Origin of the sequence: Streptomyces sp. NPDC052040 (assembly GCF_044548405.1) — a bacterium.
Taxonomy (GTDB): domain Bacteria; phylum Actinomycetota; class Actinomycetes; order Streptomycetales; family Streptomycetaceae; genus Streptomyces.
Map to the genome: position 1 here is coordinate 1,027,510 of NZ_JBIUBV010000001.1, position 113,984 is coordinate 1,141,493.

General features: G+C 71.3%; 99 protein-coding genes and 2 pseudogenes (2 of these 101 only partly in view). 41 read left to right on the plus strand and 60 right to left on the minus strand.

The window, feature by feature from the left end:
* The 13 genes from ACIHAA_RS04300 to ACIHAA_RS04360 all read right to left on the minus strand — a co-directional run.
* A protein-coding gene (locus tag ACIHAA_RS04300) for a hypothetical protein (protein ID WP_399812848.1) crosses the window boundary here: on the minus strand, window positions 1–5,813 show its 5' end (the start). It extends 13,135 nt beyond the left edge of the window; 5,813 of the gene's 18,948 nt are visible here — the first part of the coding sequence; it begins with the start codon at window positions 5,811–5,813; its stop codon lies beyond the left edge, outside the window.
* Complete coding sequence (locus ACIHAA_RS04305) at window positions 5,810–6,175, minus strand: WXG100 family type VII secretion target (protein WP_399812851.1); 366 nt, start codon at window positions 6,173–6,175, stop codon at window positions 5,810–5,812. The genes ACIHAA_RS04300 and ACIHAA_RS04305 overlap by 4 nt, the downstream gene beginning before the upstream one ends.
* A gap of 48 nt (window positions 6,176–6,223) precedes the next feature.
* Window positions 6,224–6,664, minus strand: coding sequence for a YbaB/EbfC family nucleoid-associated protein (locus tag ACIHAA_RS04310; RefSeq protein WP_399812854.1), 441 nt, complete (start codon window positions 6,662–6,664; stop codon window positions 6,224–6,226).
* A gap of 61 nt (window positions 6,665–6,725) precedes the next feature.
* Complete coding sequence (locus ACIHAA_RS04315) at window positions 6,726–9,845, minus strand: WXG100 family type VII secretion target (RefSeq protein ID WP_399812857.1); 3,120 nt, start codon at window positions 9,843–9,845, stop codon at window positions 6,726–6,728.
* Window positions 9,846–9,935: 90 nt separating this feature from the next.
* Window positions 9,936–10,499, minus strand: a complete 564-nt coding sequence (locus ACIHAA_RS04320) for a hypothetical protein (RefSeq protein WP_399812859.1) — start codon at window positions 10,497–10,499, stop codon at window positions 9,936–9,938.
* 6 nt (window positions 10,500–10,505) lie between these two features.
* The gene (locus ACIHAA_RS04325; RefSeq protein ID WP_399812862.1) at window positions 10,506–10,793 is read right to left on the minus strand and encodes a WXG100 family type VII secretion target; all 288 of its coding nucleotides are present in this window, start codon (window positions 10,791–10,793) and stop codon (window positions 10,506–10,508) included.
* Between the two features lie 54 nt (window positions 10,794–10,847).
* Window positions 10,848–11,189, minus strand: a complete 342-nt coding sequence (locus ACIHAA_RS04330) for a WXG100 family type VII secretion target (RefSeq protein WP_399812865.1) — start codon at window positions 11,187–11,189, stop codon at window positions 10,848–10,850.
* A gap of 157 nt (window positions 11,190–11,346) precedes the next feature.
* Entirely contained in the window at window positions 11,347–14,742 is a 3,396-nt protein-coding gene (locus ACIHAA_RS04335; protein WP_399812867.1) for a right-handed parallel beta-helix repeat-containing protein, read from the minus strand.
* Complete coding sequence (locus ACIHAA_RS04340) at window positions 14,739–18,581, minus strand: hypothetical protein (RefSeq protein ID WP_399812870.1); 3,843 nt, start codon at window positions 18,579–18,581, stop codon at window positions 14,739–14,741. Before ACIHAA_RS04340 ends, ACIHAA_RS04335 begins: the two co-directional genes overlap by 4 nt.
* Window positions 18,582–18,585: 4 nt before the next feature.
* Window positions 18,586–20,106, minus strand: coding sequence for a type VII secretion protein EccB (gene eccB, locus ACIHAA_RS04345; RefSeq protein ID WP_399812873.1), 1,521 nt, complete (start codon window positions 20,104–20,106; stop codon window positions 18,586–18,588).
* Window positions 20,107–20,119: 13 nt separating this feature from the next.
* The gene (gene eccD / locus ACIHAA_RS04350; RefSeq protein ID WP_399812876.1) at window positions 20,120–21,514 is read right to left on the minus strand and encodes a type VII secretion integral membrane protein EccD; all 1,395 of its coding nucleotides are present in this window, start codon (window positions 21,512–21,514) and stop codon (window positions 20,120–20,122) included.
* 94 nt (window positions 21,515–21,608) lie between these two features.
* Window positions 21,609–25,601, minus strand: coding sequence for a type VII secretion protein EccCa (eccCa, locus tag ACIHAA_RS04355; RefSeq protein WP_399812879.1), 3,993 nt, complete (start codon window positions 25,599–25,601; stop codon window positions 21,609–21,611).
* 291 nt (window positions 25,602–25,892) lie between these two features.
* The gene (locus tag ACIHAA_RS04360; RefSeq protein WP_399812882.1) at window positions 25,893–26,792 is read right to left on the minus strand and encodes an SDR family oxidoreductase; all 900 of its coding nucleotides are present in this window, start codon (window positions 26,790–26,792) and stop codon (window positions 25,893–25,895) included.
* Between the two features lie 182 nt (window positions 26,793–26,974).
* On the opposite strand from ACIHAA_RS04360, the gene ACIHAA_RS04365 reads away from it, so the two are divergent.
* Both ACIHAA_RS04365 and ACIHAA_RS04370 read left to right on the plus strand, forming a co-directional pair.
* Window positions 26,975–27,892 (plus strand): LysR family transcriptional regulator, encoded by a 918-nt coding sequence (locus tag ACIHAA_RS04365; protein WP_399812886.1) that lies wholly within the window; start codon window positions 26,975–26,977, stop codon window positions 27,890–27,892.
* Window positions 27,893–28,047: 155 nt separating this feature from the next.
* The gene (locus ACIHAA_RS04370) at window positions 28,048–29,211 is read left to right on the plus strand and encodes a HoxN/HupN/NixA family nickel/cobalt transporter (protein ID WP_399812889.1); all 1,164 of its coding nucleotides are present in this window, start codon (window positions 28,048–28,050) and stop codon (window positions 29,209–29,211) included.
* A gap of 85 nt (window positions 29,212–29,296) precedes the next feature.
* On the opposite strand, the gene ACIHAA_RS04375 is transcribed toward ACIHAA_RS04370, so the two are convergent.
* A complete protein-coding gene (locus tag ACIHAA_RS04375) occupies window positions 29,297–29,611 on the minus strand; it encodes a hypothetical protein (RefSeq protein ID WP_399812892.1) in 315 nt (104 codons plus the stop codon).
* Here ACIHAA_RS04375 and ACIHAA_RS04380 point away from each other — a divergent pair.
* Genes ACIHAA_RS04380 through ACIHAA_RS04390 form a run of 3 tightly spaced genes read left to right on the plus strand, consistent with a single transcriptional unit; the run spans window position 29,599 to window position 31,739 of the window.
* Window positions 29,599–31,164, plus strand: coding sequence for a polymorphic toxin-type HINT domain-containing protein (locus ACIHAA_RS04380; RefSeq protein ID WP_399812894.1), 1,566 nt, complete (start codon window positions 29,599–29,601; stop codon window positions 31,162–31,164). The genes ACIHAA_RS04375 and ACIHAA_RS04380 overlap by 13 nt on opposite strands.
* Before the next feature lie 23 nt (window positions 31,165–31,187).
* On the plus strand, window positions 31,188–31,454 hold the full coding sequence (locus tag ACIHAA_RS04385; RefSeq protein ID WP_399812896.1) for a colicin D domain-containing protein: 267 nt from the start codon (window positions 31,188–31,190) through the stop codon (window positions 31,452–31,454).
* A 45-nt stretch (window positions 31,455–31,499) separates the two neighbouring features.
* Complete coding sequence (locus tag ACIHAA_RS04390) at window positions 31,500–31,739, plus strand: hypothetical protein (protein WP_399812899.1); 240 nt, start codon at window positions 31,500–31,502, stop codon at window positions 31,737–31,739.
* A gap of 48 nt (window positions 31,740–31,787) precedes the next feature.
* On the opposite strand, the gene ACIHAA_RS04395 is transcribed toward ACIHAA_RS04390, so the two are convergent.
* Both ACIHAA_RS04395 and ACIHAA_RS04400 read right to left on the minus strand, forming a co-directional pair.
* Window positions 31,788–32,207 (minus strand): tyrosine-type recombinase/integrase, encoded by a 420-nt coding sequence (locus ACIHAA_RS04395; RefSeq protein WP_399813719.1) that lies wholly within the window; start codon window positions 32,205–32,207, stop codon window positions 31,788–31,790.
* Window positions 32,208–32,209: 2 nt separating this feature from the next.
* Window positions 32,210–32,389, minus strand: a pseudogene (locus ACIHAA_RS04400) (excisionase); the annotation flags it as partial.
* Between the two features lie 399 nt (window positions 32,390–32,788).
* Between ACIHAA_RS04400 and ACIHAA_RS04405 the strand changes: the two are divergent.
* A complete protein-coding gene (locus ACIHAA_RS04405; protein WP_399812902.1) occupies window positions 32,789–33,430 on the plus strand; it encodes a superoxide dismutase in 642 nt (213 codons plus the stop codon).
* 125 nt (window positions 33,431–33,555) lie between these two features.
* On the opposite strand, the gene ACIHAA_RS04410 is transcribed toward ACIHAA_RS04405, so the two are convergent.
* The 4 genes from ACIHAA_RS04410 to ACIHAA_RS04425 all read right to left on the minus strand — a co-directional run bounded on the left by ACIHAA_RS04410 (window position 33,556) and on the right by ACIHAA_RS04425 (window position 36,244).
* Entirely contained in the window at window positions 33,556–34,455 is a 900-nt protein-coding gene (locus ACIHAA_RS04410; RefSeq protein WP_399812905.1) for a cytochrome P450, read from the minus strand.
* On the minus strand, window positions 34,452–35,030 hold the full coding sequence (locus ACIHAA_RS04415) for a hypothetical protein (RefSeq protein ID WP_399812909.1): 579 nt from the start codon (window positions 35,028–35,030) through the stop codon (window positions 34,452–34,454). Before ACIHAA_RS04415 ends, ACIHAA_RS04410 begins: the two co-directional genes overlap by 4 nt.
* Before the next feature lie 74 nt (window positions 35,031–35,104).
* Complete coding sequence (locus ACIHAA_RS04420; protein ID WP_399812913.1) at window positions 35,105–35,686, minus strand: TetR/AcrR family transcriptional regulator; 582 nt, start codon at window positions 35,684–35,686, stop codon at window positions 35,105–35,107.
* Window positions 35,687–35,803: 117 nt separating this feature from the next.
* Window positions 35,804–36,244 carry a LuxR C-terminal-related transcriptional regulator gene (locus ACIHAA_RS04425; RefSeq protein WP_399812916.1) on the minus strand — a complete coding sequence of 147 codons (441 nt, stop codon included), beginning with the start codon at window positions 36,242–36,244 and terminating at the stop codon, window positions 35,804–35,806.
* Window positions 36,245–36,264: 20 nt separating this feature from the next.
* Here ACIHAA_RS04425 and ACIHAA_RS04430 point away from each other — a divergent pair, with 20 nt between their 5' ends.
* Complete coding sequence (locus ACIHAA_RS04430; RefSeq protein WP_399812919.1) at window positions 36,265–38,019, plus strand: fatty acyl-AMP ligase; 1,755 nt, start codon at window positions 36,265–36,267, stop codon at window positions 38,017–38,019.
* Window positions 38,016–39,017: a beta-ketoacyl-ACP synthase III gene (locus ACIHAA_RS04435; protein WP_399813721.1), complete on the plus strand. Its 1,002-nt coding sequence runs from the start codon at window positions 38,016–38,018 to the stop codon at window positions 39,015–39,017. Before ACIHAA_RS04430 ends, ACIHAA_RS04435 begins: the two co-directional genes overlap by 4 nt.
* A gap of 69 nt (window positions 39,018–39,086) precedes the next feature.
* Here the strand turns inward: ACIHAA_RS04435 and ACIHAA_RS04440 are convergent, their stop codons facing one another.
* Complete coding sequence (locus tag ACIHAA_RS04440; RefSeq protein ID WP_399812922.1) at window positions 39,087–39,494, minus strand: MerR family transcriptional regulator; 408 nt, start codon at window positions 39,492–39,494, stop codon at window positions 39,087–39,089.
* On the opposite strand from ACIHAA_RS04440, the gene ACIHAA_RS04445 reads away from it, so the two are divergent.
* The 3 genes from ACIHAA_RS04445 (at window position 39,479) to ACIHAA_RS04455 (ending at window position 41,522) form a co-directional block, all read left to right on the plus strand.
* Window positions 39,479–39,793, plus strand: a complete 315-nt coding sequence (locus ACIHAA_RS04445) for a hypothetical protein (protein ID WP_399812925.1) — start codon at window positions 39,479–39,481, stop codon at window positions 39,791–39,793. The two genes, ACIHAA_RS04440 and ACIHAA_RS04445, sit on opposite strands and share 16 nt — an antisense overlap.
* Before the next feature lie 154 nt (window positions 39,794–39,947).
* On the plus strand, window positions 39,948–40,814 hold the full coding sequence (locus ACIHAA_RS04450; protein ID WP_399812928.1) for an alpha/beta fold hydrolase: 867 nt from the start codon (window positions 39,948–39,950) through the stop codon (window positions 40,812–40,814).
* Between the two features lie 105 nt (window positions 40,815–40,919).
* Window positions 40,920–41,522, plus strand: a complete 603-nt coding sequence (locus tag ACIHAA_RS04455; protein ID WP_399812931.1) for a TetR/AcrR family transcriptional regulator — start codon at window positions 40,920–40,922, stop codon at window positions 41,520–41,522.
* Here ACIHAA_RS04455 and ACIHAA_RS04460 read toward each other — a convergent pair.
* From ACIHAA_RS04460 to ACIHAA_RS04470, 3 genes are read right to left on the minus strand one after another with little or no spacing between them, the layout of a single operon-like run.
* Entirely contained in the window at window positions 41,510–42,040 is a 531-nt protein-coding gene (locus ACIHAA_RS04460; protein ID WP_399812934.1) for a nuclear transport factor 2 family protein, read from the minus strand. The genes ACIHAA_RS04455 and ACIHAA_RS04460 overlap by 13 nt on opposite strands.
* Before the next feature lie 16 nt (window positions 42,041–42,056).
* Window positions 42,057–42,674: an NAD(P)-dependent oxidoreductase gene (locus ACIHAA_RS04465; protein ID WP_399812937.1), complete on the minus strand. Its 618-nt coding sequence runs from the start codon at window positions 42,672–42,674 to the stop codon at window positions 42,057–42,059.
* A gap of 39 nt (window positions 42,675–42,713) precedes the next feature.
* Window positions 42,714–43,538: an inositol monophosphatase family protein gene (locus ACIHAA_RS04470; RefSeq protein WP_399812940.1), complete on the minus strand. Its 825-nt coding sequence runs from the start codon at window positions 43,536–43,538 to the stop codon at window positions 42,714–42,716.
* 119 nt (window positions 43,539–43,657) lie between these two features.
* On the opposite strand from ACIHAA_RS04470, the gene ACIHAA_RS04475 reads away from it, so the two are divergent.
* Window positions 43,658–44,617 carry a LysR family transcriptional regulator gene (locus tag ACIHAA_RS04475; RefSeq protein WP_399812943.1) on the plus strand — a complete coding sequence of 320 codons (960 nt, stop codon included), beginning with the start codon at window positions 43,658–43,660 and terminating at the stop codon, window positions 44,615–44,617.
* A 67-nt stretch (window positions 44,618–44,684) separates the two neighbouring features.
* The gene (locus tag ACIHAA_RS04480; RefSeq protein WP_399812945.1) at window positions 44,685–45,560 is read left to right on the plus strand and encodes an acyl-CoA thioester hydrolase/BAAT C-terminal domain-containing protein; all 876 of its coding nucleotides are present in this window, start codon (window positions 44,685–44,687) and stop codon (window positions 45,558–45,560) included.
* Here the strand turns inward: ACIHAA_RS04480 and ACIHAA_RS04485 are convergent.
* Complete coding sequence (locus tag ACIHAA_RS04485; RefSeq protein WP_399812948.1) at window positions 45,517–45,765, minus strand: hypothetical protein; 249 nt, start codon at window positions 45,763–45,765, stop codon at window positions 45,517–45,519. The two genes, ACIHAA_RS04480 and ACIHAA_RS04485, sit on opposite strands and share 44 nt — an antisense overlap.
* Window positions 45,766–45,993: 228 nt before the next feature.
* Here ACIHAA_RS04485 and ACIHAA_RS04490 point away from each other — a divergent pair, with 228 nt between their 5' ends.
* The 6 genes from ACIHAA_RS04490 to ACIHAA_RS04515 all read left to right on the plus strand — a co-directional run bounded on the left by ACIHAA_RS04490 (window position 45,994) and on the right by ACIHAA_RS04515 (window position 50,745).
* Window positions 45,994–46,404: an acyl-CoA thioesterase gene (locus ACIHAA_RS04490; RefSeq protein WP_399812951.1), complete on the plus strand. Its 411-nt coding sequence runs from the start codon at window positions 45,994–45,996 to the stop codon at window positions 46,402–46,404.
* Window positions 46,405–46,596: 192 nt separating this feature from the next.
* Window positions 46,597–47,094 (plus strand): SigE family RNA polymerase sigma factor, encoded by a 498-nt coding sequence (locus ACIHAA_RS04495; protein WP_399813722.1) that lies wholly within the window; start codon window positions 46,597–46,599, stop codon window positions 47,092–47,094.
* Window positions 47,087–47,488, plus strand: a complete 402-nt coding sequence (locus tag ACIHAA_RS04500; RefSeq protein ID WP_399812955.1) for a hypothetical protein — start codon at window positions 47,087–47,089, stop codon at window positions 47,486–47,488. Before ACIHAA_RS04495 ends, ACIHAA_RS04500 begins: the two co-directional genes overlap by 8 nt.
* Window positions 47,489–47,631: 143 nt before the next feature.
* A complete protein-coding gene (locus tag ACIHAA_RS04505) occupies window positions 47,632–48,936 on the plus strand; it encodes a mannosyltransferase family protein (protein WP_399813723.1) in 1,305 nt (434 codons plus the stop codon).
* Window positions 48,937–49,451: 515 nt separating this feature from the next.
* Window positions 49,452–50,003, plus strand: a complete 552-nt coding sequence (locus ACIHAA_RS04510; RefSeq protein WP_399812957.1) for a transglycosylase SLT domain-containing protein — start codon at window positions 49,452–49,454, stop codon at window positions 50,001–50,003.
* 208 nt (window positions 50,004–50,211) lie between these two features.
* The gene (locus ACIHAA_RS04515) at window positions 50,212–50,745 is read left to right on the plus strand and encodes a DUF4232 domain-containing protein (RefSeq protein WP_399812959.1); all 534 of its coding nucleotides are present in this window, start codon (window positions 50,212–50,214) and stop codon (window positions 50,743–50,745) included.
* A gap of 62 nt (window positions 50,746–50,807) precedes the next feature.
* Here ACIHAA_RS04515 and ACIHAA_RS04520 read toward each other — a convergent pair whose 3' ends face one another.
* The 4 genes from ACIHAA_RS04520 to ACIHAA_RS04535 all read right to left on the minus strand — a co-directional run bounded on the left by ACIHAA_RS04520 (window position 50,808) and on the right by ACIHAA_RS04535 (window position 53,910).
* Entirely contained in the window at window positions 50,808–51,326 is a 519-nt protein-coding gene (locus tag ACIHAA_RS04520) for an alpha/beta hydrolase (protein WP_399812961.1), read from the minus strand.
* A gap of 244 nt (window positions 51,327–51,570) precedes the next feature.
* A complete protein-coding gene (locus tag ACIHAA_RS04525) occupies window positions 51,571–52,485 on the minus strand; it encodes a ketopantoate reductase family protein (protein ID WP_399812964.1) in 915 nt (304 codons plus the stop codon).
* Window positions 52,486–52,694: 209 nt separating this feature from the next.
* The gene (locus ACIHAA_RS04530; protein WP_399812967.1) at window positions 52,695–53,276 is read right to left on the minus strand and encodes a DUF6817 domain-containing protein; all 582 of its coding nucleotides are present in this window, start codon (window positions 53,274–53,276) and stop codon (window positions 52,695–52,697) included.
* Between the two features lie 133 nt (window positions 53,277–53,409).
* A complete protein-coding gene (locus ACIHAA_RS04535; RefSeq protein ID WP_399812970.1) occupies window positions 53,410–53,910 on the minus strand; it encodes a winged helix-turn-helix transcriptional regulator in 501 nt (166 codons plus the stop codon).
* A gap of 240 nt (window positions 53,911–54,150) precedes the next feature.
* Between ACIHAA_RS04535 and ACIHAA_RS04540 the strand changes: the two genes are divergently transcribed.
* The 3 genes from ACIHAA_RS04540 to ACIHAA_RS04550 all read left to right on the plus strand — a co-directional run bounded on the left by ACIHAA_RS04540 (window position 54,151) and on the right by ACIHAA_RS04550 (window position 55,853).
* Window positions 54,151–54,582, plus strand: coding sequence for a tautomerase family protein (locus ACIHAA_RS04540; protein ID WP_399813724.1), 432 nt, complete (start codon window positions 54,151–54,153; stop codon window positions 54,580–54,582).
* Between the two features lie 40 nt (window positions 54,583–54,622).
* Entirely contained in the window at window positions 54,623–55,069 is a 447-nt protein-coding gene (locus ACIHAA_RS04545; RefSeq protein WP_399812973.1) for a hypothetical protein, read from the plus strand.
* 112 nt (window positions 55,070–55,181) lie between these two features.
* Window positions 55,182–55,853: a CGNR zinc finger domain-containing protein gene (locus ACIHAA_RS04550; RefSeq protein ID WP_399812975.1), complete on the plus strand. Its 672-nt coding sequence runs from the start codon at window positions 55,182–55,184 to the stop codon at window positions 55,851–55,853.
* 144 nt (window positions 55,854–55,997) lie between these two features.
* Here ACIHAA_RS04550 and ACIHAA_RS04555 read toward each other — a convergent pair whose 3' ends face one another.
* Window positions 55,998–57,059 carry an HAD-IA family hydrolase gene (locus tag ACIHAA_RS04555; protein ID WP_399812977.1) on the minus strand — a complete coding sequence of 354 codons (1,062 nt, stop codon included), beginning with the start codon at window positions 57,057–57,059 and terminating at the stop codon, window positions 55,998–56,000.
* Window positions 57,060–57,439: 380 nt separating this feature from the next.
* Window positions 57,440–57,904: pseudogene (locus ACIHAA_RS04560) on the minus strand (histidine kinase); the annotation flags it as partial.
* Window positions 57,905–57,931: 27 nt separating this feature from the next.
* Between ACIHAA_RS04560 and ACIHAA_RS04565 the strand changes: the two are divergent.
* Complete coding sequence (locus ACIHAA_RS04565) at window positions 57,932–58,357, plus strand: hypothetical protein (protein ID WP_399812980.1); 426 nt, start codon at window positions 57,932–57,934, stop codon at window positions 58,355–58,357.
* Window positions 58,358–58,443: 86 nt separating this feature from the next.
* Here ACIHAA_RS04565 and ACIHAA_RS04570 read toward each other — a convergent pair whose 3' ends face one another.
* From ACIHAA_RS04570 to xylB, 5 genes are all read right to left on the minus strand, one after another.
* A complete protein-coding gene (locus ACIHAA_RS04570; protein WP_399812982.1) occupies window positions 58,444–59,967 on the minus strand; it encodes an aldehyde dehydrogenase family protein in 1,524 nt (507 codons plus the stop codon).
* Between the two features lie 210 nt (window positions 59,968–60,177).
* Entirely contained in the window at window positions 60,178–61,500 is a 1,323-nt protein-coding gene (locus ACIHAA_RS04575; RefSeq protein WP_399812985.1) for a GAF domain-containing protein, read from the minus strand.
* 210 nt (window positions 61,501–61,710) lie between these two features.
* The gene (locus ACIHAA_RS04580) at window positions 61,711–62,271 is read right to left on the minus strand and encodes an N-acetylmuramoyl-L-alanine amidase (protein WP_399812988.1); all 561 of its coding nucleotides are present in this window, start codon (window positions 62,269–62,271) and stop codon (window positions 61,711–61,713) included.
* A gap of 460 nt (window positions 62,272–62,731) precedes the next feature.
* Window positions 62,732–63,940 (minus strand): ROK family protein, encoded by a 1,209-nt coding sequence (locus ACIHAA_RS04585; protein WP_399812990.1) that lies wholly within the window; start codon window positions 63,938–63,940, stop codon window positions 62,732–62,734.
* Window positions 63,941–63,956: 16 nt separating this feature from the next.
* Window positions 63,957–65,402 carry a xylulokinase gene (xylB, locus tag ACIHAA_RS04590; RefSeq protein WP_399812993.1) on the minus strand — a complete coding sequence of 482 codons (1,446 nt, stop codon included), beginning with the start codon at window positions 65,400–65,402 and terminating at the stop codon, window positions 63,957–63,959.
* Window positions 65,403–65,609: 207 nt separating this feature from the next.
* Here xylB and xylA point away from each other — a divergent pair, with 207 nt between their 5' ends.
* Window positions 65,610–66,776: a xylose isomerase gene (xylA, locus tag ACIHAA_RS04595; protein WP_399812996.1), complete on the plus strand. Its 1,167-nt coding sequence runs from the start codon at window positions 65,610–65,612 to the stop codon at window positions 66,774–66,776.
* 128 nt (window positions 66,777–66,904) lie between these two features.
* Complete coding sequence (locus ACIHAA_RS04600) at window positions 66,905–67,087, plus strand: hypothetical protein (protein WP_399812999.1); 183 nt, start codon at window positions 66,905–66,907, stop codon at window positions 67,085–67,087.
* 136 nt (window positions 67,088–67,223) lie between these two features.
* On the opposite strand, the gene ACIHAA_RS04605 is transcribed toward ACIHAA_RS04600, so the two are convergent.
* The 3 genes from ACIHAA_RS04605 to ACIHAA_RS04615 all read right to left on the minus strand — a co-directional run bounded on the left by ACIHAA_RS04605 (window position 67,224) and on the right by ACIHAA_RS04615 (window position 69,484).
* Window positions 67,224–68,066, minus strand: coding sequence for a hypothetical protein (locus ACIHAA_RS04605; RefSeq protein WP_399813001.1), 843 nt, complete (start codon window positions 68,064–68,066; stop codon window positions 67,224–67,226).
* A gap of 269 nt (window positions 68,067–68,335) precedes the next feature.
* Window positions 68,336–68,935 (minus strand): class I SAM-dependent methyltransferase, encoded by a 600-nt coding sequence (locus tag ACIHAA_RS04610; protein ID WP_399813003.1) that lies wholly within the window; start codon window positions 68,933–68,935, stop codon window positions 68,336–68,338.
* 120 nt (window positions 68,936–69,055) lie between these two features.
* Entirely contained in the window at window positions 69,056–69,484 is a 429-nt protein-coding gene (locus ACIHAA_RS04615; RefSeq protein ID WP_399813006.1) for a PPOX class F420-dependent oxidoreductase, read from the minus strand.
* Between the two features lie 94 nt (window positions 69,485–69,578).
* Here ACIHAA_RS04615 and ACIHAA_RS04620 point away from each other — a divergent pair, with 94 nt between their 5' ends.
* A complete protein-coding gene (locus ACIHAA_RS04620) occupies window positions 69,579–69,992 on the plus strand; it encodes a roadblock/LC7 domain-containing protein (protein ID WP_399813008.1) in 414 nt (137 codons plus the stop codon).
* Window positions 69,993–70,187: 195 nt separating this feature from the next.
* Entirely contained in the window at window positions 70,188–71,213 is a 1,026-nt protein-coding gene (locus ACIHAA_RS04625) for a DUF6397 family protein (protein WP_399813010.1), read from the plus strand.
* A 13-nt stretch (window positions 71,214–71,226) separates the two neighbouring features.
* Here ACIHAA_RS04625 and ACIHAA_RS04630 read toward each other — a convergent pair whose 3' ends face one another.
* Window positions 71,227–72,099, minus strand: a complete 873-nt coding sequence (locus tag ACIHAA_RS04630) for an acyl-CoA thioesterase (protein ID WP_399813013.1) — start codon at window positions 72,097–72,099, stop codon at window positions 71,227–71,229.
* Window positions 72,100–72,118: 19 nt separating this feature from the next.
* Window positions 72,119–74,632 carry a DEAD/DEAH box helicase gene (locus ACIHAA_RS04635; protein ID WP_399813015.1) on the minus strand — a complete coding sequence of 838 codons (2,514 nt, stop codon included), beginning with the start codon at window positions 74,630–74,632 and terminating at the stop codon, window positions 72,119–72,121.
* A 145-nt stretch (window positions 74,633–74,777) separates the two neighbouring features.
* Between ACIHAA_RS04635 and ACIHAA_RS04640 the strand changes: the two genes are divergently transcribed.
* Window positions 74,778–75,572, plus strand: coding sequence for a metal-dependent hydrolase (locus ACIHAA_RS04640; protein WP_399813017.1), 795 nt, complete (start codon window positions 74,778–74,780; stop codon window positions 75,570–75,572).
* Between the two features lie 284 nt (window positions 75,573–75,856).
* Here the strand turns inward: ACIHAA_RS04640 and ACIHAA_RS04645 are convergent, their stop codons facing one another.
* From ACIHAA_RS04645 to ACIHAA_RS04655, 3 genes are all read right to left on the minus strand, one after another.
* A complete protein-coding gene (locus ACIHAA_RS04645) occupies window positions 75,857–76,327 on the minus strand; it encodes a DUF5709 domain-containing protein (protein ID WP_399813020.1) in 471 nt (156 codons plus the stop codon).
* 262 nt (window positions 76,328–76,589) lie between these two features.
* Entirely contained in the window at window positions 76,590–78,371 is a 1,782-nt protein-coding gene (locus ACIHAA_RS04650; RefSeq protein ID WP_399813023.1) for an ABC transporter ATP-binding protein, read from the minus strand.
* On the minus strand, window positions 78,368–80,200 hold the full coding sequence (locus tag ACIHAA_RS04655; RefSeq protein ID WP_399813025.1) for an ABC transporter transmembrane domain-containing protein: 1,833 nt from the start codon (window positions 80,198–80,200) through the stop codon (window positions 78,368–78,370). The genes ACIHAA_RS04650 and ACIHAA_RS04655 overlap by 4 nt, the downstream gene beginning before the upstream one ends.
* 238 nt (window positions 80,201–80,438) lie before the next feature.
* On the opposite strand from ACIHAA_RS04655, the gene ACIHAA_RS04660 reads away from it, so the two are divergent.
* Both ACIHAA_RS04660 and ACIHAA_RS04665 read left to right on the plus strand, forming a co-directional pair.
* The gene (locus tag ACIHAA_RS04660; RefSeq protein ID WP_399813028.1) at window positions 80,439–81,419 is read left to right on the plus strand and encodes a hypothetical protein; all 981 of its coding nucleotides are present in this window, start codon (window positions 80,439–80,441) and stop codon (window positions 81,417–81,419) included.
* A gap of 92 nt (window positions 81,420–81,511) precedes the next feature.
* A complete protein-coding gene (locus tag ACIHAA_RS04665) occupies window positions 81,512–83,137 on the plus strand; it encodes a peptide-N4-asparagine amidase (protein WP_399813031.1) in 1,626 nt (541 codons plus the stop codon).
* A 52-nt stretch (window positions 83,138–83,189) separates the two neighbouring features.
* Here the strand turns inward: ACIHAA_RS04665 and ACIHAA_RS04670 are convergent, their stop codons facing one another.
* Entirely contained in the window at window positions 83,190–83,660 is a 471-nt protein-coding gene (locus tag ACIHAA_RS04670) for a MarR family winged helix-turn-helix transcriptional regulator (RefSeq protein ID WP_399813034.1), read from the minus strand.
* A 138-nt stretch (window positions 83,661–83,798) separates the two neighbouring features.
* On the opposite strand from ACIHAA_RS04670, the gene ACIHAA_RS04675 reads away from it, so the two are divergent.
* Both ACIHAA_RS04675 and mltG read left to right on the plus strand, forming a co-directional pair.
* Window positions 83,799–85,601: an ABC transporter ATP-binding protein gene (locus tag ACIHAA_RS04675; protein ID WP_399813037.1), complete on the plus strand. Its 1,803-nt coding sequence runs from the start codon at window positions 83,799–83,801 to the stop codon at window positions 85,599–85,601.
* A gap of 43 nt (window positions 85,602–85,644) precedes the next feature.
* A complete protein-coding gene (gene mltG, locus ACIHAA_RS04680; protein WP_399813040.1) occupies window positions 85,645–86,475 on the plus strand; it encodes an endolytic transglycosylase MltG in 831 nt (276 codons plus the stop codon).
* Window positions 86,476–86,530: 55 nt separating this feature from the next.
* On the opposite strand, the gene ACIHAA_RS04685 is transcribed toward mltG, so the two are convergent.
* The 4 genes from ACIHAA_RS04685 to ACIHAA_RS04700 all read right to left on the minus strand — a co-directional run bounded on the left by ACIHAA_RS04685 (window position 86,531) and on the right by ACIHAA_RS04700 (window position 90,406).
* Entirely contained in the window at window positions 86,531–87,616 is a 1,086-nt protein-coding gene (locus ACIHAA_RS04685) for an NAD(P)-binding domain-containing protein (RefSeq protein WP_399813042.1), read from the minus strand.
* A gap of 72 nt (window positions 87,617–87,688) precedes the next feature.
* Window positions 87,689–88,723: an ABC transporter substrate-binding protein gene (locus ACIHAA_RS04690; RefSeq protein WP_399813045.1), complete on the minus strand. Its 1,035-nt coding sequence runs from the start codon at window positions 88,721–88,723 to the stop codon at window positions 87,689–87,691.
* Window positions 88,724–88,790: 67 nt separating this feature from the next.
* Complete coding sequence (locus ACIHAA_RS04695) at window positions 88,791–89,552, minus strand: ABC transporter ATP-binding protein (RefSeq protein ID WP_399813047.1); 762 nt, start codon at window positions 89,550–89,552, stop codon at window positions 88,791–88,793.
* On the minus strand, window positions 89,525–90,406 hold the full coding sequence (locus ACIHAA_RS04700) for an ABC transporter permease (protein WP_399813050.1): 882 nt from the start codon (window positions 90,404–90,406) through the stop codon (window positions 89,525–89,527). The genes ACIHAA_RS04695 and ACIHAA_RS04700 overlap by 28 nt, the downstream gene beginning before the upstream one ends.
* A 351-nt stretch (window positions 90,407–90,757) precedes the next feature.
* Between ACIHAA_RS04700 and ACIHAA_RS04705 the strand changes: the two genes are divergently transcribed.
* The gene (locus ACIHAA_RS04705; protein ID WP_399813053.1) at window positions 90,758–91,180 is read left to right on the plus strand and encodes a YjbQ family protein; all 423 of its coding nucleotides are present in this window, start codon (window positions 90,758–90,760) and stop codon (window positions 91,178–91,180) included.
* Between the two features lie 99 nt (window positions 91,181–91,279).
* Here ACIHAA_RS04705 and ACIHAA_RS04710 read toward each other — a convergent pair whose 3' ends face one another.
* The 6 genes from ACIHAA_RS04710 to ACIHAA_RS04735 all read right to left on the minus strand — a co-directional run bounded on the left by ACIHAA_RS04710 (window position 91,280) and on the right by ACIHAA_RS04735 (window position 96,858).
* On the minus strand, window positions 91,280–92,194 hold the full coding sequence (locus tag ACIHAA_RS04710; protein ID WP_399813056.1) for a hypothetical protein: 915 nt from the start codon (window positions 92,192–92,194) through the stop codon (window positions 91,280–91,282).
* A complete protein-coding gene (locus tag ACIHAA_RS04715) occupies window positions 92,191–92,448 on the minus strand; it encodes a hypothetical protein (protein WP_399813059.1) in 258 nt (85 codons plus the stop codon). The genes ACIHAA_RS04710 and ACIHAA_RS04715 overlap by 4 nt, the downstream gene beginning before the upstream one ends.
* Entirely contained in the window at window positions 92,445–93,365 is a 921-nt protein-coding gene (locus tag ACIHAA_RS04720; protein ID WP_399813062.1) for an MBL fold metallo-hydrolase, read from the minus strand. The genes ACIHAA_RS04715 and ACIHAA_RS04720 overlap by 4 nt, the downstream gene beginning before the upstream one ends.
* Window positions 93,338–94,009 carry a pyridoxal 5'-phosphate synthase gene (locus ACIHAA_RS04725; RefSeq protein WP_399813065.1) on the minus strand — a complete coding sequence of 224 codons (672 nt, stop codon included), beginning with the start codon at window positions 94,007–94,009 and terminating at the stop codon, window positions 93,338–93,340. Before ACIHAA_RS04725 ends, ACIHAA_RS04720 begins: the two co-directional genes overlap by 28 nt.
* 29 nt (window positions 94,010–94,038) lie before the next feature.
* The gene (locus ACIHAA_RS04730; RefSeq protein WP_399813068.1) at window positions 94,039–95,214 is read right to left on the minus strand and encodes a nucleotidyltransferase family protein; all 1,176 of its coding nucleotides are present in this window, start codon (window positions 95,212–95,214) and stop codon (window positions 94,039–94,041) included.
* 237 nt (window positions 95,215–95,451) lie between these two features.
* Window positions 95,452–96,858, minus strand: coding sequence for an NAD(P)/FAD-dependent oxidoreductase (locus ACIHAA_RS04735; protein ID WP_399813070.1), 1,407 nt, complete (start codon window positions 96,856–96,858; stop codon window positions 95,452–95,454).
* 1,006 nt (window positions 96,859–97,864) lie between these two features.
* Here ACIHAA_RS04735 and ACIHAA_RS04740 point away from each other — a divergent pair.
* The 5 genes from ACIHAA_RS04740 (at window position 97,865) to ACIHAA_RS04760 (ending at window position 101,942) form a co-directional block, all read left to right on the plus strand.
* Entirely contained in the window at window positions 97,865–98,566 is a 702-nt protein-coding gene (locus ACIHAA_RS04740; protein WP_399813072.1) for a thymidylate kinase, read from the plus strand.
* 227 nt (window positions 98,567–98,793) lie between these two features.
* A complete protein-coding gene (gene phzG / locus ACIHAA_RS04745; RefSeq protein WP_399813074.1) occupies window positions 98,794–99,438 on the plus strand; it encodes a phenazine biosynthesis FMN-dependent oxidase PhzG in 645 nt (214 codons plus the stop codon).
* Window positions 99,439–99,556: 118 nt separating this feature from the next.
* Window positions 99,557–99,877, plus strand: a complete 321-nt coding sequence (locus ACIHAA_RS04750) for an NIPSNAP family protein (RefSeq protein WP_399813076.1) — start codon at window positions 99,557–99,559, stop codon at window positions 99,875–99,877.
* Between the two features lie 91 nt (window positions 99,878–99,968).
* The gene (locus ACIHAA_RS04755) at window positions 99,969–101,249 is read left to right on the plus strand and encodes a cation:proton antiporter (protein WP_399813079.1); all 1,281 of its coding nucleotides are present in this window, start codon (window positions 99,969–99,971) and stop codon (window positions 101,247–101,249) included.
* A gap of 81 nt (window positions 101,250–101,330) precedes the next feature.
* Window positions 101,331–101,942, plus strand: coding sequence for a DUF402 domain-containing protein (locus ACIHAA_RS04760; protein ID WP_399813081.1), 612 nt, complete (start codon window positions 101,331–101,333; stop codon window positions 101,940–101,942).
* A gap of 115 nt (window positions 101,943–102,057) precedes the next feature.
* On the opposite strand, the gene ACIHAA_RS04765 is transcribed toward ACIHAA_RS04760, so the two are convergent.
* The 5 genes from ACIHAA_RS04765 to ACIHAA_RS04785 are packed head-to-tail and all read right to left on the minus strand — an operon-like array spanning window position 102,058 to window position 110,615.
* Complete coding sequence (locus ACIHAA_RS04765) at window positions 102,058–105,072, minus strand: amino acid adenylation domain-containing protein (protein WP_399813083.1); 3,015 nt, start codon at window positions 105,070–105,072, stop codon at window positions 102,058–102,060.
* 15 nt (window positions 105,073–105,087) lie between these two features.
* Complete coding sequence (locus tag ACIHAA_RS04770; protein WP_399813086.1) at window positions 105,088–106,374, minus strand: MFS transporter; 1,287 nt, start codon at window positions 106,372–106,374, stop codon at window positions 105,088–105,090.
* Window positions 106,375–106,379: 5 nt separating this feature from the next.
* Complete coding sequence (locus ACIHAA_RS04775) at window positions 106,380–107,240, minus strand: isocitrate lyase/phosphoenolpyruvate mutase family protein (protein ID WP_399813089.1); 861 nt, start codon at window positions 107,238–107,240, stop codon at window positions 106,380–106,382.
* 22 nt (window positions 107,241–107,262) lie between these two features.
* A complete protein-coding gene (locus tag ACIHAA_RS04780) occupies window positions 107,263–109,467 on the minus strand; it encodes an FAD/NAD(P)-binding protein (RefSeq protein WP_399813091.1) in 2,205 nt (734 codons plus the stop codon).
* Entirely contained in the window at window positions 109,464–110,615 is a 1,152-nt protein-coding gene (locus ACIHAA_RS04785; protein ID WP_399813093.1) for a 2-aminoethylphosphonate aminotransferase, read from the minus strand. Before ACIHAA_RS04785 ends, ACIHAA_RS04780 begins: the two co-directional genes overlap by 4 nt.
* A 657-nt stretch (window positions 110,616–111,272) precedes the next feature.
* Here ACIHAA_RS04785 and ACIHAA_RS04790 point away from each other — a divergent pair.
* The 3 genes in view from ACIHAA_RS04790 to argC are tightly spaced (each overlapping or abutting the next) and all read left to right on the plus strand, a layout consistent with a single transcriptional unit that may run on beyond the window.
* A complete protein-coding gene (locus ACIHAA_RS04790; RefSeq protein ID WP_399813095.1) occupies window positions 111,273–112,244 on the plus strand; it encodes an NAD(P)-dependent oxidoreductase in 972 nt (323 codons plus the stop codon).
* Window positions 112,244–113,302 carry a zinc-binding dehydrogenase gene (locus ACIHAA_RS04795; RefSeq protein WP_399813097.1) on the plus strand — a complete coding sequence of 353 codons (1,059 nt, stop codon included), beginning with the start codon at window positions 112,244–112,246 and terminating at the stop codon, window positions 113,300–113,302. The genes ACIHAA_RS04790 and ACIHAA_RS04795 overlap by 1 nt, the downstream gene beginning before the upstream one ends.
* Window positions 113,299–113,984, plus strand: the 5' portion of a protein-coding gene (gene argC, locus ACIHAA_RS04800) for an N-acetyl-gamma-glutamyl-phosphate reductase (RefSeq protein WP_399813100.1). Its footprint extends 406 nt past the window's final position; only the first 686 of its 1,092 coding nucleotides appear in the window; it begins with the start codon at window positions 113,299–113,301; its stop codon lies beyond the right edge, outside the window. Before ACIHAA_RS04795 ends, argC begins: the two co-directional genes overlap by 4 nt.

Genomic DNA, 113,984 nt, shown 5'->3' on the forward strand with positions numbered 1-113,984 from the left:
GGGTCCACCCAGGCGTGCTGCCGGGGGACCGCGGGTGCCTGCGCGCGCGACTGGTGCCAGGCGGGATCGTCCACCGGGTCGTCGTGCTGCTGCTGGTGCTGTCCGTGGTTCTGGTCGTCGGACACCACCGGGGGCCGGTGCTGGGTGCCGTTGTGCGAGGCGGTGTCATCGGTGGAGGACGGGGGCAGCTTCGGCGCGACCTGGTCCGAGGATCCCTGGCCTTCGTGCGGATGCGGCAGGGCGGTGTCCAGGGCGCCGTTGCGCACCAGGGAGTCGACCATCTCGTTCACCGAGCGGCCGCCCTGGAAGAGGCTGTACATGTCGTCCGGCACGACCGGCCGGTAGTTCTGCTCCAGCAGCAGCTTCGGCAGCAGGACCTGGACGTTGGAGCGGAGGTTGCCGTCCTCGAAGGGGTGGATCACATGCAGTGACCGGACGGTACGGGCGATCGAGGCGAGCTTCGCCCTGTCGTCCACGCCGGGCTCACCGACCCGCTCGTAGTGCTGCCGGAACACCGTGTCGACCAGGCCGGGGGCCTCGCCCTTGCGGTAGTTGGTCGACAGCGCCGGGTTGTTGTGCAGGAAGCGCGTGAGGATGGTGGCCGGTTGCGGCTTGGGCAGGCCCTTGGACCAGTCGTGCGTGGTCATGTCGTAGACCAGGGACCGGTCGCCGACCTTCTCGTCGAAGATGTCGGGGGAGAGCACTTCGCCCCGCAGCGGGAAGTGCGTCGGCCGGCCGCCGGACCAGTCGAGGTCCCGGCCGAGATGGCTGGTCGCCAGACCGTGCATCTCCCGGTACGACGACGAGTCCATCGGCGCCTTCACCGTGTCCGGGTCACCCAGGAACTTGGTGTAGGCCGCGACCATCCCCTTCTGGAAGCCGGGGGACCGGTCGTGGTCGTAGTACGAGCCCGGATCGTGCGGGAACGCCTCCTGCGCCTGGGTGTGGTTCTTGGGGTCGATATAGAACTTCCACCACTCCTTCTCGGGCAGGTAGTCGCGCAGGGTTCCCTCCCTCGGGCCCCTCGGCGCGACCGAGTCGGAGGTCATGGCAGGGGAGTGGTCCGGCGTCCGGTGGTCGCCGCCGTGGCCGTGCTGGGCCAGCAGATCGTCGTGACCCGCGGTGAGGGCGCCCAGGAGCTGGATGTGCCGGTCGCGCAGACCGCCATGGGGGAGCCCCTCGTGCTCGGGCTGCTGATGGACGTCGCCCAGCAGGCTGCCGGGGATGTGCGGACGCTGCGGAGCGGTCTCGTCCGCGTACTCGTCGCGCAGGCCCAGCTGGTGGGAGATCTCGTGCGCGTACTCGACGGGCTTGGCGCCCGGCGTCCAGCTGCGCTGGTCCATGCCGTGGCCGGAGCCCACCAGGTCGACGGTCAGGTGCGGCTTGTCGCCGGGGCCGACGCGCTCGATGGTCACATGCAGCCGGTCGCCGTTGGGCAGCGTGTACTTGGGGTCGTTGAAGTACTGCTTGACGCCCTGCTGCGCCCGGGTCCAGGTGTCGCCGGGGTTGTGCGCGCCCGAGCCGTCGTCGCGCAGCGCCACCCGGACGGTCAGATCGGTGTACGAGGTGTCGCCGACGGCGAAGCGCCGCTGGTCGAAGCCGGACCGCACCACATAGCGGGGGGTGCGGTTGAGCTTCATCCGGGGCGGCGGCCCCGGGCGGCGCAGCTCGTCCAGCCCCTTGGTGTCGGGCACCGGATGGCGGCCGGGGTCGGTCAGGTCCTCGTCCGAGGAGTCGGACCTGCGGTCGTCCTCGCGCTGGGCGGTGAGGTCCCCGTCGGTGTGGTCCTGGTGGTGCGGCTGCTGCTCGTGCGACTGCTGCTCGTGCGGCTGCCCGGAACCGGCGCCCGGCTTCGCCTCCTGCCGACCGGAGTCCTCGGCGGGGGTGTGGTCCGCGGGCCCCTTGACCGAGTGGTCTCCACCCGCATTCCCCTCGTGCGCGGGCAGGGTGTGCTGCTGGTCGATCGGAGTGTGGGTGCCGACGGGGGTATGGGTGTCGACCGGTGTGTGGTCGGCGAGCGGCGCGTGCTCGGTGAGAGGGGTGTGTTCGGTGAGGGGGGTGTGCTCGTCTGCCGGGGTGTGCTCGTCGCCGCCGGGGTGGCCGGATCCCGTGGTGATGCGGTCGAGGTGGCCGGGTGCCTCGGGGGCATGCGTCTGCTGCGACAGTTCCTGGCGAAGTGTCGCGGTTCGCTCGTCGTGTGTCTGGTGCGAGGACAACTGCTCGCGTACGTCGTCGATCTGGCGGGCGGTGTCCGCGGCGTCGCCGGTGTGGCCGCCGAGCACTTGCTCGCTGTGCTGTTGCCGCAGCTGCTCCAGACGGTCCGTCAGATCGCCTATGCGCTCCTGGCGGTCCTGCTCGCGCTGGTTCCGGTACCGGTCGAGCTTGTCGAGAGCCTCCTTGGCCTCGCTCTCGGACTTCGCCTCGTCGGCCTGGCGGCGCAGTTGCTCGGCGCGGGGGTCCTTCCCGTCCTCGTGGAGCGCGTCGATGCGGTCGCGCAGCTCCCGCTCGGAGGGAGGGTGCTCGGAGGTGTCCGACTTCAGCTGGTCCAGCCGCTGTTGGAGCTGCTGCTCCTCACGGTGTTCCTGGAGTTCGCGCAGCGCACGGTCGGCCTCGTCCGCGGTGGCGGCCCGGTCGGCCTGTTCGCGCAACTCACGGGCACGGTCGTCGGCACCGTCGTCGAGGGCGGCCAGACGGCGGTGCAGATCCTCGTCGCTGCCCCGCGCCGGGGTGCGTTCCGGCGTGGGCTCGTCCGACTTCAGCTGGTCGAGGCGCTGCTGAAGGTCGTGCAGCTCCTGGTGTTCCTCCAGATCCCGCAAGGCGCGGTCGGCGTCCTCGGGCGTCCTGGCGTTGTCGATCCGCTCACGAAGGGCCGCGGCCTCGGAATCGTGCTCCCCGGTGGAGCGCAACTGGTCGAAACGGTCGCGCAGTTCGGTGTTCCGGCGCAGCTCGTCCAGCTGGGAGCGCAGCCGGTCGGCGGTCGGTCCGTCGGTGGTCATGGCAAGGCGCCGGCGTACGTCCTCCACGTCCTGGTGGAAGGGGCGCGGGGCGTCATGGCCGGTCAGCACCCCGGAGGGGACATGGCTCTCGACGAACGCCGAGTACTCGTTGAGCCTGCTGTCGAGCAGATCCGGGTCGCCGGAGCGCCGGGCGCTCTCGACGGCGTCGACCTTGCTCTGCCACTCCTCCTTGGAGCCGGTGAAGTGCGTCAACCGGTCGAAGCCGCCCTGCGCGTGCGCGTGGAACGCGTCGTAGCGCTGGTTGGTGCTCCGGGTCTCGACATGGGAGCGGAAGTCGGCGAGGTGCTGTCCGGCCCCTTCCCAGTCACGGGAGGCGGTGGCCTCCTGGATGGCACGGGTGTATGTGTCGCGGTCGTCCTTGGACATCCCGGCGGCGCGCGCGGCCCGGTCGAGGTCCGCGGTGCGCCGGACGATCCCCGCGTCGGGTGCCACCGGCCGGTTCGTCGGCGGGGAAGGGGCGCCGTGCAGCGGGGTCGGCGGGTCGGGGTCGTGCGTGGGCACCACGAGGTCGTCGAGCCGCTGGATCCGCTCGTCCGTGGTCCCGTGGTGTCCGCCGGGGGCGTTGTCCTGCTGCTCCTGGAGGTGCGGCGGCGTACCGGGCGTGTGCTGCGGGGCCTCCGGCAGGGCGGGCGTGTGCCCGTCGCCGGTGGACGGGTGGACCGGGGGTGTGGCGGCCTGGTGCTGCGGGGTGGTCGTTCCGCCCTCGGTGACCGGGCGCGGGCCGGGTGCGCGGGGCGCGACCTCGTCCTGGCCGATGCGGTTGCCGCCGCTGGTGGCGGGGGAGCGGCCGTCGCCGGTCACGGTGGCCGGACGCTGCGGTGCGTTCTGGCCGGTCTCCTGGCGCGGCGCGGACTCCGTGCCGGGACGGGGCGCGGCGGGCGATTCCACGTTCAGGGAGGGGCGCGGGGAGCCCCCGGACTCGGTGGCCGGACGGTTGGACCCGGTCGCGGCGGGGCCCGGCTGGTTCGTTCCGGTGCCGGACGTCTGCGCCGGGCCGGACGTACTGCCGGGAGCCCGCTGGCTGTCGGCCGTGGTACTCGGGGCCTGGGGGCGGTCCGTCACGGTGTTGGTCGTCTGCGGACGGTCCGTCACGGTGGGGGACGGGCCACCGGAGGCGGCGGGCGGGGTGGCGCGGGCGGTGTCGGCCGGGCCGCTTCCCTGGTCGGTGGTGCCGGATGGCCGGGTGGTCGTACTCGGGTGCTGTGTGGTCGTACTCGGCTGCTGTGCAGGCGAGTTGTCGTGCTGGACCGGCGTACCCGAGTGCGGCGCCGCCTCACCGGAGGCCGGGAGGGTGTGGTTCCCGCCGTGGCCGTTCAGCGTGGTCTCGAAGCCGGGCAGCCCACCGGAGCGGCCCGGCGACTGCTGGGCGCCGGGGGACGCGGACAGATGCGGCGGGGCCTCGGACTCGGTGGGGGTGTGCGTGCCGTGCTCGGCGCCGGCGGTCGTACCGGGGCCGGTCGACTCCGTCGTGGGCCGGCCGGTCTGGTCCCCGGTGGTGACACCGCGGCTGCCGCCGGTCGTGGTGGTGCGGTTGCCGCCGGTGGTCTCGGCGGTGGTGCGCGAGGAGTTGCTGTTCCCGGAAGTGCCGCGCGTGGAACCGTTGTTCCCGGAAGTGCCGCGCGTGGAACCGTTGTTCCCGGACGTGCTGCCGCCCGACCGGGTGCCGGTGGCGGGCAGGGGCGCTCCCGTCCGGGTGTCGCCCGTACGCGTGCCGCCGGAGCCCGTGCCGCGGTTCGAGCCGGTGCCCCGGGTGCCGCCCGTTCCCGAGGTGCGGGTGCCCCCGTTCCCGATGACGGCGTCCTCGCCGAGGCCCTTGCCGCCGCCGGTCGTGCTGGTGCCGGTCGTGCCGTGACCGTCGCCCTTGCCCAGGCCCCCGGTGTCGAAGTTCTCCGCCCCGGTGACCCCCGGCTCGTTCTCGGTGGGGATCTTGGGCAGATGGAAGTCGCCCTCTCCCGGCAGATGGATATTGGGGGTGTGGACCTCGGTGTGCTCGCCGCCGCCGAACCTGCGGCGGCCGCCGCCCCCGCCCATCGCACCGATGATGCCGGAGGTCAGCGCCGAGCCCATGTCGTTCTCGCCGCCGAAGATCTGGGACATCACCTCGGTGGTCACGATGCTCGACGCGCCGCCGATCACGCCCTTGCCGATCAGCGAGGACGCGAACTTGGGCACGAACGCGCCGCCCAGCCCGGAGAAGACACCGCCGATCGCGCCACCGATCGCGCCGCCCTCCACGGCCTGGATCGTGGCGGCCGTGTCCCACTTGGTGCGGTCGCCCTTGAGGAACTGGATCCCCTGGATCACCGCGTCCATGCCGACCATGAACCCGACACCGGTGGCGATCGACACCAGCAGACGCTTCATCAGCATCTTGACGATCGCCCGCACCCCGGTGACCAGGGCCGGGATCACCTCCGGCGCCCAGAAGGCGAGTTCGGCGATCTCGACCGCCAGCCAGATCAGCTGCGCGATGATCATGTACTTCGCGTACTCAACCTGCAACCCGGTGTTCTTGCCCAGCTCGCCCAGCTGACCGGCCGCCTCGGCCATGTCGGGGATGTTGGACTTGAGCTGATGCGTGAAGTTCGAGAACTCGTCGGCGACCTGTCCGCCGATGCTGTTCAGCACTCCGCTGGTCGCGGGATCGATCTCGCGACTGATGGCGACGAGCTGCTGGGCGGCGTCGTCCCAGGCCTGACCGAGGCTGCGCAGCTTGTCCTCGTCACCCTTGGGCCAGTCCTGGCCGACGGCCAGCTTGGCGACCCAGCCAAGTTCCGGGGGCAGGTTGATGCTCATGACTTCGTTTTCTTCACCCTGGTCTCGACGGGCTGAGTCTCGGAGGTGCGCATCCGCCGGGTCGCCTCGACGTTCTCGTCCTCCATGCGCTCGAGGTTGACGGCCATCGTGTGGACGCCGTCGTGCATGCTGTCGACCAGCTGGCCCATCTGCCCGGTGCTGTCGATGATCTGCTTCCTGGGCGTGGCGTACTGCTCGTAGAACTGCCGCCCCGACTCGTCGTCGCCCCAGCAGTCGCCCAGTTCGCCGAGCCTGCCCTCCAGGCTCTTGCCGATGTCACGGAACCGCGCCGCCAGCTGCTGCACATACGGCAGCTGATTGCGCAGCCCGTCGGTGTCGACGTAGAACTCGCCGTTACCCATGTGTTCCTCCCGAGGTCCTGTGGTCGTGGCGGGGTGCGGCGCCCGGCGTCACCGGACGTCACCCCGCCGCACGTCCGGGCGACCGCTCGCGATGTAGTCGCGCACCGACTCGGGCATGCCCGGCTCCTCACCCAGCATCGCCGTGGGGTCGGCCTTGCCCTCCACCAGGTCGTTGATGGTGACACCGGCGGGCAGGCCGAGCGAGCCGACCTCCGCCACCGCCTCCAGTGCGTTGGCCCGGGCCTGGCGGATGGTCGACATCAGCGCCTCCGACAGCTCCTTCGGCGTCATCCGGTGGTACGCGCCGGTGGGGAACTCGATCGCGGTGACCTCGCCCTGCGCGTTCACGGTCGCCTTGACGGTCTGCCGGGGCGCGGTGGCCGTGCCGGTCACCTCGTTGATCCGGCGCCGTGCCTCGACGGCCTCCTCGCGCTGCTTGCGGTACAGCGCGAGCAGGTCCTCGATCTCCTGGTCGTAGGGACTGCTCACGTGGATCTCCTTGTGTGGTGCGATGGTGCTGCGGCGCGCGGGCGCCGCGGGGCGGGCGGTGTCACAGCACCGCCCCGGCTCCGTCCGAGGCCGCCGAACCCCAGGTGTCGCCCTCCTGGACCAGCAGGTCGGCGATGCCGCGGCTCGGCTTCTCCAGCTCCTCCTCGGACTCCGCATCCTCCTCGACCGGCTCGTGCGGGGGCAGTTCGGCGGCGTACTCCGAGGGATCGCCGGAGAAGGAGCGCAGCGGTACGGCGGGGACGACGGTCTCACCGGGCGCGGTGGACGCCGTCCGGTTGGGCCGCCAGGTGGACAGCCGGGGGCCGTCCTCCTCGCCCTCCACCGGGGCGCCCGTCCGGCCGGTCCAGGTGCTCGCCTCCTCCGTGGCGTAGCCGGGCGCCCGGACCTCCTCCTCGTCCTCGGTCGGCACGGACCACAGCAGCGGGACGAACGACGCCCCCGCGCTGTCCCACGCCTCGGTGTCCTCCGCCTCCGGGCCCCCGGCGGGCGCCACCGCGACATGGTCGTCGGGCAGTTCCTGGTCGTAGGGGTCCTCGTCGGGTTCCTCGGAGACCAGCTGCTGCGGTGGTACGGGCTCCGTCGCCTCCTCGTTCCCGTCCTCGTCGTCCGGGTCCTCGGGGCCCGGCTCCGCGGACGCGGACCGCGAACGGTCCTGGCCGCCGGCCACCGGCAGCAGGATGACCGCCGCGCCGTCCTCGTCCCGGTGCCGGTGGCGCCGCTCGGCGGGCTCCTCATCGGACGGGGCCGAGGCCGCGCCGAGGGCGGCACCGGCCGCCGCGCCCGCCGCCGCGCCCAGCAGGGCGGCGGGCAGCACGCCCTCGCCCAGGCCGTCATGGGCGCCCACGACCGGACGGTCCCCGTCGGGCTCGGCCTCCGCCGACCAGGGCTCCGCCTCGGGAGCCAGCAGGCCCGAGGCGTCGGACCGCTCCTCCTGCTGCTGCCCGCCGGGGGCCGCGGACGCGCCCGGCATCATGCCGGGCATGCCGGGCTCTGCGGCCGTGGCGAGGGGTGCCGCCGGGGCCGTCGTCGGCTCCGGGGCGATGGGCAGCCCGTCCGAGCCGATCATCACCCCCTCGGGCAGGGGCCCCGGCGCGACCGCGCCGGGCAGCGCGAGCCCCTCGCCGCCCGCCTCGGCCCCGCCCTCGATCTCGTCGGGGGCGTCCACGTCGCCCGTCCAGGGCTCGGCGTCGGGCTCCAGCAGACCGGAGGCGTCGCTCGGATCGGTGCTCGCCGACGCGGCGGGGTTGCTGCCGCCCGCACCCGGCATCATCGGCATACCGCCCGCGCCGAGCGGACCGCCCTCCGCGGTCTCCAGTTCGCCCGGAAGCGCCTCGGCCTCCTCCCCGTCGAAGGGCAGGCCCAGTCCGTCGCCGCCCGCCAGGGCGCCCTTGCCGCCGATCTCGTCGGCAATGTCGGGATCGCCGGTCCACGGCTCGGCGTCGGCGTCCAGGAGTCCGCTGGCGTCGCTGGGGTCCACGGCGCCGTTCTGCTGTGGTGCGCCGGATCCCATGCCGGGCATCATCGGCATGCCGCCCGCGCCGAGCGGGCTGCCGACACCGTCCCCGGTGCCGAGACCGCCCGGGAAGGCCTGCGCCTCGTGCTCGTCGAGGGGCAGTCCGAGTCCGTCGCCGCCCGCCTTGGCGCCCTTGCCGCCGATCTCGTCGGCCACGCTGGGATCGCCGCTCCAGGGCTTGGCGTCGGAGTCGAGGAGTCCGCTGGCGTCGCTGGGGTCCACGGCGCCGTTCTGCTGCGGTGCGCCGGATCCCATGCCGGGCATCATCGGCATGCCGCCCGCGCCGAGCGGGCTGCCGACACCGTCCCCGGTGCCGAGACCGCCCGGGAAGGCCTGCGCCTTCTCGTCCAGGGCCGGCGACTCCAGGGCGTCGTTGAGCGACGACGGGGTCTTGAGCCCGTTCGGCAGGCCCGACTCCATGCCGAGGCCGCCCGGGAACCCCTCGGGGGAGACATCGCCGAGCCCCTTCCCCGCGCCCAGGCCACCGGCGCCGCCGACACCCGTGTCGCCGGGGAAGTCCTCCGGAGCGACGTCGTCGGCCCAGCTGGAGGGAGCCTCCGCGAGCTTGCTGCCCGTCGGCAGCCCTTCCCCGTCCGTGTTCAGGGCGCTGGGGAAGGGGCTGGGCGCGAGCGTCGGGACGCCGCCGTTCAGACCGGTGCCGCCCGGGAACGCCGCCGGGTTGAGCGCCTGGTCCAGCGCGGACGGGTCGAGGGTGTCGTTGCCGAGGCCGTCCTCACCGGGACCGCCCAGCTTGGGCATGTCGCCGCCCAGGTCGGTGCCCCCGCTGAACGGGGCCGGCTTGGCGAATGCCTCCGTCGGGTCGAGGTTCGGCATGGTGGGCGCGTCCATCGCCGAGGTGTCGGGGGCGGAGAACTGCCGTGCGTCCAGCGGGTCGAGATTGGGCAGGTGCTGCTCGGTCAGGTCGGGGTTGGGGCTGTCCGGCAGGTTGTCCGGCACATTGGGATTGTTCGTGGGGCTGGTGACCGGCGGAGGGGTGTGCACCGAGTCGATGGTGACCTGGTACTCGCCCGCCAGGCTCTTGAGGACGGCCCGCATGTCACTGGTCATCATCTGCACCAGTTCGGGCTTCTCATGGATGGGGATCAGGCCATTGCTCATGGGCTTGACGCCCATCTTGATGGCCTGGTTGGCGTACCAGGTGTCGATGTCGGAGATCTTGACCTGCGCGTTGTACAGGTTGACCGAGTTGTCCGCGAGCTGCTGCGGCACCGAGTTGCCCGCCTCGCCGCCGGACAGCACGTCCGACGTCGCCTTCACCTGGCGCGAGAAGGTGTTGATCATGTCGAGGAAGGCGTCCGCCGCATCGCCCTTCCACGGGCCGTTGTCCCCCGCCAGCGCCTTCGCCTGATCCGCGATGCTCTTGGCGATCCCGGACAGCACCACCTGCGCGTTGAGGAAGTGGCCCGCCGCGTCCATCAGGGACTGGGGGTCGGAAATGCCCTTGGCGCGCTCCAGGTTCGCATCGGAACCGGTACCGGCGGACATGCCATTGATGGCCGCCATGATCTGCTTCCAGTCCCACGAGTTGTAGTCGTCGATCGAGCCCGGATCGGTTCCGGGATCGGCGAAGACACCGTCGCCGCTGCTGCTGTCGAAGCCGTGGCTGTTGTAATCCGGGCTGCCCATGAGTGCCCCTGTCTCCCGCTCACGCCTGTGTCAGGGCCCCCGCCGTCCCCCGGTGCCGCTGCCGGCACCGGGGGACGGGAGGACCGCCGGTCAACTTCCTGCGCCGCCGTGTCCGCCGGCGTCGGTCACCAGGCTGGTGAAGTCGCTGGTCGTGGTCTGCATGGCGTTCTGCAGATCCGTCGACTTCATCCGCCCGGCATCTTCCAGAGTGGTGTACTGCTGCGCCAGCTGCTTCACGCCGTCGCGCAGATCGCCCAGGCCCTGGGCGAGGTCCTGGAAGACCTTGATGTACTGATCCTTCAGTCCGGCATCGGCGTTCGGGCCGTTGACCTTCGTCCGGATCTGATTTGCGTGGTAGAACGCGCCGGGCTCCACCTGCACCTTTTGCAGAACGGAGGCGGCGTCCCGGGTGGGCTGGATCAGCTTGTCGATGTTGTTGGCGAACAACACCATCGACGGCGTGTCCACACTGGTCCCGCTGCCCGGGTTGCCCGAACCGCCCGGCACGTTCGGCGCGTTGAAGGTCGAGGCCGGAGGCACAGTGCCGTGCCCCGCCGCGATCGTCGTCCCGCCGTCGTAGTGCTGGGCCGTCGGCGTAGGGGTCGAGGAATGATGGTCATCAGAGCTCGGGTCGTACGCTGGGCGGTCTGCCATGTCAGGTCACCCCCAGAGCTGAACGCCCTGGCGCTCACCGGTCGAGTAGTACTCGTTGATGGTGCCCAGCATCTGGGTGGCGGCGGCGGCCTTCTGGGTCATGTCCGCGGCGGCCGCGTCCCACTGCGCCTTGACCTGCGCGTAGGTCTGCTGCGCGTCGCTGGTCCACTCGCTCAGGTGCACCTTCGCCTGGTTGTCCAGGTCGGCGAGGGTCTGGTTGATGCGCTGGGTGATGGAGTTCATCTCGCCGACGATGTAGTCGACCTGCTCCATCTGAACGGTGTACGTAGCCATGTTCTGTCCGGCTCCTTCGTGAGGACGGCTGGGTGTGTCGGGGGAAAGGCTGCGTCAGGAGGGGAAGCCCGGCAGGCCGATGTTGCCGGAGCTCATCTGCTGCGCGACCTGCTGCGCCTGCTGCTGGGTGTTCTCGTGGGTGTTGGCGTAGACGTTGGTGTTCTGCGCCAGCTTCTCCAGCATGGTGCGCAGCGCCTGGTTGACCTTGTCGAAGTCGGTCAGCCAGTCCTGCATGGCGTTGTGGTAGACGTTCGCGGCGTCACCGCTCCAGCTCGCACGCAGGCCTTCGATCTGGCCGTCCATCTGCGCGTAGGAGCCGGTGGTCTCGTCCAGGGCGGTCTGGAAGCTGCCCTGGGCAGCGGTCATTCCCTGGAGTTCAACTGACGTCAGTGCCATGGTGTGGTCCTCTCTCGTTCTGCGGCGCCGGCTGGGGCCGATAACAGCGATACCGCTCCCGTTGCGGGGGCGTATCCGCGCCGGATGGTGGGGGGTTCACCCGCATGCCGCCGGATCGTGCGGAGAGTCCGCGCGTCACGACGGGGGCGGACGTTTCTCATGTCCGCACCAGAGACTCCGTTTGCTGGTGCGGTGGTTCCGCCGATTCCGCATCCGGGGGCGCCGAGTCCCCGGATGCGTCGGGGGCCGCCGGAGCTGCGGGTTCCCGGCCAGGAGCCGCAGGGGGGCCCGGGAGATCGGACGGGGAGACGGTGCGGGTACGGGAGGAGGCCGCGAGCCGCTCCGCGAGCCGGTGCGCCTCCCAGGCCCCTCCGTGCGGCGGGGACGCCTCGAAGGAGGCGGCGAGCACCCCGGCGGCCTCGTCGGACAGTTTGAACCCGAAGCCCCGCAGCTGATGCCTCATCAACTCAATGGCCTGGTCGGCGGTGTACGGGTCCAGCCGCAGATACTCGGCGAACTCGTGCACGATCTCGCCGCGTTCGCGCATCAGCTCCCGCAGCTCGGCGGGGGAGCCGCACAGCGCCAGCACCGTACCGCCCGGGGTACCGGCCAGCCGGGCCAGCCCGTCGAGCACCGCGGTGCGCTCCGCCTGGGGGCGGCGGCCGAAGCCGTCGTCGAGGTTCAGCACCAGCAGCCCGCCCTCCGCCTCCTCCAGCGCGGTCGCCAGCCGGTAGGCGGGCTGCTCCGGCCAGCGCACCGGCAGCGCCGAGAGACGCACCTCGTGGACGGCGCCCACTGCCAGCAGCCCGGCCTCCGTCAGGCACCGCCCGTAGACCCGGGCCAGGGCCCGCCGTCCGCTGCCGAGCGGGCCCTCGAGGACCACATTGGCCTGCGTCGAGACGGGACGGCCCTGGGGCGCCCCCGCCCCGGTGAGCGCCTCCAGCCGGGTGCGGAGCGCGGCGCGCGCCGTGTCCAGGCCGGTCATCGCCGCCAGCTTCCGCAGTCCCGTGGACGCGCCCGCCGGTGCGGCGGGCGCCACCGCCTGCCGTGCCGGGGCGGGGCCCGCCGTCCGGGGTGCCGGGGACTCCGCGCCGCCGGGGTCGACGGGCACGGTGATCACATCGGCGCCGGTCAGCCGGGACAACTCGCCGTCGTCGTCCGGGGGTTCGGCCGCGAGACGGGAGGCCTGCCTGCTGATCATCTCCTCGAAGACCTGGCGGGCGACCCGGCCGTTGCCGAAGGTCTCGCTCTTCGGGACCTCCTCGAAGTACCGGTCGAGCGCCTCCAGGGCCGAGCCCGACAGCTCGTAGTAGTGCTTGGCGCACAGGCCCCGGACGATCGTGACCAGTTCCTCGGCGCTGTAGTTCGGGAACTCCACGGTGCGCGCGAACCGCGAGGCCATACCGGGGTTGGAGGCCAGGAACTGGTCCATCTGGGCGGAGTACCCGGCGACGATCACCACGACCTCGTCGCGGTGGTCCTCCATCAGCTTCATCAGCGTCTCGACGGCCTCCTGGCCGAAGTCGGGACCGGTGCCGCGGGACTGGTTGGTCAGGGTGTACGCCTCGTCGATGAAGAGCACACCGCCGAGTGCCTTGTTGAAGACCTCGGTGGTCTTGATGGCGGTGCCGCCGATGATCTGCGCCACCAGGTCGGCCCGGGCCACCTCCACGATATGGCCCTGGCTGAGGATGCCCAGCTCCGCCAGGACCGCGCCGTAGAGGCGGGCCACGGTCGTCTTGCCGGTGCCGGGCGGCCCCGCGAAGACCAGGTGCCGGCTCATGGGCGGCATCGGCAGGCCCATCTCCAGGCGCCGCTGCGTCATCTTGTTCAGGTTGATCAGGCCGGTGACCTCGCGCTTGACGCTCTCCAGACCGACCAGCGCCTCCAGTTCGGCCAGCGGGCCCGTCCCGGTGTGCCGGGTCTGGTGCGGCTGGGCGCCACCGTCCTGGCCGCCCATGCCGCCCGCGGCGCTGACCGTACGGCCGGAGGCGTCGCCGCCGGTCTCCACCCGTTCCACCGACACCTGACCGGACTTGAGCTGGTGCACCGGGATGCCGCCGTTGTCGCGGATCTCGCAGTCGTGCACCCGCACCGGCTCGTCGGTGTTGCAGCGCACACCGTCGCCGCCGTTGTCGAAGACGGTGCAGTTGGTCAGCTCGGCCCGTGAGGACGCCTGGATGGTGACGCCGTGGCCGCGCGCGCCATTGACACGGCAGCCCACCGCGGTGACCGCGCCACCCCCGGTGACACGCAGACCGTCACTGTCGGATCCGGTGAACTCGCTGTCCCGCACGGTCAGTTCACATTCGGCGCCGACAACCGCGGTGCAGCCGGAGAACGCCGAGCCGTCCATCTCGGCACGGGCGCCCGAGGCGAGGGCGAGCCCGGTACCGCCGCCGGAGCGCAGCCGCAGGGCCGACAGGGTCGCGGAGGCACCCTCCTCCAGTTCGACACCGGCCGTGCCGCCGGGGGCGAGGTCCGCCTCCCGCACGGTCAGCCGGGCCCCCTGGCCGGACGCCCGCAGCGCGGCACCGCTGCCGCCCTCGGTCGTCAGCTGCTCCAGGACCACTTCGCCGGACGTCTGCACTGCCGCCGTGTCCGCGCCCGCCACGGTCAGCTCGGTGCACTCGGCGTGCCCCTCGGCCTCCACCAGCAGACCGGTCGGGGTGGAGCCGATCCGGCAGCCCTCGAGCCGGGGCCGCCCGCCGGGTGCCACATGGATGCCCTCACGGCGCGCACCCGAGACCGTACAGGCGCGCAGCACCGGCGCGCTGCCGCCGCCCACATGCACCGCCTGGCCCCCCGAACCGGAGAACGAGCAGCGGGTGAGCGTCACTTCGGCCGTGCTCGTCAGATAGGCGTCCAGTGCCGCGCTGCCGGTGACCTCGACCTCGGTCAGATCGGCGCGCGCGCTCTGCTCCACGGCCAGCGCGGGCTTGCCGCTGCCGGAGATCCGGGTGGCCTCCACCACCGCCGTGGACTGCCCGTTCACACAGATCCCGTTGCCGCGGGCCCGGTCCAACTCGCAGTCCCGCAGGGTCAGTCGGCCGTGCTCGGCCACCACCACCGCCGAGGAGCCCACCTCGTGGATACGGGACCGCTCCACGGCGTTGCCGCCGCCCGAGGTGACCACGATTCCGGCGCCCTGGGAATTGGTGACCTGGCAGTCGCGCAGCGCCACCACGCCGTCCTGCCAGGCCAGTACGGCCGCCCAGGCCTCCCCGGCGATCTGGCAGCCGTCGAGCGCCGCCTGACCGCGCCGCACATCCAGCACCGGGGCCTCCCGGTCGGAGCCGGACAGCGTCAGACCGGTGAGCTGCACCGCCTCCGCGTCCAGCACCACCGTGCTGCCCGAGGACGAGGCGATCTCCACCGTGCCGCCCGCCCCCTCGGCGGCCAGTGTCACCGCGCGGGTGATGTAGAGGGCCTCGTCGTACCGGCCCGGAGAGACGGTGATGAGTGAGCCGTCGGCGGCATCCGCCAAGGCGTCGGCGATGGCGCGGTAGGCCCCGGGACGGTCCGGGGACACCAGTAGCACGGGCCGGGTCACAGCTTCGCTCCCTTGTCAGGCGCACTCTTGTCGCCGCCATTGCCGCGCGGACGCTGCCGCCGCGCTCCACCGATCAGGCCCGGGGGCGTTCCGAAACGCTCCTCCGGCCGCTTGCCGCCCTGATCGCCGCCCTCGGACTGGGCCGAGTCGTTCTCGCGCAGCGCGCCCGCCGCGCGTTCCAACCCGTCGAGGGCGATCTCGTCCAGCGGGACCCGCTGGACATCCACCTTGCCGTCGGAGGCGATCTCCGACGGCGACAACTCCCGCAGCAGGACCGGACCTTCGCCGTCCGAAGGGCGCAGCACCTTGAACGTGGTGCCGGGCAGGAACATCACCCGGTACGGCTCGGCCGGTTCGATCAGGCTGGTACGGCGGGCCGTCATCGACCAGATGAGGAAGTCGGTGCCGTTGTCCGGACCGGGGTGGGGCGCGCTGTACGCGGTGCAGAACGCCCACTCGGTCGCCAGTCGTCCCTCCCGGTACCACTCGCGCTCCATCGGCGTGGCCCGGGCCCGCAGCAGGGCCGCGCCCCGGTAGGACGGCAGCCTGCGCAGTCCCGCCGCCACACAGCGGGCCAGCGGCACATGCGGCCCGACCGCCGCGGACCGTACCGCCTCGTCCACCTGGCCGCTCTCGCCGGACAGATAGAGCCGTACGGCGACCAGATCGGTGAGGGCGTCGGCCGCCTCGCCGCGGTTGCCGCCGCGCAGTCCGGGGGACTCCGACATGACCCGGGAGACCGTGCCCGCGACGGCGTTGTACTGCGTGCTGAAGGTCTTGCGGACCCAGTCGCGCTCCTTGGCCGTACCGCGCTCCGGCAGTACGGCGCAGGCCGAGCCCTTGGGCACCGGCTGGACCCGTACCCCGGCACTCGCCTTCGGGGCCGGGGGTGCCGCGGCGCCGCTGCCGGGGGCGTCGGACGCGGCCGGACTCCCGGAGCCGTCCGGCACCGGGGCGGCGTCGTCGGGACGTACGGGTCCGGCGGCCGAGAAGTCGGACTCCAGCCGGATCAGCCGGGCCGGGGCGGGGGCACCGCCCGCCGCCTTCGCCGCGGCGGGCCGGGACGCCGACGCCGCAGGCGCCTCCGCCGGGTTCGGCACGGCGGGGCCGGGGACACCCGGGGGCGGGGCCTGCGGGGCCTGTGGGTTCGGTGCGTCCGTGACGGGGGGTGCCGCCGGGGCCGCCGGTGCGGGCGGGGCGTCCGGGGACGCGGGGGCCGGTCCCGAACCCGGGGTGGGCGTGGGCGCGGGTGGGGCTGACGGTGCGTCGGGTATGCGCCGCTCGGCGGGGCGGTCCGCGTCGGTACGTTCGCCGGTGCCGCCGGGGGCCGGGTCGTGCCGCGGGGGCTGTCCTGGCGCGGCGGGTTCGGCGGCGAGAAGCAGGTTGGGCAGCTTGGGGCGGCCGGGCGCGGTGGGCGCGGGGGCGTTCGGACGCTGGGCAGGCGAAGGCGGCGCCCCGGGGTTGTCCAGACGCTGGGCAGGCGCGGGCGTAGCCAAGGGGGCCTCGGGGTCCTGGCCTGGCGTGGGCGGAGCCGACGGAGTGTCAGGCGTGGGCCGGCGTCCGGAGTCCGGGACGGGAGGCTCGTGGATGTCGCCGGGGCGCGGGCCGCTCTGCGGGGGCTGTCCCGGGAAGCCGGGTTCGGCGGCGGGGGGCAGGTGGGGCAGCTTGGGGCGACCGGGGGCGGTGGGAGCGGGCTGCGGCACCGGGGGCAGGTCGGGACGGAGAGCGGGGTCGGGCGAAGTGCCGGGGCCGCCCTGCGACATGCCCGGACCCGAGCCGGGCGTGAGCGGGCCCGAAGGGGACGGGCCCGAGCCGGGCGCGAGCGGGCCCGAGGGGGACGGGCCCTCGGCAGGAGCAGGCGAGACCGAGGGGCTGTTCGGACCCTGGCCAAGTGCACCCGGACCCTGCACGGAGCTGGACGGATCCGACGGGCTGCCCGGCCCCTGGTCAAGGGCGGGCGGAGCCGACGGGCTGCCCGGACCCTGTGCGGCGGCAGGCGCAGCCCACGGGCCGTCGGGCCCCTGGGCAGGGTGGGGCGGAGCCCACGGGCCGTCCGGACCCGGGGCGGAGGCCGCCCGGTCCGTCGGAGTGTCCGGGCCCTGGGCAGGGGCAGTCAGGGCCGGTGCTATCTCCGGGCCCTGGCCGGGCCCCGGCACGCCGGGCCGCCCCGATGCCGCGGCCGTGGCGACCCGGGCCGCGTCCGCGTCCGCTCCGTGCCCGGCGGGGCGCCCGGCGTCGGACTCGGTGCGCGGCAGCGCGGCCGTGGGCACGTCGGACTCGGTCCTGGCGGCCTGGGGCGCCGGAGCGGGCGCGACCGGCGCGGCCGCGGCGCTGCGGCCGACGCGGACCGCGGGGGAGTCGTCGAGGTCGAGCCGCTCCAGCGCGGGCGACTGCCCGCGGCCGGTGACCGGCGCCGCCGCGCGCTCCGGGGCGTCCTGCGGCCGCGCCGAGGACTCCGGTGCCCAGGGCGCGATCTCGGAGGGGCGGCTCTTCCTGGCGGTCAGGGGCGCCGCGGCCACCTGGGGCCCGAAAGCCTCGGGCTCCTGCGGCGACCAGAGATAGGCCTCGTCGGTCACCCCGGCCGCCCGGCCCGGCTCGTCGGCGGGTACGACCGTGAAGCCCTCGCGGCTGGCCGGGTCGAGTTTCCACAGCATGTCCTCGGCGAGCGCGCGCATACGCTCCTCGACGCCGGGCGTGCTGCGGTCGTAGAGGATGGCCGCGGCACCCGGCGCCGCGGGTATACGGCGTACCGAGTCACCGTCGGCGGGCTCCGCAGGGGGCCGCATCCACAGGCCGCACTGCACCACTTCGAGGACCGCGTCATGGGCGTACTCGTAGACACCCGCGGAGATCTCCGGCACCTCGGCGAGGGGCCGCCGCAGGCCGAAGAGGGCGGGCGGGGCAGGGGTGCCGCCGGTGCGCGGGAAGTACATCAGCTCGCTGACGAAGGGCCGGTGGCCGGGCGTGCCGTCCGGCCGCAGCGCGAGCACCTCGGGGGAGTCAAGACCCACCCGTGCCTTGACGGGCACACCGGTGTACAGGACCACCTGCTGGCCGAGGGCGTCGGCGAGTTCCTGCCCCAGCGCCCCGCTGCCCTCGGGCAGCGCGACCGGCCCGAGGTGCAGAAAACGCACCCAGGAACGCGCGGAGGGCAGCACGGTGTCCCAGAGCCGGGCCACGTCCGACAGCGGCACGGGCGGTCCGCCGGGGCTGCCGAGGACCACGGTGAGGATCTCGGGGTGGCTCGGCAGCCGGTCCACGAGGTCCTGGCCGCTGTCGTGCGAGGCCGCGGTGTGCGGGCTGTGCACCCACACCCCGCTCGGGACGGGCTCGACGACACCGTGGCCGCTGGTCACCCAGGGCCGGTCGAAGGTGGAGAACTCCCAGCGGGGCTTGGGGAAACGGCGCGAGTCGCGCTCCGCCGCGCGGCCCGGCCGGAAGCGCAGCCAGCCCGCGCCGTGGTCGCTGGGGATGAACAGGCCGCCGCCGTCGGTCAGCAGCACCTCGCCGTCCGGCGCCAGCACCAGCCGGTCCAGCCGGTCCGCGATCCGCTGGGCGGCGCTCCGCGACTCCTGCGGAGTGGCCCGGCCGAAGACCAGGCGCAGACTGTTCCCCCGGTGCGCCAGCAGGCGTGCCACCGCGTCCGCGGAGTCCTCCAGCGCGCCGAACGGCAGGTCCACCACGGCCACGGTGTGCTGCGGGTCCGGCGCGAGTCCCGCGGCGAACGCGGCCGCCTGCGGGTCGGGGTCGCCCTTGGGATGGATCAGCAGCGAAGTGCCCGTGGCGCGGCACTGCAACGCTGTCCCGCCCGCCCGGACGGCTCCCAGTCGGATGCGCATCCGCTCACCCCACCCGGGCCGCGTGGCCGGTGGGCGACGGATCGGTGCTCACCGACGGGGCGGGAGCGGTGCCCGCCGCCGCGCCGGTACCCGACGTACCCGAGCCCTGCGAGGTACCGGAGGTGCCCGACGCGCCGGACGGGCCCGGCGTCCCGGCGGCCGACGGCGCGGCCGCAGGACCGCCGAGCGGCGCCGACTTCGTTGTCAACGCGGCCGCCGTACGGTCCAGCTCGGGCCCGCGCGGCAGCACGGCGAGCAGGCTCTCCGGCAGCGGCGCCCGGGTTCCGCCGTCGATGCCCAGGTCCTGCGGGGCGGAGGAGTCGCCCAGCGGATAGGCGATGCCCCGGTCGGTGACGAGATAGGTCCGCGGGTTCGAGGCCTGGGCCGCCAACTGCTCCTGGTCGACCGCGTAGACGCCGTGCGACGGCGGCACCAGCACGGCACGGTTCCCGGTCGCCGCCGGGCCGCCCTCGACCACCACGGTGGCATCGAGCGTGCCGCCGTGGGCCGTCTCGCGCAGACACACCGTCTGCCCGGAGGCACCGGCCGACGGGGCGTTGAGGACGTCCGGCAGGGCGCTGCCCGAGGACTGGTCGGCGGACACATGGGCGGCGGCGATGTCGGCCGCCGACACCTGACGCGGCGCGGGGGCGCCGGGCTGCGCCGCGAGCAGAGCGGCCTCGGTGGCGCTCACCGGGGCCAGGCCGTCACCGGTCATCACGTAGGACCGCTTGGTGCCCGCCGCGGCGGTGGTGAACAACTGGCCCACGGTCACCGGCTGTCCGGCGACCTGTCCGGCGGCCCGTCCCGTCCCGTGGATCTTCGCCGGGGCGAGGGCGACGCCGCTCGGCACGGAGGACAGCCAGGCCGAGGGGGCGGGGACGGGCCGGTCGCCGTCCAGGCCGAGCGCGATGAGCGTGGCGTTGGACGGCACCGGGTACTTGGCGCCCCGCCACAGCAGATACCGCTTGCCCTCGGGCGACTTCAGCAGCAGCTGGCGGCCGGAGGGGAAGGCACCGGCCCGGCCGCCCGGTGCGAAGTCGATGACCCGGCCGGACGCCAGGTCCGGGCGCAGGCAGTCGGTCCAGGTCCCCGGCAGCAGGGTCGCCGCGGTGGGCAGGGCGTCGGGGGCGCCGTTGATGCCGACCGGTGCGCCGTGCGGCACATCGTTCAGCGCCTTGGCCGCCACGGTGCGCACGGTGCCCTTGCCGGTCAGCAGCAGGGCGGAGGCGTAGTTGCGTACCGGACGCAGCTGGCCGTCCAGGTAGAGATAGCGGTTGCCGGTCTCCTTCTCCACGATGATGGAGCCGGGCTTCCGCCACTCCGCCGTGGTCACCGGCGACAGCTTCCCGTAGATGAGGAATCCCACGCACAGCAGGACAACGATGCCCGCGCCGAAGAAACTGCCCAGCGCAGCCCGCTTGGTGGGGCTGTCGCCGCGGCCCGGGTCGCCGCTGACCAGGGCGGTGGCGAGCCTGCCCATCGCGAACTGGTACGCCTGCATGTGGTCGCGTCGTGTCTGCACGCTCCGGCCCCCCTCAGCTCGTCAGGGAACGGAAGTAGGAGTACGCGTGCAGCGCCTGGAGCAGCAGGGGCAGCAGCGCGATCGCGGTGACCGTCTCCAGCAGGTCGCCGCTGTGGCCCCACACCGGCAGCAGCCGGCCGCGCGGCAGCCGCCAGGCCGCCACCAGCAGGGCGGCCACGGCCGCGAGCAGCACCGCCACCACGACGATCCGGGCCCCGGTGCCCGCCGGGGCGAACCGGGTCAGTCCCACGGTGATCAGTCCGATCGCCCCGGTCACCACCATCGGCACCCGCTGCGCGGAGCGGTTCAGACCGCGCGAGCGCAGCAGTATCGCACCGGCGAACACCAGCGGCAGCAGCCAGCCGATCCAGCCGCCCTCACGCGTCATGTACCAGAAGGCCCCGGCGTAGACGAGCGCCGACGACAGGCTGAGGGTGTCGAGGTAGGCGCTGGCCAGCCTGACCCGGCCGTCCACCCGCTCCTGCGGCTCCGGGTCGATGTCCTCCTGCAACTCCTCGGCGTTGTGCGGGAGCCGGGGGATGCGCAGCCGGGCCATGCGCAGCGCCAGCCGGGGCCCGAAGTGGCCCAGTACGAACATGGCCACCGCCACCACGGCGACCGCCTGGCCGCCGTGCCAGTCGGTGGCCCGCATCAGTCCGATGCCCACGGCCGCCGCGAGCGCGGTCAGCAGTACGGTGCCGGGGACGACCAGCGGCAGCGGGCGCAGCGCCAGCAGCGTGACCGCGAGCACCACCACACAGGCCGCCGCGGCCAGCACCCCGGGCATCCCCGGGGCGTAGTCCCCGTGCGGCCCCTGACGGACCGCCAGTCCGGCGAGCGCGCCGAAGGCCATCGAGCCCAGGCCCGCGACCAGCACGGTGCCCCGGTCGGCGCCGAGCCGGGCGGCGACCACACATCCGGCGGCCAGCAGCGCGGCGATCACCCCGGCACCGGCCGCGGCCCCCCAGCCGGGGCCGAGCCCCAGCAGCGCGGCGGCCAGCGCGGGCAGCGCCAGCACCGCCATGCCCAGGGCGAGCCCCCGGGTCAGCTCGGGACGCCAGCCGCCCGGCAGCGCGGCCACCGAATGCGCCACGCCGTCGGATATGTCGTCGAAGTGCAGCGCGGGCAACGGCTCCTCGGCGGGCCGCAGATGGAGGACGTCGCCGTGGCGCAGACCCAGGGTCGTGGGGGTGCCCTCGACGTCGAGCGGGTCCTCGCCGAGCCGTTGCAGCACCCACGGCGCTCCGCGGTCGGCGGTGTCCGCCGTCACATGGCGCACCAGGACGGGCAGCAGGGCGGAGACGGCGGTGGTGAGCGGGATCGCCAGGTCGGCCTGGCCGGTGGGGCCCACGACCGTCACCCGGCAGACCTCCGAGGCCGGGGCGGTGACCGCATGCGCTGTGGTCATCGGGCTGCTCCTGTGATGCGGTGGTTCGGGACGGACGGACGCGGCGCGGGGCCGTGCGGTGCGAGGGGGGACCGGCGCGGTCCGGCGGCGGGGCTCACGGGGTCACCAGACCGGTCTGGACGAGCTTGACCGAACGGCGGGTGACGAGTTGGGCCCGGCCCGCGGGAAGGGTGCGGGGCTTGGCCTCGCCGAGGAACTTGCCCTCCTCCTTGGGGTAGGAGAACAGCAGGGCCGGGTTGCCCAGTTCCCACAGCCGGCGCAGGACCGGGTCCATCATGGCGCGCACGGCACCGGAGGTGCTGCGGGCCACGACCAGGTGCATGCCGATGTGCAGGCCCTGCGCGAGCAGCGGCACCAGCGGCGCCATCGGCGAGGGGGCCCCGGGAGACCCGGAGAACAGGTCGTAGTCGTCGATGAGGACGAACAGCCGCGGGCCCTCCCACCAGTCGCGGCGGGCCAGCTGCTCGGGGCTGATGTCCGGTCCCGGCACCCGCTTGCCGACCGACACCGAGGCGCTGGTGGCCAGTTGGGCGAGGGCGTCGCTGTCGACGACGTAGCCGACCCGGTACTCCTCGGGCACCGAGGTGAGCAGGCCGCGGCCGGGGTCGGCGACCATGATCCGCGCCTCGTCGGGGCTGTACCGGGAGGTGATGGAACGGATCACCAGGCGCAGCGCGTTGGTCTTGCCGGTCTCCCCGTCACCGAACACCATCAGATGCGCGGTGGACGAGAAGTCGTGCCAGGCCGGTTCGAGCCGCTGCTCGTCCCAGCCGAGGCACACCCGCAGATCGCCGTCGGCCGCCGGGAGCTGGTTCACCGGGAGACGCGTCGGCAGCAGCCGGACGCCCGGTGCGGGGCGGCCGGTCCAGAAGGTGTCGATCTCCGCCACCGCCGCCTTGGTGGCGGCCGTGAGGTCGGCGGTCTCGCCGGAGCTGTCCAGGCGGGGCAGGGCGGACAGGAAGTGGTGGCCGCCCGCGGTCAGGCCGCGGCCCGGCTGGTGCGGCACGGTCGCCGCGGTGCGGGAGCCGACCTCGGACTCCATGGAGTCACCGAGCCGGAGTTCGAACTTGGTGCCCAGCAGGTCGCGCAGCCGGGGCCGGATCTCCGACCAGCGCACGGCGGAGCCGATCACATGCAGACCGAAGGACAGTCCGCGCGCGGCCATCTCGATGACCCGCGGCTCCAGGTCCTCGTAGTCCTGGCGCAGCGTGCCCCAGCCGTCGACGACCAGGAACACATCACCGTACGGGTCGTCGATCTGGCCCGAGGCCTTGAGCTGGCGGTAGGCCGCCATCGACTCCAGGCCGCGCGAGGTGAACTCCTCCTCGCGCTTCTCCAGGAGCTGGGTCAGCTCGGCCACGGTCCGCAGCACCCGGTCGCGTTCCAGACGGGTGGCGACCGAGCCGACATGGGGCAGCCCGGCCGTGGAGACCAGACCGCCGCCGCCGAAGTCGAGGCAGTAGAACTGCACTTCCTCCGGCGTGTGGGTCAGGGCCAGGGACAGCATCAGGGTGCGCAGCATGGTCGACTTGCCGGTCTGCGGGGCGCCCACGAGGCCGATGTGGCCGTCGGCGCCGGACAGATCGGCGACCAGCAGTTCACGCAACTGCTCGAAGGGCCGGTCGACGATGCCCAGCGGTACGCGCAGCGTGCCGGTCGACGGATGGTCCGCGGCGCTCATGCCGCGCACCGGGTCGGGGACGATGCCCGGCAGCAGCTGGTCCAGGCTGGGGGACTCGGTCAGCGGCGGCAGCCACACCTGGCGGGCCGGCGGCCCGCTCTCCTCCAGTCGTCCGATCAGCACCTCGAGGAGGCTCTCCTCGCTCTGCTCGGTGCCCGCGGACCCGGTGGGCTCCTCGCGCTCGGCGGCCCGCGCGGACCGCCCGGCCGCCTCGGCGAGATCCTCCTCGACCCGCTCGGACAGCAGCATGCCCTGCTGCTCCAGGCCGAAGAGGGTGATCTCCTGGGCTGCCCTTGCCTGTTCGGCGCTCTGCTCCGCCTCGCTCACCGGCTCCGGCGCGGCCCCGGAGACGTAGGCGGCCTTGAAGCGGACCAGGTTGGTGGTGTCCACCTTCAGATAGCCGTTGCCGGGGGCCGAGGGAAGCTCGTAGGCGCTGGAGACGCCGATGACGCTGCGGGACTCCATCGAGGAGAAGGTGCGCAGGGCGATCCGGTAGGAGAGGTGGCCCTCCACCTTGTGGATACGGCTCTCGTCCAGGCGCTGGGAGGCGAGCAGCAGATGCACGCCGAGGCTGCGCCCCAGTCGGCCGATGGAGACGAACAGGTCCACGAACTCGGGCTTGCTGGCCAGCAGTTCGGAGAACTCGTCCACGATGATCAGCAGCGAGGGCAGCGGCGTCAGGTTGACCCCGGCGCCCCGGGCCTTCTCGTAGTCGAACAGCGAGGAGTACCCGGAGTCGCGCAGCAGCTCCTGGCGGCGGATCATCTCGCCGTTGATGGAGTCGCGCATCCGGTCCACGAGATGGATCTCGTCGGCGAGGTTGGTGATGACGGCCGAGGTGTGCGGCAGCCGGTCCATCCCGAGGAAGGTCGCGCCGCCCTTGAAGTCGACCAGCACCATGTTGAGGACTTCGGAGGAGTGGGTGGCGACCAGGCCCATCACGAGCGTGCGCAACAGCTCGCTCTTGCCGGAACCGGTCGCACCGATGAGCAGGCCGTGCGGGCCCATGCCGCCCTGGGCCGACTCCTTGATGTCCAGCTCGACGACCTCGCCCTCGTCGGTGACACCGAGCGGCACCAGCAGACGTGCCGACTGGGCCTGGCGCGGGCGCCACTTCCCTGCCACGTCGAAGGTGCGCGGGTCGCGGATGCCCAGCAGGGCGGTGAGGTCGAAGTCCGAGTCCAGGGCCCGGTCCACCAGGTCGACACTGCCGCTGGTGCGCATCGGCGCCAGGGTGCGGGCGAGGGTGTCGGCCGCCGTACGGCTGAGTGTGTCGGCCTCTGCGGTGACCGTGTCGTCGCCGGACGGGAAGGCCACCGTGGTGCCGCGCGTGGTGAGCCGCAGCACCTTGGGTCCGCCGGTCATCGCGCCCGTCGCGTCCAGCAGCACCACGTTGCGCAGCCCGCCGTGCAGCAGCCGGGAGTTCTCCGGCAGCCGCACACCCTGGGCCACGATCACCACGAACGGCTCGGCCACGCTGGGCGAGGCCTCCGGGTCGTGGTCGGGGCGGTCGCGGACGTCCGTGCCGAGGAGGTCCATCAGCGTGTCGTGGTCCTCGGACGCCAGCCGCACCTGGCCCGCGTCGTCCGCCTCACTGGGGTGGGCGTTGTGCGGCAGCCACTTGAGCCAGTCCCACTCGGTGCGTGCCGACTCCCCGCCCAGTACGGCGATCCGCAGTTCGTCGGGGGAGTGGAATACGGCGAGCTGCGCGACCGCCGCGCGCAGCAGCGCGAGGGCGGGCTCCGGCTCACCGGCCAGCTCCACGCTGGTGAACCGGCGCAGCGCGACCGGGATCGGCAGCCGGGGCACGGTCTGGTGCGCCTTGGTGAACCGCCGCAGCGAGATGGCCGTCAGCGGTTCCAGGTCCTCCACCGGCTTGGTCTGCGGCGGCAGGAACTCAAGTGCCGCGCGGCGGATGCCCTGTCCGATGCGGATGCGGCCGAAGTCCTCGTGGGACGGGCGGCGTTCCCACAGCCGGGGGCCCATGGCCAGCGCCCACAGCTGCCCCGGATCGGGGTTGTCCCACAGCAGGGCGGCCCGCTGCTGGGCGGCGGCCTGACGGGCCTGGCGGCGCTTCTGCGCGAGATAGCGGAGATAGTCACGGCGTTCCGCGCGCATCCTGCGACGGCGCTCGCCGCTGGCCCGGCCTATCTGGGTCAGCGTCATGCTGACCATGGCGATGCCCATCATGCCGGACATGAGGTAGGTCGTCGGCCCGGCGCTGCGCATGGAGAACATGAGGACCATGGCGCCGGTGCCCAGACCCATCGGCAAGTACATCAACGCCGACCCGAAGTCGGCACTTGCCGGTTCGCCCAGCACCGGGGGTTCTGCCAGCTCGACCTGTCCTTCGGGGAGCTGCGGACCCTCGGCGCGCGGTGAACGCTTGGCCACCACGGTGCTCAATGTGCAGACCTCTCTGGCGCGTGCATGTCAGTGCGCTGAGACGAATCGCAGGCGCGTCGACGGGTGTTGGTCAGTACTGCGGGTGGAGGTGGCGGCCCCCGGTGGCCCGATCCTAAGCCCCTGAAGTTGGTGCTGGGTGAACGTTCCTTGGCCGTCTGAGCTTCATCTGAGGAAATTTTGCTTCGTCTTTTGATCTTTTGTTGCGGCAGAAGGTTTGAACACCCGCCCGGGGCGCGTTAGTCCCGGGCGGGTGGAAACAGGTGCAAAGCTGACGCTTCGTCACTCCTCGGGTCAGGTCGTGAAGTAGTGACCCTCCTCCAGATCCGCGAGGAGCCCCGGATGGACGGGACGCCACCCCAGTTGCTGCTGCGTACGGGCGCTGGAGGCCGGGACGTCCAGACCGGCGAACGCGGTGAGCCAGCCGAAGTGGGCGGCGGCCTCGTCCCCGGAGAGGCCGGTGACCGGGAGGCCCAGACGGCGTCCGATGACGGCGGCGATGTCACGGAAGGGGACCCCCTCCTCGCCGATGGCGTGCAGGCGGCTGCCCGCCGGGGCGGACTCCAGGGCCAGCCGGAACAGGGGCGCGGCGTCCAGGCGGTGCACGGCGGGCCAGCGGTTCGCGCCGTCACCGATGTGGGCCGACACCCCGGCTGCCCGGGCGAAGCCGATGACGGACGCGATGAAGCCGTGGTCGCCCCGGTCGTGCACGGTGGGGGGCAGGCGGACGACGGAGGCGCGGATGCCGTGGCCGGCCAGCGCGGTCACCGCGTTCTCCGCCGGTGTCCGGTGCGTCCCCTCCGTGGGGTCGTCCTCCTCCGTCACGGGCCGTCCGAAGCCCTGGATGAGGGCGGTGCCGGAGGCGTAGACGAAGGGCTTGCCGGAGCCTTCGAGCGCGGCGGCGAGGGACTCGATGGCCCGCAGGTCGACCGCGCCCGCCGTGGTGAGGTCGCCGCCGGTGAGCAGGTCGTGCCGGTAGGCGAGGTGGATGACCCCGTCCGACGCGGCGGCCGGGCCGCGCAGGCCCTCGGGGTCGTCGAGGTCACCGCGGTGCACCTCGGCCCCGGCCGCCTTCAGGGCCGTGGCGCCTTCCTCGGACCGGGCGAGGCCGACCACCTGATGTCCGGCGGCGAGGAGATCCTGGACCACGGCAGAACCTACGAAACCGGTGGCACCGGTGACAAAGACACGCATACTGACTCCAGAGGGGGAGAGGGAGGAAGAGGGGGAGGCCGTCCCGGTGCCTCCATCCTCGGAGCCAAGGCGGCCACGGGTCCAAAGCCTGTTTCGCATGAGGCCATACGACCCAGGCATCACCGCAGGTGGAAGCAGCTATGGCGGCTGTTGCCCCATTACGACGGGCGTACGCTTCGCGCATGACCGAACCCACCGCACCCGATCTCGACCTGCGACTGGTGCGCTACTTCGCCGCCGTCGCCGAACACCGGCACTTCGGCCGGGCCGCCGAGGCGCTGCATGTCACCCAGCCGTCGCTGAGCCGCCAGATCCGGCGCCTGGAACAGCAGTTGGGTGCCCAGTTGCTGGACCGCGCCCCGCAGGGAACCCGGCTGACCGGGGCCGGGGAGGTCTTCCTGCCGCTCGCCAAGTCCCTGCTGCGGTCCGCCGCCCAGGCCGCGTCGCGCACCCGGGCGGCCGCCGAGCCCAGCCGGATCGTGGTCGGTTACCTCAGCCATCTCATCGTCACCCCGGCGGTGCGCGAGCTGCGGCGCCGCCGCCCGGACGCGGAGGTGCAGTCCCTGCACGTCGAATGGAACGACGCGCGTGCGGCACTGCTGGACCACCGGGTGGACGCCGTGGTGGCCCGGCTGCCGTTCGCCACCGACGGGCTGCATGTCACGGTCCTGTACGCCGAGCCCCGGTCGCTCGTGGTGCCGCGCGACCACCGCCTGGCGGGCAAGGAGTCGGTGACCCTGGACGATGTCGCCGACGAACCGCTGCCCCAGGTGCGCGGCTCCGACCCGGCCTGGAGCGCATTCTGGCGCATCGACCCCCGGCCGGACGGCCGCCCGGCACCCGGCGGTCCCTTCATCGACGCCCTGGAGGACAAGCTCGAACTCGTCGCCGCCGGGGAGGCCGTGGCCATTCTCGCCGGGGTCTCCCCGAACGGTCTGCGCCCCGACCTCCTCGTGATCCCGCTGGAGGGTGTGGAGCCCAGCCATGTGGTCCTGGCGACCAGGGCGGACGAGCGCAGCCGCCTGGTGGCGGAGTTCAGCGCCTGCGCCCGCGCCCTGCTCACCGGCCCCACCACCGCGGAACCACCGGCCGCGTCCTGACCCCTTGACCACACTGAACAGTGCACTTTTCGCGGCCTTGACCAAATGTGGACGTGGGCTTTACTGCGACGGACTTGTAGCTGCGACCTGTTCGCAGAAACCTGGAGAGCGCGGCTGAAAACAGTCGATCGCCGAGAAGTAAGGGTCTCGTCCCCATGACCACCTCTCCCGGTTCCGCTCCGGTCCGGTCGGCCCCTCCGGCGGCCGACCGCGGCATGTCCTGGCACCGCATACGCACGTCGATGACCCGGAAGGAGTGGGCCGGTGCAGGCGGGATGGCGGCCTTCATCCTCGCACTGCACGTCATCGGATGGTTCACGCTGGTCGCGATCGTCGCGCCGGAGCACTACAGCCTGGGCACCAAGACGTTCGGCATCGGCATCGGCGTCACCGCCTACACCCTCGGCATGCGGCACGCCTTCGACGCCGACCACATCGCGGCGATCGACAACACCACCCGCAAACTGATGGGGGAGGGCAAGCGCCCCCTGTCGGTCGGCTTCTGGTTCTCCCTCGGCCACTCCAGCATCGTCTTCGGCCTCGCCCTCCTGCTCTCCCTGGGCGTGAAGGCACTCGCGGGCCCCGTGCAGAACGACAACTCCGAACTGCACGACATCACCGGCTGGATCGGCACCACGGTCTCCGGAACGTTCCTCTACATCATCGCCATCATCAACTTGATGATCATGGTGGGTATCTGGAAGGTCTTCCGGCAGATGCGCGCCGGTCACTTCGACGAGGCGGCCCTGGAGGAACAGCTCAACAACCGTGGCTTCATGAACCGCATCCTCGGCCGACTGATGAAGTCCATCACCGAGCCGTGGCAGATGTACCCGCTGGGTCTCCTCTTCGGCCTCGGCTTCGACACCGCGACCGAGATCGCACTGCTGGTGCTCGCCGGTTCGGGCGCGGCCGCCGGACTGCCCTGGTACGCCATCCTGTGTCTGCCGGTGCTCTTCGCGGCGGGCATGTCCCTGCTCGACACGATCGACGGCTCCTTCATGAACTTCGCCTACGGATGGGCGTTCTCCAAGCCGGTCCGCAAGGTCTACTACAACCTCACCATGACCGGCCTCTCCGTCGCCGTGGCGCTCATCATCGGCACGGTGGAACTCCTCGGCCTGGTGGCCGAGAAGGCCGACCTGCACGGCGCGTTCTGGGACTGGGTCTCCGGCCTGGACCTCAACACCATCGGCTACGTCATCGTCGGCCTGTTCTTCGCGACCTGGGCCGTCGCCGTGGTGGTGTGGAAGGTCGCCCGCATCGAGGAGAAGTGGGAAGCAGGCATGGCCCAACCGGCCCCCGAGCCCACCGAGTAGCACCAAAGCGGGAGACGGCCGTACCCGTGGGGTACGGCCGTCTCCCGCTTCCGGGCTCCTCTCCGCAGGTGCGACGGCACAACCGTCAGTTGGCGCTGCGCAGGACGGTGCCGCGGTTGATGTCCCAGCTGGTGGTGGTGGCGCTGGTCCAGCCGGGTGCGGCGCCATTGATCTTGCCGTCGGTACGGGTGGTCCAGGTGAACATCTTCACCTTGCCGTCGCTGTAGCCGTAGAGGCCGCCGAGGTCGTCGCGGCCGTCGGCGTTGAAGTCGCCGGCGACGAACTTCAGGTTCTCCCGCTTCCAGTCGTCGTTGGTGTTGGACCAGGAGGAGAAGGGTGCGCCGAAGCCGCCGTCGGTGTTCGCGGTGCAACTATGGCGGCCCCGCGGTGAAGGAGGCATCCAAGGCCGCCCTGGCTGACGGCAGCCCCAAGGCGATTATGTCGTTCATCCATAGCGGCCAATACGTCTCCCGCGCTTTGGACGAGCGCATGCAGGCCTCCACGCTGATCAACGACGGCGGGCCGGAGATGAAGGCGGCCGGGAAGATTGCGATGAGCGGCCCGGTCGACCAGATGCACGAGTTCATCCAGGTCGGCCAGTACATGGCCGACCGCAAGGACAAGCTCGCCCAGACCCACACCGCGCAGATGCAGCGGCTGCTCCACGAGGCCGACGGCACCGCTGCCACGGCACGCAAGGACAGCTTCCTCGCAGCCCAGGCCGCCGCCACGGCCAAGCAAGCCAAGGACGAGGCGAACAAGGCAGCCGCCGAGGCGAAGAAGTCCGGCGAACAGGCGGCCGCTTACGCACAGGATGCGAAGGAGTCCGCCGACCAGGCACAGCAGAGCGCCAGCCAGGCCGCCCAATCCGCCAACGCCGCCCGCAACGTCGCCGACCGGGCCGACCAGGACGCCGCCAACGCCGAGGAATCCGCCGCCCAGGCGGAATGGTCCGCGAACTACGCGCGCGACTCGGCCGCTGCTGCCGACGATGCGCTGTGGAGTGCAAGAGCCACAGGAAAGAGTGCCTCGGAAGCCAGGAGCGAGGCTTCGAAGGCTTGGTCCGACGTACTGACGAAGCGTCTGGCGGAGCAGGCCGCAGCCAGCAAGCAGGCCGCGGAAGAGCGCCAGAAGCAGCGCGAGCAGGAAAAGAAGGCCAAGGCCAGGAAGCGCTGTGTCGCTTACATGTCCCGGGACAGCGTTCCGCCGTGCGCGATGGCCGGACAGCCTCTGGAGGCTCCGGAGGTTGCCCCCGACCTGGCCAAGCATCTGCTCGACGGCGGCATGACGGTCCTCGGTATCACCGACATCATGGACTGCATTGACCACCCTGAGGCTTCCGGGTGCACCTTGGCCGTGGTCGGCGTACTCCCCATCGGCAAGCTGAAACTCCTCAAGAAGGCGGAAGAGGGCGTCGAGGCCATTGCCAAGTCCTTCCGTGCTGCAAAAGCCGCCGAATACTGTGTCAAGTGCTTCCTGGCCGGCACCGGAGTTCTCATGGCCGACCAGTCGACAAAGAGGATCGAAACCGTCGAGGTTGGCGACTCCGTCCTGGCGACCGACCCCGTATCCGGGGTCACCGGTGCCCGCGCCGTGACCAACGTGATCGTCACCGAGCACGACAAGCACTTCAACGACCTCACGATCGAGTCCCGTAGCGGCACCGAGCACCTCACCGCCACCAACGAGCACCCCTTCTGGTCGCCGTCGGCCGCCGCCTGGGTCGATGCTGCGAACTTGCGGTCAGGGGACAGCCTTCGCACGGTCGACGGCAGCACAGTCACCGTCCGCCACAACCGCTCCTTCGAGAAGACCGCCAGAACCTACAACCTCACCGTCCACGACCTGCACACGTACTATGTGCTGGCGGGGGCCACGCCGGTGCTGGTGCATAACAGTGGGCCGGGATGTGGAACGAATTGGATGTCGTCCGGCAAACTTCCACATCACTAATGCGAACGAGCGACCAGGGTGTTATGCACGCTGAGGACTTCGGCGTAAAGGGGCCTTACAACAAGGCGAACGGGCAAGCGTTCATTCGAGCCATTGAGCAGTTCGTAAAGAACCCAGGGACGCGGCAGATTGAAGGTACGTACAGGGGTCAGGCTGCTATCCACTACGTGGACGACACAGGGCTGCACGCGTCATTCGCCGCGAACGGTCCGAACGTCGGGGAGTACCTTGGCGGGTGGCGATCCTCAGGTGATCAGCTAACGTACCTGCTACGGGATGGGAAGCTGTAGTGATAGGCCGCCGACGTGAGAGCTGCGATCCGAAGAGAGATTTCCGTGAACATTGAATTGACGAACTACCAGGCGCTCGTCCTGTCCGAGTGGATGAACCGTATTATGCATCGAGAGGATTTCTCGGCGCTCGTCGACGATCGCGCTGTTTGGTCTGCTCTGTTCAGAATCAGCGGATCACTGGAGACGCAGTTGTCATCGATCTTTGATTCCTCATACTCAGAACAGTTGGCTGCTGCCCGTCAGCGGCTAATTGACGAGCTTGGGGAATTTGGTGAGCGGTAAATTGGCGCACGTGCCGTCATGGCCTGCTCTCGGGTCGTGACGGCAACGTCAGCGGACGGATGATGGGGGCGGTGGCTCTTCCGGGCCACCGCCCTCTTCCATGAGCGCGGCAGCGAGCCGATTGATGGCTTGGCGTTGGAGTCGGAGGCGTACTTGGGCGTAGACGCCGGCGGTGACGCGTGGGCCTGGCTCAACAGCTCCTTGGATCACGACGAGGTCGACGCCCTGTTCCCGGAGCAGTGTCGCCGTCGAATGGCGGAAGTCGTGGAAGCGGATGCGTCGGAGCCCGGCTCGGTCGAGGAAGGTGCGGAAGCAGCGGGTGAGGTTGGCCGGGTCGGGGGGCCGTCCGGTCGGTGTGGTGAAGACGAAGCCGCTCTCTCCAGGTTGCCCCTGCGGTCTCTCGCTCCTTTTCCTGTTGCTCGTGTCTTCGCCGTTGTTGCGGCCCTTCTTGCGCTTGGCAGCGTTGATCGGGCGGCCCCTTCCAGGTGGCGCTGGACGTAGTCGTCCAGGGCGTGGGCGGGGCTGCGGCGGGCGCGGCCGATGGTCAGCGACGCCGGGCGGCGGGTGCGCAGGCGGTCGTAGAGGGCGGAGTGGCCGATCTTGAGGCGGGCCATCGCCTCGGGGACGGTGAGGAGTTCGTCGTCACGCATGAGTGGTCGTCGCTTCTGCTCGCGTTGGGATGCCGCCGAGGCGTTCGAGGTCCGGGGTGAGGTCGGTGCCGTCGTAGGCCCAGGGTGCGGGGACGAGGGTGGTGGAGTAGGCGTGGGTCTTGGTGGAGAAGTGCCCCCGAAAGTCCAGCGTGTGGCACCGGCCGGTCGGGGCACCCCGAGAGCCCTGTTTCCCACCCACCGCTGAAGGGCGGGCACCCGGATGTCATATGGGGTCGCTCGCGGTGTTCCGGGTGTGAGCATGCATACGCCCCGGTTGGGAAGCCCGGTGCGGGGGCGACACGGGAGGGGGCCTAGGTCCAAGGCCTGATCGCAAGTTGCCGTTCTGCCTGTTAGCGTGCACCTGCATACCATTCGCAATAACGTCGGAGGACGCTGGACATGGCGGTCTACACGCTTCCTGAGCTCCCGTACGACTACTCGGCGCTGGCTCCCGTGATCAGCCCGGAGATCATCGAGCTGCACCATGACAAGCACCACGCTGCCTATGTGAAGGGCGCCAACGACACGCTTGAGCAGCTCGCCGAGGCGCGGGACAAGGAGTCGTGGGGTTCGATCAACGGCCTGGAGAAGAACCTGGCCTTTCATCTCTCCGGACACATCCTGCACTCCATCTACTGGCACAACATGACCGGCGACGGCGGCGGCGAGCCGCTGGACAAGGACGGTGTGGGCGAGCTGTCCGGCGCCATCGCCGAATCCTTCGGCTCCTTCGCCGGTTTCAAAGCGCAGCTCACCAAGGCGGCGGCCACCACTCAGGGTTCCGGCTGGGGCGTCCTCGCCTATGAGCCGCTGAGCGGCCGCCTGATCGTGGAGCAGATCTACGACCACCAGGGCAACGTCGGCCAGGGCTCCACCCCCATCCTGGTCTTCGACGCCTGGGAGCACGCCTTCTACCTTCAGTACAAGAACCAGAAGGTCGACTTCATCGAGGCCATGTGGCAGGTCGTCAACTGGCAGGACGTGGCGGCTCGTTACGCCGCCGCCAAGGAGCGCGGCAACGCCCTGCTCCTCTCGCCGTGACGTCGTAGGACCGCAGACGCCTGGGCCGTGACGCCTTCATCCCGTCACGGCGGGCGCACGGCGAAGGGCTCCCGGGGCAGGACCGCCCGGGAGCCCTCCGGCGTGTGCGGGGCAGGAGCGTCGGGCTACACCGCCGTCGGCTTCCCGGCCGCCGGGGTCCGGCGGGTGCTCGGGGTGTGGCGGCGGGTGAGCCGCACCGTGAGGCCCTGGGGCATCAGCGTCAGCCGCTCGGCGATCTTCAGCTGGTAGTCGGCGTGGTCGTACATCCGGTAGCGGTGCAGCAGCGCGCCCAGGAACAGCGTCGCCTCGTGCAGGGCGAATTGGCGGCCGAGGCAGGCCCGGATGCCCGTACCGAACGGCTTGTAGACATGCCCGGGACGGGCGCGCACCCGCTCCGGCGAGAACCGGTCGGGGTCGAAGTCGTCGGCGTCCTCGCCCCACACCGCCGTGTTGCGGTGCAGCATCGGCGTGAAGACGACGGCCCAGGCGCCCTTGCGCATGGTGTAGCGGCCGCCGATCGTGGTGTCCTGCAGGGCCTCGCGGGCGAACCCCGGTGCCGTCGGCCACAGCCGCAGCGCCTCCTCCAGCGAACGCCGCACATACCGCAACTTGGTGACCTGCTCATAGGCCGGCTCGGGGTCCTCCTCGGTGCCCCAGACCCTGTCCACCTCCTCCTGCGCCCTGGCCATCGCCTCGGGGTTCTTCAGCAGGTAGTAGAGGGCGAAGGACAGCGCGCCCGCGGTGGTCTCGTGCCCCGCGACCAGGAAGGTGATGATCTGGTTGCGGATGTTGTCCGGGGCGAGCTTCTCACCGGTCGCCGGATGCCCGGTGTTCAGCATCAGGCCCAGCATGTCGGCCACGCTGGTGTCGCCGCTGTCGATGCGCTTCTGCACGACCTCGTCGATGATCTCGGCCATCAGCCGGATGTCCTCGGTGTTGCGCTCCCGGGCCCGCCGGGTCAGCAGCCCGTCCAGGAGCGGCAGTTCGACCGCGTGGTCCGTGGAGAACCGCAGCGTACGGATCATCGCGCCGACGAAGGGGTGCGGCTCGGTCCGTTCGAAGGAGCCGAAGTCGTAGCCGACAGCTGCTCCAGGGCCTCGGGGTTGCGGCCGAGGGCGACGACGCGGCCGACACCGAGGTGCTTGGCAATCTGGACGGCCATCTTGCCCGCGACACCGGTGGCGCCGAGGACCAGCACCTTGTCACCGGCCTTGATGTTCAGCTGCGAGGCGAAGGGGAGCCAGGAGGAGAATCCGGCGTTGATGATGGCGGCGGCGGCGCTGTCACCGAGGCCTTCGGCGATCGGGAAGGCCAAGGGGGCCAGGGTGACGCTGAGTTCGGCCATCGAGCCGTAGGGCGGGCGCTGGGCGGCGAAGCCGACACGGGTGCCGTCCTCCAGCCTGCCGACGCCCTCGACACCGACGACGAAGGGCAGCTCCGCGCCGATGGAGTAGTCGGGGTCGTAGGTGACCAGCCTGCCGAGGTTGGTCAGCGCGGCCGCGGTGACCTTGATCAGGACCTCGCCCTCGTCGGGGGTGGGGTCGGGGAACTCACTGTAAACCGGCGGCTGACCGATGGTGCGCGCTACGGCCGCGTACATCGCTGTCTCTCGTTTCAGTCTGGTGCGGCTTCGGCATGAGCGTGGGTGCGCAGAGGTGTTTCATCGGTGGCTCGTCAGAGGTCGAGCGCGTCTTCGACGCGGTGGAGGGCGAACTCGATGAGCTCGGTGAGGTCGGGCTGGGCGTGGCGGTCCAGCCAGTAGAGGACGGCCGCCGCGAAGGCTGCGTTCGCCGTCATGGCGGCCAGCCGTACGCCGAGGTCCTTGTCGGCGTCACGGCCTGTGCGGCGTGCGATCAGCTCGGTGAGCTGCTCGATGTTCGCCGTCGCCTCCTGGTTGAGGCGAGCCCTCAGTTCGGGGATCTTCGTCACCAGCTGGTGCCGCATCAGCAGTGCCTCGCGGTCCGCGTCCAGCAACTGGCTGGCGAGCGCGCAGAAGACGTGGCGGACGACCCCGGCCAGCGGTTCGTCCGCCGGACGGCTCGTGAACACGTCTTCCAGGAAGGGGTCGTACTCGCTGTTGAAGAGTACGTCCTTCTTGTCGCGGAAGTACCGGTAGAAAGTGGCCGTCGAGATCTCCGCGGCATGCGCGATCTGTTCGACGGTGGTCGCCTCGTACCCCTGCTCGGTGAAGAGCCGGAGCGCCTGGCGCTGCACCTCTCTCTTGGTCTTCAGCTTCTTGAGCTCGCGCAGTCCCATGAGTCCCCGAATCAAATGAGAATCTCTCACTGATGAGAGAATCTATCAGTTGTTGGCGGTCGGCATCAACCTCCTGTCCGGGTCACCCCTGGGCAATCCCTGCCGACCATGTGTGGGTCAGGACGCGGCGCCGGCGAAGTCGAGTTGCGTCTCGGCCGGTAAGTCGGTGCGCCGACGCACATTGAGCTTGCGGTACGCCCGGGTCGGATGCTGTTCGACCGTACTGACCGTGATGCGCAGCTTCCGGGCGATCTCCCGGTTGGTGAGCCCCTGGCTGGCCAGGGCGGTCACCCGGGGCTCCGCCTCACTGAGGGACTCCACACCCTGGGCCTTCGGCGGGGGCGCGGGATGGGGACGGCGCACAATCCGCCCCGAGCAGGGCATCAGCCGCTCGCACAGCGGCTCCGCACGGCAGGCCTTGGCCAGCTGCCAGGCCCGGCGGGCGATCATCCGCGCCCGGTCTGAGGTGCCCAGCAGATGGTAGACCTGGCTCAAGTCGGCGAAGGTGCGCGCCAGTTCGAGCCGGGCATCACTGGCGTGCAGGATGTCCACGGCCATGGGAACAGGCCCTGGGTGAGGTGCGCACCCTCCCCGAGGCCCTGCGGCTGCGCAGCGAGAAGCAGCCCGACGAGACCGCCTATGTCTTCCTCCGCGACGGCGAGGAGCCGGAGGAGGCCCTGACCTACCGCGATCTCCACACCGCCGCCCGGACCCGGGCGGCGGCGCTGGAGGCACGCGGACTGTCCGGACACAACGCGGTGCTGCTCCACCCGACCGGACCGGAATTCGTACGGGCCCTGCTGGGCTGCATGTACGCCCGGGTCACCGGCGCCCCCGTGCAGGTCCCCCGGGGCCGCGCGGGCCTGGAGCGGCTGCGCCGGGTCGCCGACGACGCCGGTACCTCCACCGTGCTCACCACGGCCGCCGTCCGGCAGGACCTCCTGGACCGCTTCGGCGGCCTGCCGGAACTCGCCGGACTCGCCCTCGTGGACTCGGAGTCGCTCGCGGACCAGGCGGCCGACGGGCTCCCGGGCCCGGGCCCGGAACCCGGGGACATCGCCCTCCTCCAGTACACCTCGGGCTCCACCGAGGACCCCAGGGGCGTCATGGTCACCCATGCGAACTTCCTGGCCAACGCGGCGGAGACCGACGAACTGTGGCCGTGCGGGCCCGACGGCACGGTGGTCAGCTGGCTTCCGCACTTCCACGACATGGGGATGCTGCTCGGCATCGTCATCCCCCTGTGGGCGGGCATCCCGTCGTATCTGATGGCCCCGGAGTCCTTCATCCGCCGTCCCGCGCGCTGGCTGGAGGCGATCTCCCGCTTCCGCGGCACCCACACCGCGGCCCCCAGTTTCGCCTACGATCTGTGCGCCCGCGCGGCCTGGGAGGGGAAGGCCACGAAGGTGGGGGACCTGTCCCACTGGCGGCTCGCCGCCAACGCCGCCGAACCCGTCCGCTGGGCGACCGTGAGGGCCTTCACCGCGGCCTTCGCACCGCACGGCTTCCGCCCGGGCGCCATGTGCCCGGCCTACGGCCTGGCCGAGAACACCCTGAAGGCCACCGGAAGCAGTCAGGACCGGGAGCCCGCCGTGCTGTGGCTGTCCAGGCACGCCCTGCGTGAGGACCGCGTAGAGATCGTCGGCGAGGAGACGCTCGACGCGACCCCCGTCGCCGGCAGCGGAGGCACCGTCCCCGGCACCCGGGTGCGGATCGTCGACCCGGACACCCGGCGGCCGTGCCCGCCGGGCCGGATCGGGGAGATCTGGATCAACGGCCCCTGCGTGGGCGCCGGGTACTGGGACCGGCCCGAGGTGAGCGAAGCCACCTTCCGCGCCCGGGTGCTCGGCGCCGACGGAACACCCGAGACACCGGGGGAGACCTGTCTGCGCACCGGCGACCTCGGCTTCCTGCACGACGGCGAGCTGTATGTCACCGGCAGGCTCAAGGACGTCATCATCCGCAGGGGCCGCAACCACTACCCCCAGGACATCGAGCTGTCGGCGGAGACCGCGGTGCCGGGACTGCACCCCAACTGCGCGGCCGCCTTCGCCGTCGACGACGGCGGCGCGGAGCGCGTGGTGGTACTGGTCGAGGCCGACGGCCGGGTGCTCAAGGCCCGGCAAGAAGGGGAACTCCACGCGCGCATACGGGAGGTGATCCGCCAGGACCAGCAACTGGAGCCGGACGAACTGCTCGTGGTCCGCCGGGGCGCCCTGCCCAAGACCTCCAGCGGCAAGGTGCAGCACCGGGCCTGCCGGAAACGCTACGAGGACGGCGCCTTCGCTCCCGCGACGCTGTCGGCGTCCACCGCGTCCCGACAGGAGACCTGATGCCGAAGCTGTGCGCCCCGCCCACCACGCCCGGCTCCCGCATCCTGGGCGTCGGAGTCGACCGGCCCGCCCGGGTGGTCGGCAACGACGAGATATGCAGCCGTATCGACTCCAGTGACGAGTGGATACGCCAGCGGTCGGGGATCGTCACCCGCCGCTTCGCCGAGGACGACGAGACCGTCATCCGCATGGCCGTCGAGGCGGCGGTCAAGGCCATGGCCCAGTCGGGCGTCGACCCGACCGACGTCGACATCGTGCTGCTGGCGTCGATGTCCTATCTCCAGCAGGCACCCGCGGCGGCCCCCCGGGTCGCCCATCTGATCGGCGCCAGGACCGCCGCGGGCATGGACATCGGCGCCGCCTGCGCCGGATTCTGCTACGCCCTGGCGCTCGCCGACTCCCTGGTCCGCTCCGGGGGCGTCCGCCACGCCGTGGTGATCGGTTCGGAACGCATGAGCGACATCATCGACCCGGAGGACCGCAGCACCGCGTTCCTCTTCGCCGACGGTGCGGGTGCCGTCGTCGTCGGCCCCAGCGATACCCCGGGCATCGGCCCGGTGGTGTGGGGCGTCGACGGCGGACAGCACCATCTCATCGCCCATGACCGTTCCTGGCAGGACGTCCGGGAGCGGCCCGGACCCTGGCCCGCTCTGCGCATGGCCGGACCCGAGGTGTTCCGCTGGGCGATCGGGGTCCTGCCGGGTGTCGCCCGGCAGGCCCTGGCCGCGGCCGGTATCGAGGCCTCGGAACTGTCGGCGTTCATCCCGCACCAGGCCAACGCCCGGATCATCGACGCCACGGCCAAGGCGCTGCGGCTTCCCGAGCACACCGTCGTGGCCAAGGACATCGTCGAGGCGGGCAACACCTCGGCCGCGTCCATCCCTCTCGCCATGGACAGCATGCTGTCCCAGGGCACCGTGGACAGCGGCGGCCTCGCCCTCCTGATCGGCTTCGGCGCCGGACTGGCCCACGCGGCCCAAGTGGTGACCCTGCCCTGACGCACCCCGCCGGGGGCACACCTCCGCGATCCGGGCGGTCCGCCGTCGCCCCGTTCGGATCGCGGAACCTCACGGGCCCGGCCGGTCGCCGGGCAGCGCCTCCCGAAGGCCCGCCCGGAACGTCGGACAGTCCAGCAGCGAGGCGTGCCGGCACTCCAGGGCGTGCCCGATGCGCTCACGTGCCCGCGTCAACGCGGCCATGTGCGCGTCGATCCCGAGACACTTCTCCTCCAGCAGACCGCGCACCTCTCCGGCCTCCGCCGCGAGCAGCCCGGCCACCTCCGTCAGCGAGAAACCGGCCGCCCGCGCACTGAGGATCAACGCCACCCGGTCCAGCGCCTCCGGGCCGTACGCCCGGCGCAGCCCGTTGCGCCCCACGGGGGACAGCAGCCCGAGCCGTTCGTAGTAGCGCAGCGCCGAGGGCGCGACCCCGGTCCGCCGGGCCAGCACCCCGATGTCGAGTGTCCGCTCCGCCACCCGCCGCCTCCTCAACCCCGCCTGTCACGCGTTGCCTTGAAGCCTGGTTCACGTGGCACGTTACCCGTACAGCGGGGCGGACCACCGGGTGCGCCTACGACCTGGCCTTCTTCGACGGTTTCACGCGCACCCACGAGGTCGTACGGCACCTGCACGTCCTGCTGCGCCCCGGCGGCACCCTGCTCGTCGGCAACCTCATCCTGGGCCCGGACCGCGCGGTGACCGACGACCTGACGGACCCCGCCCGCTGGCGCACCTGCCCCCTGGGCGAGACCGCCCTCTGCGTGAAGCGCGGCTGACACCCGCAGAGCCCGGTCCCGGTCCGGGCCCTCGGCCGCGGCCTCCTGAGCAACCGTCAACCCTCATGGGCCGAGGTCTATGCTGCTGCTGTTGAGCACGGCTCAACAAGACGGACCGACCCTGTTCCGCCCCCGCTGACCAGGAGGAGCCTCCATGGCCGCCACCCCCCACAGCCTGGAAGAACTGACGATCGACGTCGGCCCCCACCGGCACGACGCCCTCGCCGCCGGACCACGGGACGGTGACCTCGTCCTGCTGCTCCACGGCTGGCCCGAGTTCGCCGACTGCTGGACCGAGGAACTGCACGCCCTGGCCGAAGCCGGATACCGGGCCGTCGCCGTCGATCAGCGCGGCTACTCACCGGGCGCCCGCCCGGAGAAGCCGACCGACTACGCCGTGGAACACCTGGTGGACGACGCCCTCGCGTTCGCCGACGCCCAGGGCGCCGACCGCTTCCACCTGGTCGCACACGACTGGGGCGGCATGGTCGCCTGGGCCCTGGCGAGCACCCACCCCGAGCGGCTGAAGTCCCTGTCCGTGCTCGCCACCCCCCACCCCCGGGCGCTGAACCAGGCCGCCGAGTCCAGCCAGGAGCAGTACCACCGCCTCGACTACGTGCGCTTCTTCCGCCAGCCCGACGGTGCGGCCGAAGCCGCCCTGCTCGCCGACGACGCGGCCCGGCTGCGCAGCGTCTACGGCGGCCGGATCCCGGACCGTCTGGTCGAGGACAACATCAGCCGCCTCTCCCGGCCCGGGGCGCTCACCGCCACCCTGAACTGGTACCGCGCCATCGACGACGCGCTGACCGTCCCCGCCGGCCGAATCACCGTCCCCACGCTCTTCATCTGGGGCAGCGAGGACATCGCCCTGGGCCGCGAAGCGGCGCAGAACACCGAGGACTTCATCGACGGGCCGTACCGCTTCGAGAGCCTGGAGGGGGCGAGCCACTGGCTGCCCGAGGAGGTTCCCGACCTGGTCGTCCCGCTTGTCCTGGACCACCTTGCGGAGCACGCCCACTGACCGGCGGCCCCGATGCGGAAAAGGGGCGCCCGTACCGACGAGCGCCCCTTCCGCCCTCTCCCGGCGGGAGGGCCGGGAAGGCCCGGACCTTGGAGGACGATCAACGTGCCCGAGAGACGCGCGGCCCGCCTCAGCCCCGAGGAGCGCAGGGCGCAACTGATTGCCATCGGAAGGCAGTTGCTGGCCGAGCAGTCGCTGGACGAGCTGTCCACCGATGAAGTCGCCCGCCGGGCGGCCATCTCCCGCGGTCTGCTCTTCCACTACTTCGCGAGCAAACGCGAGTTCCACCAGGCTGTGGTGCGCCAGGCGTGCGGTGAGCTGATCGCCGCCATCGCCCCCGATCCCTCGCTGGACGCGGACGCCTGGCTCGATGCCGCCATGACCGGCTTCGTCGGTCATGTGCTGGGCAACCGCGCGGTCTATCTCTCCCTCGTCCGAGGCGCCCCCGCCAACAACCCGGCGGTCCAGGAAGTGGTCGACGAGACCCGGAGGACCCTCGCCGGACGGGTCCTGGAGTACCACCGCCGCGCCGGGCTGCCCGACCGGCCCCGCCTGGCCGTGACCGCCCAGGCGTGGATGGCCTTCTGCGAGGAGGCCGTCGTCAACTGGCCGCTCCATGAACCGGGCGCCCGGGAGGAACTCCACACCTTCCTCAAGGACAGCCTGGTGAACCTGCTCGGCGCCCGCCCGGCCCCTCAATCCCGGTGAGGCGGCGCGTGCCCCGCGGCCGCCGCCCTGGCGTAGAGATGCGGGTCCCCTTCGAGCGGAGCGGTCCTGACCACCGTGAACCGCTCGATCAGCCAGCGGCCCCCCGTCTTGCACAGGGTGAGCTCCCAGGTGCCGCGCATGACGCAGTGGTGTGCACCGGATCCGTCGGCGAGGTGATGGAAGGCCACGATGTGCGCGTGGCAGTACGCCCGTTCCCGTCCCCTTGCCCCTTCCCCTGGCTCTTCCCCCGGCCCTTCCCCGTCGAGGTCGATCACCAGGTTGGACGGGGTGTGACGGGTGGCGGTGAAGCCGCTCCCGACTGTGCGCGCCTGCTCGGTGAACTCCTCCGCGCTCAACTCCCGTGCCGCAATCCCCAGATGGCGCGACAGATCCAGCTGGACCCGGTCGGCCAGCAGGGCGCGCAGCCCCGCCCAGTCACCGGCGTCCTGTGAGGAGGCGAGGCGGTGGACGGTCTCCGCGATCGCCAGCCGGTCCACCACGGATTCAGGCATCGTCATGATCGCACCCGCTCCCTCAGCGCCCGAGAGGAAGGGCGATCCGTCCGGCATGGCGGGGGTTCTCGGCCTCGTCGAGCATGGCCGCGGCCACGGTCTGCCTGCTGACGAAGGCGGGAAAGAGCCGCTTGGGGGCCTCGTCGAGGCCGACGGTGCGCCTGGTGGGGCTGAGATCCTTGTCCGACAGCGGCCCCGCGTGGAAGACGGTGCCTCCGGCCTCCAGCACGGTGGTGTCGGCGGTGACCTTGTCGGCCATCTCCTCACCGAGTGCCTTCAACAGGGTGCGGGTGGCGAGTCCGGCGGCCCGCGCGGACGGTCCGGTGCCGAAGGCGCCCAGCCAGACGATCCGTCCGGGCCGGGCCGCGGCCACCGCGCGGGCGCCCGCGGTCAGGGCGCCGGGCTTGTCCCCCTTGGCCACGCCGAGGCCGGACAGTACGACGTCGCTCCGGTCCAGCGCCGCGGCGATCGAGTCGGGATCGCGCACATCGGCCGCGACACGGGTCAGTTGCGGATGGTCGGGCACCTGGATGCGCGCGGGGCTGCGGGCGATGGCGGTCACGGTGTGTCCCCGCTCCAGTGCCTGGCGGGTCAGCGCCAGCCCGGTGGCCCCGGAGGCGGCGAGTACGGTCAACTGCATGAGATCTCCTCTGGCTTGGTCGTGGCGACGTGGTGGTGGTCAGGAGAGCGGGGCCAGGGCCGCGACGGCGGGGGAGTGCAGGGCGGGCGCGGCCGCGAGGATGCTGTCCGCGCCCGGGCCCCAGGCGCTTCCGTCGATCCGGGTGACCGTGCCGCCCGCCTCGGTGATCATCAGCACCCCGGCGGCGACACCCGGCAGGGTGGGGTGGTACTGCCAGAACACGTCGTTGTGCCCGGACGCCACCAGCAGCATCGGAAAGGTGGACGGCACACTCGCCCGGACCAGCAGAGCTTGGTGGAGCATCGCGGTGATCGAGCGGCCTATGCGCTCATAGGTGTCGTCCTGCCCGGCTTCGGCCTGCCCGGTGACCGCGATGGCGGCACCCATGTCGGTCTTCGCCGAGACCCGCAGCGGCGCCCCGTTCAGCTGCGCGCCGCCGCCGCGCGTGGCGGTGTAGGTGAGGTCGCCGACCGGCTGTCGCACCACGGCGAGGACCGGCTCCCCGTCGCGCACCAGAGCCACGGTCACCGCCCACTCCGGCAGCCCGTGCGCATGGTTGACGTTGCCCTCGACCTCGTCGACCACCCACCACTCGCCCGCGGGGAGTTCGGCGGTCTCGTACTCCTCGGTCAGCCAGCCCGCGTCGGGGCGCAGTGCCGTCAGGGCGGGGCGCAGGATGTCGAGCGAGACCTCGCTGTCGGTGGACCCGGCCCGGAACATGTCCTCGCGGCCCGTCGGGCGAGCCGCGGTCGAGTAGCGCTTGAGCAGGGCGCCGCCCGCCTGTGCGGCGGCCTCGACGACACCGGACAGCAGCGCGCTCTCCGCGGCCGGGCTCTGGGCGTCGGAGACAGGGGTGAGGGACATGGGAGACCTCAATCAGCAGGGGTGGACCGGCCGTTCCGGTCCGGACGTCTACGACGCTAGGCCCCTCGACACATGATGGCCAGTGCACTCTTGTAAGGCCAATGGTTACCCTGGTGCATGTGGATCTGAATCTGCTGATCGCCCTCGACGCCCTGCTCGAAGAGAACAGCGTCGCCGCCGCGGCCGACCGACTGCATCTGACCCCGCCCGCCATGAGCCGCACCCTCGGCCGCATCCGCAAGGCCACCGGCGATGACATCCTGGTGCGCACCGGCCGCACCATGACCCCGACCCCGCGCGCACTTCAGCTGCGGGAGGAGACCCGGGAACTGGTCCGCCGCGCGACCGCCGTACTGACCCCGGTCACCACCCTCGACCTCGAACAACTCGACCGCAGTTTCACTTTGCGCTGCCACGACGCCCTGGTCACCGCGCTCGCACCGGCCCTGATCTCCACCGTGACCCGGCAGGCACCCCGGGTGGCGATCCGCTTCCTCGCCGAACCCTCCGCCGACGTCGCCGACCTCAGCCGCGGACAGACCGATCTGGAAGTGGGCGCCGGAGCCCCGGACCGGCCCGAGATCGCCACCATGACCCTCGGAACGGACCGCATGGTCGCCGTCCTGCGCCCCGACCACCCCTTGGCCACCGGCGAGATCACCCCCGAACGCTTTGCCGAGGGCCGCCACATCACCGTCTCCCGCCGCGGACGCCTGACCGGACCCATCGACGCCGCTCTCGCCGAACTCGGCCTGCACCGGCGGGTGTGCGCCGCCCTGCCCACCGCGGGCGCCGCCCTCGACCTGACGGCCCGCTCCGACGCCGTCACCGTGGTCGCCGAACAGGTGTGCCGCCCGCTCTGGACCAGCCTCGGCCTGGTCGCCCGCCCGCTGCCCTTCCAACTCCCGCCCGTGCCCGTCATCGTCGCCTGGCACCACCGCTACGACAGCGACCCCGCCCACGCTTGGCTGCGCACCCAACTCGCCACCGCGCTGCGCACCATCGTCGAACCGAGCGAGCCCCCCGACACCACACCACCGGGCCCCACCGACCGGAGTGCCCCGACCCCTGCATCGTAGAAACGGCAACGCAAGGGAACACAGGAAGTACAGGGAAAATACGGAACACGGGGAGCACAGGAGCCACATGGACATCACCGAACGCGAACTGTCCGCCCCCTGGGAAGGCGTCCTGGCTGCCCCCCTTCACGGCAGCAAGGTCGGCGTTTTGGTCCTGGCAGGCTCCAGCGGCCGTATCGAACACGAACGGGCGCGCCTCCTCGCCCGGCACGGCGTGACAGCCCTGGCCATCCGCTGGTTCGGCGGCCCCGGTCAGCCCTCCGGCATCTGCGAAGTCCCCCTGGAAACCTTCACGACGGCCGTCGACCTTCTCCGGAACGGCGGAGCACAACGCATCGCCGTCCTCGGCGTCTCCAAGGGAGCCGAAGCGGCCCTGCTCACGGCGGTCTACGACCCGCGCGTGGACGCGGTCGTCGCCCTGTCGCCCACCTCACGGGTCTGGTGCAACGTGGGCCCGGGCCACGACGGGGCGCAGCATCCGTACCGCTCATCCTGGACCTGGCGGGGCCGACCGCTGCCCTTCGTTCCGATGGACGATTCCTGGACCCCGGGCGAGCCGGTCACCGGCCCCGTCGCCATCCGCGGATGGTACGAACGCAGCGAGCAGACCTTTGCCCAGCTGCTCCCGCCCGCCGAGATCCCCGTGGACCGGACCGGAGCCGATCTGCTGCTGGTCGCGGGCGCCGACGACGCCATGTGGCCATCGCTTCCCTACGCCGAACAACTGGCCGGGCGCCGCCGCTCGGCCGGTGCGGCCGTACGCCTGATCTCCCACCCCGACGCCGGTCACCGCCCCCGCCTCCCCGGCGAAAGCCCCGCCCTGCCGTCCCCGCGCTTTCACTACGGGGGCACACCGGAGGCCGACGCGCTCCTGGGCCGGACCGCCTGGCCTCACATCCTCAACGCGCTGGGCGCCGAAACCCCACCGCGCCCCACCGACTGACCGTCACCTCGCCCACCGGACGACCTGCCCCACCCGCACCACACACACCGAACTGCTCGTCGTTGCGCACATCGATGTCGATGCCTATGTCGATGTCGGGACGCAGCACACGGAGCGCCTCGCGATGCACCTGCTCGATCTCCGCCGTGGCCAGTCCCGCTTCGAGTACGAACTCCCGGCGCTCACCGTCCTGCTCGCGGACCATGTCGGAAACCTCCCCTTTCGAAAACGCGCCCGCACCGCTTCACGGCGTGCGCGGCGATGTGATCATTGTCGGGCATGCCTCGGTGTCCTTGCTCTGCTCGGTGGGGTCCGAGAGATGCGCTCCTTGCTGCCCCCGGCGGCGATGACGCACCCGGCGGGGAGGCGATTCGCCGGCCCCGCAAGCCTTCCGCCGGAACACCCGCCCACTCCTCGGAACGGAACGATCCCCATGAACAAGTACACCTACGCCCTTCCGCTGCGCTGGGCCGATGCGGACGCATACGGGCATGTCAACAACGCGCTGTTCCTGACGTACATGGAGGAGGCACGGACGCGCATGTTCCAGGAGATGCTGCCCAACGACGAGGCTGAAGCCCGTCGGCACGCCTTTGTGGTCGGCCGGTCGATCGTCGACTACCGCGCCCCCTTGCTGTACCGCGAAGAGCCCGTGGAGGTGCAGGTCTGGGTCGCGCGCGCCCGGGCTGCGACGCTCGAACTCGGCTACGCGATCCGGGACGCCGAGCGCACCTACGCCGAAGCCACGATCACCCTGGCCGCCTACAACCTGGACTCCGGCAGGCCCCGCCGCCTCTCCGACGGCGAAAAGGAGTTCCTCGCCCGCTACACCGAGGAAGCCTGACCGGCGGGGCCTGCACGAGCCGAGTACTGCGGACACCGGGCTGGGCCGTGCGGCTGGTCCCGCTGCCGCGTGACGCGTGTCCGCCGTCTTCGGTTCCGTGAGGACGCTCACGCTGATTCTTCGCTTCAGGTGTCGACCGGACGCCCCGCGCCAGGCGTATGCCCAGTGAAGCGAATGATCCGGGAGTGGCAGTTGACCGTCGAGGAGTTTGAAGAGTTCTACGCCCATACGGTCGCGCGGCTCACGGGGCAGTTGTACGTGATGCTCGGCGACCTGCATGAGGCTCAGGACGTGGTGCAGGAGGCGTTCGTCAGGGGGTGGGGACGGCGGCAGCAGCTCGACCGCGACGGCCGCCCCGAGGCGTGGATCCGTACCGTCGCCTGGCGTCTGGCGGTGAGCCGATGGCGGTTTCGCCGTCGCTCCGCCGATGCCTGGAAGCGCAGCGGCGCCCCGCCTCACGTCGAGGGCCCCGGACCCGAGCAGGTGGCACTGGTCGAGGCGCTGCGCGAGCTGCCCGCCCAGCAGCGCCGCTCGATGACCCTGCACTACGTGTGCGACCTCACCGTGGAGCAGATCGCCCACGAGACCGGGTTGTCCCCCAGCACCGTCAAGACGCATCTGACCCGTGGTCGGACCGCGCTCGCCCACCGTCTCCAGGACCCGCGTATTGAGGAGGCCCCCGGTGCCTGAGTCCCAGGACCCGCTGCGGTCCCTGTTCAAGCAAGCGGCCGAGTCCGGGGGCAGGCAGGCGGCCGTTCCACCGGTCTCGGACATCACCGCACGGGGGAAGCGGGCCCACCGGCGCCATGTCGCCCTGGTCCTCGCGGCCTGCCTGGCCCTGGTGGGGGGCGGCGCGGCCGCGGCCACCCTGCTGCCCGGCGAGCCGTCCCCGACGGTCCCGGCCACCACGCCCTCTCCCGAGCAGCCGACGAATTACCCGACGTCACGGCTGCCCTCTCCCACCTCCACGACCACACGGACGTCTCAGCCACCGTCGCCCCTGGGCACAACCGTGCCGCCGACGTCCACGACCACCTCCTCCGGCCACACCACAACGGCCCCTCCGCCTTCCCCGAATTCATAGGCGGAGCCCGCGGAAGGGCCGTGAACCGCAGCCCCCGCACACCCTCCTCCTGACCCCGTCTCTCCCCGCTCGCCTCTCGATCCCCGGCCGCCGCCGGGCGGCCGGGCATGCCCGCACACCCCTAGGAGTCCGATATGCCGGTAATGCGACCCGCTCGGCGAGCCAGCCGGCAGCCCCATCGGCAGCCCGGTCGGCGGGAGTGCCCCCCTGTACCGGCCCAGCGATCGGCTCTACGGCACCGGCTCTCTCCGCATGCCCCATCAGAAGATGCGCCCGGCCCCGGCTCCTCGCCGCAAGCTCCCGCAGCCCGCCGGACCCTCCGCCTGACTGCCGTCGACCGTGAGGTGCTCTGGCTGTATCTGCTGACCCGAACAGGCATATGGATCACGGCCTACTGCACTAGCTGGCTGTTCCCCGCCGACCGGGCCACCCGGGATTCCGGACCACTGCTCGCGCCCTTCCGGCAGTGGGACTGGACCCACTACCTGGACATAGCCCGCGACGGCTACTTCCCCGGCCGGGCAGGTCCATGGGTAAGCGGTTGGGACAACCGCGAAGCCTTCTTCCCCGGCTTTCCGCTGCTGCTGCGCGCGGTCCACACCGTCGTCCCGTACTGGACGGCGTCCGGGCTGCTGATCTCCTTCACCGCAGGGGCCGTCGCCGTCGTGGCCCTGGCCCGGATCGCCGAGCTGTACCTCCCCGGCACGAACGCCGGACGGCGCACGGTCCTGTTCTTCCTGCTGTCCCCCTGCGCGATCTTCCTGGCCGTCGGCTACACCGAAGCCCTCTTCCTGGCCTTCGCGCTTCCCGCATGGATCGCCGCCCAGCGCCGCAACTGGCCCCTCACCGCCACCCTGACCGCTCTGGCCGCGACGGTACGCATCAGCGGCCTCTTCCTGGCCGCTGCCATCGCCCTGCACTTCCTGCTGACCGCCCGCTCCCGCCGGCACTGGCGCTCGTTTCCCTGGCTGGTCCTGCCCGCGCTGCCGCCCGCCCTCTACACCGGATTCCTGTGGGCCCGGACCGGCGACTGGACGGCTTGGCAACACGCTCAGGAACGCGGTTGGTACCGCACCTTCCACACCCCCTGGGAGGCCTGGGCCAACACCTGGCACGGAGCCTTCGGTCACACCATGACCACCGGCTACGCCATCATGTTCCAGGCCGAGCTCCTCGCCATGGTCACCGGGCTGTTCCTGCTCGCCCTGCTCCTCCGTCGGCGCCGCTGGCCCGAGGCCGTCTACATCGGCCTCACCCTGTGGGCCCTGGGCACCTCCTACTGGTACATGTCCGTACCTCGCGCCACGCTCCTGTGGTGGCCCCTGTGGATCGCCCTGGCCGCAGCAGCCCGGCGCCGACCACACACCGTGACCGCCTATGTCTGCCTGGTCGCACCCCTGACCACCGTCTTCGCCATCACCTTCCTGTCGGGACGCTGGGCGGGCTGACCACCGCACGCATCCGGCACACAGGCGATGGCGAATTTTCCCCATCGCCCGGCCGGGTCGCGCTGATTTCTTGCCGTGAAGATCCCGGCCCGGGATTCGCGCCGGAATTCGCGCCGAGATCTGCTTCGCGATGCGCGCCGAGATTCGCTTCGGGATGCACGCCGACATCCGCGAAGAATTCCTCACGCGTAGTTCGCGTCGGCAACTCAAGGTGATATCCCCGGACCCGCGATGTGAGGGCACGCATAGGGCCCAGGTCACATACGAAGCCGCTTAGGGCATGAAGGGGAGCCTCGTGAGCGGGCGAATGGCATGGTTTGCCCTGTTTCGTCCCACCTGTTGTGACTACCGGGCGTAGTACGTCACACCTTTGCCAGGAGCTTTTGCCGCCGCTAAGAATTGTTCTCGTTGCTCGGCGCCGCGGTCATTCGGACCACGGCGTTTGTGCTGGAAACACCAGTCTGCCGAAGGCATTCCGGGCGGCATCCGCGCTCTACGAAGAGGTTCCTTAGTCAATGCTCAAGAACACCAACATTCGTGCTCGTGCTCGTGCTCTGACCAAGATCCGTCCGACCAGGACGCAGAAGCTGTCCACCGCCGGCGTGGCCGCCCTCGGCTGCTGCGCGATCGCGCTCAGCGCCGCGCCCAGCCAGGCGCAGACCCCCACGCACCAGGCCCCCGCCCCCGCGGCCGCTCCCGCCGCGGTGCACCAGGCCGCCGCCAAGCCGACCGCCGTCAAGGCGTCCGGCAACAACCTCGACGGCTGGATCCGCCAGTCGCTCGCGATCATGAAGCAGAAGGGCATCCCGGGCTCCTACAGCGGCATCTACCGCAACGTGATGCGTGAGTCCGCGGGCAACCCGGCGGCCATCAACAACTGGGACATCAACGCCCAGAACGGCATCCCCTCCAAGGGCCTGCTCCAGGTGATCGACCCCACGTTCCGCGCCTACCACGTGGCGGGCACCTCGTGGAACATCTACGACCCGGTCGCCAACATCACCGCCGCCTGCAACTACGCCGGCCACCGTTACGGCTCGATGGACAACGTCAACAGCGCGTACTGAGGCAGACGCGGACCTCTTCACGCCAGCAGAAGAACCAAGGGCGGCACCCCTCAACCGGGTGCCGCCCTTCCGCGTCCCCCGAGGAGGACGGCCGACAGCGGCCGCTCGCCCGGGAACCTCAGTGCGGTCGCTCGCATCTAGGTGTTCGGCGAGGCATGCGCGGCGGCATTCGGTCCCGCGGAAGTGATGTCACCCAGGGGGAGGTCTCATGTCGTGGCGGACAGCGGTGGGCTGGACGGTCGGGCTGGTGATGCTGCTGGGTGCCACCGCCTGCGGTCGGAGCGACGACTCCGCGGCCCCCCGGATCGGCGCCTGTGGGACGCCCCAGCTGAGCTGGAGGATGACCGTTCACCCGGGCAAGCCGCACAACACACCGGCGGCGACGCTCAGCGCGGCGCACAAGGGCTCGAAGCCCTGCGCCTTCGACGGGTACCCGGCGCTCAGTGTGTACGTGGGCAAGGGGCCGTCGGCCGACTCCGCACCGAAGAGGTCCATGCCGGTGCATCTGGTACTCGCGCCGGGGCACAGGATCGAGATTCCGGTCTTCTACGACGCGATCGGCTCGCCGTCCGGGGAGTGCGAGGTCTCGGGCGAATACGACCCGCGCGTCGATGTGCGGCCCCCGCACCCCGCCGCCCACGACTACGGCTCCCATGTACAGGTGACCGACACAAAGGGACACCCCGAGCGAGCACAGGTGTGCGACTTCCACATGCTCCTCGGAGCACCCCAACTGCACTGATCCCACACCGCATTTCGCTGGACACATCCACAGCGGTGGCCGTGCGGGCACCCCACCCAAACCTAGCTCCCCTCTGTCATCTCCGTCAGATCCGTGAAATCCGTCAGAGAAGTGATGAGCTCAGCCGTGGCCGCCGGGTCGACGGTCTGATGCAGGTGCTCGCCCGGCAGGTGTGCCACCCGCCAGCCGCGGGTCCGCGCCTCCGCGGCCTGGTGCTCGTAGGGCGGCCCGAACAGTACATACGCGCAAGGGTGGTCGTCCCAGCCGGGCGGTACCGGAATGGATTGCTCGTAGTACGACAGCGGCAGCCGGGGCTGCTCCTCGACGATGGTCCGCCGTATGACCGCATCGGCGAACATGGGCGACACATCGGCCTCGTCCCACCAGTCGGTCCACCGCGGGAGCACCCCGTCGACCGCCAACGGCCGCAGAAAGTCGAGCAGTTCCGGGCCCGCCACGGGGGTCGTGCCGCCGCGGGCGGGCAGCGCCGCGTCCACGAAGACGGAGGCCGCCACCGGGTGAGGCAGTGCCGCCCTCACCGCCGGGACGAACAGCCCCGCGTTGCTGTGCGCCACCAGCACCAGTGGCCGATCCTGCGAAACGTCGGCGACAGCCTCCCGGACAGCCGCCGCCGCGCGTGGCCAGAAAGGTGGCTCGCCCTTCCCCACCTCCAAGAGCGACGGCACCCGGACGGCATGCCCGGCCGCGGTCAGCCGCTCGGCCACGCCGGTCCAGGTGGAAGGCCCTACAGAGGGGCTGTGTATCAGTACGAAAAGCGATTCCACGCAGTACACCTCTCCTCGGTGCCCCAAGGGCCTCTGCTGCTCACTGCCCGGCTGATGCGGTGCGCTCCAGCTCGGCGACCAGCCGGGCGGCCAAGGGCGTGGTCATGCCGTGCCGGTCGGCGGCGCGCAGCAACGCGCCCCCGATGGCGTCCAGTTCCAGGGCGCGGCCGGCCTCGGCATCGCGCTGCATCGAGGACTTCGTCTCCGCGGGGAAGGTGTCGTACATATTCATGACCGCATCCGCGTCCGCCGCTGCGCCACAGGCGCGGGCGACTGCTGTCGCCTCGCCGGTCAGGGTCAGCAGTTCATCCCGGTACCGGGTGCGCAGATCGCCGATCGTGATGCCGTAGCGAGTCGTCAGGAGTGCCATGGGGGCGAGGAATGACATCTTCGTCCAGAGAGCCGTGGTCTCATCCGGCGAGACCCGGGTCTGTACGCCCGCGCCTTCGAGCATGGCCGCCGCCGCCCGGATCCGTTCCGCCGGTGCGGTCGTGCTGGCGAGGTCGATCTGCACGAACGGGCTGCTGTGGGTGATCACGCCAGGCGCCGTACGTGTGGTCTCGACCCGGATCACGCCGGGCACGACCTGCTCGGGCCGGTAGCGCTGCCGCAGCAGCGCGGGGTGTTCCACGCCATTGAGCAGCGGCACCGTCAGGCCGTCGGTCAGCACGTCGGCGGGAACACGCTCCAGCGCCGCGTTCAAGGCGGTCTGCTTGCAGGCGATCAGGCACATGTCGACCGGCTCGGACAGGTGCGTCGTCGCGGTCACCGAAGCGGTGAAGTCACCGAAGTGTCTGCTCCGCACGCTGATGCCCCTGCTGTTCAGCACCTGCACGGTCGACTCGCCGGCCAGGCAGATCACCTCATGACCGGCGCGTGAAAGCAGCGCCGCGAGCAGACCGCCGACACCGCCGGGACCGAGGATGGCGACAGTGCCGGGTCGTGCATCGTTCACGGGTGGTTCCTCGTTTCGAGTGGGGTCGGTCGTCGGTCGTCGGTCTTCGGCTGCGCAGGGCGGCCGGTAGCAGGCTCGAAGCGGTTGCCGGACCAGACACGGCGGCTTCGACGTCGTAGACGGTCAGGACGACGTGGTCGGCCCGGGCCATGAGCGCGCGGGGCCTCCCGGCCCTGAGCCGCGCCCAGGGAGCACGGTCCCGACGGCCGTCATCCGTCGGGGGCGTGGTCACCCAGGCGCGAGCGCACCGCGCTCCACGCGCCAGGGGAGACCAGCCCGCGAACGGACCGCAGCATCCGGTACAGCCCCGGGCCGTACCGGACCGCCAGATCCTCGTTGTGCTCGAACACGTCGAGCTCGTTGGCCGCGGTGATCTCCAGGAAGGCGCGCAGGTCCTCGGTGCACGGCTCGACGTCAAGCTGCGTGAACCGGTCACGGAAAGCCGGTCGGGGGGACGCGCCCAGCCGAGGATAGGTCACGGCCCGATCGCAGCTTCCGTACAAATACACCAGCGCTTCAGCCCGTTCACCGATCATGTCGGCCAGGAACGCGCGATCGGCGAGGCTCATCAGGGACTCGGCGAAGCCGTCGGTCCCGTAGGCCGCATGACACATGCCCGCGAGTTGAACATCGGTATTCGCGCCCCAGCCCGCCAGGCGTTGGCTCACTCGGGCCAGGTGCTCCAGCAGGGTCCCGCCGGGGTGCGGCAGGTCTTCTGCGCCGAGGCTGCGCAGGTACTCCACGACGGCTAAACAATCAACGGATGCGGGTTCATCGAGAATCTCGCTCACGTCACGAGTTATACCCGTGACGTGCGGTCGGCGCAAGGTCGTTGACGGGCGTCCACAGGCCGCTCGGACCGGAGAAGATGTCTCCCAGGGTGAACATCCGCAACAGCGCACCCGGCGCGCCGAAACCGCCCTGCTAAGCGGACTTCGATCCGCCTCGCCAGGCCGGGTTCACCCGGATCTCGATGTCCTCGGACGCCGACTCCCGCACCTCGTCCGGGGTGACGCGCACTCCGAGCCGACGGCCTGTGCCCGCTTCGACGAATGTCAGGGGTGGGCGGCCGTCTTGCAGATGCGTGTCGCCCCACTGCATCAGCGCCAGAAACACCGGCAACAGGTCCTCACCGGCTGCGGTCAGCCGGTACTCCTCCCGGGCTCGGCGGCCCGGCGCCTGATAGGTGACGGTCTCCACGACGTGAGCCGCCTTCAACTGCTTGAGGGCGCGCGACACCGCCGGTGCGGAGACCTCGGCGCGCTCCACGAAGTCGTCGAACCTGGTGGTGCCGTAGAACAACTCACGGACCATCAGGAACACCGTCTTCGTGCTGAGCAGATCCAGCACACGGGCCGCCGAGCACCCGTCACCGATCGACCATCTGCCTCGGTCGCTCAGCCGCTCCTCGAACCTCATCGCCATGCGGCCATCATAGCTAACGCTCCCGTAACTAACGCTTGCGTTACCGAGCTGGGATGTGGTTGCCTCGCTCTGACGAGATCGCTGCTCGGGTTTCGGTGAAGGGGGCGCCGTGGTCGCCGCGGCAGACACGCAATCGTGGCGAACGAGGTCTCGGAGAGGCGCTGGTACGGCGCCGGATCGGCGGAGTCCCTTTCCCCGGTTCCCCGGCGCAATGCGTGAGGAGAGGTAACTGCCGTGCCCATGTGGAATATTCACCACACGCCAGGAGTCTTCGGGGCTGCGGAAAAGCACCGACTGGCCTCGGACATCACGGACCACTACGAGAAGGCCGGGATGCCCCGGTTTTACGTGGTCATCGTGTTCCATGAGGTCCGTCCCGAGGACTTCTACATCGGCGGACAACCGGCCACGCACGGAGTCCGCATCGCCGTCGACCACATCGCCCGACGCAACCCCGATGGAGATGCGCGCCGCAGGACCGCCCAGTGGGTCAAGGGCATGCTGGAACCCCACCTCGCACAACACACGGGTCTGCACTGGGAGTTCCACATCGATGAGACCAGCAGCGATCTCTGGATGATCAACGGGATCGTGCCGCCGCCGCCCCTTTCCGATGCCGAGAGGCGCTGGGTCGAAACAAATTCACCAACCGACTACCAGAGCATCCAGTAACCTGCCACGCAGTGCCATGTGCTTACAACGAGTGGACGACATGCGATGGAGAGCGCAGCCGCGCTGGGCGCGGTGGGTAGCAGCGGTCTATGTCATCGGCTTCCTCGAAGGAGCCGGATCGCACGCCTATGACGTACTCACCGGCGGACTCCACGCGTACGGCAACTGGCCCCTGCCGAGCCAACTCCTCTTCCACGCCCTGCTCGTGCTCGACCTCGTCGCCGCCGTGTGGGTCGTTCTGGCATGGCCGACCGGCCCAGCTCTCTGCTCGACCGTCATGGCAGCGGACCTGACGGCGAACTGGTGGACCAACTGGACGGCCGTCACACGCGATCCGCTCGCCTACCTTCAGCCGGTCGGACTGACACCGATAACGCTGTTCGGACTCTTCGTCTTCGTCACGGCCACCCCGCTCGCCCGGTCATTCCGCCTGATCGACCGCTCCAGCAATTCACCTCGGCCTGTCAGCGGCAGGTACCCGGCCTGAGTTCCACGACCAGGGGACTGCCGGACCCCGGGAGCGGGTGAACGGCCGTGCCAGGCCCGGGCCGGTACGGTCGAGCCCTCGCTGGCGTCACATCACGAGTTATGATCGTGACGTGAGCGTTGAGGCAAGTCGCATCGGGGAGGTCCCCGACGAGGAGCTGCGGTTCACCTTCCGCTCCAACCGCCTGTGCCTGGCCTTCGTCGCGACCGTGGGGGAGCGGTGGCGCGGCAACCATGAGCGGCTGCGCGAACCGGTCGACTTGGAGCGCTGGTACCTCGAAGCCGACCTGCTCGACCAGCCACCCGCGGTCACACGCGCCGGACTGGAGGCAGCACGCGTGCTGCGCGAGGCGATCTACCGCATCGCCCGGGCGCTCATTGCTGGCCACCTGCCGACCGCCGCGGACGAGGCTGCACTCAACGCCGCCGCCGCGTTCCCACCCCTGATCCCGGCCCTGCGCGCCGGAACCAGCAGGCTCACCCTGCCCTCCGCCCGAGCACAGCAGTCCGCCCTCAGCACGGTCGCCCGCGATGCCATCGACTTGTTCGCGAGTACCGCCATTGACCGCATTCGAGAGTGCGCCAGCCCCCAGTGCGGTCTGCTGTTCGTCGACACCAGCCGCCCCGGGCGCCGCCGCTGGTGTTCCAGCACCGCCTGCGGCGGCAAGGCCCGTGCCGCCACCTACCGCCACAGACTCGCCGCATCGAGCGACACGAGTACCCGCCGCGTCGGGATGCCGGAGCGCGACGATGCCTCCAAACACCCCGACCCGAAGCTCTCTTGATGGTCGACGGCGGAAGAACCGGCGGGTTCCAGCGCGACTGGACCAGGACCTTCGGCTGAACCGGACGTGGCAATGCCTGCGCGGAGCGAAGGTGGCCGACCTACCTCTGGTGCAACTCGCTCATGTCATCCCAGACGGTGACGGTCACGTTCTCCAGCTGTGCACGCACACCATCAGCAACGACCTCACCGCGAAGACGGATTCGTACTCATCTGCACGCGACCAGTCGAACGACCGGACAGCGGTCGCCAGTTCCCCCGTCCCACGCCAGACGAACTCGACCTGCCCGGGAGTGATGAGGAGGTCGGTGAGTGCGGGCAGGGAGGCCATCCGGGGCCCGGTCCACGTGCGCGGCTCGCCGCACTCCACGAGGACGGCGGTCATGCCCGCCGCGGCGGCGCCGGCCAGTTCGCCGTCGGTGCCGTCGCCGACGAAGACACAGGCGGCGGGCGGCACGCCGAGCAGGTCGGCGGTGGCCCGGAACAGCTCCGGGTCGGGTTTCATGACACCGGCTTCCGCGGACAGCAGAGCCGCGTCGAAGCGACCCGCGAAGGCGGAGTCCCGCACCATGTCCCGCACGTCCGAGGTGCAGTTGGAGACCAGCGCGGTACGCAGCCCGAGCCGCCGTGCCACCGCCACGGCCTCGACCGCGCCCGGCAGCGGGGTGGCGAAGGCCTCGCCGTGCAGCCGACGGCGGGTCGCCGCCTCCGCAGCCTGGTCCGGGGGCCAGGCGCCGCCCACCTGGTCGCGCAGCCAGTCGAGGTATTCCGCGAACGGACGGGTCTCGCGCACCTCCCTGGTGCGTTTCCACGCGTCGGCCAGCTCCTCCGGACGCTGTCCCAGCGCCTCGGCGGTGGCCTCGAAGGTGCGCCGCTTCAGCTCCTCGGGCAGCGGAACGAGCGTCTTCCACAGATCGAACAGCACGGCGCGGGGGCCGCCCGGCCAGCTCCGGACGGCGGGTTTCTCCCAGCGAGAGTTGTCGATCACGACGTGTGCCCGTGCCTGCGGCGGATGTTCGGCCAGGTAGGCCCGCTGGGCGGGCAGGTACTTCTCGGCGTACTTGGCCATGACCTCCGCGCCCTGGCTGGGCAGGTCGCGCTGCCGGGCCTGCTCCAGGAGGAAGAGTCGGGTATGGACTCTCCAGCCGTCGCCCGGAAGCGGTTCGGCCTGCAACGTCCCCCCATAGGCGGCCGCGCGCTCGCGCATGCCGGGGATGCCGTGACCGGATGGTCTGGCGTCGGCGCCGGGAAGCGGCGGACAGGGGCCGCTGTCGACGACGTCCACGGTGACGGTCTCGGCCGAGCACTGTATCCGGACGTTCCGTGTGTGCCGGCGGGTGTGTGCTTGAGAGTATTGGTCAAGGCTTCCTGTACCAGACGGTAGACGGTCAGTTGTGCGGTGGCGGGAATGTGGGAGTGGCCGCCCTGGACCTCGGCGCGGGTCGGCAGCCCAGCGGCGCACATCTGGTCGGCGAGGGACTCCAGTTGGGCGATGCCGGGCAACGGGTGGCGCTCCGCGTCCGGTTCGTCGGTCCGCAGGATGCCCAACGACCGCCGCATGTCGGTCAGGGCCTGCCGACCCGTCTCGGAGATCTGGAGCATCGCGGTGGTGGCCTTGTCGGGCGACCGATGCTGCGCGAAGACGGCGGCGTCGGTGAGCGCGACCATGACGGACAGGTTGTGGGTGACGATGTCGTGCATCCCCCGGGTGATACGTGTCCTTTCCTCGGCGACGGCCAGTCGTGCCTGCTGGTCCTGCTGTTGCCGCAGGTGCGCCGCCCGTTCCTCCAGGGCCGCGAGATAGGCGCGCGTGGTCCGCACATTCACCCCCAGGACGGCGGCGGCGACGACCATGGCGGTCACTGCGACGAAGGGGGTCAGGAATCCTCCGTCCGTCGCCCAGCGCCGACAGGCCAGTAGGGCCCCGCCTTCCACGACCGCACCGGCGACAAGCGTGCCGCCCCGGCCCGAGTTCGCAGCCCGGCCGTTCACCAGGCGTGCTCGACTGCGACCCCGGGTGCATGCGAGGGCCACCCGGGACGGATGTGGCATCCCGTGCCCCGCTCCGAGGATGGCCGGGTGACCGAAAACGTCACGGGGCTGTCCATGTCCCCGCTGGAACTTGTTGCCCTGCTGAGTGCCGTCGCGCCGGTGGCGGCGCGCTGGCTTCGCCCCGCAGGACGCCCCTACGTCACGATCGCGGCGGCGGCGGTTCTCGTGCTGTCCGCGATCGTGCTGAGTGTGGTGGGGCTCCGCTGGCAGATGCTGCCGGTACTGGCAGGCGCTGCCCTCGCGTTGCCGTTCGCCCTCTCTCCGCTGCTGCGAGGCCGTACCGGTCGGCCGACGTGGCGGGCCCGATGGTGGCCGGCGCTCCCGGGATCGCTGGCCTGCGTCGGCCTGATCGCCACGGGTCCGGTGGCCGCCTGGGCCTTTCCCGTGGAAGCCCACGGTGCCGTCTCCCTGCCTCAACAGCTCGTGATGAGAGCTGGGAGATATCGGGAGTAAGGTCGTGTTTCGACTCGTTGCCCAGGCGGTCACTGACAAGGGCGCCTGCCGGGCATCTGTCCTGGTCAGGCGCCCTCTTCCTGTGCCTAGAAAAAACCCAGCTTCTTCGGCGAGTACGACACCAGGAGGTTCTTCGTCTGCTGGTAGTGCTCCAGCATCATCTTGTGGGTCTCGCGGCCGATGCCCGAACCCTTGTAGCCACCGAAGGCGGCGTGCGCCGGGTAGGCGTGGTAGCAGTTGGTCCAGACCCGGCCCGCCTGGATGGCGCGGCCCGCGCGGTACGCGGTGTTGATGTCCCGCGTCCAAACGCCTGCGCCGAGGCCGTACAGCGTGTCGTTGGCGATCTTGATGGCGTCGTCGAAGTCGTTGAACGACGCTACGGACACCACCGGCCCGAAGATCTCCTCCTGGAAGATCCGCATTCGGTTGTCGCCCTCGAAGATCGTCGGCTGGACGTAGTAGCCGCCCTTCAACTCGCCGTCGTGGTCGATGCGTTCGCCACCGGTGAGAACCTTCGCGCCCTCCTGTCGGCCGATGTCCAGATACGAGAGGATCTTCTCCAGCTGGTCGTTGGAGGCCTGCGCGCCGATCATCGTGTCCGTGTCCAGTGGGTGCCCGGTCCTGATCTGCTCCGTGCGGGCGACGGCGGCCTCCATGAAGTCGGCGTAGTGGCCGCGCTGCACCAGCGCCCGCGACGGGCATGTGCACACCTCGCCCTGGTTGAGCGCGAACATGGTGAAGCCTTCCAGCGCCTTGTCGCGGAAGTCGTCGTTCGCCGACCAGACGTCGTCGAAGAAGATGTTCGGCGACTTGCCGCCCAGCTCCAGGGTCACCGGGATGATGTTCTCGGAGGCGTACTGCATGATGAGCCGCCCTGTCGTGGTCTCGCCCGTGAACGCGACCTTGGCGACGCGCGGACTGGAGGCCAGCGGCTTGCCTGCCTCCACGCCGAAGCCGTTCACAATGTTGACCACCCCCGGCGGCAGCAGGTCGGAGACCAGGCTCAGCCAGTAGTGGATGGACGCCGGGGTCTGCTCCGCCGGTTTGAGGACGACCGCGTTGCCGGCGGCCAGGGCCGGTGCGAGCTTCCATGTGGCCATGAGAATGGGGAAGTTCCAGGGGATGATCTGCGCGACCACGCCCAGCGGCTCGTGGAAGTGATACGCCACCGTGTCGTCGTCGAGCTCGCCCAGCGAACCCTCCTGGCCCCGGATGGCGCCCGCGAAATAGCGGAAGTGGTCGATGGCGAGCGGGATGTCCGCGGCCAGGGTCTCCCGGACAGGTTTGCCGTTCTCCCAGCTCTCGGCCACCGCGAGCTTCTCCAGGTTGGCCTCCATCCGGTCGGCGATCTTCCGGAGGACGTCGGAACGCTCGGTCACCGACGTACGGCCCCAGGCGGGCGCTGCGGCGTGTGCCGCGTCCAACGCGCGCTCCACGTCCTCGACGGTCCCCCGGGCGACCTCCGTGAACGGCTGCCCGTTGACCGGAGTCGGATTCTCGAAGTACTGGCCGCGCGCCGGCGGCACGTACTCGCCGCCGATGAAGTGGTCGTAGCGTGCCTGGTAGGAGACGATCGAGCCCTCGGCTCCGGGCGCTGCGTAACGGGTCATACGGGTCTGCCTCCCGGGAAGGCGCTGCCCGCCATTGGGCAGCTCTCGGCGCGAGGCTAGGGGTAAGGACGTTGCACCTACGTTGCGCCCCGCCGGAGGGGGTGCCGGGGCCGGGGCCGGGGCTGGAGCCGTTGCCGGATCCGTCGTGCCCTTGTACTCCCTTGGTCGCCGCCCCCGGCACCCGGCGGCATGGAGAAGCGAGACCGCGGCTCAGCGCGAAGTCGCGGGACCGGGGCGTATCCGCTCCACCGGCGCCGTCAGTTCGGCTTCCAACTCGTCGAGACGTGCCCGCACGGCCGCCGTGGGCCGCACCGCCGCCAGGGCCTGCCAGACGTCGAGATCGTCCTCTCCCCATGAGGAGAGAGCCCAGTTCCCCAGCAGATCGGGGTCGCGGCGGACGATGAGTGCCCTCCGCAGCCCGTCGGCCAGCCTGCGGCGGAGCAGGGTGACCGCCGGTGCCGAGGAACCGGGCAGCAGCGGTCCCGAGTACGCCGCAGCGGCCTCCGACAACGCTCCCGTCGCCAACCGGCGCTCCACGACCGCGACATCGGATTCGACCGGCGCCGTCAGCCGATAGGGGCGCGAGGCCAGCAGACCGGGCCCGAGTATCCGCCGCAGCCGGGCCAGCTCGGCGCGCAGGGTCACGGGGGTCACCGACTCGTCCTCGTACAGCGCGCACAGCAGCTCGTCCCCGCTCAGCCCCTCCGGATGCCGGGCCAGCAGCACCACGATCTCGCTGTGCCGACGGCTGAGCCGGATATGCCGTCCGCGGGCGCGGAACCTCGCCTCGTCGCGGCCCAGTGCGGTCAGCTCCAGCGTGTCCGCCGGAGCCGGGGGCGGCGAGAGGAGCGCCAACTGGGACTCGGCCGCCCGTGCCACCGCCTGGACGAAACCCAGACTGTGCGGGTGCGCGAGTCTGTCCCCGCCGGTGATGTCCAGCGCACCGAGCACCCTGCCCGTACGCGGATCGTGCACCGGTGCCGCCGCGCAGGTCCACGGCTGGACCCGTCGGCTGAAGTGCTCGGCTGCGAACACCTGCACCGGCCGGTCCACCGCCACCGCGGTCCCCGGTGCGTTCGTTCCCACGGCCGACTCCGCCCAGCGTGCTCCCGGCACGAAGTTCATCCGGGCCGCCCGCCGCCGACTCGCCGGGTCGCCCTCCACCCAGAGCAGCCGACCCTGCGCATCGCACACCGCCAGCAGATGTTCGGCCTCCGAGGCGAACGGGCCCATCAACTCGCGGATCAAGGGCATCACGCGTGCCAGGGGGTGTTCCGCCCGGTAGGAGCCGAGGTCGCCGTCCGTCAGCTCCACATGCGCCGTGCCGTCCGGCCCCACGCCCGCACGGGCCGAACGCCGCCAGGAATCGGCCACCACGGGACGAACCCTCCGTGCGACCGTGCCCGCCGCCGTGAACGTCTCGTGGGCGCGGCGCAGCTCCCGCACCCGCTCGACGGGATCGGCCCCCGGCTCCAGGGCCACCCAGGCATCGGTCAAGGGGGCCTCCCGGGACGGCGACGGGGTCGGGGACATCGTCACTCCGGGCGGCGGCGGCGACAACCGTCTCGACGGGCATCCACCCGAATGAGACCGGAGGCGCTCCGAAGGAGACCTGAGGCGCTCTGGCTGACACCGGAAGTACTTCAGCTGAGACCGCAAGCGCTCCGGCTGAGACCGGAAGCGCTCCGGCGAGGCCGTGCTCCTGCCCGCGCACTGTCCCGGCCCCGGGAGCCGCCTTCCGGGTCAGGCGAGGTTCACAAGTCCGATGTAGCGCGTCCAGTCCCAGTCCGGCCCCGGATCGGTGTGGTCCGTGCCGGGGACCTCGTAGTGGCCGATGATGTGGTCCCGGTCCTTCGGGATGCCGTACCGGGTGCAGACGGCCGCTGTGAGCCGGGCCGATGCCTGGTAGAGGGCGTCCGTGAAGTAGCCGGGCCGTTCCACCCATCCCTCGTGCTCGATACCGATACTGCGTGTGTTGTAGTCCCAATTGCCCGCGTGCCAGGCGATGTCGCGTTCGCGGACGCACTGCGCGACATACCCGTCCGCCGACCGGACGACGTAGTGCGCCGAGACCCTCTTCTGCGGGTTCCTGAAGATGTTGAGGGTGGTGGTGTACGACGCCTGGGTCACATGGATGACGACGAAGTCCAGCGGTTGACTCCCGGGCCGTTCGGCAGGCGTGTAGTTCGCGGGGTCCGCCGAGAGCCAGGCGGCAAACGGGTGGTCGACGGTGCGGGGCCGCGCGTCGGCCGGAGCCGACGGGAGCAGCGCATAGGGGACCGCGGCGAGGGCCGCACCCTTCAAGAGCCCCCGTCTGCCGATGAAGGAGGTGGGTCGTCGGGACTCGGCTTGTTCCACGGAGAGGACGCCCTTCCGTCGTTGGATGTGCGGAATATGCGGATCGTGCATCCCGGGTGGTCGACGCTTTCGCGCACCCGTCGTTTCGTGTGACAGCGCCCGGGCACGGACCTCGCGTCGTGACGCCGAGGATTCCCGTCGTGCCCGGCGCGACCCGGCTGCCGCGAGTGCGGTCGCCGACGTCGGCGTGAACCGTGACGCTCCTCATGTGAATCCCCCGTTCCACTCATACGCGGCCGCCGCCCGGCGGTTGCGTCGTATGTGCGTCACGTTACGGCGCCGAACGGTCGCGCAGTGGGAGCGAGGCGTCGTCCGTGGACAACGGCGAAACTGTGGACAACTCCGCCACCCGATGGGGGGAAGACGAGCCGGTCGAGCCCGGAGCGACAGCGACTCCGGCGGCCCCTCAGTTCTGTCCGGCCACCGCGGCCGGATCGTCGAGCACCGCCCGCACCACCGAGTGCGCGGCGCCGAGGAGCGGTCCCTCGGAGCCCAGCCGGGAGACGGTCACGGTGCAGGCGGGGCCCGCCAGGCGGCGTGCCAGTTCCTCTTCCAGCGATGTCAGCAGCCAGGGCGCGAGCGCTGCCAGTGCACCGCCGAGCACCACGGCCTGCGGATCCAGCAGATTCACCGCCCCGGTCAGCGCGATGCCGAGTGCGGTCCCGGCGTCACTCAGGGCGCGGAGTACATCGGGGTCACCGTGTGCGGCCCGCTCGGCGAGCTGTTCCACGCGGTCCCTGCCCGGCGGCAGTCCTGCCTCGCGCAGCACCGCCTCCTCACCCGCGTACTGCTCCAGGCAGCCGCGCCCGCCGCACGCGCAGACCGGCCCTTCCGGACGCACGGGTACATGTCCCAGCTCGCCCGCGAATCCGCGGGCGCCCCGCAGCAGTTGCCCGTCCACGACGACGGCGCCGCCGATGCCGATCTCCGCCGAGACATGCAGGAAGTCGCGCGGTGTGTCGTCGCCGAGCCACAGTTCCGCCAGTGAGCCGAAGTTGGCCTCGTTGTCCGCGGTCACGGGCAGGTCGGACGGCAGAAGCGAACCCAGATCGACGTCGTGCCAGCCGAGGTTGGGGGCGCGGACCACGGTCCGGCCGTCGCGCGCCACCAGGCCCGGCACTGCGACCGCCAGACCTGCGGGCCGCAGCCCTTCCCCCTCCACCTCGGCGACGACCTGCGCTATCAGGCCGCTCAGTTCCGTGAGGACCGGCTGCGGGGCGCGCCCCCGATGCGTGCCGTGTCGCACCGCCCGGGCGCGTATGACTCCGCGCAGGTCGACCGCGCACACCGCGAGGTGATCCACGCCGATCTCGGCTCCGATCCCCACCGGGCCCCCGCTGCTGACGGCCAGAGCGGAACCCGGTCGTCCCACCCGGCCGGGGCGCTCCGGACCCAACTCGTCGAGCAGCCCCGACCGGATCAGCTCGTCGACCAGCGTGGATACCGCCGCCCGGGTCAGTCCGATCCGTGAGGCGACCGCCGCGCGCGACAGGGGCCCCTCGGCGCTCACCGTGTGCATGACGCGCGCCAGATTGCGCCGGCGCATGCCCTGCTGGTTGTCGGGCAGTCGACGGCCCGGACCGGCCGGACGGGGTTCGTGCAGCGGTGCGGCCATGCCTCCTCGAATCCCGTCAGTAACGGTCCGGCTCCCGCTCCAGCAGCGGGGCCGCGTCGGAGAGTACCCCGGAGATCCTGGTCAGGGCCGCCTCGTCCCGCTCCACCGCCTCCAGGACCGGTCCGCGCGCGGTGTCCCAGCGCCGCGCGACGGCGGCCGGGTCCTCACCGGTCAGCAGTCCGGCGGCCTGGGCCGCGGCACCCAGCGCGACGAGTTCCCTGGCCTCGGGCACCTGTACGGGACGGCCGGACAGCCGCCGTACCGTCTCCTGCCAGGCCCTTCCCTGCGCGCCCCCTCCGATGAGCAGCAGCGGAGCCGTGCGGTCCGCGTCCGCGTCGAGCACCAGGTCGAGTGCGCCGAGCAGCGAGTGCACCGCTCCGTCGTAGGCGGCCTGCAACAGCTGCTCCGCGGTCGTGTCATGGCGCAGTCCATGGAGCACGCCCGAGGCATGTGGGAGATCCGGGGTGCGCTCGCCGTCCAGATAGGGGAGCAGCGTCACTTCCGTCCCCGGCGCGACGGCCTCGCGGTCCAGACTCAGCAGGGTCGCGATCCGGTCGACTGCGAGCGTGCAGTTCAGGGTGCAGGCCAGCGGCAGCCAGTCTCCGTGCGCATCGGCGAAGCCCGCCACGGTGCCGGTAGGGTCCGCGGGCCTCCGCCTGGAGACGGCGTACACCGTGCCGGAGGTGCCGAGGCTCAGCACGGCGGTCCCGGGCCGCAGCCCGAGCCCCAGGGCGGCCGCGGCATTGTCACCGGTACCCGAGGCGACCAGGGTGCCCTTGGAGAAGGGCAGGTCGTGGGTATCGCGCGCAGTGCCGGCCACTTCGCCAGGCCGCACCACACGCGGCAGCAGGGCGGCGTCGAGGTCCGCGAGAGCGAGGATCTCCTCGTCGTACGACTCGGTTGCGGACGCCCACCAGCCGGTGCCGGAGGCGTCGCCGCGGTCGGTTGTGCCCTCACCGGTCAGACGCTCGGTCAGGTAGTCATGAGGCAGCCGCACGGCCGCTGTTGCGCGGGCGGCGTCCGGCTCATGCTCGGCCAGCCACGCCCACTTCGTGACCGTGAAGGACGGGCCGGGCACGCTTCCCGTGCGTTCCGCCCAGGCCTTGGGGCCGCCCAGTTCGTCGATCAGCCGACGGGCCTGCGGCGCAGAACGTACGTCGTTCCACAGGAGCGCCGGACGCACCGGGTCACCGTGCGCGTCGAGCGTGACCAGACCGTGCTGCTGGCCGCCGATCGACACCGCGGCGGCCTCGTGGGCCGCTTCGCCGCACTGCTGCAAGGCCTCGCACAGGGCGTCCCACCACCGGCGGGGGTCGCTCTCGCGGCCCGCTCCGGAGGAGACGGTGTGCGGCGCCTGGCCGCTCGCCACCACCTGCCCGGTCGACACATCGACAACCAGCACCTTGGTGGACTGGGTGGACGAGTCCACCCCGACGACGAGCGGACCATCGGCTGCTGACATCGGGCTCTCCCTCTTCCGCCTCTTCTGCGGCTGCGCGGTCCGGCCTGACGGCAGGGCGTGCCGGGACCGTCGCGGCCCGTGGCCGGCCTCCGGGCCACCGTACGCAGTCCCCATGCGGGTGCGCAGCGTCTCTTCCCAGGGACGCCCTCGCATACTAATTTGTTAAGCGCCATGACGAAATAGTCCGAGCGCGTAAGGAGCCACGGCATGAGCTACCAGCCCACCCCCGAGGACAAATTCACCTTTGGCCTGTGGACCGTCGGCTGGCAGGGCAGGGACCCGTTCGGCGACGCCACCCGACGCGCCCTGGACCCGGTCGAGACAGTGCGGCGCCTGGCGGAGCTCGGGGCCCACGGCGTGACCTTCCACGACGACGACCTCATCCCCTTCGGATCCTCGGACAGCGAGCGGGAGGGCCGTATCAAGCGCTTCCGTGAGGCGCTCGATGCGACCGGGATGACCGTGCCGATGGCCACCACCAACCTCTTCACCCACCCTGTCTTCAAGGACGGCGCCTTCACCGCCAACGATCGGGACGTCCGCCGCTACGCGCTGCGCAAGACCATCCGCAACATCGATCTCGCGGCGGAACTGGGCGCCAGGACCTATGTCGCCTGGGGCGGCCGGGAGGGCGCCGAGTCCGGAGCGGCCAAGGACGTGCGCGTCGCACTCGACCGTATGAAGGAGGCCTTCGACCTCCTCGGCGAGTACGTCATCTCCCAGGGGTACGACCTGCGCTTTGCCATCGAGCCCAAGCCGAACGAGCCGCGCGGCGACATCCTGCTCCCGACAGTCGGCCACGCGCTCGCCTTCATCGAGCGTCTGGAGCGCCCGGAGCTGTACGGCGTCAACCCCGAGGTGGGGCACGAGCAGATGGCCGGGCTCAACTTCCCGCACGGCATTGCCCAGGCCCTGTGGGCCGGAAAGCTCTTCCACATCGATCTCAACGGTCAGTCGGGGATCAAGTACGACCAGGATCTGCGCTTCGGGGCGGGCGATCTGCGGGCCGCCTTCTGGCTGGTCGACCTGCTGGAACACGCCGGGTACAGCGGTCCGCGCCACTTCGACTTCAAGCCGCCGCGGACCGAGGACCTCGATGGTGTGTGGGCGTCGGCAGCCGGTTGCATGCGCAACTATCTGATCCTGAAGGATCGTGCGGCCGCCTTCCGTGCGGACCCGGCGGTCCAGGAGGCCCTGCGCGCGTCCCGGCTGAACCAGCTGGCCCAGCCCACCGCCGCGGACGGGCTGGAAGCACTGCTCGCGGACCGGGGCGCCTTCGAGGAGTTCGACGTGGAGGCGGCCGCCGCCCGCGGAATGGCGTTCGAGTGCCTGGATCAGCTGGCCATGGATCACCTGCTCGGCGCTCGCGGCTGATCGCCCGAAGGCTCAGGGACACGTCAGGGGCGCCGTCAGGGTCGACTCAGGGTCACCGACCGGAACCGTCCGGGGGACGCACCCGTTCTCCTAGCAGAGAGCGGCAGTGGCCGCGAAGGAGGCGACACATGTCGAATAACGCGAAGATCGCCGCCGGGGGAGCGCTGGTCGGGCTTCTCCTGCTCATCTGGCTGCCCTGGTGGGCCGCACTCCTGATCATCCTGGGAGTTCCTGCGGCCGCGTACCTGACCCTCGACCCGTCCCAGCGCCGCAGGCTGCGCCGGGTGAGGCGCAAGGAAATAGGTCGCTGAGGAGTCTGCGTTCCGGCGCGCTCTGCTCGGCCTTCGCGCTGCGCCCACCTCCGAACTGCTCCGGCGCCGCGTACTGTGACGTGCGGCCCGGGCTGGTTCGGTGGCGGGCTTCCCCTGCGGCCTCCCTGCGCCCGCCTCAGACGGGGCGGACCGCGAGTTTGTCCAGGGCTTCGAGCAGTCCGGGCAGCTGGGAGCCGCGGCCCACGGGAAGGATTTCGCCGGGTTTCTCGTCGAGCAGCACAAACGCGATGTCGTCGGTCCTGGCCACCATGGACCAGCCGGGGCCGTCGGCGCGTACGGTGCGGGCATCGTTCGGCGCGAACGAGGAGCGGATACGGCCCGGCGGCGGGGGAGTGTCCACATAGGCGTGGGCCTCCGCGAGGACACGGCGCAGGTCGGTGTGGCCCTTCTCGCCACCGCGGCCCCCGTCTACCTCCGCCTCTTGCACGGCTGCTTCCCCGTCGTCTGCGGATGCGAAGAAGTCATCGCCGAGCTGCCGGCGCCATACGGTCCACTGGAGCGCGATCTCGTCCGCCCCGAGGCGCCGTTGCGCCGGGCCCCAGGTGGTGGTGTCCGGGGGAGCGAGCGGCTCGCGGCCGGTGAGCGCGGGATCGGGGTCGTGCGGTGCGGGCAGCCCCGGTGCCGCGACGGCCACGGCGAGCGGCCAGCCCGGCAGGGCGGCGACGACGGTCCGTTCGTCCGGCGACAACTCGTACTCCATGCCGCAGTCCCAGGACGCGATCGCGACGGCCACCAGCGACACATCGTCGATGACCGCCGTCCAACGTGCGCCGTCGCCGTCCTGCCCGAGCACCAGGCCGTACCCGTCGGCCAGGGGTGTCAGGTCGAGCGCCGCACAGGCGGCCGGATAGTCGTCGCCCAGCACGCTCGGGAACTGCGCCGGCGTCATCAGGGCCGCCGTCAGCACATACAGCGCGTCGTCCCCGGCGGCGACGGCGTCCTCGTCCGTCCCGGCCATGCCACCCTCCCTGTGCGTTGATCCGTCGGCGCACCCTAATGCGCCCGTGAGCCGGTTGTCACGAGTGTGAAGCGCATGAGGAAGTGCAGTTCTCCGGCTGGACCGGGGCGAATCCACCGATCAAGCCCCGGCCCAGGACGGAGCCTGGCCGTGGCGGTCCGGGGCTGCCGTCGACGGCGGTTCGGCGCGGCCTCATGCACGGCCGCCCCGGCGCCGCTCGCCGGCGCCGCGTGGTCCGGGCTCGGGTTTGTACTGGGTTCAACTGGGGTTCAATCGGCGCGTACGGCCAGGGCGAGAAAGCGGGCGTCCTCGTCGATGTACGACGTCATGCGCCACCCGGAATCCGCCAGCAGCGGACGGAGATTGGACTCCGCACGCAGGTCGTCCGGAGTGATCTTCCGGCCTTGGCGGGCCGCGAGAGCCGCCCGGCCGATCGGATGGAAGAGGGCCAGCAGACCGCCGGGCCGGACCACACGGGCCAGTTCCCGCAGGTTCTGCGCCGGGGCGGGAAGGTGGGCGATCAGCCCTGCTGCGAACACCGCGTCCAGGCAGTCCGTACCCAGCGGCAGCGCGGCCACGTCGGCGAGCACCAGGTGCCCGTCGCCGTTCCGCCCTGCCCGTACTGCTGCCTCCAGCATCGCCGGGGTGAGGTCGATTCCCACGACCACGCCCGACGGCCCCACGGCCGTGCGCAGGGGCGGCAGGGCCCGGCCCGTGCCGCACCCGGCGTCGAGCACACGGTCACCCTCGCGCAGTCCGAGGGCGTCGACGGCTGCGGCGTATGCCGGGCCGTCGTCAGGAAACTTGGAGTCCCAGTGGGCGGCTCGCGCGGTGAAGAATTCCCGGACATGGGTGTGGTCGTCGGTCATGGTCCGCATGATTCCCCACCGGGAGGTCCGGAGCGCGCGCGAGGGACATGCCGATCCGCTGGTGGATCATGCCGGGCGGACGCGCACCGCCCGGCTGCTCGACTCCGTGAGCTGACAGGCCTACTCGGCCACGGCCGAGTAGGCCAGCACCTTCTCGACTCGGATCCGGACGAGGAGTTCCCCCGGCACCCCATTGCGGGCACCGAATTCCTCGGCCCGTTCCTCGCCCATATAACGACCACCGATCCGGGTCGCCCACTGCCGCACGTCGTCGAGGTTCTCCGACAACTCGGCCCGCCCCTGCAACACGACGAAGCCGTAAGGGGAGCGGTCGTCGTCCACGCAGAGGGCAACACGACTGTCCCTGGCGAGATTTCGCCCCTTCACCGTCTCCTTTCCGGTGTTGAAGACCACATCGTCGCCGTCCAGCAGGAACCAGATCGGTGCCACATGGGGACTGCCGTCGGCGCGGACCGTGGAAAGCTTCCCCGTGCGCGTGCCGTGCGAGACAAAAGCCCGCCACTGTTCGTCGGTCATCTTCTGTGCCATACGTCCATCCTGCTTGCCGCGAGCGCTGCTGTGGTGAAGGCTGGCTGACCGGAACCTCCGGCCAGGGAGAACGACATCACGGGGAGAGAGGACCATGGCTCAGAACACCGGACTCGGCTGGCTCCTGGACGATCTGACCGGGCGTGTGGAACAGATACGGCACGCGCTGGTGCTGTCCAATGACGGACTGGTGACCGGCGCGAGCACCGGACTGCGACGCGAGGACGCCGAACACCTGGCCGCCGTGTCATCAGGGCTGCACAGCCTGGCCAAGGGGTCGGGCCGTCACTTCGGGGCGGGTCAGGTCCGTCAGACCATGATCGAGTTCGATGACGCAATCCTGTTCGTGACGGCGGCGGGCCCGGGAAGCTGTCTCTGCGTGCTCAGCGCCGCCGAGGCCGACATCGGACAGATCGCCTACGAGATGACGCTGCTGGTGAACCGGGTCGGCGAGCACCTCGCCGTGGCCGAGCGGCAGCGGGACCGCACACCGCCCAGCGATCTCTGACCGAGCGGCGACGCGGCCTCCAGCAGACAAGGTGCCGACGCTTTCCGTCTCTTTGGGCATGGCGTGTGAGCTGCGGAAATGAGCAGTGGGCGGAGTTATCCACAGGCTCTCACCGAGATTCGGCGATCCGGCTACGGTTTTTCCCGACGCGGACGCACACGGTGTCCGCGAGAGAACCCACGGGGAGACACCGCCATGTCCGTCGACACGACCACGACCACTTCCGCCGCTCCCACCGACACCCGAAGGGGCCGTGCTTCCCGCGGGACCCTGCCGGTGCCGACCGGTGCGGCCCGCGAACCACACTTTGGGCGGGGCGGGTTGGACCCCACGGGGCGGCTCGGACGCGCGTGGACCGTTCCGGACGAAGGAGGAGGGAGCCGCCCACGCTCGGCGAGCGGCTGTGTGTGGGCGGAAGGCGGGTTTCCCGACGCCCTGCGCGAAGGCGACGAGGCCGTGGGCACCGGGGACGGCGCGGCCTTGATGGGAGTGACACCGGGGAAGTTCACCCGGTTCGCCCGCCTGGGCCTGGTGAGCCCCGTGGCGTGGTACGTGAACCGCTACCGGGTGGTGGTCTGGCTGTATCTCACCGAAGAGGTACGGCAGTTCGCCACTGCGGAAGAGAACGCCCTGCTGCTGACCGGCCGTACACCGGAGGCGCTGCGCGGCTTGCTGGAAGCGGGAGTGGACCTCCGGCCCCGCAACTGGCGCGGGCGCCACATCGGACTTGCCCTGCGCCAGGAGGAAGACCCCTGGGTGAAGGCCGCTGTCCTGGCTTCCCCACTGGATCCGGCCCGGATCACCGAGGTCGTCCGCGATCCGCACGAGCGCGTGCATCTGGAGCACCTCAAGCCCGTCACCCGATGGCTGCCGACACCCGGCTCACCCACGGCATCGATCGCGGCGCGGATCATCATGGCGCAGGACCCCGACGAGATCGACTGGCTCCGGGCCGAGTTGGCGCAGACCCTCATCGAAGCCCGTCGGCATTGCCCCGCCCCAGGGGCGCACCACGCACGGCCGACCCTGCCCGCCTGCTCCCGCCCGGCCTCCGGCGAGGGCGGGTCGAGTTCCCCGGGCCGCCGCCTGCGGCCGGGGTTCAGCGTCCCGGCTGGAACCGTCGTGCCCCGGAGGAGGCACGCTCGAACGAGTGCGTGGTCGGCCCCGGCCTCATGCGGCGCGGCAGCCGCACCGGGCACGGACACCCGGAGGACGCCGTGAGCCACCCATGACATCACCGCTCCAGTCGGCGGAACAGTCCCTCCTGGACGACGGACACGAGTAGGCGTCCCTCCACGTCATAGATACGGCCCCGGGCCAGGCCCCGGCCGCCCACTGCGATCGGGGACTCCTGGTCGTACAGGAACCACTCGTCCGCACGGAACGGCCGATGGAACCACATGGCGTGATCCAGCGAGGCCATGTCGAAGCCGCGCGGCCCCCACAGAGGCTCGACGGGGATACGGACGGCGTCCAGCAGCGTCATGTCGCTGGCGTAGGTGAGCGCGCAGGTGTGCACGAGGGGGTCGCCCCCCAGCGGCCCCACGGCGCGCATCCATACGGCGCTGCGCGGCTCGGCATCCTTGGTCTCCTCCGGGGTCCAGCGCAGCCGGTCCACATAGCGGATGTCGAACGGCTGACGCCGGGCCATCCGCTCCAGCGCCTCGGGCAGCGCGCCCAGGTGCTCTTTCACCTCCTGCGCCACCGTCGGCAGCGACTCCGGGTCCGGAACGGTGCGGGCCGGCGGCAACTGGTGCTCGAAGCCCCCCTTTTCAGGCTTGTGGAAGGAGGCGGTCAGATTGAAGATCGTGCGGCCCTGCTGCACGGCCGTGACCCGGCGGGTCGTGAAGGACCTCCCGTCACGGATTCGTTCGACCTGGTACACGATGGGCACCCCCGGGATGCCCGGACGCAGAAAGTACGCGTGCAGGGAGTGCACCGGACGCTCGCCGTCCGTCGTGCGGCCCGCCGCGACCAGCGCCTGGCCGGCCACCTGGCCGCCGAAGACCCGTTGCAGTGACTCCTGCGGGCTGCGGCCCCGGAAAATGTTGACCTCGATCTGCTCCAGGTCGAGCAGATCGACGAGCTTCTCGGCCGGGTTCGTCATGAGTGGGCCTCTCCTGTCCTCACAGCTGGCCGACGTCGGTGACGCGGACGACGGCACGGCCTTCGGCGTCGGAGGCCGTGAGGTCGACCTCGGCGCTGATGCCCCAGTCATGATCGCCGTTGGGGTCGGCGAAGGCCTGGCGGACCCGCCACAGTCCGTTCCCCGGCTCCTCCTCGATCATCAGCAGCTTCGGGCCGCGGGCATCGGGGCCGGTACCGAGCTCGTCGTACTCGTCCCAGTACTTGTCCATGGCCGCGCCCCAGGCATCGGCGTCCCAGCCGGACTCGGCGTCCATCTGTCCGAGTTCCTCGATCTGGTCCAGCGCGGCGAGCTCCACCCGGCGGAACATCGCGTTGCGCACCAGGACCCGGAAGGCGCGGGCGTTCGCGGTGACCGGTTTGACCTGGTCGGCCTTCTCCTGGGCCTCCTCGGCCGTCATCTCCTCCGGGTTGGCCAGCTGCTCCCACTCGTCCAGGAGGCTGGAGTCGACCTGCCGCACCATCTCGCCCAGCCAGGCGATCAGATCCTCGAGGTCGTCCGACTTGAGATCGTCCGGGACGGTGTGGTCGAGGGCCTTGAAGGCACCGGCCAGGTAGCGCAGCACGATGCCCTCGGTACGGGCGAGTTCGTAGGAGGAGACGAACTCGGTGAAGGAGAGCGCCCGTTCGTACATGTCACGGATGACGGACTTCGGCGACAGCGGATGGTCACCGACCCACGGGTGGCTCTTGCGGTACGTGTTGTAGGCGTGGAAGAGCAGCTCCTCCAGCGGCTTGGGGTAGGTCACGTCCTGGAGCCGCTCCATGCGCTCCTCGTACTCGACGCCGTCCGCCTTCATCGCGGCCACGGCCTCGCCGCGCGCCTTGTTCTGCTGGGCCGCCAGGATCTGCCGCGGGTCGTCGAGAGTGGACTCGATCACGGAGACCATGTCGAGGGCGTAGGAGGGGGATTCCGGGTCGAGGAGTTCGAACGCGGCCAGGGCGAAGGTCGACAGGGGCTGGTTGAGCGCGAAGTCCTGCTGGAGATCGACCGTCAGGCGCACGATACGGCCGGTGGCATCCGGCTCGTCGAGCTTCTCGACGATCCCGCCGTCCAGCAGCGAGCGGTAGATGGCGATCGCGCGCCGGATGTGCCGCAGCTGCTGCTTGCGCGGCTCGTGGTTGTCCTCCAGGAGATGCCGCATGGCGTCGAAGGCATTGCCCGGCCTGGCGATCACCGACAGCAGCATCGTGTGGGTGACCCGGAAGCGGGAGGTGAGCGGCTCCGGCTCGGAGGCGATCAGCTTCTCGAACGTGTTCTCCGTCCAGCCGACGAACCCCTCCGGCGCCTTCTTGCGCACCACCTTGCGGCGCTTCTTCGGGTCGTCTCCCGCCTTGGCCAGAGCCTTCTCGTTCTCGATGACATGCTCCGGCGCCTGGGCGACGACGAAGCCCGCGGTGTCGAAGCCCGCGCGCCCGGCCCGGCCCGCGATCTGGTGGAACTCACGGGCACGCAGGGTGCGCACGCGGTTTCCGTCGTACTTCGTCAGCGCGGTGAAGAGCACGGTGCGGATGGGGACGTTGACGCCGACTCCCAGCGTGTCCGTGCCGCAGATGACCTTCAACAGCCCGGCCTGGGCCAGTTTCTCCACCAGGCGGCGGTACTTGGGCAGCATTCCGGCGTGATGGACGCCGATGCCGTGCCGCACATAACGGGAGAGGTTCTGGCCGAACTTGGTGGTGAAGCGGAAGTTGCCGATCATCTCGGCGATCTGGTCCTTCTCCTCCCGCGAGCACATGTTGATGCTCATCAGCGCCTGGGCGCGCTCCACGGCCTGCGCCTGGGTGAAGTGGACGATGTAGACCGGCGCCTGCCGGGTCTGGAGCAGCTCGGTGAGCGTGTCGGTGAGCGGGGTGAGCCGGTACTCGTACGAGAGCGGTACCGGACGCGTCGCCGAACGGACCACCGCCGTCGGCCGCCCCGTGCGGCGGGTGAGGTCCTTCTCGAACATCGAGACATCGCCGAGCGTCGCCGACATCAGGATGAACTGCGCCTGGGGCAGCTCCAGGATCGGGATCTGCCAGGCCCAGCCGCGGTCTCCCTCGGCATAGAAGTGGAACTCGTCCATCACGACCTGGCCGACGTCGGCCTGCCTGCCGTCCCGGAGCGCGATGGAGGCCAGGACCTCGGCTGTGCAGCAGATCACCGGGGCGTCGGCGTTCACGGAGGCGTCGCCGGTGAGCATGCCGACGTTCTCGGTTCCGAAGAGCTTGCACAGCTCGAAGAACTTCTCCGAGACGAGAGCCTTGATCGGCGCGGTGTAGAAGGTGACCTCGTCCCGGGCGAGCGCCGCGAAGTGAGCACCCGCGGCGATCATGCTCTTGCCGGAGCCGGTGGGAGTGGAAACGATCACGTTCGCTCCCGAGACCGCCTCGATCAGCGCCTCCTCCTGGTGGGGATAGAGGGTGAGGCCACGCTCCCCGGCCCACGACTCGAAGGCTTCGTAGAGGGCGTCGGGGTCTGCGGACTGCGGGAGCTGGTCGATGAGGGTCACGCCACCATCTTGCCTGGCCTCGTGCCCGATGGGGGAATCGGATGTCCTACCGAAGATCACGAACGTTACGCTGTGGCGCCGATGACACGTCAGCGCACGGGGACAACCGGGAAGCGCTGCAAGAGAAATGGGGCGGGAAGCGGCCATGATGGGACCAGCACACTCACTGTCGGGGGCCGCGGCCTGGCTCGGGGTGGGGGCAGCCGCCGCCGCGGCGGGTCATCCGATGCCCTGGCCGGTCCTCCTCGCCGGAGCGCTGATCTGTGCGGGTGCCGCGCTGGCCCCGGACCTGGACCACAAGGCAGCGACCATTTCGCGGTCCTTCGGCCCCCTCTCGCGCTGGCTGTGCGAGATCGTCGACAAGCTGTCGTACGCGGCGTACAAGTCCACGAGGAAGCCGGGCGACGCACGCCGTTCCGGTGGGCACCGGACCCTGACCCACACCTGGCTCTGGGCCGTCCTGCTCGGCGCGGGCAGCTCGGTCGCGGCCGTCACCGGAGGCCGGTGGGCGGTGCTGGCCATCCTCTTCGTGCACATGGTCCTTGCCATCGAAGGGCTGCTGTGGCGGGCGGCGCGCGGTTCGAGCAGCGATGTGCTGGTGTGGCTGCTGGCCGCCACGAGCGCCTGGATCCTCGCGGGCACGCTCGACAAGCCCGGCAACGGTTCGGACTGGCTCTTCACCGAGCCGGGCCAGCAGTACCTGTGGCTCGGTCTGCCGATCGTCCTGGGCGCCCTGGTGCACGACATCGGGGACGCGCTGACGGTGTCCGGCTGCCCGATCCTCTGGCCGATACCGGTGGGCCGCAAGCGCTGGTACCCGCTGGGGCCGCCGAAGGTGATGCGGTTCCGTGCGGGCAGCTGGGTCGAGCTGAAGGTGCTGATGCCGGCCTTCATGCTGCTCGGCGGCGTGGGCTGCGCTGCTGCGCTCAACCTCATCTGAAGTCGGCGCCCTCGTCCGAAGCCGGTCATCCGGCACCGGCCTGTCGCGGCCACCCGCCGGAAGCGGCACCGGGGCGTGGACCCCCGGTAGGCCACCTGCCGGAAGCCGGGACGTGGAGCCCCGGTACGACGCGTCACCGGTCGGATACGGCAGCGGGGGAGGGCGGACGCCAACCCCGTCGCCATGGCTCACCCGTCGCCCGGACGCGGCCGGTGGTCGGTGGCGGGCGGTCGGTGGCCGTCCCGATGTGCGACAGCCTGCCGGACCTGCACAGATCGTCCGTGTCAGCCGGACAGGGAGTCCTCGTCGACGATGTGCACGGCTGCCTCCTCGGCCGAGGCCGCGGCGCCGTCGATACCGACGTCGGTGGCGATCAGGCCGCTCTCCTCGTCCTCGTGCACCCCTTCGTCGGGGGCGACGAGACGGCCGGAGCGGGGGCCGCCGACCTCGTTGTCGAGAGGCTCGCCCTCGCCGTCCGCCCAGTCCCCGATGCCGTCGTCGTCCGGGACCGCGACATCGGGCACCTCCTCGGCAAGGCGCTGGTCGAGCGTCTCGCCGGAGTGTCCCTCGGCCGCGGTCACGCCGACGTGGTCCACGGCCCATGGCCGCTCCGGCGGCGACCAGCCACGTTCGAGAGGGTCGCTCACTCCGTCGTTCTCCAGGGTGTCCTCGGCATCCAGCAGCCCCGCGTCGTCCTGCACCTCGGATCCGTCGGGCTGGTAGACGTCGTCTCCCCAACCGTCGGCGCTGTCCACGGGTTACCTCCAGATGCTGGTACCGGCCCGGTGCCGCCGCAGGGCGACACGGAGGACTGCTCGGCGTGGGGCGCACTGCACGGAGCCGAACAGGTTCGCGCACGCTCCCCCTCGCCGCTTCCGAGATCCAGCCTTCCACCCCTCTTCGCCCCCGCGCAACGGCAGGGGCGGGACAGCAGCATGAGGCCGCGGAGAGGCCGGGGACGCCCGGTGGAGCGGTCGGGCGGTCCGGCCCCGCATATCAGGCGCGGGGCGGGCGGGATCAGCCGTGCCAGGACCTCCACAAGGCCGCGTACGCCCCGTCCGCGGCGACCAGGTCGTCATGGCTGCCCAGCTCGCTGATCCGTCCGTCCTCGACCACGGCGATCACATCGGCGTCGTGAGCCGTGTGCAGCCGGTGGGCGATGGCGACGACCGTGCGGCCGTCCAGTACGCGGGCGAGGGAGCGTTCCAGGTGGCGGGCCGCGCGGGGGTCCAGGAGGGAGGTCGCCTCGTCCAGGACCAGGGTGTGCGGGTCGGCGAGCACCAGGCGGGCCAGGGCGATCTGCTGCGCCTGTGCCGGGGTGAGGGCCAGGCCGCCGGATCCCACCTCGGTGTCCAGACCCCCGTCGAGAGCGCGTGCCCAGCCGTCCGCGTCCACGGCGCCCAGTGCCGCCCACAACTCGGCGTCGGCGGCGTCCGTGCGGGCCAGCAGCAGGTTGTCGCGCAGTGAGCCCACGAAGACATGGTGCTCCTGGTTGACGAGGGCCACGTGCGAGCGCACCCGCTCCGCGGGCATCCGGGACAGCTCGGCACCGCCGAGGGTGATCCGGCCGTCCCGGGGCGCGTAGATCCCCGCGAGCAGCCGGCCCAGGGTGGACTTGCCCGCGCCGGAGGGCCCGACGAGCGCGAGCCGGGTGCCGGGCGCGACCGCCAGGGAGACGCGGTGCAGTACATCGACTCCGGGGAGGTATCCGAAGCGCACCCGGTCCGCCTCGACCTGGCGTCCGTCGGGCGCCACCGAGGCGTCACCCGGCTGCGGCTCGATGTCGCGCACCCCGACCAGCCGGGCCAGTGACACCTGGGCGACCTGTAGCTCGTCGTACCAGCGAAGGATCAGTCCGATCGGATCGACGAGCATCTGCGCGATGAGCGCGCCCGTCGTCAGCTGGCCGATGTCGATCCAGCCCTGGAGGACGAACACACCGCCGATCATCAGTACCGAGCACAGGACCGTGACATGCGTGAGGCTGACGACCGGGAAGAGCACCGTCCGCAGCCACAGGGTGTACCGCTCCCAGGCCGTCCACTCCTTGATCCGCCGGTCGGACAGGTCGATGCGCCGGTCGCCGAGCCGGTGGGCCTCCACGGTGCGCCCGGCGTCCACGGTCTCGGCGAGGACGGCGGCCACGGCGGCGTACCCGGCTGCCTCGGAGCGGTAGGCCGAGGGAGCGCGCCGGAAGTACCAGCGGCATCCGACCACCAGCAGCGGCACCGCGACGAGCACGGCCGGGGCGAGTGCGGGAGCCGTGACGGTCAGGCCGCCGAGCAGCAGCGCGGCCCAGACGACACCGATCGCCAGCTGCGGAACGGCCTCGCGCATCGCGTTGGCCAGCCGGTCGATGTCCGTGGTGATCCGGGACAGCAGATCACCGGTCCCGGCGCGTTCCAGGACTCCGGGCGGGAGCCCCACCGCCCGTACGAGGAAGTCCTCCCGCAAGTCGGCGAGCATCCGCTCCCCGAGGACGGCCCCGTTCAGTCGTACCAGCCGGACGAACACGGCCTGGATCAGGAGGGCGACGACGAAGAACGCGGCGGTGCGCTCCAGATGGAGGTCCCGCGCGCCGTCCGACAGGCGCTCCACCAGGCCGCCCAGCAGATACGGGCCCGCCATCGACGCCACGACGGAGACCGTGTTGACGGCGATCAGAAGGAGGAAGGTCCGGCGGTGCCGGCGGAACAGTTCGGCCACATAGGCGCGTACGGTCGCGGGGGCGCCGACGGGCAGCGTGTTCGCCGTCGTCGGAGCCGCGGGGTCGTACGCCGGTGGCGCAACGCCGATCATGCGCTCTCCTCGATCCCTTCCAGTTCGTCCATGTCGTCCATGCCGTCCAGGTCCTGAAGGGCGGTAAGGTCGTCCGGTGCCCCCGGCGCGGCGGGTTCGGCGTCGGTCTCCCGTGTCACCACCGCCCGGTACCGCGGCTCGCCGTGCACCAGTTCCCGGTGCAGACCGACCGCGGCGACCTCGCCCTCGTGCACCAGCACGACCCGTTCCGCGAGGTCCAGGAGCAGGGGCGACGAGGTGAACACCACCGTCGTACGGCCCGCTCGCAGCGAGCGGATCCCCTCGGCGATCCGTGCCTCCGTATGGGAGTCGACGGCCGAGGTCGGCTCGTCCAGCACGAGCACCGGCGGGTCCGTGAGCAGCGACCGGGCCAGCGCCAGCCGCTGGCGCTGGCCGCCGGACAGCGACCGCCCCCGCTCGGTGATCCGCGCGTCCATGGGGTCCCCGGCGGTCGGTGCCCCCTGTACCAGCGCGTCCAGGACATCGCCGCACTGTGCGGCGGCGAGCGCCTCCCGGGCGCCGACCGCGCCCGAGGACGGTACGTCGAACAGATCACGCAGTGAGCCCGACAGCAGCACCGGATCCTTGTCCTGGACCAGGACCGCGGTGCGGGCGGAGTCGAGCGGCAGTTCGTCCAGCGGCACACCGCCCAGAAGCACCGAGACGCCCTGCTCCGCGGGATGGCCGCCGAGCCGCTCGGCCAGTACGCCCGCCGCGTCCGGGTCGCCGCAGACCACGGCGGTGAACCGGCCCGCAGGTGCGAGCAGTCCGGTCCGCGGGTCGTACAGGTCCCCGTCCGGCACGCAGGCTCCGCGCGAGCCGCCGGACTCCGTGGCCCGCTCCAGGGACAGCACCCGGGCCGCGCGCCGGGCCGACGGCCGGGCGAAGGAGTACGCCATGGCGATCTCCTCGAAATGGCGCAGCGGGTAGGTAAGCAGCATGACGGCGCTGTACACGGTGACCAGTTCGCCGACGGTGATCCGCCCCTCGTGCGCCAGCTCTACGCCGCGCCAGACGACGGCGATCATCAGCAGGCCCGGCAGCAGCACCTGGACCGCCGAGATCAGCGACCACATCCTGGCGCTGCGCACGGCCGCCGAGCGGACCTCCTGGGAGGCTCGGCGGTAGCGCTTCAGGAACAGTTCCTCGCCGCCGATGCCCCGGAGCACCCGGAGGCCCGCCACGGTGTCCGAGGCCAGTTCGGTCGCCCGGCCCGCCTTCTCGCGCTGGACGTCGGCCCGCCGGGTCGCCCGGGGCAGCATCGGCAGCACGGCCAGGGCCAGCACCGGTACGCCCGCGGCCACGACGACACCCAGCGCGGGCTGGTAGACGACAAGGCCGACGCAGACCGCCACGACGGTGAGCGCCGCCGCGGTGAAGCGGGAGACGGCCTCCACGAACCAGCCGATCTTCTCGACGTCCCCGGTGGACACGGCGACGACCTCACCGGCCGCGACGCGCCGGGTCAGGGCGGAGCCGAGCCCGGCCGTCCGGCGGGCCAGGAGCTGCTGGACCCGGGCGGCCGCGGTGATCCAGTTGGTGACCGCGGTCCGGTGCAGCATGGTGTCGCCCAGCGCGACGCCCACACCGCACAGCAGGAGCAGTCCTCCGGTCAGGGCGAGCCGGGCGCCCGAGCGGTCGACGACCGCCTGGACGGCGAGACCGACGCAGAACGGCAGCGCGGAGACGGACAGGAAGTGCAGCAACCCCCAGGCCAGTGACGCGAGCTGTCCGCCCAGCTGGTTGCGGCCGAGCCACCACAGGAAGCGGGGACCCGAACGGGCGTCCGGCACACCCGGATCGGGATACGGAAGGTCTTGAATCTGCATGGCGTCCCAGTGGCTCGTGTCAGGGGGTGGTCCGGGGGCCCCGGTGCGGAGTGCGGGCGCGCGGGCTTTCCCGGGCGCCCGCGGCGGTCCACAACAAGCCGTGAAAGGTTCACCTCGGAAGGTGGGCGAAGGCAAACGGTTTTCCGGCCCGGACGGTGAGTTCCGGCCCGTCCGGCAGGCGGGTGAAAAGGAGGCACAGGAAAACACTTGAGAGTCAGATAATGTGACTATATGTCGCATGAAGACAGGTGAACCATGCAGAGCTGTCCGCACGCGAGCCGTCGCTGCGGCCTGTGGCGCGCTGGTGATGTCCCTGTCGGCGTGCGGCGGTTGGCACCCGGGCGGCCACGGGGCGAAGGGTGACGGCCCGGGTAGCAACGCGGGGAGGCCGTCCGCCTTCTCGCGGCACCCGGGGCACGGCGCGGGCGGCGGACCGTCCCCGGGCCCGGGGACCACGGAAGGAGACGGGCCGTCATACGGTCCGGATCCCGCGGAAGGAGGCGCGCCGTCGTCCGACCCGGAGTCGGCCGGGGAGACCGCGCCGCCCCAGGACGAGGAGTCCCCCGGCGGCTCGTCCCCGGGCCCGGCCGAACCCGAACCCGGCCGCTCCGCGGCCTCCGCGCCCACCGACGACCCGGGGCGGCTCCCCGGAGTCGGCGACCGGACCTCCCGGCTCGTCCCGGAGGCGTCGCGCCAGGTCCTCGCGGTCTACGGGGACGGCGAGAACTCGCCGGACTGCACGATCGTGCTCTACGAGAAGGACGATGACGACGCCTGGAACGAGATCGGGCGCTGGCGGGGGCACAACGGCAGAAGGGGCTGGACGGCGGACCATCACGAGGACGATCTGCGGACTCCGGCGGGTGTGTTCACGCTCGGGGACTCGGGCGGTGTCCTGGCGGACCCGGGCACCCGGCTCCCGTACGACCGGAGCGCGTCCTATGTGGTCCCGGACGCCTGGGGCGCGGCACACCAGCACGATTTCGACTATGTCGTCGCCATCGACTACAACCGCCTCCGGGGCACTCCGCCGAACGATCCGACCCGGCCCGAGGGCGCCGGGAAGGGTGGCGGCATCTGGCTGCACGTGGACCACGGTGACGGCACCTCGGCCTGTGTCACCCTGCCCGAGTCCGGAATGGAATATGTGCTGCGGACCCTGGATCCGGACTGGGATCCGGTGGTGGTGATGGGGGACAGGCAGTACCTGGCGGGTTAGGGCCTGTCCGGCAATTCCTGGCCGCAACCCCGGCCGAGACGTCCGGAGTGCTCATTGCGGGGGCCTGCCGACTCCCCGTAGAAACAAGGGACATGAGAAGCCGGATTTTCATGTCCATGCTCACCGGGGTGGCGCTGCTGGCGGGCCTCCTCCTCGGAGCGGGTTCCGCCTCGGCCGCACCCCCGTCGCCCCACGCCTCATCCCGGGCGTCTGTGACCCCGCCCGCAGAGTTCGGCACCGACTGGCACGACCCGGTGACGGCGGCTCCGCCGGTCGCCCGGCCGCACGCCCGGTCCTGCGAGGTCACCCTCGCCGAGACGCAGTTCCGGGACTTCACCCCCTATCGGGGCACCTACACCCCGCCGAGCGGGTGCGGCGACCACTGGAGCAAGGTGGTACTGAGCCTCCACGGGAAGGTCCACGGTCGCCAGTTCGACCGCCTCGGGTATCTGCACGTCGGCGGCGTCGAGATCCTGCGCACATCCACGCCGGAGCCGTCGCCGGACGGCATCGAGTGGTCCGTGGAGAAGGACGTCACCCGCTACAGCGAGACGTTCCGGCAGAGCCGCGACGTGGAGATGCTCATCGGCAATGTCGTCGATGACACCTACACGGGGGTCATCGACGTCAAGGCCACACTGACGTTCTACCCGGGCCCTGCCGCGCACGTCCCCGACCGCGTCCTCACGCTCCAGGACGGCACGCTGACCACGCCCCGCAACACCGAACGCATCACGGCCGAGGTGTACGCCACCGGCTCGGGCGGCGGCTGCGAGGAGTTCTGGTATCTCACCGTGCCGGACCCGGCGCCGTACTCCTGCAAGGCGGCGGGCGGCCCCTACCGCGAGGTGCAGATCACGGTCGACGGCAGGCTCGCCGGGATCGCGGCCCCGTTCCCGACCGTGTGGACCGGCGGTTGGTCCAACCCCTTTCTCTGGTACGTGATCCCGGGGCCCCGGGCCTTCGACGTCAAGCCGATCACCTATGACCTCACGCCGTTCGCCGGGATCCTCAACGACGGCCGACCGCACCGGATCGGGGTCTCTGTCCTCGGCGCGCCCGCAGACCAGACCGGCTGGAGCACCCCTGTGAACGTCCTGGTCTGGCAGGACGCGAAGGGTGCCCGTGTCACCGGGAAGCTCACCTCGCTCCGCGCGGGCGACCCCGTCGGCTCCCCGGTCTACACCCCGGGCCCGGAGAACCTGCTGCGCACCGAGGGCGGCCATCGGCTCACGGTCCAGGGATATGTCGACACCTCGCACGGCCGGGTGACCACCACGGTCGGCCGGACACTGGCGAACACCTCGGACCACCGCTGGACCGACGGCGAGAACTCCGACCGCCTCGACGCCACCTGGACGGACGACGAGACGGTCACCGTCCGCGGACACGGCCCGGCCCGCACCACACACACCCGTCGCACGTACACGATGGACGGCTCCACGACCATCGGCACGGACGGTCGTCTGCGGACCGTCCTCACGCTCGGCGACCGGGCCGCCGTCCTGGAAACCGGCGGCGGGCGGCGCGCCGTGCGGTCCCGGTTCGACGACACCTACACCGGCGATGCCGCCTACACGACGAATGTGCCGCGCGAGCAGCGCCACGCCGTCGCCACCACGAGCGAGCGCTACCGGCTGGACGGCACGGCGGGCTGCTACGACCGGCGGCTGACGACCATTCAGGGGGTGGTCACCGAGGATCGCGACGGCTGCTGAGAGGCGCTGGGCGCGGTGTGCCGGGCGCGGCGGCCGGCACACCGCGGCGGCCTCAGCAGCGCTGCCCCGGTCCCGGGACGAAGGGGATGTCACCCCCGTCGATCAGCGTGTTCAGCAGCCCTCCGAGCACCTCGCGCTGTTCGTCCGTCAGCGGGGCCAGGATCTCCTCCGCCGCGGCCCTGCGCGCTCCGCGCAGCGCCCGCAGCGCCTCTCGGCCCGCCTCCGTCATCTCGACCCGGATCACCCGCCGGTTGCTGGGGTCGGGAACCCGGCGCACCCGGCCGCTCGCCTCCAGGCCGTCGACGAGCGTGGTCACCGCGCGCGGCACCACTTCGAGGCGCTCGGCCAGGTCCGCCATGCGGGGCGGCGAGCCGAAATGGGCGAGTGTCCGCAGCAGCCGGGACTGGGCCGGGGTCATGCCCAGATCGGACCGCTCCAGATGGCGCTTCTGGATGCGGTGCACACGGCGGGTGAGCCGCAGCAGTTGCTCGGCGAGCAGGCCGTCGGGATCGGCGAGGGTCATACGGGAACAGTATCAGGACCTTATTCATTGTGAGTATAGGTAACAATGAGCTAAGATCCGTGAGTGATCGCCCCGTAGTACGTCCGACCCTCTGCGGCGCCTTCTTGTCCGAGCGCCGCCCGACCTCCGTAGGAGCCCATGCATCCCGGTCAACAGACCCGGACACCGTCCCCGGACGGTGCGTCCGACCAGCCGCGGCAGGTACGCCGCATCCTCAGACTCTTCAAGCCCTACGGCGGACGGCTCGCCGTCGTGGGCCTGCTCGTCGGCGCCTCGTCACTGGTGTCCGTCGCCACCCCGTTCCTGCTCAGGGAGATCCTGGACGTCGCCATTCCGCAGGGCCGCACCGGACTGCTGAGTCTGCTCGCCCTCGGCATGATCCTGAGTGCCGTCGTCAACAGCGTCTTCGGCGTGCTCCAGACCCTCATCTCCACGACGGTCGGCCAGCGCGTCATGCACGATCTGCGCACCGCCGTCTACGGGCGGCTCCAGCGCATGTCGCTCGCCTTCTTCACCCGCACCCGCACGGGCGAGGTCCAGTCCCGTATCGCCAACGACATCGGCGGTATGCAGGCGACGGTCACGTCCACCGCCACCTCCCTCGTCTCCAACCTGACCAGCGTGGTGGCGACCGTCGTGGCGATGATCGCCCTCGACTGGCGGCTGACCGTCGTCTCGCTGCTTCTGATGCCGCTGTTCGCCTGGATCAGCCGCCGCGTCGGCAACGAACGCAAGAAGATCGCCACCCAGCGCCAGAAGCAGATGGCCGCGATGGCCGCCACCGTCACGGAGTCGCTGTCCGTCAGCGGCATCCTGCTCGGCCGCACCATGGGCCGGGCCGACTCGCTCACCCGGTCCTTCGCGACGGAGTCCGAGAGCCTGGTCGACCTCGAAGTGAAGTCGAACATGGCGGGCCGCTGGCGCATGGCCGTGATCACCATCGTCATGGCCGCCATGCCCGCCGTCATCTACTGGACCGCGGGCATGACGCTGCGATTCGGCGGACCGGCCGTCTCGCTCGGCACGCTGGTCGCGTTCGTCTCGCTCCAGCAGGGCCTGTTCCGGCCGACCGTGAGCCTGCTCTCCACCGGTGTGCAGATACAGACCTCGCTCGCGCTCTTCCAGCGCATCTTCGAGTACCTCGACCTGCCCATCGACATCACCGAGCCCGCCGCACCGGTCCGTCTCGACCAGGTCAAGGGCGAGATCCGGTTCGAGGGCGTCGAGTTCCACTACGACGACAAGAGCGGCCCGATCCTCGAGGACATCGACATCGACGTCCCCGCGGGCTCCAGCCTCGCCGTCGTCGGTCCCACCGGTTCGGGCAAGTCCACCCTCAGCTACCTGGTGCCGAGGCTGTACGACGTCACGGGCGGCCGGGTCACGCTCGACGGCGTCGACGTCCGGGACCTGGACTTCGACACCCTGGCCCGCGCGGTCGGCGTGGTCTCCCAGGAGACCTACCTCTTCCACGCCTCGGTCGCCGACAACCTGCGCTTCGCCAAGCCCGACGCGACCGACGAGGAACTGCACGCGGCGGCGAGAGCCGCCCAGATCCACGACCACATCGCGGAGCTGCCCGACGGCTACGACACGGTCGTCGGCGAACGCGGGCACCGCTTCTCGGGCGGCGAGAAGCAGCGGCTGGCCATCGCCCGCACCATCCTGCGCGATCCGCCCGTGCTCATCCTCGACGAGGCCACCAGCGCCCTCGACACCCGCACCGAGCACGCGGTCCAGCAGGCCATCGACACCCTCTCGGCCAACCGGACGACCATCACCATCGCCCACCGGCTGTCGACCGTCCGGGACGCCGACCAGATCGTGGTCCTCGACTCCGGACGCACGGCCGAACGGGGGACGCACGACCAACTGCTGGAACGCGAGGGCCGGTACGCGGCCCTTGTCCGGCGGGACGCCCACCTGGAGCCGACAAGATGACAATATGCCAGGTTTTGCCGGTATGGCGGGATACGGTGCCGCCATGCAGAAGAGCACCCCGCCACGCAAGCAGGCCGGACTGACCCGACGGAGCCGGGTCGCTCTCATCGGGACCGCGGTCACCGTGGCGGCGACCGCTCTGGCGGTGCCGCTGGTGGCCCCCGACAGCGACGGAAAGGCGCCCTACGCCGGATTGGTGGTCCCGGAGGGCTGGCGCACCAGCCAGGTCTACGCGGCCGTCGACAAGGCTCTCGGACTGCCGCCCGGCACCACGCGGAAGTCCCTGCCCCGCGCCCGCCTCAGGCTGCCGCGGGACGCCCGGGGCAACCCCGAGGGCTACCTCTTCCCGGCCTCGTACCCCGTCCACAAGGGGACCACGACCCCCGAGTCCCTGCTGCGGTACATGGTCGAGACCGCCAATCGCAGGTTCGGCGGCAGCACGATCACCGCGGGCGCCCAGCGGCACGCCCTGACGGGCTACCAGGCCGTCACCATCGCCAGCATCGTGCAGGCGGAGGCGGCGACCGAGTCCGACATGGCCAAGGTGGCCCGGGTGGTCTTCAACCGCCTGGAGCGGGGCATGCCGCTCCAGATGGACTCCACCCTCAACTACGCGCTGAAGCGTCGCACGCTCACCACCAGTGTGCGCGACACCCAGATCGACAGCCCCTACAACTCGTACCGGAGCATGGGCCTGCCGCCGACCCCGATCTCCAACCCGGGCGAGGACGCCATGCGGGCCACCCTCAACCCGGCGCCGGGCAACTGGCTGTACTTCGTCACCGTCAAGCCCGGCGACACCCGCTTCACCGGGAGCTACGAGGAGCAGCAGCGCAATGTCGCCGAGTTCAACCGGCTGCGTGCCGCGCGCTAGCGGCCGGGCGATGCGCAGCGGGAGCCGCGTCCGACAGCCGCCCGCTGCGGCGTTCTCAGGCGACCGCCGCCGGCTCGTGCGCGAGCAGCCGCCGGATGTCCCGTACGGCCGCGCGTCCCGCACGGTTGGCGCCGACGGTGCTGGCCGACGGACCGTATCCGACCAGCTGGATCCGCGGGTCGGCGACGGCGCGGGTGCCCTCCACCCGGATGCCGCCGCCCGGCTCGCGCAGCCGCAGCGGGGCGAGATGGTCGACCGCCGCCCGGAAGCCCGTCGCCCAGAGGATCACATCGGCGTCCACCTGCCGTCCGTCGGCCCACACCACGCCGTCCGGCACGATCCGTTCGAACATCGGCTGCCGGTCGAGGACCCCGTCCGCGATCGCCCGCCGGACCGCGTCGCTCAGCGGCAGCCCGGTCACCGACACCACACTGCGCGGGGGCAGCCCCTGCCGTACCCGCTCCTCCACGAGCGCCACGGCCGCACGCCCCACCTCCTCGGTGAACGGGCCCTCCCGGAACACCGGTGGCCGCCGGGTGACCCAGGTGGTCGCGGTGGCCAGGGGAGCGAGCTCCATCAGATGCTGGGTGCCGGACGCGCCGCCGCCGACGACCACCACCCGCAGCCCCGCGAACTCCTCGGGCCCGGCGTACTGGGCCGTGTGCAGCTGGCGCCCCCGGAAGGTGTCCTGACCGGGGTAACGCGGCCAGAAAGGCCGGTCCCAGGTCCCCGTGGCGTTGATCAGCGCCCGGGCCGCCCAGGTCCCCGCCGATGTCTCGACGAGCAGCCGCCCGTCCGTGCCCTCGCGCACGGCCCGGACGTCGACCGGCCGCCGCACCCGCAGGTCGAAGGCGTGCTCATAGCGGTCGAAGTACGCGGCGACGACCTCGGACGAGGGCTGCCCCGGATCCGCCCCCGTCAGCTCCATGCCCGGCAGCGCATGCATGCCGTGCACCTTGCCGAAGGTCAGCGAGGGCCAACGGAACTGCCAGGCGCCGCCCGGACCCGGCGCGTGGTCGAGCACCACGAAGTCCCGCTCCGGCTCGAAACCGGCACGCCGCAGATGGTAGGCGCTGGACAGACCGGCCTGACCGGCGCCTATGACGACCACGTCGACATCGTGCACCCCGATGTTGTTCACGCATCTGCCAACCGCGCCGGATGCGGGGATCTTCCCGGGCCCGGGGTGCGGCCTGGGGGCGCCACGGCCCCCTTACGGCACCTTCACCACGCGCGGCGCGGACGTCGAAGGCGGCAGACCGCCGTTGAAGGAGGTGTTCACGAAATCACCGAAGTCCACCCTGCGCGGGATCAGCTTCAGCGCGGTGAAGGTGTCCGCGATCTGCTGCTCCGAGGCGATGAGCGGCCGGTCCACGGCGACCGCGACCCGGGACGCGTTGGTGCGCTTCACCGAGGCCAGCGCCACCGCGTACGGCAGACCGGTGTCCCGCGCCCACACCTTGGCCCAGGCCTCGGGATGCGTGTCCACCCAGTCCTGGGCGCGGCGCAGCCGGTCCAGATAGTCCTTGAGGGCCGCCGCCTTCTTCCTGTCCTTCAGCGCGCCCGGCGCCGCCACCTGGAAGGACAGGCCGTTGGTCACGCCCTCCCCGGTGGTGAGGATCCGGCCCTGCCGGGCGTTCAGCACCTGTGAGGTGTAGGGATCCCACACCGCCCACGCGTCCACCCTGCCGCTGGTGAACGCGGCCAGCGCGTCCGCCGGCTGGAGGTACTCGACCTTGACGTCGCCCGGTTTCAGCCCGGCCTTCTTCAGGGAGGCGATCAACTGGTAGTGCGCGGACGAGCCCTGGGCGACCGCGATGGACCTGCCCCTGAGCTGCTCGGGCCGGGTCAGCCCGGACTTTCCCGGCACCAGGATCGCATCGCCCTGGGAGGTGCCGTGCCAGGCCGCCACCACTGCGATCTTCGAACCGGCGGCCGCCGCGAAGACCGGCGGTGTGTTGCCGACCCCGCCAATGTCGACGGCGCTCGCGTTGACGGCCTCCAGCAGCGGCGGCCCGGAGGTGAAGGTCGACCACCTGATCTTGTAGTCGAGGTTCTTGAGTTCCCCGGCGGCCCGGAGCACGGCCTCGGAGCCGCCCTTCTGGTCACCGACCTCAAGGGTGAGGGGCCCTCTGCCGTCGGTCCTGCCGCCGCCGGTCCGCGCGTCCGCCGCGGAGGAGCCGTCGCAGGCGGTCAGCAGCAGGGCCAGGGGGAGGAGCAGGGCCGCGGGGGCGAGGCGTCGTCGCATGCCGGGATCCATTCGTGAGCGGGAGAGGTGGCGATGTGGAGGCGGGGGCGGGGAGGGGCGCTGCGGTTCAGACGGTTCCGGTCGTCGGGGCGACACCGAGCCGCTCAAGGAGGTCGCCGCGCAGCTCGGCGAACCGGGGGTCGGAGATGTCGCGCGGCCGGTCCAGATCGACGGCCGTCTCATGGGCGATGACCCCGTCGTCCATCACCAGCACCCGGTCCGCGAGCAGCACCGCCTCCTCGACGTCATGCGTGACCAGGAGCACCGCGCAGCCCCGGCGCCGCCACAGTTCGCCGACGAGCCGCTGCGCCCTGATCCGGGTGAGCGCGTCGAGCGCACCGAACGGCTCGTCGAGCAGCAGCATATCCGGTTCGCGCACCAGGGCGCGGGCGAGCGACGCGCGCTGCGCCTCACCCCCGGACAGGGTCCTGGGCCAGGCCTTCGCCCGGTGGCTCAGGCCCACCTCGTCCAACGCCCGTTCGGCGAGCGCCGGTTCGGGCCTGCCGGGCAGACCCAGCAGCACATTGCGCCAGACCTTCTTCCACGGCATCAGCCGGGGGGACTGAAAGGCCACGGCCTTGCGGCGCGGCACCAGGACGGTGCCCTCCAGATCGCGGTCGAGCCCCGCGAGCACCCGCAGCAGGGTGGACTTGCCGCAGCCGCTGCGGCCGAGCAGGGCCACGAACTCCCCCTGCCCGATGTCGAGTCGCAGACCGTCGATGACGGCGCGTCCGTCGAAGGCGCGGACAAGACCGTCGACATGGACGGCGGGCGCGGGTGCCGGGGCCCGCCCGGTGGCGGTCACCGGCCCGTGAACGTCGGTCGCCATTGCAGCAGCAGCCTTTCGAGGGAGCGGACGATGAAGTCGGCGAGCAGACCGAGGAACGCGTAGACGATCAGGCAGACCACGATCACATCGGTGCGCAGGAAGTCGCGTGCCTGCACCATGAGGAAGCCGATCCCGCTGTCCGCGTTGATCTGTTCCGCGAACACCAGCGCGAGCCAGGCGATACCGAGGGAGTACCGCAGACCGGTCAGCGCGCCGGGCAGGGCACCCGGCAGGACCACATGCCGGACCAGCCCCCACCGGGACAGCCCGAGCGATTCCCCGGCCTCGATCAACTGGGCGTCCACGCCACGGATCCCGGCGTGCACGTTCAGATAGAGCGGAAAGGTCACGCCGAGGGTGATGATGGCGACCTTCGGGGCCTCGCCGATGCCGAACCAGATGATGAACAGCGGGATCAGGCCCACGAACGGGACCGTCCTGAGCATCTGCACCGGAGCGTCCACCAGGTCCTCACCGATCCGGAACAGTCCGGAGACAAGGGCCAGTCCGGTGCCGATGAGAGTGCCGAACAGCAGCCCGAACACGACCCGTTGCAGCGAGGTGCCCATCGCCGACGCCAGCGATCCGTCGGCGAGGAGGCCGCCTCCCACCCGGGCGATCCTGCCGGGAGAGGCGAGCACATCGGATGCCAGAAGCCCGGTGGCGCCGAGGAGTTGCCACAGGCCGAGCAGCACAAGGGGGCCGGTGGTCCGGCGCAGCCAGCGGGGGACGCGGGTGCGGCGGGCGGAGGAGGGGACGAGCGCTTCCAGCTCGGGTACGACGGGGGAGGAGGTGCCGGAGACGACCGACATGTCGGTCTCGGAGGTGTCCGGCGGTGCATGGCTGATGCTCATAGGAGCTCCATGAGGAGGGGAGCGAAAGAAAGGAGACACGCCTCGCCGTCACGCCGGGGACGCACTCGGCGTGCGGACACGGCGGAACACAGGCGGGGAAGGGGGAGCGGGAGGGCTCAGGAGTGGAGCGGCCCGGAGAAAGGCGTCAGCGGCCGCGGCGACACGCGGCGGAAACCACCCGCAGCAGGTCGATATGACCGCGCGTGGTGAGAAGGGCTGAACGCAGCATGGGCCGAAACTAGCCAGCTGGACCCTGTACGGTCAACGGCTGTCTCGCGGAGTGGACCCCGAGTATCAGCCGACGGATGCTCGACCGGGTGTGGAGCCGGTGACATGGGTGAGGATGAGGGTATGTCCGATTCCTTCAGCACCCGTGTTCTGAACATCGCCTCCGGTTCCGATGAGAGGGTCGTCGACCTCACCCGGGACTGCGAGGACTTCCTGCGCGAGGCGGCGGCGGGCCGGGACGGTCTGCTGAATATTTTTGTGCCGCATGCCACCGCCGGAGTGGCCGTCATCGAGACCGGTGCCGGAAGCGACGACGACCTCCTCGCCGCGCTCCATACGCTCCTCCCGGCCGACGACCGCTGGCAGCACCGCCACGGCAGCCCCGGCCACGGCCGTGACCACGTCGTCCCGGCCCTGGTCCCGCCCCACGCCACCCTCCCGGTCATCGGCGGCCGCCTGGAACTGGGGACCTGGCAGTCGGTGTGCCTGGTGGACACCAACAAGGACAATCCCCACCGTCAGGTGCGCCTCAGCTTCCTGGGCTGAGGCGCATCGTCCTGGGGGCGGTCGCCCTTGTCGGACCTCGCCGGACGACGGCGGCGCGTTCACGGTTCTGCGCGTCCGCCGTCCGGCCTGGTGGGGCCCTTACCGCCCGGCTCGGCGGTCGGTGTCCGGGGGAGGGGAGGGCAGGGGACGAACGTGGTCACCATGGCCCTCTCGGTCTGTTCGGCGCGCACGTCGGCTGATCACGGTGCAGGGGATGCCCTGCGGCCACAGAGCCAGGGGGCTGAAGAGGTGGCGCAGATCCGGGGCGTCGCGGTCGCCCTTGGCGATGACGCACTCGGCTCCCCGTCGCGCATGGGCGACCAGCGCGTCCAGCTTGCCGTGCATCGCGTCGCTCGTGTCCCAGGGAGCGGGTGCCCAGAGGAGGTCACGCGCCGAGACATGCTCGTCGGGAAACAGATGAGGCAGCACAGGACTGTCGTGAGCCGGACCGGTGAGAATGCCCGGGACGTCGGTGAGTGTCACGACGCGGACGGGCGCGAGGTCCGCCGCCACGAAGATGCCGGGGACGTGGTCGCTGCCCATGATGCGCAGTCGGCCATCGGTCGTCACCACGCAATCGCCCGACAGGACGGGGAGGATGTGCTCGCTCAGGAGCCGTGACACCACGGCCGTCTGGGCGCTCACCCCGTTGTCGTCCTCCGTGCACAGGGCGGCGACCTGCAAGGGCATCGCACGCTGGCCTGCGGCCTGGAACGCCTTTGTCCAGGCCCACTTGACGCGGAAGGTGGCCTGAGTGAGCGGCAGCACCGCGTCCGGGTTCCGCTCCGCCAGGTCCCTGACGGCTCCGTGGCCCAGGGCGCCGCCACCGGCGACAAAGACGACCCGCCCGGGGTAGGCGCGCGCGAGGTCGGCGATCTGGGCGGCGTAGTCCCGGAGGGCCGACTCGTCGAGGTCGTCGTCGCTCTGCTTGTCCGACACCAGGCTCCCGCCGACCTTCAGCACCAGGGTGCGGGGTTCGTCCGGCCGCAGTGCCTCGGCCAGCTCGGCGCTCACGGCAGGACCGCTTCCGTATCGGCGACTTCCGTGGGCCGGGCGGCCGCCGTGCGGCGTACCACCGCCTCTACGGCGCCGACGACGGGCTCCACCCATGTGCGGTCGGGCCGGTGGGCGATCCCGTATGCCGTGTGTTCCGTCCCGTACCGGTCGAGCCGTTCGACGGGTGGGCCCTCGGCGGTCAGCCGCTCGGTGACAGGCCGAGAGAGAGTTGATGGTCCGGCGCCGTCGCCGTCGGCCAGCGAGATGATCACTCGTTTCTCCCGTTGCTCGGTGCCCGCATTCCAGCGTCGGGGCAGGTGGGCGCGCCGTGAGCAGGCAGAGCGATGCGCTCGTCCGGAGCGTTCCCGTGAGGTGCGGGCGCCGTAGGAACGGCCGGTACCTGGTACGTCCGGCCCTCGCGCGCGCAGTCCACCGGGCCGTCGAATCCGCTTTCGGCCCGCCGGAGGGCGTCTTCGGTGGCAAGGCCGGGCGCGAGGTGGGTGAGGAGCAGGGACCGGGCGCCGGAGCGCCGCGCGAGCTGACCTGCCTCCTCCGGGGTGAGGTGTCTGCGTGTTCCCTCCGGCGCGCAACGGCCGTCCCCTGCCTCGCTCAGCAGCAGATCCGCCCCCGCGCCCAGCTCGTCGAGGGCGGGGCAAGGTGCGCTGTCGCCCGTGTAGGCCAGGATGCTCCCGCCGTGCTCCACGCGCAGGCCGAAGGCCTCCAGATCGTGCTCGACCGCCTTGCTGACGAGCCGGATCCCGTCGACATCGTCCTCCCGGCCGTCCGCCAGCTCATGGAAGCGGAAGGCGCGGTCGAGGAAGGCCGTGCCCGGCTCGGCGAAGTAGCCGGCCAGGCGTTCCGCGCACCCGCGGGGCGCGTACACGGGCAACGGGGCGTTCCGGGTGACGCCGCACAGGCCCAGGGCGTAGTAGGCGCCGAGGAGGTCGGCCGCGTGGTCGGCGTGCAGATGGGAGATCCACACGGCCGACAGGGTCTCCAGCTCGGCGAACCGTTGCAAGGGGGCCAGGGTGCCCGGCCCGGTGTCGACCCACACGGCTGCCCGGCCGCCCCGTACCAGATAGCCCGAGCAGGCGCGTTCGGGCACGGGGTAGGGGGCGCCCGCGCCCAGGACGGTCAGCCGCAGCCCGGTGTCCCCTGCGGTCAGGGCCACAGCAGGGTCTTGGTCCATCGGTCCTCCTCGCGCCGGTAGGCCAGCCGTGTGTGTTTGCGCTGACGGTCTCCCTGCCAGAACTCGACGCTTGTCGGCCGCAGCGTGTACAGGGTCCAGTCGGGTTCGACGAGTCCGGGCTCCCGCGCGACGCGCTCGGCGGAGTGCTTGGCCGCCCGGTCCAGCTCCTCCCGGCTCTCCAACGACTGACTCTGACGCCCCATCAGCGCCTCGGCGCGCGAGCCGGGCGACCGGGCGAGGAAGTCGGCGGCGCTCCGCTCGGGCGGCTCGGCGAGGACCGGTCCGCGCAGCCGTACCTGGCGTGCCAGCCGGACCCAGTGGAAGGTGAGCGCCGCGGCGGGATGCCCGAGCAGTTCACGCCCCTTGGGACTCGCGTTGTGCACGGCGAACTGCCAGCCGCCATCGGCGACATCCTTGAGGAGGAGAGCGCGCGCGGCGGGGCCGCCGTCCGCGGCCGTGGTCGACACAGTCATCGCGTGCGGTTCCTGGATACCGGCGTCGATCGCCGTGTGGAGCCACTCCACGAACAGTGTCGTGGGGTCGTCAGGTGCGGCGCCGGGGTCGAAGTCGGGCAGGTCGCCCGCGAAGACGTCCAGTTGCCGGAGCAGTTCGCGCATCCCCCCGGGGGCGGTCGTGCTCTCCATGTCGGGAGTCCTTCCTCGTGATGGGGCAGTCAGGGCGCCGCGTCCCCGCTGTGGGGGCCGGAGTCGGGAATGAACAGGCGTGCCGGGAAGGCGACGGTCCACCGCCGCTGCCGCCCTTCGATGCTCGTGTACTCCTCAAGGTGATCCAGGTCGTCGGGGCGCAGTGTGCGGAGTACCTCGGCGGGGACGGCAGAGGGGTACAGCACGCTGGTGAAGTGGAGGGCGTGATGGGCGATGTGGCCCGCGCCGACCTCCCGTACCCGGTCCGTGAACTCCTGCCAGGCGTCGGCCGTGAAGCTCTCCGCGACGAGGGCCACGTCCAGGAACTTGCTGAGCGGGAGAGCCAGGGGCGCGCCGGTGCGACGGGGCGCGGTCGCCTTCTCGTGCAGCAGGGCACACAGGTCGAGGAGGCCGTCCGCGCGGCCGAGGACGGAGGTCTCCGTCCCGCACACGAATGCCGGATCGAGACGCGAGAGAAGAGTTGTCGCGGGCAGTGACAGTCCGGTGCGCTCTTCGAAGACCTGATGGTAGACATCGATGTGGAATTCTGCCGTACTCGGGCGGACTCCGGGCTTGAGGAATGTCATCTGGAGATGCTCTGCGGACGGTCCGGATTGTTCCCCGGATTCCCCGGATTCCCCGGAATTCGCGGGGACTTGGGGGCCGGGAGGTGCTTCCCGGGTGTATCCGAGACGTTCCAGGACACGTTGGGCCCGGGGAATGTCGGCCGGGTTGAGGAAGAGGTCGAGATCGCCGATCAGGCGAATGCCGATGTCGTGGTAGACGCTATTCACCAGTGCGAATCCTCGGCGTACGGCGTGCGGTACGCCGTCCGTCGCCAGTTCCCGCAGCACACGTCCGAATTCATCGGAGAGCGTCTGGTTCCGAATGCGGTTCCCCACCAGGGAATTGGTGAAGAGCCAGGGTTCGGGAATGGCGGCGCCGTCGGCTCCGGCCCGTTCCCAGCCGAACCGGTCGACGTGCCGTCCGAGCAGGGGCAGCAGTCGGTGGCGGCCGGCCTCGTGGAGGAAGGCGCCCCAGTCCAGGTCGTCCTGGGTCATGAGAGCCCGGGCCCGGGCCCGGCAGGCGGTGTCCGGGGCGGACTCGGCCAGGAGCAGCAGCAGCCGGGCGTGCGGAGGGAGGCTTGCGTCCGCAGCGGGCTGATCACTGCCGTGGTGCTCGGGGGCGTTGATGGTGCTCTTCATGGGTGTTCTCGCGTCGCCGTTTCGTGAGCAGGAGGTGGGGCGAGGGCAGGAGGTGGGGCGAGGCAGGAGGGTGGGTCGGCCGGGGCCCTCCGGGGGCATCGGGTTTCCGGAGGCCCCGGCCCACACGGCGACCGGGGACGGGCCGCCGGGCCACCCGACGGTCGGACCGCCGGACCGCCCGACTGCCCGACCGCCGAGCCCCCGGACCGACCGCCGGGCCGGCCGCCGCGCCGCCGCTCACGCCGTTCGGCGCAGGCCCAGTTCTGGTTCGAGCGTCATGTAGACGCCGCCGATGGCCGTGTCCGGTGTCTCCGGGAGCTTCTCCTTGTGGGTGTTGTGGTTGGAGATCGGGGCGGGGGAGCCGCCGTCGTCACCGCGGAGCCTGGCGGCGAGCCGCTCGTAGGCGCCCTCGGTGGTGACGTCGACGAGGTCCTCGGTACCGGCGATGATGTTGAGGAACGCGTCGTGCAGGCGCAGGCCCTTGCGGTCCTCGCGGGTGAGCGTCTGGGCCTTGTAGAAGTGGCTCTCCTTGCCGCGGTAGCTCTCGTAGAAGACGGAGACGAGGAGCAGGAGGCGCTCGTAGGCCTGGCGGTAGGCGGTCTGGAAGAACGCCTGGCACTCTTCCTCGGGAAGCTCGCCCTGAAGAATCGAGGAAATGGTGGCGGCGGCCAGCATGCCGCTGAAGGTGGCCAGGTGGACGCCGGTGGACAGCAGCGGGTCGAGGAAGCAGGCCGCGTCGCCGATGAGGAAGTAACCGGGGCCCGTGAAGGAGTCGGCGACGTAGGAGTAGTCGGTCTCGCTCTTCACCTCGGAGACGAGGTCGGCGGGCTTGGTCAGCGCGGCGAGCTGCGGGCAGGACGCGATGGCGTCCAGGTAGACGGCCTCGCGGCCGCCGAGGCGCTTGTGGTCGGCCACATAGCCGTCCTTGCCGGTGACCAGGCCGATGCTCAAGGTGCCGTCGTGCAGCGGGATGGCCCACAGCCAGCCGTTCTCCCGGCTGAAGACGGCGATGGCGCCCTCGGGGCCGAGGCCGAGCGGCGGGGTGTTCTTCCAGTAGCCCCACACGGCGAGGTTGCGGAAGACGTCGTGGAAGCGTCGGTTGTCGAGCTGCCGCGAGCCGAGGACGCCGTTGCGCCCGGAGGCGTCCACGACGATGTCGAAGGAGACGGTGCCGCTCTCGGATTCGTCACCGGACCGAGTCCAGGTCGCGGAGGTGGCGCGGCCCTCCGCGAAGTGCACCTCCTTGACGCTGACACCTTCGTGCACCGCGACGCCCTCGGATTTGGCGTGCTCCAGGAGGATCTGGTCGAACTCGGAGCGGATGACCTGCCAGCTGTGGTTGTCCTCGCCGGGGAGGTGGTTGAACGGGAGGTCCCACTCCTCGTTGCCCCAGGCGTAGTAGGAGCCGTCCTTGCGGGTGAAGCCGTGCGCCTCCACCTTGTCCCTGACGCCGAGCACCTCCATGGCCCGGAAGCAGGATATGGAGAGGGATTCACCGATGTGGTAGCGCGGAAAGTGCTCGCGCTCAAGCAGTGTGACCGTGTAACCGCGCTTGCTCAGCAGAGTGGAAACCGTCGCACCGGCGGGGCCGCCGCCGATGACGAGTACCTGGCAGTCCGCAATGTCGCCCGCGTTCGTGGCCATAAAGGCAGCCAGCCTTCCTTAGGGTTTGGTGCGCTGAGAGGTATTCAATGGACAGCGAATGCAGGATGCATTCAGCGATAGCAGCAGCAATTACCGTGGATTCGGTGCGGATCCCGTCGTAGCAGGCGGGCCGCGTGTGCTGCATGTGCCGCACCGGAGGCGGGCAGCTGCGTCGTCCGCGGACGACGCGGGGCATCAGGGTGTCCGCGCCCCCGGAACGCATTCCCCGCTGCTGTTCCGGGCCGGACCGGGTAGTGCCGGTCCGGCCGGGGCGATACGAAGAACTTGCCGCAGTGAGCGGACCGCGTCAAGAGCCGATCATCACGGCCGGCTGGAGAGTCGGCAACTCCGGTGCGGACACACCGGGTTCATGCCCCGATGAGGCTCCCGAAAATCACCGGGAGGACAACAAGATTCAGTCAGCACTGATAAATGGACGAAGGGGTGCGCACCGGGGGTTGTCCGGCGCCCGGACCGGCTGCCGCGCTCGTCGGTGTCCTTGATCAACACCGGTTCGTCGGCCTAGGGTTGTTGAACCACCGACCTAACGGCCGGACCGCGATGCACGAGAGGGAGAGCTTCGACATGTGCTCGCTGAGACTCGCGAACTGAGTCCCGTCCCCACGCTGTTGACCGCACCGGTTTCGCCCAAGGACGTCACCAGCTGACCGCGGGCGCGGCTTCGCACGGCCGTCCGTCCTTCCCGTGACCGCCCGACCGGCTCCGACGCCACCCTGTTTCACCTTCGGACCCCTTTTCCGGGTTCCGTCGCCGTCCACTGCCGTCGCCGTACCACCGCTTCCGCGGAGCGCGGAGCGCCATGGCAGTGTCCCTGCCGTCCCGGGCGGGAGCGCCTCTTGCGCCCTCCCGAAAGTCCGGGGACGACGGCGGTGTGACGCGGCCGGGCACCGTCGTCCCGGTCGGCACGGCGGACCCTTTCCCTCCGGGATGTGCCACGGCCCTGCCCGGCCGGGCCGACTGCACGCGCGGCTACCAGGAGCACTACATGATCTTCACCCTTGTCGGCGCCGACGGAGCGGGAAAGTCCTCCGTCTCGCGGACGGTCACCGAACGTCTGTCGGCCCTGGGCCTGCCGGTCGAACGCGTCGACCGGTGGGACATCGTCGACAACCCCGCCTACCCCGCCGCCCGTTTCATGCGCCCCGACGTTCCCGACGCACGGCAGTGCGTCGCCGAGATGCCCGTGGGGCCCCGCTTCCTCTTCCTCATGTGGTCCATCGGCATGGCCCTGGAGGGCCGGACACCCGGACCCGCGCAGCCCGGTGGGCACCCGGCGTCCGACCCCGTCACCCTGCTGGACGGCTACTGGATGAAGCACGCCGCGTGCGAGATCGTCTACGGACTCGACCGGACATGGGTGGAGGCCGTCGTGGCCGGGCTCCCGTCCGCCGGATCCGTGACCTACCTCCGGGTGGACCCCGAACTCACCTGGGAGCGCAAGGCAGGCCGGGACGTTCTGCCGTACGAGTGCGGTATGGATCCGTCCTGCTCCCGGGAGAGCTTCGTGGCCCACCAGCGCAGTGTGGTCGCCGTTCTCGACACCTGGGCCGAACGCTTCGGGTGGCTGACGCTCGACGCGTCCGCGCCCCTTGAGGAGGTCGCGGCCCAGGTCTCCTCGCTCGTCCTCGACACCACCGGCGGCGGCCCCGCACGCTTCTCCGGCGCGCCCGGGACGGCGGCCCGGTGACGCCCGCGGACCGGGACCCCGCCCCGGGCGCGCCACCCATCGTCGCGGTCACAGCGGCGGGAGTCCCGTCCCCGGCAAGCGCGGCGACGACCACTTCGGCCACGAGGCCGCGGCACGGGGCGTGACGCCCGCGCTGTCGCACCGGTCCGGGACGCGCGGGCCTCGGTCCGACGGGCGCCACGAGGCCACGGCACAGTGGTGCCGACCACTCGAAGGAGAACGAGAAGATGAGCGAGAACGTGCAAACCCTCAGCGGAGACACGTCCCTGAACCTGCGTGAGTTCGACACGCCGCCCGCCGATCCCATGGCCCTGCTGCGCGAATGGCTGGACGAGGCCGTGCGCCGCGAGGTGCGGGAGCCGTTCGCCGCGGCGCTGGCCACGGTCGACGAGACGGGCCGGCCGTCGACGCGGATCCTGCTCGTGAAGGATCTCGACGACCGCGGCCTGGTGTTCACCAGCTTCCGCGGCAGCCGCAAGGGCCGCGACCTCGCGGCCCGCCCGGTGGCCTCCATGACGTTCTACTGGCGTGAGACATTGCAGCAGATCACGCTGTCCGGAACGGTGGAGGAACTCACCGCCGAGGAATCCGACGACCTGTTCGCGCGCCGCCCGCTCGCCGCACAGGCGACCACCGCCGTGTCGCGGCAGAGCCGCCCGCTCGACGACGAGGCGGCCTTGCGTGCCCGGGCCCGGGAACTCGTCGAGACCGGCGGCCCCGTGCCGCGGCCCGCCGAGTGGACCGGATACCGGCTCGTCCCGCAGGCCGTCGAGTTCTGGTACGGCAGCCCCGACCGCCTGCACCGCCGCCTCGCCTACGAGTGCTCCGCGCAGAACGCGCACGCCTGGACGCACCAGCGCCTCTACCCCTGACCCGACCGGGGGCGGCATGGAGCCGCCGCCCCCTCCTCACGGCCGTCGTCGGCCCGCCATCCCGCCGACGGGGACGCTCCCCGGACACGTCTCCGTCCCCGCACCCCCAGGGAGCGCAGTGTTCTACGAAATCCGCCGCTACCAGACCCGGCCCGGCCGCCGGGACGCATGGGTGCGGTACATGGAAGAGGTCAATCTCCCCTTCCAGCAGTCCTTGGGCATGGTCGTCACCGGCTCGTTCGTCGACGAGGAGGACCCGGACGGTTACGTCTGGATCCGGCGCTTCGAGAGCGAGGAGCACTGCCAGAAGCTCTGCGACGCGGTCTACGGCAGCGACCGCTGGCAGCGGGAGATGCGGCCGGTCGTCGAGCAGCTGCTGCTCATGGACCGGACCGTGGTGACCCGCGTCCACCCCACTCCGGCCTCGGCCCTGCGCTGACGCCGACGCTCCCTGGCGCTCCTCCGTTGCCCCGGCCGTCTTCCCACCTGCTCGCTCCCTGCCCACCGACCCGCTCCCTGGAGAGGTCTCCGTGTCCGGCACCCCTCTCACCACGTTCTTCCTCCTCGTCGCGGCCGCCATGGGAACGGCGAGGCTCCTCGGGTCCGTGGCCCGCCGGTTGGGTCAGCCCCCGCTCATCGGGGAGATCGTCGCCGGCCTCCTCGCGAGCCCCACCCTGCTGGCGCCCCTCGGCGTCGGCACCCTCATACCCGCCGAGGTCCGTCCCGGGCTGACCGCGCTCGCCGACCTGGGCCTCGCCGCCCTCATGTTCGTCATCGGCTACGAGTTGGACGCCTCCGCACTGCGCGGGCGGCACACGTCCGTGCTCGGTCTGACCGCAGGCTCCATCCTGCTGCCGCTCGTCGCCGGGGGCGCCCTGGCCGTGCCGATGGCTCGGGACTACGCGGCGGGCGACCCGACGGTCTTCGTGGTGTTCGTGGGCGTCGCCCTCTCGATCACGGCGTTCCCCGTCCTCGCGCGCGTTCTCGCCGACCGTGGCCTCACCTCCCGGCCGCTCGGCACCCTCACCCTGGCATCGGCGTCACTGGGCGACCTGATCGCCTGGCTGTGCCTGGCCGCCGTGGCCGCCTGGGCGGGCTCGTCGGGCCAGGCGCGTATCGTCGCGCTCCCCGGCTATCTGCTGCTCCTCCACTTCGCCGTCCGGCCCCTGCTGGCCGCATTGGTCCGCCGGGCGGAGCGCCGGAACATCTCCGGCAGCCACCTCCTGCCCGTGTTCCTCGTCGGGCTCATGGGTTCCTGTGCGGCCACCGAATGGCTCGGCGTCCACTTCGTCTTCGGAGCCTTCGCCTTCGGCGCGGTCATGCCACGCGGCCGGTCCGGCGGGATCCTCCCCCAGGCCGAGCAGGGCATGAGCCAGGTCGGGCACCTTCTGCTGCCCCTCTACTTCTTCCTCGCCGGGACCGCCGTCGACCTCTCGGGCTTCGGCGGGGGCGATGCGCTGGCCCTGGCCGCGGTCGTGGGCACGGCGGTGGCCGCCAAGATGGCCGGTGCGTACGCCGGTGCGCGCTGCTGCGGTCTGCCCCACGGCACGGCCCTCCCCGCGGCCGTGCTGATGAACACCCGGGGGCTCACGGAGATCGTGATCGCGGCCGCCGCCCTCGACATGCACATCATCGACCGGGACTTCTACTCCATCATGGTGGTCATGGCCCTACTCACGACCGCCATGACGGGGCCACTGCTGAACCTGCTCGGGGTACCGGCACATACCGGGCGGGGCCACGGCGCGGCCCCTGCGGGGCCGACGTGGGACACGGCCCAGGAGCCGGGGCTGGCGTTCGACAAGAGCTGAGACCCGCGCGGTGGGACGTGAACGCGCCCCGGACCGCTACGAGATGACGAATCACGACAGGATGAAGGACCGACAACTCCCATGAGCCTTTTGTTCACCCCCGGTCAGGTCATCGTCCGGCGAGAGATCCTCGACGGGCGCGAATGGATCGTGTATCCCGTGCAGGTGGCGGGGGACGACGGCGTCACCCTTGCCACGTATCTGCACCGCGGGACCCGGCTCACCTTCGGCGGCGGCGAGTTCCGCTGGGGCGTCCACCCGTGGGCGGCCTTCGAACCCCACTGGCAGTCGGAGGGGGTGCTGCAACTCCAGCGCACCGGTGACGCCTACTCGGTCTGGGCCCGCTGGTCGGACGGGCAGTTCGAGGGCTGGTACGTCAACTTCCAGGAGCCGCTGCGCCGCACCGGGCGGGGCTACGACACCCTCGACCAGGAGCTGGACCTGTGGATACCCGGGGACGGCTCACCGTACCGCTGGAAGGACGTCGAGGAGTTCGAGGAACGCGAGCGCAGCGGCGGATTCACCGCGGAGGAGGCCGCGGGGGTGCGCGCGGCGGCCCGGGAGGTCGAGGCGCTGATCCTCTCCGGGGCCTGCTGGTGGGAGGAGTGGCGGGACTGGACCCCGCCCGTGGAATGGAACGTGCCGGCCCCCGTGGCCCTGGAGGGGGCGGGGACCGGCACGCCGGTGCGCTGAGTTCGCGGATTACGCCTACGCGCCCCTGTTCCTGACGTGTGCCCGGTGCCGGTCCCGGGTGCCGGGCGTCGGCACGGAGCCGGGTGCGGCCCGCCGCGCGGCCGCACCCGGGGGTTCAGCGGGACGCGGGCGCGACGGCGTCCGTGAGCCGGGCGATCGCATCGGCGCAGGCGTGGGCGAGCTCCTCCGCCGTGCCGGGGGCGTAGGCCGCTTCCGCGAGCCGCCAGTTGAAGCCGACCTTCCCGCCCTCGAGGTTGACCCGAAGCTCGATGGGCCGGAACGGCTCCTTCAGCGGCGACTTGGGCAGGCCCAGCCGGGTGGTGACCGGGGTGAAGGCGGCCATGGGCGGCAGGTCCGTCAGGCCGCGCCCCTGGTAGTGCAGGAAGACCTGCGGGCGGGGCAGCGCGGCCATCCGCGCGCGGACCTGCGGGTCGGCGCTGCTGTGGCGCAGGGGCCCCCAGGTCTCCTCGAAGGAACGCAGCCGGAGGACCTGCGCGCGCAGCGAGGCGAGCCGGCCGAGGGGACCGGCGTCCAGGGGAGTGGTCAGCACATGCGGGACGACCTCGGCGAGCCAGCCCACCGTGGAGCTGATGTCCCCCGCGCCGGGGCGCGGCCAGCGGCCGTGGCGGAAGAGGTCGAAGGAGACGGTCGGGCTGCTGCCGCAGGCGGCGAGTCCCTCGGCGACGCCCGCGAGGATCAGTTCCTCGGTGCTGACGGGTGAGTGGTTGGCCACGGACCGGACCCGCTCGGCGAGCTGCGGCTCCAGGACGAGGTCGGTGCTGCTCAGGTCGGCCTGGACATGTCCGGTGAGCGGCCCCGTGTGCGGCACCTCGCCGACCTCGGACCAGGGCAGCGCGAGCCACTCCCGCTCCGCCTGCCGCGCTGCCGCGGAGCGGGCAAAGGACGTCAGCGTGGCGGAGTGCCGCAGGGCGGACACCGGTGGCTTGTCCAGCGCGTGGGGGCCGTCGGCGTAGAGCCGGTCAAGTTCCTGCGCGATGACCTGCATGCTGAGCGCGTCCACGACCAGGTGGTGGAAGGCGAGCAGCAGCACGTCGCGGGCACCGCCGCGGAACAGGGCGGCGAGGGAGACGGGCCCCTCGGCAAGGTCGACGCGGGCGTAGAGGCCGTCCAGAGCCGCCTCGAACCCGTCGTGCTCCGGGCCGAGTTCGGACTCAAGGAGGGGGAAGGGCGTGTGCACGGCGCGCACGGTGTCGCCGTCGAAACGGGACATCAGCCCGGGATGACGGCGGGCCAGGGCGTCCAGGGCCGCCTGCAACCGGTCCCGGTCGACGCGCTTCTCCGCCTCCAGGGTGATCGGCTCGACGAAGTGCGCCCGGTGGGGCAGGCGGATGCCGAAGAACCAGCCCTGGGAGGGCAGGACCCGTACCGTCTCGTCCGTCGCCTCCGGCGCGGCCTCGCCCGGGGCGTCCGTGCCGAGGTGGCGGGCGAGCGCGGCGACGGTCGGCAGGTCGGTGAGGTCGCGCACGCTCAGGGCGACGCCCGCCGCGCGTGCCCGGCTGACGATCCGGAGGGCGGACAGGCTGTCGCCGCCCATGTCGAAGAAGGCGTCGGTGTCGCGGATGTCGCTGCGCCCGAGCACATCGCCGAAGATCTCGCGCAGCAGTGCCGCGATGTCGGAGTCCGCGGCTGCCGGTGCGGGGTCGTGGGCCCCCGGCAGGGGCAGTTCCCGCAGGGCGGCGCGGTCCACCTTGCCGTGCGGACTGCGGGGCAACGCGGCGGCGGCGAAAAGATGGTGGGGAACCTCGTGGGCGGGCAGCCGTCGGCGGAGGTTCTCGCGCAGCGTCCGCACGTCGCTGCCGCCGGTGAAGACGACGTGGGCGGCAAGGACCGGGGAGTCGGCGGGACCGGCGAGGACGACCGCTGCCTCCTGGACGCCGGGCTCGGCGCGGATCGCCTCCTCGATGCCGCCCAGTTCGACACGGAACCCGCGGATCTTCACCTGGTCGTCGATGCGGCCGAGGTAGTCGACACGGCCGTCGGGGCGCATCCGGACGAGGTCGCCGGTGCGGTAGCAGGGGGTGTCCGGGTCGTCGGGCAGGCGGCCGAAGCGCTCCCGCGTGAGGTCGGGGCGCCGGTGGTAGCCGAGGGCCACGCCGATGCCCTTGACGCAGAGTTCACCGGCCTCGCCGGGGCCCACGGGCCGGTCCCCGTCGAGGACGGCGAGCGTGACGCCGCGGGCCGGGCGGCCGATGGTGATGTCGTCCGGGTCGACCTTCTCGCAGGTGGCGTAGATGGTGGTTTCCGTGGGCCCGTAGATGTTCCACAGGGTGCAGTCGGCGGTGAGTCCCCGAGCGGTGGCGGGCGGCAGGACCTCGCCCCCGGCGATCAGGGTCATACCGGGGCGGGGGTGCCACCCGGCGCCGAGCATCGCCCCGAACATCGAGGGGGTGCCCATGAGGAACGTGATGTCGCGCTCCTCGATCCACCGGCTGAGCAGCTCCGGGTCGCGGGCCACCGCGCGGGGCGGCAGGTGGAGCGTCCCGCCCGCGGTGAGCGGCAGGAACATCTCCAGGACGGCGAAGTCGAAGGCGACCGAGGCGAGGGCGAGGACGGAGTCCCCGGGGCCGAAGCCGAAGCTGTCGGCGGCGTGCTCCAGGATGTTGCCGACGCTGCGGTGGGCCAGCACGGCACCCTTGGGACGGCCCGTGGAGCCCGAGGTGTAGATGACGTAGGCGGCACCGTCGGGCGCGGTCACCGGGCGCTCGAAGGGCCCCTGGGCGTCGGCGTCGGCGGGGATCACGGGCGCGCCCCAGGCGGCGGCCGTGCCGGGGTCGTCGCTGACGACCGCCGCGGGCCCGGCGTCCTCGGCGACGAAGCGCAGCCGGTCCGCGGGGTACTCGGGGTCGAGCGGCACGTAGACCGCCCCGCTGCGCAGCACGGCGAGCGCGGCGGCGACGAGGTTCATCCGGCGCCCGACATGCACGGCGACCCGGTCCCCCGGCCGCACATGGGGGGCGAGGGCCACGGCAAGGGCGTCGGCGCGGTCGGACAACTGCCGGTAGGTCCAGGACCCTTCCTCGTCGCTGACGGCGACGGTGTCGGGGGTGGCGGCGACGTGCCGGTCGACGAGTTCGTGCACCGGCGGGGTCGCACTACGGGGGAAATCCATCCACGTGTTCTTTCTTCAGGAGGTGTGACGGGTCGGCTCGGGCCGGGGGGCCTCCTCGCGGGCGGCGGCGCTCAGCGCGACCAGGCGGCCGCCGAGAAGGCCCAGGACGGCGAAGCAGCCGCCGAGCACCAGCCAGCCCGCCGCACCGTGCTCGATGACCAGCCAGGTCAGCAGGCCGGGACCGACGGCCTGCCGCAGGCCCTTGCGGAACGCGAAGACGCCCTGGTACTCGGCCTGCCGACCGGGGGGCGGAAGATCGTAGGAGAGCTGAAGGGCGCTGGCCACCTGGTACAGCTCGCCGACGGCGAGTACCAGCGCCGAGACCACCAGGGCCGTGACGGGCAGCGCGACGCCCGGAACGGCGGAGAGTGCCGCCGCGCAGCAGGAGACGGCGAGGAGTATCCCTCCGCGCACCTGCATCGCAGCCGCCCTCGCCAGGGTGTCGATGCGCCGCCCCACCCGCACCTGGGTGGCGATGATGACGACGGTGTTGAGGATGAGCAGGATCGCGTTGAGCCAGGACGGGGCCCTGGTGGACGTGACGATCCACAGGGGCACGATGACGGTGACGACGACCTGGTGCATCTCCAGGGCGCCGTTCACCAGGGTCAGCAGCAGAAAGCGCACATCGCCGAGGGCCCGCCCGGTGCGCCGGGAGCCGGGTGCCGGGGGCGGTTCGGCCTCCCGCGGCGGGCGCAGCCGGAGCGTCAGCACGGCGCAGCACGCATGGGCGCAGGCGTTGCCGAGGAAGACACCGAGGAACGCCTCTCGGGTCCCGGCCAGCAGGGCGAGGGCGGCGAGCCCGGAGCCCACGATGAAGCCGACATTGAGCACGCTCCGCATCTGCGCGCGCAGCAGGCTCGCCCTGGTGCCCTGGGACAGCGCGTGGACCAGGGTGGCGCGCAGCGGCTCCGCCGCGCCCTCGCCGATGGAGATGCCGCAGGCCAGCAGAAGGAACGCCGGGTAGGAGTCGACGGTGCCGTAGAGGACGAAGAGCAGCGCGGTGCCCGCGTAGGTGAGGGCGAGCGGCACACGGGTGCCGAACCGGCCGACGGCGGCGCCCGCCAGGGTGCTGGCGAGCGCGCCGCACACGCCCGCGATGCTCAGGCCGATGCCGACCTGACTGCTGCTCAGTCCGGCGACACCCGTGAGGAACAGGGCGCTGGAGCTGAGGAACGCGCCCAGGCCCAGGGACTGGACGAAGGTGAGCAGGGCGAGTTGCCGGCCGGGCCCCGGGCCGGGGATCTGCTCCCCGGCCCAGGTGCGCAGGCCGTCGTACGGGCTCCGGGAGGAGAACGCCACGCGGCTCAGCCCTCCAGCTTCTGCCAGGCCCCGAGCTGCTGCAGTTCGAAGATGTCGCTGACCGGGGCGATCGCCTCCTCCAACTCGACGGAGCTGCCGGTCTCGTAGATGGTGCGGTAGGCCGTCCGCAGCGAGGTGATCGTCGCGCGCAGCCCCTGGTTGGCGTAGATGACGGTCGACACGCCTGCGCGCTCGACCTCGTCGATGTGCCAGTCGGGGTACGTGGTGGGGACGACGACCACGGGGCGCCGGTTCTCCCAGCCGCGCAGGAACTCCTCGATCTGGTCGCGGCTCTTCATCTTGGAGTGGATGAGGACGGCGTCGGCGCCCGCGTCCGCGTAGGCGTGGCAGCGGCGCAGCGCCTCGTCCACGCCGAGGCCGCTGATGAGGGCCTCGGTGCGGGCGATGACGAAGAAGTCGTCGGTGCTCTGCACGCTCTTCGCGGTCCGGATCTTCGAGGCGAAGACATCGGTGTCGAGGAGGGTGTGGTCGTGCGCGGCGAAGCTGTTCATCTTGGGGAACAGCTTGTCCTCGATGGCCACGGCGGTGATCCCGGCGGCCTCGTACTCGAGCACCATATGGGCCACGTTGAGGTTGTTGCCGTAGCCGGTGTCGCAGTCGGCGACCACGGGGATGTGGAGCGCCTTCTGCATGTTGGCGGCGCTCTCCAGGTACTCCGTCATCGTGAGGACGCTGGCGTCGGGCAGGCAGCGGGCGGCGGAGACCTCCAGGCTGGAGGCCCATACGGCGTCGAATCCCGCGTTCTGGGCGAGTACGGCACCGATGGCGTCGTGGGCTCCCGCCACGCGGACGATGCCGTCACGCTCGACGAGGCTGCGGAAGGTGGGGCTCTGGGTCCGAAGCATGGTGTTCCCTAGGGTGTGGGGGTCAGGCGGGCGAGCGCTCGAGCACGTGCTGCCAGAAGGGCGTCAGCCAGGTGAGGATGTCCTGCATGACGTGGTGGTCCTGCTGCGGGCGCAGTGCTCCCAGCTGGAAGAACATGACGCCCTCACTGGGCGGGCCCAGGAAGGTCAGGCGGCGGTCGGCCGTCCCCGCCGCGTTCAGCGGGTGGAAGCCCGTGTCCAGATCGAGGCCGCCGGGCTCGAACGGCGGCTCCGAGCCGTCGCCCGGGTTGCTCCACTTGCGGACGAGGCCGCGGCGCAGCAGATTCGGGTACAGCGGGGCGGTGTCCGCGGCGGGGTCGAAGGCGTGCACCTTCGCTTCGACGAGGACGTCGAAGGAGCGTTCCGTGCCGGTGTGCGGGCCGGTGGCGTGCCACTGGTCGCCCTCGCCCCGGACACGGGCGTCGGGGCCGGTGTCCACGTCGACGAGGCCACACTTGATCAGGGCGAGGATCTTCTCCATCACATCGAGCGCGGCGCCGTTGGCCAGGCGGTTGTGGTGCCGCATGAACAGGTCCAGGAAGGAGCGGTGCGACGAGGGGGTCAGACCGCCGAAGTCGACGGCGTGACCGAGTACCGGGCGCAGGTCGCGCCAGACGCCGTCAGCCGCGGCCTTGGCCGGATTGGTGAGGTTGTCCTGGGCGGCCCACAGATGGTCCTTCTCCATGAAGGCGACCATGGCCGCGCGGTAGGCCTCGGGGGACGTCCACTCGGTGGCGGGGACGGGGCGGATGGTCTCCTGCCAGGAGAAGCGGTGCCCCGCGACGCGCTTGGCGTGCCGCCATGGCGATTCCTCGGCCGCGACGGCCGCGGCGAGTTCGGCCGGGGTGGCGGCGAGGGCGGTCATGCGCTCCGCCTGCTCCGGGCCGAACACCACGGTCAGGAAGCGGTGCAGGGCGGCGGTCACGGAGGGGTCGAGGTCCTCGGCGGGGGCGTCCGAGGTGCCGCTGAGCAGCCCGTCGAGGACGGACTCCATCGCGGTCACCGCGGTGCGCAGCGGCGCCACCAGGGCCTCCGTGGCCGCCTCGGCGCCGAGGCCGGCCGTCTCCCCGTCGAGGAAGGCGGCGTAGGCCGCCTCGCTGACGCGGGCCAGTTCGTCGGCCGCGTCGGCGCCCAGCAGGGTCTTGTAGTACAGGTGGTGCATCTCCAGGACCACGAGCGGGAACACATGGCTCTCGAAGTCGAGTTGGCGCTGCTCGCGGGTGCCCAGGGTGACCGGGACGCCCGCCGACTTGCGCAGCCGGTCGACGGCCTCCTCGGTGAGGAAGCGGCCGCGGTGCTCGTAGGTGGCGAGGTCCACCTCCTTGGCGTTGTAGGGGCGGGCGAAGGTGAACAGCCCCGAACCGCTGAAGCAGACGATGGAGCGGGGTTCGCGCCCGGAGGGGACGTAGCTGAGGCCGCCCCCGTCGGCGGGGACGAACTGGCCGCCGCGGCCCTCCGTCAGATAGAGGATGACGTCGAAGGTCGTGAGGCCCATGCCCACGCAGCCGACGGCCTGACCGGGTGTCACACTGCTTTCGGACAGGTGGGCTTCGAGAGGGTAGGCGCTGGAGATGAACCGTGCGGCGCTCTGCTCCGCGAATTCGTGCCAGGGGCGCTGGCGCGGGGTGCGGGCGGGGTCGTTGACGGAGTGGCCGGTGACCATGAGGACGTGGTCGACCTCCAGGGGCTCCGCGCCGTCGCTCACCAGGCGCAGATGGGTCCCCAGGTCGACCACGTCGGTGACTTCCGCCTGCCGCAGTTGCACGCTCACCCCGGGATGGGCCTCCAGCATGTCCCGGTAGCGGGCGAACTGGTCCTTCAGGGCGAGGCCGTGGACGTAGCGCTTGGGCCAGTCCTCGGCGGCGAGGTCGAGCGCCGGGTCGCCGGTCTCCTCGAACCTGCGCCGGCACCACTCCAGCAGCGTCGGCCGTTGCCCGGCGGTGAGGAGGGGGCCCGCGCCGGTCACGGACTCGTCGGCGGCGAAGGCCACTTGGCCGACGATCCGGTTGAGGAAGCTGACCTTGGGCTGGTCCGCGCTGTGCACCTCGCCATCGCCGAACCGGCCGGTGCGGTCGAAGACATGGATGTCGAGGGCGAGCGGCCCGTCGTGGGCGGACACCATCGCGGCGAGCCGCTCCATGGTGTAGGTGCAGCTGGGGCCGCCGCCGACGAAGGCGAGGCGGAGGCGGGGCGGAGGGGCGGTGGTCACGAGGCGACCCCCGCCGCGCCGAGCTTGTCGAGCACGCGGTCGAGCGCGGCCAGGAAGACATCGGGCACCTCGGCGGCGAGCTGGCCCATGTTGGCGACGCGGAACACGTTGCCGACCCGCTCCTGCACGCCGTAGATGACGAAACCCTCGTCCTTCAGGGCGTCGTGCAGGTCGGCGTAGCGCACACCGTCGGGTACATGGACGTTGGTGACGCTGGTGCTCATGTGTTCCTCGGGGAGGAGGAAGGCGAGGCCGCGCTCGGCGAATCCGGCCCGCAGGCGCCGGGCGAACTCGCTGTAGCGCGTGATGCGGCTGTCGACGCCCTCGGCCAGCATGAGGTCCAGCGCCTCCTCGAAGGCGTACATCACCTGGACGGCGGGGGTGAACAGGGGGGCGCCGACCTTGTCCTGGGCGATGTAGTGGCCGTGCAGGTCCAGGTAGAACGTCCGGGTCGGGACGTCCGCGAGAGCCTCCAGGCGGTCCCGGCGGGCGCACACGAAACTGACGCCCGGCAGACCCTCCAGGCATTTGTTGGCCGTGCCCACGAGCCAGTCGACGTGGTCGGCGGCCATGTCGAACTCCTCGGCACCGACGCTGCTGATGCCGTCGACGAGGAGGGACCGGCCGTGGCGGGCCACGACGGCACCGATCTCCCGGAGCGGATTGAGCATGCCGGTGCTGGTCTCGTGGTGCACCATGCCGACGTGGGTGATCTCCGGGTCGGCGGCGAGTACGGCATCGACCGCGGCCGGGTCCATCGGATTCATCCAGCCGAACTCCAAGTGGTGTTCGGGGATTCCGTGGACGGTCACGATGCGGTGGATCCGCTCGCCGTAGTTGCCGTTGTCCAGGACGAGGATCTTTCCGTCGCGCGGGACGACGGAGGACACGGCCGCCTCCAGCGCGGCGGTGCCGGAACCGGCCAGCAGCACGCTGGTGTACGTCTCGTCGCCCCCGCAGACGGCGGTGGCCTTGGCACGGGTGCGCCGCATCAGCGCGGCGGCCTCGGGTTCGCGGTGGCACACATCCGGATACGTCATGGCGGCGCGGACACGCTCGTGCACGTTGACGGGACCGGGATTGAGGAGGACGGCGGCGGGTGGCTGAAAAGTCGGCTCAAAACCGCCTGCGGGTTTGATGGCTTCCATGATTTCTCCTAAAGGGAAAGCAATGCCTTCCGGGAACATGCGGAGGGGGGAATACCAGGACCGTTTTTCGGACATGAGGAAGTGTCAATTCACCGGTCTTGGGGGGCGGGCGACGCAGACGTCGCGGCGGGCCCGGAACATCGGGCGGCGGACGGGTCGCACCCCGTCCTCGCTCTCTCGTCGGAGACTATGCGCGCGTGATCGCAAGCGTCAAGGAGGTGAATTTTTGGCTGCGACTTGCACAGTGGCGTGGATGTATTGCCGTAGATGGCCTTTATGTCCCTGTCTGTCCCCTGGATGTCTGCGCCTTGGTTGCAGCAGTGGTTCGTCTCGCCGGGGGCGCTTTTGTGAGCCGACCCGGTGGCGGGTGTGCCGCTCCCGGGGAGCCTCCCGGCCTGCCCGGGCTCTCGCTCCAGGAGTTCGGTGAACCGGCGGCGATCCCATGCAACTTGCCTCTATGGCACATGCATCCAACTGCCGTTGACGGATTCCGATCGGATTTGATCTACTCGGCGAACGGGCCGATCCGCTGGGGGTGTTGGGCCCCGGGCGGGGGGTCGTCGAGGAATCGGTAAAAAAATCTCCGGCCGGTGCGGCAATCCCGCACCGAAGGGACAGCGGCCGAATACTCCAGCACACAAAGGAAGACCTCTGCACGTGAAATCGCCATCCCGGTTGGCCCCCGCAACGGTGCGCATCGTCGTGCTCGACCCCATCGACCCGGGCGCTCTGGAGCGGCTGTCCGAGGCCCACGACGTCCAACTCGCCTACCGGACCCCGCAGGAGGAGGTCCCGGCCCGTGTCCGCGACGCGCACATCGTCATCGTGCGCAGCGGGGCGAAGCTCACCGCCGACGCCATCGAGAGCGCCCCCGGGCTCCGCGGCATCGTCCGCGCCGGTGCCGGAACGGACAACATCGCTGTCGACGCGGCCCGCCGGGCCGGTGTGACGGTCTGCAATGTGCCGGGCGGCTCCGCCAACGCCGTCGCCGAACTCGCCCTGGCGCTCTGCCTCGCCGCCGCCCGCAACATCGCGCTGGCAGACCGCCAGCTGCGCCGCGACGAATGGCGCAAACATGACCTGGCGGGCGTCGAACTCACCGGCAAGACCATGGGAGTCGTGGGGTTCGGGAACATCGGCAGCCGTATCGCGGAGCTCGGCAAGGCCCTGGGCATGTCCGTGCTGGTCGGCGTCGGCCGCCCGGACGAGACCCGGCGCAGCCAACTCGCCGAAGAGGGCTACCGGTTGGCCGACCTGCCCGAGCTGCTGGACGCCTCGGACTTCCTCTGCCTGGCCGTCCCCCTCGACGACCGCACCCGCGGGCTCATCGGCGCCGAGGAGCTGCGAGCGATGCGGCCGACCGCGTTCCTGGTCAACGTCTCCCGCGGCGGCGTCGTGGACGAGGGCGCCCTGTACGCCGCCCTCTCCGAGGGTGTCATCTCCGGTGCCGGTGTGGACGTCCACGCCGCCGAGGGCGTGCTGTCGCCCCTCGCCGGTCTGGACAACGTCGTACTCACCCCCCACATCGGCGCCATGTCCGCCGACGCCCAGCGCCGGATCGGTGAGCGCGTGACCGATGCGGTGGAGGCGATACTCTCCGGCGCCCCCGTCATGAACAGGATCTGCTGATGGGACCCGTCGCCCACCCCGTGATGAACGCGGCGGTCCTCACCGCCGACCGCACCATGGAGTACCGGGAGGTGCCCGTGCCCGAAGCGGGCCCCGGTGAACTCCTCGTCCGCGTGGCCGCGTCCGGGATCTGCGGCTCCGATCTGTCCGCCTACCGCGGGCTGCACCCCTACAAGAAGGCGCCGGTCGTCCTCGGCCACGAGTTCTGCGGCAGGGTCGTCGCCACCGGCCCCGGCGTGGACCGCTTCTCGGCCGGCGACCTCGTCTGCTCGTCCGCGTACGCCTCCTGTGACACCTGTCCGCCGTGCCGCACCGGGGCGACCCATCTGTGCCGCAACCGCACCAACCTCAGCCACCTCGGCTGGGAGGGCTCCTTCGCGGAACTGGTCCTGCTGCGCGAGAACATGACGTACCGACTGCCCGCGGGCCTCGACCACGAGGCCGGTGCCATGGTGGAGCCGCTGTCCATCGGCCTGCACGCCATGCGCCTGGCCGACGCCACCGGCGGCCCGGCCGTCACCGTCCTCGGTACCGGCACGATCGGCCTGGCGTGCGTCGTCGCCGCCCGCCGCCTGGGCTTCGGCCCCGTGCACTGCGTCGACCGGGGGCCCGGCAAGGGAGACCTCGCGCGGTCCGTCGGTGCCGACGGCTACGTGGACGTCGACCAGGAGGAACTGCGGCCCGGCAGCGCCGCGTTGACTCCCGGCGGGTCCGACATCACGGTGATCGCCTCCGGCCATCCCGGCGTTGTCACCGACGCGGCCGCGATCACCCGGCCCGGCGGCCAGGTGATCGTCGTCAGCTACTTCGGCGGGCCGCAGGACGTCGACTGGAACAGCCTGGTCTCGGCCGAACTCACCGTGCGGTTCTCCGCCCTGTCGACCGCCGCCGACTTCGAGGAGGTGATCGGCTGGCTGGACCGCGGGGAGGTCGACCCGGTGTCGCTGGTCACCCACCGTTTCCCTCTGCACGATGCGGCAGCCGCGATGCACCTCATGGACGAGGCGGTCGGCACCGTGGGCAAGATTCTGCTACAGGTCGACCGGGAGAGTGAATGAGCACCCAGAAGAACCATGACCTGACCGTCGGCATCATCGGCGGCACCGGCTACGCGGGCGGCGAACTCTGCCGACTGCTCCTGGGCCACCCCCAGGTGGCACGGATCCTGCCGACCTCCCGCGAGGAGAAGAACTTCGAGGAGATCCATCCGAACCTTCTGGGGTCCGGGCTCTCCTTCCTGTCGGCCGACCGGCTCGCGCAGCAGGCGGACGAGCTGGACGTGGTCTTCTTCTCCACGCCCACCGGCGAGGCCATGCGCACGGCCCGGCACTACCTCGACCGCGGCGTCCGGGTGATCGACCTCAGCGCCGACTTCCGCTTCGCGGACCCCGCGGCCTACGAACGCGCCCACGGCCCCCGCCACGAATCCCCGGACCTGCTGAAGGAGGCCGTGTACGGCGTCACCGAGCTGTACCGCGAGAGCATCGCGCAGTCCCGCCTGGTGGCCAACCCCGGCTGCTATGCGATCACCGCCATCCTCGGGCTGACGCCCCTGCTCCAGGGCCCTGCCACGGGCCGTCGCGTCTCCGTCCACGCGGTGAACGGCACCACCGGGGCCGGTGTCACCCCCAAGCGCGCCCTCATGCACGCCGAGGTGGCCGGATCCATGCTCGCCTACAGCCTCGGCGGGCACCGGCACGGGCCCGAGCTGGAGGAGGTGCTCGGCGGTCTCGCCCGCCG

Coding starts and splice junctions, on each gene's coding strand:
- ACIHAA_RS04305 (WP_399812851.1), bottom strand. CDS start 6,175: ATGGGTAACGGCGAGTTCTACGTCGACACCGACGGGCTGCGCAATCAG.
- ACIHAA_RS04315 (WP_399812857.1), bottom strand. CDS start 9,845: ATGGGCAGCCCGGATTACAACAGCCACGGCTTCGACAGCAGCAGCGGC.
- ACIHAA_RS04320 (WP_399812859.1), bottom strand. CDS start 10,499: ATGGCAGACCGCCCAGCGTACGACCCGAGCTCTGATGACCATCATTCC.
- ACIHAA_RS04325 (WP_399812862.1), bottom strand. CDS start 10,793: ATGGCTACGTACACCGTTCAGATGGAGCAGGTCGACTACATCGTCGGC.
- ACIHAA_RS04330 (WP_399812865.1), bottom strand. CDS start 11,189: ATGGCACTGACGTCAGTTGAACTCCAGGGAATGACCGCTGCCCAGGGC.
- ACIHAA_RS04340 (WP_399812870.1), bottom strand. CDS start 18,581: ATGCGCATCCGACTGGGAGCCGTCCGGGCGGGCGGGACAGCGTTGCAG.
- eccD (WP_399812876.1), bottom strand. CDS start 21,514: ATGACCACAGCGCATGCGGTCACCGCCCCGGCCTCGGAGGTCTGCCGG.
- ACIHAA_RS04360 (WP_399812882.1), bottom strand. CDS start 26,792: ATGCGTGTCTTTGTCACCGGTGCCACCGGTTTCGTAGGTTCTGCCGTG.
- ACIHAA_RS04365 (WP_399812886.1), top strand. CDS start 26,975: ATGACCGAACCCACCGCACCCGATCTCGACCTGCGACTGGTGCGCTAC.
- ACIHAA_RS04370 (WP_399812889.1), top strand. CDS start 28,048: ATGACCACCTCTCCCGGTTCCGCTCCGGTCCGGTCGGCCCCTCCGGCG.
- ACIHAA_RS04375 (WP_399812892.1), bottom strand. CDS start 29,611: ATGCCTCCTTCACCGCGGGGCCGCCATAGTTGCACCGCGAACACCGAC.
- ACIHAA_RS04385 (WP_399812896.1), top strand. CDS start 31,188: ATGCACGCTGAGGACTTCGGCGTAAAGGGGCCTTACAACAAGGCGAAC.
- ACIHAA_RS04405 (WP_399812902.1), top strand. CDS start 32,789: ATGGCGGTCTACACGCTTCCTGAGCTCCCGTACGACTACTCGGCGCTG.
- ACIHAA_RS04410 (WP_399812905.1), bottom strand. CDS start 34,455: ATGATCCGTACGCTGCGGTTCTCCACGGACCACGCGGTCGAACTGCCG.
- ACIHAA_RS04415 (WP_399812909.1), bottom strand. CDS start 35,030: ATGTACGCGGCCGTAGCGCGCACCATCGGTCAGCCGCCGGTTTACAGT.
- ACIHAA_RS04420 (WP_399812913.1), bottom strand. CDS start 35,686: ATGGGACTGCGCGAGCTCAAGAAGCTGAAGACCAAGAGAGAGGTGCAG.
- ACIHAA_RS04425 (WP_399812916.1), bottom strand. CDS start 36,244: ATGGCCGTGGACATCCTGCACGCCAGTGATGCCCGGCTCGAACTGGCG.
- ACIHAA_RS04450 (WP_399812928.1), top strand. CDS start 39,948: ATGGCCGCCACCCCCCACAGCCTGGAAGAACTGACGATCGACGTCGGC.
- ACIHAA_RS04460 (WP_399812934.1), bottom strand. CDS start 42,040: ATGACGATGCCTGAATCCGTGGTGGACCGGCTGGCGATCGCGGAGACC.
- ACIHAA_RS04465 (WP_399812937.1), bottom strand. CDS start 42,674: ATGCAGTTGACCGTACTCGCCGCCTCCGGGGCCACCGGGCTGGCGCTG.
- ACIHAA_RS04470 (WP_399812940.1), bottom strand. CDS start 43,538: ATGTCCCTCACCCCTGTCTCCGACGCCCAGAGCCCGGCCGCGGAGAGC.
- ACIHAA_RS04480 (WP_399812945.1), top strand. CDS start 44,685: ATGGACATCACCGAACGCGAACTGTCCGCCCCCTGGGAAGGCGTCCTG.
- ACIHAA_RS04485 (WP_399812948.1), bottom strand. CDS start 45,765: ATGGTCCGCGAGCAGGACGGTGAGCGCCGGGAGTTCGTACTCGAAGCG.
- ACIHAA_RS04490 (WP_399812951.1), top strand. CDS start 45,994: ATGAACAAGTACACCTACGCCCTTCCGCTGCGCTGGGCCGATGCGGAC.
- ACIHAA_RS04505 (WP_399813723.1), top strand. CDS start 47,632: ATGCGACCCGCTCGGCGAGCCAGCCGGCAGCCCCATCGGCAGCCCGGT.
- ACIHAA_RS04510 (WP_399812957.1), top strand. CDS start 49,452: ATGCTCAAGAACACCAACATTCGTGCTCGTGCTCGTGCTCTGACCAAG.
- ACIHAA_RS04515 (WP_399812959.1), top strand. CDS start 50,212: ATGTCGTGGCGGACAGCGGTGGGCTGGACGGTCGGGCTGGTGATGCTG.
- ACIHAA_RS04535 (WP_399812970.1), bottom strand. CDS start 53,910: ATGGCGATGAGGTTCGAGGAGCGGCTGAGCGACCGAGGCAGATGGTCG.
- ACIHAA_RS04540 (WP_399813724.1), top strand. CDS start 54,151: ATGTGGAATATTCACCACACGCCAGGAGTCTTCGGGGCTGCGGAAAAG.
- ACIHAA_RS04545 (WP_399812973.1), top strand. CDS start 54,623: ATGCGATGGAGAGCGCAGCCGCGCTGGGCGCGGTGGGTAGCAGCGGTC.
- ACIHAA_RS04555 (WP_399812977.1), bottom strand. CDS start 57,059: ATGCGCGAGCGCGCGGCCGCCTATGGGGGGACGTTGCAGGCCGAACCG.
- ACIHAA_RS04570 (WP_399812982.1), bottom strand. CDS start 59,967: ATGACCCGTTACGCAGCGCCCGGAGCCGAGGGCTCGATCGTCTCCTAC.
- ACIHAA_RS04575 (WP_399812985.1), bottom strand. CDS start 61,500: ATGTCCCCGACCCCGTCGCCGTCCCGGGAGGCCCCCTTGACCGATGCC.
- ACIHAA_RS04585 (WP_399812990.1), bottom strand. CDS start 63,940: ATGGCCGCACCGCTGCACGAACCCCGTCCGGCCGGTCCGGGCCGTCGA.
- xylB (WP_399812993.1), bottom strand. CDS start 65,402: ATGTCAGCAGCCGATGGTCCGCTCGTCGTCGGGGTGGACTCGTCCACC.
- xylA (WP_399812996.1), top strand. CDS start 65,610: ATGAGCTACCAGCCCACCCCCGAGGACAAATTCACCTTTGGCCTGTGG.
- ACIHAA_RS04600 (WP_399812999.1), top strand. CDS start 66,905: ATGTCGAATAACGCGAAGATCGCCGCCGGGGGAGCGCTGGTCGGGCTT.
- ACIHAA_RS04605 (WP_399813001.1), bottom strand. CDS start 68,066: ATGGCCGGGACGGACGAGGACGCCGTCGCCGCCGGGGACGACGCGCTG.
- ACIHAA_RS04610 (WP_399813003.1), bottom strand. CDS start 68,935: ATGACCGACGACCACACCCATGTCCGGGAATTCTTCACCGCGCGAGCC.
- ACIHAA_RS04615 (WP_399813006.1), bottom strand. CDS start 69,484: ATGGCACAGAAGATGACCGACGAACAGTGGCGGGCTTTTGTCTCGCAC.
- ACIHAA_RS04620 (WP_399813008.1), top strand. CDS start 69,579: ATGGCTCAGAACACCGGACTCGGCTGGCTCCTGGACGATCTGACCGGG.
- ACIHAA_RS04625 (WP_399813010.1), top strand. CDS start 70,188: ATGTCCGTCGACACGACCACGACCACTTCCGCCGCTCCCACCGACACC.
- ACIHAA_RS04630 (WP_399813013.1), bottom strand. CDS start 72,099: ATGACGAACCCGGCCGAGAAGCTCGTCGATCTGCTCGACCTGGAGCAG.
- ACIHAA_RS04640 (WP_399813017.1), top strand. CDS start 74,778: ATGATGGGACCAGCACACTCACTGTCGGGGGCCGCGGCCTGGCTCGGG.
- ACIHAA_RS04650 (WP_399813023.1), bottom strand. CDS start 78,371: ATGATCGGCGTTGCGCCACCGGCGTACGACCCCGCGGCTCCGACGACG.
- ACIHAA_RS04655 (WP_399813025.1), bottom strand. CDS start 80,200: ATGCAGATTCAAGACCTTCCGTATCCCGATCCGGGTGTGCCGGACGCC.
- ACIHAA_RS04660 (WP_399813028.1), top strand. CDS start 80,439: ATGAAGACAGGTGAACCATGCAGAGCTGTCCGCACGCGAGCCGTCGCT.
- ACIHAA_RS04665 (WP_399813031.1), top strand. CDS start 81,512: ATGAGAAGCCGGATTTTCATGTCCATGCTCACCGGGGTGGCGCTGCTG.
- ACIHAA_RS04670 (WP_399813034.1), bottom strand. CDS start 83,660: ATGACCCTCGCCGATCCCGACGGCCTGCTCGCCGAGCAACTGCTGCGG.
- ACIHAA_RS04675 (WP_399813037.1), top strand. CDS start 83,799: ATGCATCCCGGTCAACAGACCCGGACACCGTCCCCGGACGGTGCGTCC.
- mltG (WP_399813040.1), top strand. CDS start 85,645: ATGCAGAAGAGCACCCCGCCACGCAAGCAGGCCGGACTGACCCGACGG.
- ACIHAA_RS04690 (WP_399813045.1), bottom strand. CDS start 88,723: ATGCGACGACGCCTCGCCCCCGCGGCCCTGCTCCTCCCCCTGGCCCTG.
- ACIHAA_RS04695 (WP_399813047.1), bottom strand. CDS start 89,552: ATGGCGACCGACGTTCACGGGCCGGTGACCGCCACCGGGCGGGCCCCG.
- ACIHAA_RS04700 (WP_399813050.1), bottom strand. CDS start 90,406: ATGAGCATCAGCCATGCACCGCCGGACACCTCCGAGACCGACATGTCG.
- ACIHAA_RS04705 (WP_399813053.1), top strand. CDS start 90,758: ATGTCCGATTCCTTCAGCACCCGTGTTCTGAACATCGCCTCCGGTTCC.
- ACIHAA_RS04720 (WP_399813062.1), bottom strand. CDS start 93,365: ATGGACCAAGACCCTGCTGTGGCCCTGACCGCAGGGGACACCGGGCTG.
- ACIHAA_RS04725 (WP_399813065.1), bottom strand. CDS start 94,009: ATGGAGAGCACGACCGCCCCCGGGGGGATGCGCGAACTGCTCCGGCAA.
- ACIHAA_RS04730 (WP_399813068.1), bottom strand. CDS start 95,214: ATGAAGAGCACCATCAACGCCCCCGAGCACCACGGCAGTGATCAGCCC.
- ACIHAA_RS04735 (WP_399813070.1), bottom strand. CDS start 96,858: ATGGCCACGAACGCGGGCGACATTGCGGACTGCCAGGTACTCGTCATC.
- ACIHAA_RS04740 (WP_399813072.1), top strand. CDS start 97,865: ATGATCTTCACCCTTGTCGGCGCCGACGGAGCGGGAAAGTCCTCCGTC.
- phzG (WP_399813074.1), top strand. CDS start 98,794: ATGAGCGAGAACGTGCAAACCCTCAGCGGAGACACGTCCCTGAACCTG.
- ACIHAA_RS04760 (WP_399813081.1), top strand. CDS start 101,331: ATGAGCCTTTTGTTCACCCCCGGTCAGGTCATCGTCCGGCGAGAGATC.
- ACIHAA_RS04765 (WP_399813083.1), bottom strand. CDS start 105,072: ATGGATTTCCCCCGTAGTGCGACCCCGCCGGTGCACGAACTCGTCGAC.
- ACIHAA_RS04775 (WP_399813089.1), bottom strand. CDS start 107,240: ATGCTTCGGACCCAGAGCCCCACCTTCCGCAGCCTCGTCGAGCGTGAC.
- ACIHAA_RS04785 (WP_399813093.1), bottom strand. CDS start 110,615: ATGGAAGCCATCAAACCCGCAGGCGGTTTTGAGCCGACTTTTCAGCCA.
- ACIHAA_RS04795 (WP_399813097.1), top strand. CDS start 112,244: ATGGGACCCGTCGCCCACCCCGTGATGAACGCGGCGGTCCTCACCGCC.